This window comes from Furfurilactobacillus curtus (genome assembly GCF_054657915.1).
The window spans coordinates 1-112,875 of sequence record NZ_BAAHXU010000001.1 but is presented as its reverse complement, the minus strand read 5'-3'; the positions used below and the strand labels follow the sequence as shown (position 1 = coordinate 112,875).

Annotated in this window: 124 protein-coding genes, 12 tRNA genes, 3 pseudogenes, 1 riboswitch and 3 other annotated features; of the genes and pseudogenes, 27 read left to right on the top strand and 112 right to left on the bottom strand. The window is 43.8% G+C overall.

Features of this window, described 5'->3' with window-relative positions; genetic code table 11:
• Positions 1-259 precede the first annotated feature (259 nt).
• From pheT to ACYQ0Y_RS00675, 5 genes are all read right to left on the bottom strand, one after another.
• The gene (pheT, locus tag ACYQ0Y_RS00695) at positions 260-2,671 is read right to left on the bottom strand and encodes a phenylalanine--tRNA ligase subunit beta (RefSeq protein ID WP_407882081.1); all 2,412 of its coding nucleotides are present in this window, start codon (positions 2,669-2,671) and stop codon (positions 260-262) included.
• A 9-nt stretch (positions 2,672-2,680) separates the two neighbouring features.
• Positions 2,681-3,727: a phenylalanine--tRNA ligase subunit alpha gene (gene pheS, locus ACYQ0Y_RS00690; RefSeq protein ID WP_407882080.1), complete on the bottom strand. Its 1,047-nt coding sequence runs from the start codon at positions 3,725-3,727 to the stop codon at positions 2,681-2,683.
• Between the two features lie 71 nt (positions 3,728-3,798).
• Positions 3,799-4,025 (bottom strand) — a binding site (T-box leader).
• Positions 4,026-4,080: 55 nt separating this feature from the next.
• On the bottom strand, positions 4,081-4,422 hold the full coding sequence (locus ACYQ0Y_RS00685) for a winged helix-turn-helix transcriptional regulator (protein ID WP_407882078.1): 342 nt from the start codon (positions 4,420-4,422) through the stop codon (positions 4,081-4,083).
• 46 nt (positions 4,423-4,468) lie between these two features.
• Positions 4,469-4,972: an HD domain-containing protein gene (locus tag ACYQ0Y_RS00680; protein WP_407882076.1), complete on the bottom strand. Its 504-nt coding sequence runs from the start codon at positions 4,970-4,972 to the stop codon at positions 4,469-4,471.
• 232 nt (positions 4,973-5,204) lie between these two features.
• Positions 5,205-5,975 (bottom strand): TrmH family RNA methyltransferase, encoded by a 771-nt coding sequence (locus ACYQ0Y_RS00675; protein ID WP_407882074.1) that lies wholly within the window; start codon positions 5,973-5,975, stop codon positions 5,205-5,207.
• Positions 5,976-6,061: 86 nt separating this feature from the next.
• Between ACYQ0Y_RS00675 and ACYQ0Y_RS00670 the strand changes: the two genes are divergently transcribed.
• Both ACYQ0Y_RS00670 and yidC read left to right on the top strand, forming a co-directional pair.
• On the top strand, positions 6,062-6,337 hold the full coding sequence (locus ACYQ0Y_RS00670) for an acylphosphatase (RefSeq protein ID WP_407882072.1): 276 nt from the start codon (positions 6,062-6,064) through the stop codon (positions 6,335-6,337).
• Between the two features lie 81 nt (positions 6,338-6,418).
• A complete protein-coding gene (yidC, locus tag ACYQ0Y_RS00665) occupies positions 6,419-7,357 on the top strand; it encodes a membrane protein insertase YidC (protein WP_407882070.1) in 939 nt (312 codons plus the stop codon).
• An 87-nt stretch (positions 7,358-7,444) separates the two neighbouring features.
• Here yidC and ACYQ0Y_RS00660 read toward each other — a convergent pair whose 3' ends face one another.
• The 17 genes from ACYQ0Y_RS00660 to ACYQ0Y_RS00580 all read right to left on the bottom strand — a co-directional run bounded on the left by ACYQ0Y_RS00660 (position 7,445) and on the right by ACYQ0Y_RS00580 (position 20,195).
• Entirely contained in the window at positions 7,445-9,010 is a 1,566-nt protein-coding gene (locus ACYQ0Y_RS00660) for a HAMP domain-containing sensor histidine kinase (RefSeq protein ID WP_407882069.1), read from the bottom strand.
• A gap of 17 nt (positions 9,011-9,027) precedes the next feature.
• Positions 9,028-9,744 (bottom strand): response regulator transcription factor, encoded by a 717-nt coding sequence (locus ACYQ0Y_RS00655; RefSeq protein ID WP_407882068.1) that lies wholly within the window; start codon positions 9,742-9,744, stop codon positions 9,028-9,030.
• A 123-nt stretch (positions 9,745-9,867) separates the two neighbouring features.
• Positions 9,868-10,734, bottom strand: coding sequence for a hypothetical protein (locus ACYQ0Y_RS00650; RefSeq protein ID WP_407882067.1), 867 nt, complete (start codon positions 10,732-10,734; stop codon positions 9,868-9,870).
• A 238-nt stretch (positions 10,735-10,972) separates the two neighbouring features.
• The gene (gene rpmF, locus ACYQ0Y_RS00645; protein WP_407882066.1) at positions 10,973-11,155 is read right to left on the bottom strand and encodes a 50S ribosomal protein L32; all 183 of its coding nucleotides are present in this window, start codon (positions 11,153-11,155) and stop codon (positions 10,973-10,975) included.
• Positions 11,156-11,222: 67 nt separating this feature from the next.
• Positions 11,223-11,771, bottom strand: a complete 549-nt coding sequence (locus ACYQ0Y_RS00640; protein WP_407882064.1) for a YceD family protein — start codon at positions 11,769-11,771, stop codon at positions 11,223-11,225.
• Positions 11,772-11,893: 122 nt separating this feature from the next.
• The gene (locus ACYQ0Y_RS00635) at positions 11,894-13,051 is read right to left on the bottom strand and encodes a nucleotidyltransferase (protein WP_407882063.1); all 1,158 of its coding nucleotides are present in this window, start codon (positions 13,049-13,051) and stop codon (positions 11,894-11,896) included.
• 12 nt (positions 13,052-13,063) lie between these two features.
• Positions 13,064-13,798 (bottom strand): class I SAM-dependent DNA methyltransferase, encoded by a 735-nt coding sequence (locus tag ACYQ0Y_RS00630; protein ID WP_407882061.1) that lies wholly within the window; start codon positions 13,796-13,798, stop codon positions 13,064-13,066.
• Positions 13,795-14,172, bottom strand: a complete 378-nt coding sequence (rsfS, locus tag ACYQ0Y_RS00625) for a ribosome silencing factor (RefSeq protein WP_407882059.1) — start codon at positions 14,170-14,172, stop codon at positions 13,795-13,797. Before rsfS ends, ACYQ0Y_RS00630 begins: the two co-directional genes overlap by 4 nt.
• A 24-nt stretch (positions 14,173-14,196) precedes the next feature.
• Positions 14,197-14,814: a bis(5'-nucleosyl)-tetraphosphatase (symmetrical) YqeK gene (yqeK, locus tag ACYQ0Y_RS00620; protein ID WP_407882057.1), complete on the bottom strand. Its 618-nt coding sequence runs from the start codon at positions 14,812-14,814 to the stop codon at positions 14,197-14,199.
• A complete protein-coding gene (locus ACYQ0Y_RS00615; protein WP_407882055.1) occupies positions 14,807-15,445 on the bottom strand; it encodes a nicotinate-nucleotide adenylyltransferase in 639 nt (212 codons plus the stop codon). Before ACYQ0Y_RS00615 ends, yqeK begins: the two co-directional genes overlap by 8 nt.
• 37 nt (positions 15,446-15,482) lie before the next feature.
• Positions 15,483-15,797 (bottom strand): YhbY family RNA-binding protein, encoded by a 315-nt coding sequence (locus ACYQ0Y_RS00610; protein WP_407882053.1) that lies wholly within the window; start codon positions 15,795-15,797, stop codon positions 15,483-15,485.
• Positions 15,798-15,817: 20 nt separating this feature from the next.
• Positions 15,818-16,966 (bottom strand): ribosome biogenesis GTPase YqeH, encoded by a 1,149-nt coding sequence (gene yqeH, locus ACYQ0Y_RS00605; protein WP_407882052.1) that lies wholly within the window; start codon positions 16,964-16,966, stop codon positions 15,818-15,820.
• On the bottom strand, positions 16,963-17,490 hold the full coding sequence (locus ACYQ0Y_RS00600; RefSeq protein ID WP_407882050.1) for a YqeG family HAD IIIA-type phosphatase: 528 nt from the start codon (positions 17,488-17,490) through the stop codon (positions 16,963-16,965). Before ACYQ0Y_RS00600 ends, yqeH begins: the two co-directional genes overlap by 4 nt.
• Positions 17,491-17,611: 121 nt before the next feature.
• Complete coding sequence (locus ACYQ0Y_RS00595) at positions 17,612-18,508, bottom strand: RluA family pseudouridine synthase (RefSeq protein ID WP_407882048.1); 897 nt, start codon at positions 18,506-18,508, stop codon at positions 17,612-17,614.
• A 93-nt stretch (positions 18,509-18,601) separates the two neighbouring features.
• Positions 18,602-19,174: a phosphoribosyltransferase gene (locus tag ACYQ0Y_RS00590; RefSeq protein WP_407882046.1), complete on the bottom strand. Its 573-nt coding sequence runs from the start codon at positions 19,172-19,174 to the stop codon at positions 18,602-18,604.
• 235 nt (positions 19,175-19,409) lie between these two features.
• Complete coding sequence (locus ACYQ0Y_RS00585) at positions 19,410-19,604, bottom strand: hypothetical protein (RefSeq protein WP_407882044.1); 195 nt, start codon at positions 19,602-19,604, stop codon at positions 19,410-19,412.
• A gap of 144 nt (positions 19,605-19,748) precedes the next feature.
• Positions 19,749-20,195, bottom strand: coding sequence for an OsmC family protein (locus tag ACYQ0Y_RS00580; RefSeq protein WP_407882043.1), 447 nt, complete (start codon positions 20,193-20,195; stop codon positions 19,749-19,751).
• 313 nt (positions 20,196-20,508) lie between these two features.
• Here ACYQ0Y_RS00580 and ACYQ0Y_RS00575 point away from each other — a divergent pair, with 313 nt between their 5' ends.
• Positions 20,509-21,456 (top strand): glycosyltransferase, encoded by a 948-nt coding sequence (locus ACYQ0Y_RS00575; RefSeq protein WP_407882041.1) that lies wholly within the window; start codon positions 20,509-20,511, stop codon positions 21,454-21,456.
• A gap of 25 nt (positions 21,457-21,481) precedes the next feature.
• A complete protein-coding gene (locus ACYQ0Y_RS00570; RefSeq protein ID WP_407882039.1) occupies positions 21,482-24,073 on the top strand; it encodes a YfhO family protein in 2,592 nt (863 codons plus the stop codon).
• Positions 24,074-24,184: 111 nt separating this feature from the next.
• Here the strand turns inward: ACYQ0Y_RS00570 and ACYQ0Y_RS00565 are convergent, their stop codons facing one another.
• On the bottom strand, positions 24,185-24,406 hold the full coding sequence (locus ACYQ0Y_RS00565; RefSeq protein WP_407882038.1) for a hypothetical protein: 222 nt from the start codon (positions 24,404-24,406) through the stop codon (positions 24,185-24,187).
• Between the two features lie 187 nt (positions 24,407-24,593).
• On the opposite strand from ACYQ0Y_RS00565, the gene ACYQ0Y_RS00560 reads away from it, so the two are divergent.
• Positions 24,594-25,283, top strand: a complete 690-nt coding sequence (locus ACYQ0Y_RS00560; protein WP_407882036.1) for a YoaK family protein — start codon at positions 24,594-24,596, stop codon at positions 25,281-25,283.
• 68 nt (positions 25,284-25,351) lie between these two features.
• On the opposite strand, the gene ACYQ0Y_RS00555 is transcribed toward ACYQ0Y_RS00560, so the two are convergent.
• The 5 genes from ACYQ0Y_RS00555 to ACYQ0Y_RS00535 form a co-directional block, all read right to left on the bottom strand.
• Entirely contained in the window at positions 25,352-25,828 is a 477-nt protein-coding gene (locus tag ACYQ0Y_RS00555; RefSeq protein ID WP_407882035.1) for a nucleoside 2-deoxyribosyltransferase, read from the bottom strand.
• 112 nt (positions 25,829-25,940) lie between these two features.
• On the bottom strand, positions 25,941-26,981 hold the full coding sequence (locus ACYQ0Y_RS00550) for a DUF6287 domain-containing protein (RefSeq protein ID WP_407882033.1): 1,041 nt from the start codon (positions 26,979-26,981) through the stop codon (positions 25,941-25,943).
• A 33-nt stretch (positions 26,982-27,014) separates the two neighbouring features.
• On the bottom strand, positions 27,015-27,551 hold the full coding sequence (locus tag ACYQ0Y_RS00545; RefSeq protein WP_407882032.1) for a hypothetical protein: 537 nt from the start codon (positions 27,549-27,551) through the stop codon (positions 27,015-27,017).
• Positions 27,552-27,669: 118 nt separating this feature from the next.
• A complete protein-coding gene (locus ACYQ0Y_RS00540) occupies positions 27,670-28,227 on the bottom strand; it encodes a hypothetical protein (RefSeq protein ID WP_407882030.1) in 558 nt (185 codons plus the stop codon).
• A gap of 49 nt (positions 28,228-28,276) precedes the next feature.
• The gene (locus tag ACYQ0Y_RS00535) at positions 28,277-30,967 is read right to left on the bottom strand and encodes an SEC10/PgrA surface exclusion domain-containing protein (RefSeq protein ID WP_407882028.1); all 2,691 of its coding nucleotides are present in this window, start codon (positions 30,965-30,967) and stop codon (positions 28,277-28,279) included.
• 223 nt (positions 30,968-31,190) lie between these two features.
• Here ACYQ0Y_RS00535 and ACYQ0Y_RS00530 point away from each other — a divergent pair, with 223 nt between their 5' ends.
• Positions 31,191-31,520, top strand: coding sequence for a helix-turn-helix domain-containing protein (locus ACYQ0Y_RS00530; RefSeq protein ID WP_407882026.1), 330 nt, complete (start codon positions 31,191-31,193; stop codon positions 31,518-31,520).
• A gap of 294 nt (positions 31,521-31,814) precedes the next feature.
• Here the strand turns inward: ACYQ0Y_RS00530 and ACYQ0Y_RS00525 are convergent, their stop codons facing one another.
• The 3 genes from ACYQ0Y_RS00525 to ACYQ0Y_RS00515 form a co-directional block, all read right to left on the bottom strand.
• Complete coding sequence (locus tag ACYQ0Y_RS00525; protein ID WP_407882025.1) at positions 31,815-32,105, bottom strand: hypothetical protein; 291 nt, start codon at positions 32,103-32,105, stop codon at positions 31,815-31,817.
• A 660-nt stretch (positions 32,106-32,765) separates the two neighbouring features.
• Positions 32,766-33,143: an ASCH domain-containing protein gene (locus ACYQ0Y_RS00520; RefSeq protein WP_407882023.1), complete on the bottom strand. Its 378-nt coding sequence runs from the start codon at positions 33,141-33,143 to the stop codon at positions 32,766-32,768.
• Positions 33,121-34,170: a hypothetical protein gene (locus tag ACYQ0Y_RS00515; RefSeq protein WP_407882021.1), complete on the bottom strand. Its 1,050-nt coding sequence runs from the start codon at positions 34,168-34,170 to the stop codon at positions 33,121-33,123. Before ACYQ0Y_RS00515 ends, ACYQ0Y_RS00520 begins: the two co-directional genes overlap by 23 nt.
• Positions 34,171-34,919: 749 nt before the next feature.
• Here ACYQ0Y_RS00515 and ACYQ0Y_RS00510 point away from each other — a divergent pair.
• Entirely contained in the window at positions 34,920-35,201 is a 282-nt protein-coding gene (locus ACYQ0Y_RS00510) for a hypothetical protein (protein WP_407882019.1), read from the top strand.
• Between the two features lie 138 nt (positions 35,202-35,339).
• Here the strand turns inward: ACYQ0Y_RS00510 and guaA are convergent, their stop codons facing one another.
• From guaA to ACYQ0Y_RS00460, 10 genes are all read right to left on the bottom strand, one after another.
• The gene (guaA, locus tag ACYQ0Y_RS00505) at positions 35,340-36,899 is read right to left on the bottom strand and encodes a glutamine-hydrolyzing GMP synthase (RefSeq protein WP_407882018.1); all 1,560 of its coding nucleotides are present in this window, start codon (positions 36,897-36,899) and stop codon (positions 35,340-35,342) included.
• Between the two features lie 30 nt (positions 36,900-36,929).
• Positions 36,930-38,078: an IMP dehydrogenase gene (gene guaB / locus ACYQ0Y_RS00500; RefSeq protein ID WP_407882016.1), complete on the bottom strand. Its 1,149-nt coding sequence runs from the start codon at positions 38,076-38,078 to the stop codon at positions 36,930-36,932.
• 243 nt (positions 38,079-38,321) lie between these two features.
• Positions 38,322-38,678, bottom strand: coding sequence for a 50S ribosomal protein L20 (rplT, locus tag ACYQ0Y_RS00495; RefSeq protein WP_407882566.1), 357 nt, complete (start codon positions 38,676-38,678; stop codon positions 38,322-38,324).
• A gap of 49 nt (positions 38,679-38,727) precedes the next feature.
• A complete protein-coding gene (gene rpmI / locus ACYQ0Y_RS00490; protein WP_407882015.1) occupies positions 38,728-38,925 on the bottom strand; it encodes a 50S ribosomal protein L35 in 198 nt (65 codons plus the stop codon).
• Between the two features lie 75 nt (positions 38,926-39,000).
• Positions 39,001-39,531 (bottom strand): translation initiation factor IF-3, encoded by a 531-nt coding sequence (gene infC, locus ACYQ0Y_RS00485; protein WP_407882013.1) that lies wholly within the window; start codon positions 39,529-39,531, stop codon positions 39,001-39,003.
• Positions 39,532-39,561: 30 nt separating this feature from the next.
• Positions 39,562-39,690 (bottom strand) — a sequence feature (ribosomal protein L20 leader region).
• 66 nt (positions 39,691-39,756) lie between these two features.
• Positions 39,757-41,070 (bottom strand): uracil-xanthine permease family protein, encoded by a 1,314-nt coding sequence (locus ACYQ0Y_RS00480; protein ID WP_407882012.1) that lies wholly within the window; start codon positions 41,068-41,070, stop codon positions 39,757-39,759.
• A gap of 294 nt (positions 41,071-41,364) precedes the next feature.
• On the bottom strand, positions 41,365-43,311 hold the full coding sequence (gene thrS, locus ACYQ0Y_RS00475) for a threonine--tRNA ligase (RefSeq protein ID WP_407882011.1): 1,947 nt from the start codon (positions 43,309-43,311) through the stop codon (positions 41,365-41,367).
• Positions 43,312-44,006: 695 nt separating this feature from the next.
• The gene (locus tag ACYQ0Y_RS00470; protein ID WP_407882010.1) at positions 44,007-44,207 is read right to left on the bottom strand and encodes a cold-shock protein; all 201 of its coding nucleotides are present in this window, start codon (positions 44,205-44,207) and stop codon (positions 44,007-44,009) included.
• A 181-nt stretch (positions 44,208-44,388) separates the two neighbouring features.
• Positions 44,389-44,985, bottom strand: a complete 597-nt coding sequence (locus tag ACYQ0Y_RS00465) for a hypothetical protein (RefSeq protein WP_407882009.1) — start codon at positions 44,983-44,985, stop codon at positions 44,389-44,391.
• A complete protein-coding gene (locus tag ACYQ0Y_RS00460; RefSeq protein ID WP_407882008.1) occupies positions 44,978-45,823 on the bottom strand; it encodes a Cof-type HAD-IIB family hydrolase in 846 nt (281 codons plus the stop codon). The genes ACYQ0Y_RS00465 and ACYQ0Y_RS00460 overlap by 8 nt, the downstream gene beginning before the upstream one ends.
• 154 nt (positions 45,824-45,977) lie before the next feature.
• On the opposite strand from ACYQ0Y_RS00460, the gene ACYQ0Y_RS00455 reads away from it, so the two are divergent.
• The 3 genes from ACYQ0Y_RS00455 (at position 45,978) to ACYQ0Y_RS00445 (ending at position 48,195) form a co-directional block, all read left to right on the top strand.
• Positions 45,978-46,940 (top strand): 2-hydroxyacid dehydrogenase family protein, encoded by a 963-nt coding sequence (locus ACYQ0Y_RS00455; protein ID WP_407882006.1) that lies wholly within the window; start codon positions 45,978-45,980, stop codon positions 46,938-46,940.
• Between the two features lie 102 nt (positions 46,941-47,042).
• Positions 47,043-47,429, top strand: coding sequence for a large-conductance mechanosensitive channel protein MscL (gene mscL / locus ACYQ0Y_RS00450; protein WP_407882004.1), 387 nt, complete (start codon positions 47,043-47,045; stop codon positions 47,427-47,429).
• A gap of 130 nt (positions 47,430-47,559) precedes the next feature.
• On the top strand, positions 47,560-48,195 hold the full coding sequence (locus tag ACYQ0Y_RS00445) for a deoxynucleoside kinase (protein ID WP_407882002.1): 636 nt from the start codon (positions 47,560-47,562) through the stop codon (positions 48,193-48,195).
• Between the two features lie 98 nt (positions 48,196-48,293).
• Here ACYQ0Y_RS00445 and pepV read toward each other — a convergent pair whose 3' ends face one another.
• Positions 48,294-49,712 carry a dipeptidase PepV gene (pepV, locus tag ACYQ0Y_RS00440; RefSeq protein WP_407882000.1) on the bottom strand — a complete coding sequence of 473 codons (1,419 nt, stop codon included), beginning with the start codon at positions 49,710-49,712 and terminating at the stop codon, positions 48,294-48,296.
• 130 nt (positions 49,713-49,842) lie between these two features.
• On the opposite strand from pepV, the gene ACYQ0Y_RS00435 reads away from it, so the two are divergent.
• On the top strand, positions 49,843-50,676 hold the full coding sequence (locus ACYQ0Y_RS00435; RefSeq protein ID WP_407882565.1) for an NAD(P)H-hydrate dehydratase: 834 nt from the start codon (positions 49,843-49,845) through the stop codon (positions 50,674-50,676).
• Between the two features lie 185 nt (positions 50,677-50,861).
• On the opposite strand, the gene ACYQ0Y_RS00430 is transcribed toward ACYQ0Y_RS00435, so the two are convergent.
• The 3 genes from ACYQ0Y_RS00430 to leuS form a co-directional block, all read right to left on the bottom strand.
• On the bottom strand, positions 50,862-51,608 hold the full coding sequence (locus tag ACYQ0Y_RS00430) for a pseudouridine synthase (RefSeq protein WP_407881998.1): 747 nt from the start codon (positions 51,606-51,608) through the stop codon (positions 50,862-50,864).
• A gap of 23 nt (positions 51,609-51,631) precedes the next feature.
• Positions 51,632-53,887: a putative polysaccharide biosynthesis protein gene (locus ACYQ0Y_RS00425; RefSeq protein ID WP_407881996.1), complete on the bottom strand. Its 2,256-nt coding sequence runs from the start codon at positions 53,885-53,887 to the stop codon at positions 51,632-51,634.
• 283 nt (positions 53,888-54,170) lie between these two features.
• Entirely contained in the window at positions 54,171-56,594 is a 2,424-nt protein-coding gene (gene leuS, locus ACYQ0Y_RS00420) for a leucine--tRNA ligase (protein WP_407881995.1), read from the bottom strand.
• A gap of 129 nt (positions 56,595-56,723) precedes the next feature.
• Positions 56,724-56,940, bottom strand: a binding site (T-box leader).
• Between the two features lie 257 nt (positions 56,941-57,197).
• Here leuS and ACYQ0Y_RS00415 point away from each other — a divergent pair.
• Positions 57,198-57,845: a phosphatase PAP2 family protein gene (locus ACYQ0Y_RS00415; RefSeq protein WP_407881993.1), complete on the top strand. Its 648-nt coding sequence runs from the start codon at positions 57,198-57,200 to the stop codon at positions 57,843-57,845.
• Positions 57,846-57,957: 112 nt separating this feature from the next.
• Here ACYQ0Y_RS00415 and ACYQ0Y_RS00410 read toward each other — a convergent pair whose 3' ends face one another.
• The gene (locus ACYQ0Y_RS00410; protein ID WP_407881991.1) at positions 57,958-59,430 is read right to left on the bottom strand and encodes an MDR family MFS transporter; all 1,473 of its coding nucleotides are present in this window, start codon (positions 59,428-59,430) and stop codon (positions 57,958-57,960) included.
• Positions 59,431-59,592: 162 nt separating this feature from the next.
• Complete coding sequence (gene metK / locus ACYQ0Y_RS00405) at positions 59,593-60,792, bottom strand: methionine adenosyltransferase (RefSeq protein ID WP_407881989.1); 1,200 nt, start codon at positions 60,790-60,792, stop codon at positions 59,593-59,595.
• A riboswitch (SMK box riboswitch) is annotated at positions 60,790-60,885 on the bottom strand. (Overlaps the previous gene by 3 nt.)
• A gap of 173 nt (positions 60,886-61,058) precedes the next feature.
• Between metK and ACYQ0Y_RS00400 the strand changes: the two genes are divergently transcribed.
• Positions 61,059-61,808, top strand: a complete 750-nt coding sequence (locus ACYQ0Y_RS00400; RefSeq protein WP_407881987.1) for a hypothetical protein — start codon at positions 61,059-61,061, stop codon at positions 61,806-61,808.
• Between the two features lie 113 nt (positions 61,809-61,921).
• Here ACYQ0Y_RS00400 and ACYQ0Y_RS00395 read toward each other — a convergent pair whose 3' ends face one another.
• From ACYQ0Y_RS00395 to ACYQ0Y_RS00380, 4 genes are all read right to left on the bottom strand, one after another.
• Entirely contained in the window at positions 61,922-64,435 is a 2,514-nt protein-coding gene (locus ACYQ0Y_RS00395) for an excinuclease ABC subunit UvrA (protein ID WP_407881986.1), read from the bottom strand.
• Positions 64,436-64,459: 24 nt separating this feature from the next.
• A complete protein-coding gene (locus ACYQ0Y_RS00390; protein ID WP_407881985.1) occupies positions 64,460-65,017 on the bottom strand; it encodes a DNA-3-methyladenine glycosylase I in 558 nt (185 codons plus the stop codon).
• A 360-nt stretch (positions 65,018-65,377) separates the two neighbouring features.
• Complete coding sequence (locus ACYQ0Y_RS00385) at positions 65,378-66,364, bottom strand: prenyltransferase (protein ID WP_407881983.1); 987 nt, start codon at positions 66,362-66,364, stop codon at positions 65,378-65,380.
• Entirely contained in the window at positions 66,365-67,306 is a 942-nt protein-coding gene (locus ACYQ0Y_RS00380) for a 1,4-dihydroxy-2-naphthoate polyprenyltransferase (protein WP_407881981.1), read from the bottom strand.
• Between the two features lie 390 nt (positions 67,307-67,696).
• On the opposite strand from ACYQ0Y_RS00380, the pseudogene ACYQ0Y_RS00375 reads away from it, so the two are divergent.
• The 7 genes and pseudogenes from ACYQ0Y_RS00375 to ACYQ0Y_RS00345 all read left to right on the top strand — a co-directional run bounded on the left by ACYQ0Y_RS00375 (position 67,697) and on the right by ACYQ0Y_RS00345 (position 73,704).
• Positions 67,697-69,610: pseudogene (locus ACYQ0Y_RS00375) on the top strand (FAD-dependent oxidoreductase).
• 78 nt (positions 69,611-69,688) lie between these two features.
• Positions 69,689-70,150, top strand: coding sequence for a NusG domain II-containing protein (locus ACYQ0Y_RS00370; RefSeq protein ID WP_407881979.1), 462 nt, complete (start codon positions 69,689-69,691; stop codon positions 70,148-70,150).
• A pseudogene (locus tag ACYQ0Y_RS00365) lies at positions 70,147-70,759 on the top strand (Gx transporter family protein). The gene ACYQ0Y_RS00370 and the pseudogene ACYQ0Y_RS00365 overlap by 4 nt, the downstream one beginning before the upstream one ends.
• Complete coding sequence (locus tag ACYQ0Y_RS00360) at positions 70,713-71,690, top strand: polyprenyl synthetase family protein (RefSeq protein ID WP_407881977.1); 978 nt, start codon at positions 70,713-70,715, stop codon at positions 71,688-71,690. The pseudogene ACYQ0Y_RS00365 and the gene ACYQ0Y_RS00360 overlap by 47 nt, the downstream one beginning before the upstream one ends.
• 16 nt (positions 71,691-71,706) lie before the next feature.
• Entirely contained in the window at positions 71,707-72,510 is an 804-nt protein-coding gene (locus ACYQ0Y_RS00355; RefSeq protein ID WP_407881975.1) for an energy-coupling factor transporter transmembrane component T family protein, read from the top strand.
• A gap of 162 nt (positions 72,511-72,672) precedes the next feature.
• Entirely contained in the window at positions 72,673-73,242 is a 570-nt protein-coding gene (locus tag ACYQ0Y_RS00350; RefSeq protein ID WP_407881974.1) for a hypothetical protein, read from the top strand.
• A gap of 117 nt (positions 73,243-73,359) precedes the next feature.
• The gene (locus ACYQ0Y_RS00345) at positions 73,360-73,704 is read left to right on the top strand and encodes a hypothetical protein (RefSeq protein WP_407881972.1); all 345 of its coding nucleotides are present in this window, start codon (positions 73,360-73,362) and stop codon (positions 73,702-73,704) included.
• Between the two features lie 459 nt (positions 73,705-74,163).
• Here the strand turns inward: ACYQ0Y_RS00345 and ACYQ0Y_RS00340 are convergent, their stop codons facing one another.
• The 45 genes and pseudogenes from ACYQ0Y_RS00340 to ACYQ0Y_RS00120 all read right to left on the bottom strand — a co-directional run bounded on the left by ACYQ0Y_RS00340 (position 74,164) and on the right by ACYQ0Y_RS00120 (position 104,754).
• Complete coding sequence (locus ACYQ0Y_RS00340) at positions 74,164-75,018, bottom strand: peptidoglycan amidohydrolase family protein (protein ID WP_407881971.1); 855 nt, start codon at positions 75,016-75,018, stop codon at positions 74,164-74,166.
• Positions 75,018-75,446, bottom strand: coding sequence for a phage holin, LLH family (locus tag ACYQ0Y_RS00335; protein ID WP_407881970.1), 429 nt, complete (start codon positions 75,444-75,446; stop codon positions 75,018-75,020). Before ACYQ0Y_RS00335 ends, ACYQ0Y_RS00340 begins: the two co-directional genes overlap by 1 nt.
• Positions 75,447-75,451: 5 nt before the next feature.
• A complete protein-coding gene (locus tag ACYQ0Y_RS00330) occupies positions 75,452-75,748 on the bottom strand; it encodes a hypothetical protein (protein WP_407881969.1) in 297 nt (98 codons plus the stop codon).
• Positions 75,745-76,131, bottom strand: coding sequence for a hypothetical protein (locus tag ACYQ0Y_RS00325; RefSeq protein ID WP_407881967.1), 387 nt, complete (start codon positions 76,129-76,131; stop codon positions 75,745-75,747). The genes ACYQ0Y_RS00330 and ACYQ0Y_RS00325 overlap by 4 nt, the downstream gene beginning before the upstream one ends.
• 77 nt (positions 76,132-76,208) lie before the next feature.
• A complete protein-coding gene (locus ACYQ0Y_RS00320) occupies positions 76,209-76,364 on the bottom strand; it encodes an XkdX family protein (protein WP_407881966.1) in 156 nt (51 codons plus the stop codon).
• The gene (locus tag ACYQ0Y_RS00315) at positions 76,361-76,666 is read right to left on the bottom strand and encodes a hypothetical protein (RefSeq protein ID WP_407881965.1); all 306 of its coding nucleotides are present in this window, start codon (positions 76,664-76,666) and stop codon (positions 76,361-76,363) included. Before ACYQ0Y_RS00315 ends, ACYQ0Y_RS00320 begins: the two co-directional genes overlap by 4 nt.
• A gap of 15 nt (positions 76,667-76,681) precedes the next feature.
• Entirely contained in the window at positions 76,682-77,740 is a 1,059-nt protein-coding gene (locus ACYQ0Y_RS00310; RefSeq protein ID WP_407881964.1) for a BppU family phage baseplate upper protein, read from the bottom strand.
• A gap of 53 nt (positions 77,741-77,793) precedes the next feature.
• Positions 77,794-78,780: an SGNH/GDSL hydrolase family protein gene (locus ACYQ0Y_RS00305; protein WP_407881963.1), complete on the bottom strand. Its 987-nt coding sequence runs from the start codon at positions 78,778-78,780 to the stop codon at positions 77,794-77,796.
• The gene (locus tag ACYQ0Y_RS00300) at positions 78,773-79,657 is read right to left on the bottom strand and encodes a phage head spike fiber domain-containing protein (protein WP_407881962.1); all 885 of its coding nucleotides are present in this window, start codon (positions 79,655-79,657) and stop codon (positions 78,773-78,775) included. Before ACYQ0Y_RS00300 ends, ACYQ0Y_RS00305 begins: the two co-directional genes overlap by 8 nt.
• The gene (locus ACYQ0Y_RS00295; protein ID WP_407881961.1) at positions 79,658-80,779 is read right to left on the bottom strand and encodes a phage tail protein; all 1,122 of its coding nucleotides are present in this window, start codon (positions 80,777-80,779) and stop codon (positions 79,658-79,660) included.
• 14 nt (positions 80,780-80,793) lie between these two features.
• Positions 80,794-81,621 (bottom strand): phage tail domain-containing protein, encoded by an 828-nt coding sequence (locus tag ACYQ0Y_RS00290; RefSeq protein WP_407881959.1) that lies wholly within the window; start codon positions 81,619-81,621, stop codon positions 80,794-80,796.
• Positions 81,622-81,782: 161 nt separating this feature from the next.
• Positions 81,783-85,898 carry a tape measure protein gene (locus ACYQ0Y_RS00285; RefSeq protein WP_407881957.1) on the bottom strand — a complete coding sequence of 1,372 codons (4,116 nt, stop codon included), beginning with the start codon at positions 85,896-85,898 and terminating at the stop codon, positions 81,783-81,785.
• Entirely contained in the window at positions 85,895-86,050 is a 156-nt protein-coding gene (locus ACYQ0Y_RS00280; RefSeq protein ID WP_407881955.1) for a hypothetical protein, read from the bottom strand. Before ACYQ0Y_RS00280 ends, ACYQ0Y_RS00285 begins: the two co-directional genes overlap by 4 nt.
• A gap of 52 nt (positions 86,051-86,102) precedes the next feature.
• Positions 86,103-86,453, bottom strand: coding sequence for a phage tail tube assembly chaperone (locus tag ACYQ0Y_RS00275; RefSeq protein ID WP_407881953.1), 351 nt, complete (start codon positions 86,451-86,453; stop codon positions 86,103-86,105).
• 144 nt (positions 86,454-86,597) lie between these two features.
• Positions 86,598-87,254 (bottom strand): phage tail protein, encoded by a 657-nt coding sequence (locus tag ACYQ0Y_RS00270; protein ID WP_407881951.1) that lies wholly within the window; start codon positions 87,252-87,254, stop codon positions 86,598-86,600.
• An 11-nt stretch (positions 87,255-87,265) separates the two neighbouring features.
• A complete protein-coding gene (locus ACYQ0Y_RS00265) occupies positions 87,266-87,637 on the bottom strand; it encodes a DUF806 family protein (protein WP_407881949.1) in 372 nt (123 codons plus the stop codon).
• A complete protein-coding gene (locus ACYQ0Y_RS00260; protein ID WP_407881948.1) occupies positions 87,634-88,053 on the bottom strand; it encodes an HK97-gp10 family putative phage morphogenesis protein in 420 nt (139 codons plus the stop codon). The genes ACYQ0Y_RS00265 and ACYQ0Y_RS00260 overlap by 4 nt, the downstream gene beginning before the upstream one ends.
• Positions 88,054-88,055: 2 nt before the next feature.
• On the bottom strand, positions 88,056-88,400 hold the full coding sequence (locus tag ACYQ0Y_RS00255) for a phage head closure protein (protein ID WP_407881947.1): 345 nt from the start codon (positions 88,398-88,400) through the stop codon (positions 88,056-88,058).
• Entirely contained in the window at positions 88,390-88,698 is a 309-nt protein-coding gene (locus ACYQ0Y_RS00250) for a head-tail connector protein (protein ID WP_407881946.1), read from the bottom strand. Before ACYQ0Y_RS00250 ends, ACYQ0Y_RS00255 begins: the two co-directional genes overlap by 11 nt.
• Before the next feature lie 72 nt (positions 88,699-88,770).
• On the bottom strand, positions 88,771-90,012 hold the full coding sequence (locus ACYQ0Y_RS00245; protein ID WP_407881945.1) for a phage major capsid protein: 1,242 nt from the start codon (positions 90,010-90,012) through the stop codon (positions 88,771-88,773).
• Positions 90,012-90,719, bottom strand: a complete 708-nt coding sequence (locus tag ACYQ0Y_RS00240; RefSeq protein ID WP_407881943.1) for a head maturation protease, ClpP-related — start codon at positions 90,717-90,719, stop codon at positions 90,012-90,014. The genes ACYQ0Y_RS00245 and ACYQ0Y_RS00240 overlap by 1 nt, the downstream gene beginning before the upstream one ends.
• Positions 90,697-91,884, bottom strand: a complete 1,188-nt coding sequence (locus tag ACYQ0Y_RS00235; protein ID WP_407881941.1) for a phage portal protein — start codon at positions 91,882-91,884, stop codon at positions 90,697-90,699. The genes ACYQ0Y_RS00240 and ACYQ0Y_RS00235 overlap by 23 nt, the downstream gene beginning before the upstream one ends.
• Positions 91,884-92,096 (bottom strand): hypothetical protein, encoded by a 213-nt coding sequence (locus tag ACYQ0Y_RS00230; protein WP_407882564.1) that lies wholly within the window; start codon positions 92,094-92,096, stop codon positions 91,884-91,886. Before ACYQ0Y_RS00230 ends, ACYQ0Y_RS00235 begins: the two co-directional genes overlap by 1 nt.
• Positions 92,080-93,972 carry a terminase large subunit gene (locus ACYQ0Y_RS00225; protein ID WP_407881940.1) on the bottom strand — a complete coding sequence of 631 codons (1,893 nt, stop codon included), beginning with the start codon at positions 93,970-93,972 and terminating at the stop codon, positions 92,080-92,082. The genes ACYQ0Y_RS00230 and ACYQ0Y_RS00225 overlap by 17 nt, the downstream gene beginning before the upstream one ends.
• Positions 93,969-94,442 carry a phage terminase small subunit P27 family gene (locus tag ACYQ0Y_RS00220; protein WP_407881939.1) on the bottom strand — a complete coding sequence of 158 codons (474 nt, stop codon included), beginning with the start codon at positions 94,440-94,442 and terminating at the stop codon, positions 93,969-93,971. Before ACYQ0Y_RS00220 ends, ACYQ0Y_RS00225 begins: the two co-directional genes overlap by 4 nt.
• Positions 94,443-94,576: 134 nt before the next feature.
• Complete coding sequence (locus ACYQ0Y_RS00215) at positions 94,577-95,152, bottom strand: HNH endonuclease (RefSeq protein ID WP_407881938.1); 576 nt, start codon at positions 95,150-95,152, stop codon at positions 94,577-94,579.
• 574 nt (positions 95,153-95,726) lie between these two features.
• A pseudogene (locus ACYQ0Y_RS00210) lies at positions 95,727-95,903 on the bottom strand (GcrA family cell cycle regulator); the annotation flags it as partial.
• 404 nt (positions 95,904-96,307) lie between these two features.
• Entirely contained in the window at positions 96,308-96,730 is a 423-nt protein-coding gene (locus ACYQ0Y_RS00205) for an ArpU family phage packaging/lysis transcriptional regulator (RefSeq protein ID WP_407881937.1), read from the bottom strand.
• A gap of 167 nt (positions 96,731-96,897) precedes the next feature.
• Positions 96,898-97,191, bottom strand: a complete 294-nt coding sequence (locus ACYQ0Y_RS00200) for a hypothetical protein (RefSeq protein WP_407881936.1) — start codon at positions 97,189-97,191, stop codon at positions 96,898-96,900.
• Positions 97,188-97,451, bottom strand: a complete 264-nt coding sequence (locus tag ACYQ0Y_RS00195; protein WP_407881934.1) for a hypothetical protein — start codon at positions 97,449-97,451, stop codon at positions 97,188-97,190. The genes ACYQ0Y_RS00200 and ACYQ0Y_RS00195 overlap by 4 nt, the downstream gene beginning before the upstream one ends.
• Positions 97,448-97,939 carry a DUF1064 domain-containing protein gene (locus ACYQ0Y_RS00190; protein WP_407881932.1) on the bottom strand — a complete coding sequence of 164 codons (492 nt, stop codon included), beginning with the start codon at positions 97,937-97,939 and terminating at the stop codon, positions 97,448-97,450. The genes ACYQ0Y_RS00195 and ACYQ0Y_RS00190 overlap by 4 nt, the downstream gene beginning before the upstream one ends.
• A gap of 254 nt (positions 97,940-98,193) precedes the next feature.
• On the bottom strand, positions 98,194-98,412 hold the full coding sequence (locus ACYQ0Y_RS00185) for a DUF3310 domain-containing protein (RefSeq protein ID WP_407881931.1): 219 nt from the start codon (positions 98,410-98,412) through the stop codon (positions 98,194-98,196).
• Positions 98,413-98,720: 308 nt separating this feature from the next.
• Positions 98,721-99,020, bottom strand: a complete 300-nt coding sequence (locus ACYQ0Y_RS00180; protein ID WP_407881929.1) for a hypothetical protein — start codon at positions 99,018-99,020, stop codon at positions 98,721-98,723.
• Complete coding sequence (locus tag ACYQ0Y_RS00175) at positions 99,017-99,325, bottom strand: putative HNHc nuclease (RefSeq protein ID WP_407881928.1); 309 nt, start codon at positions 99,323-99,325, stop codon at positions 99,017-99,019. Before ACYQ0Y_RS00175 ends, ACYQ0Y_RS00180 begins: the two co-directional genes overlap by 4 nt.
• Before the next feature lie 15 nt (positions 99,326-99,340).
• Positions 99,341-99,550: a DUF7336 domain-containing protein gene (locus ACYQ0Y_RS00170; RefSeq protein ID WP_407881926.1), complete on the bottom strand. Its 210-nt coding sequence runs from the start codon at positions 99,548-99,550 to the stop codon at positions 99,341-99,343.
• Positions 99,547-99,741: a hypothetical protein gene (locus tag ACYQ0Y_RS00165; RefSeq protein WP_407881924.1), complete on the bottom strand. Its 195-nt coding sequence runs from the start codon at positions 99,739-99,741 to the stop codon at positions 99,547-99,549. Before ACYQ0Y_RS00165 ends, ACYQ0Y_RS00170 begins: the two co-directional genes overlap by 4 nt.
• Positions 99,716-99,916 (bottom strand): hypothetical protein, encoded by a 201-nt coding sequence (locus ACYQ0Y_RS00160; protein ID WP_407881922.1) that lies wholly within the window; start codon positions 99,914-99,916, stop codon positions 99,716-99,718. Before ACYQ0Y_RS00160 ends, ACYQ0Y_RS00165 begins: the two co-directional genes overlap by 26 nt.
• 35 nt (positions 99,917-99,951) lie before the next feature.
• Positions 99,952-100,293, bottom strand: coding sequence for a hypothetical protein (locus tag ACYQ0Y_RS00155; RefSeq protein ID WP_407881921.1), 342 nt, complete (start codon positions 100,291-100,293; stop codon positions 99,952-99,954).
• Positions 100,290-101,540, bottom strand: a complete 1,251-nt coding sequence (locus tag ACYQ0Y_RS00150; protein WP_407881919.1) for a DnaB-like helicase C-terminal domain-containing protein — start codon at positions 101,538-101,540, stop codon at positions 100,290-100,292. The genes ACYQ0Y_RS00155 and ACYQ0Y_RS00150 overlap by 4 nt, the downstream gene beginning before the upstream one ends.
• Positions 101,518-102,366: a conserved phage C-terminal domain-containing protein gene (locus tag ACYQ0Y_RS00145; protein WP_407881917.1), complete on the bottom strand. Its 849-nt coding sequence runs from the start codon at positions 102,364-102,366 to the stop codon at positions 101,518-101,520. The genes ACYQ0Y_RS00150 and ACYQ0Y_RS00145 overlap by 23 nt, the downstream gene beginning before the upstream one ends.
• 10 nt (positions 102,367-102,376) lie before the next feature.
• Positions 102,377-102,955 carry a DUF669 domain-containing protein gene (locus ACYQ0Y_RS00140; protein WP_407881916.1) on the bottom strand — a complete coding sequence of 193 codons (579 nt, stop codon included), beginning with the start codon at positions 102,953-102,955 and terminating at the stop codon, positions 102,377-102,379.
• Positions 102,955-103,704, bottom strand: a complete 750-nt coding sequence (locus ACYQ0Y_RS00135; protein WP_407881914.1) for an AAA family ATPase — start codon at positions 103,702-103,704, stop codon at positions 102,955-102,957. The genes ACYQ0Y_RS00140 and ACYQ0Y_RS00135 overlap by 1 nt, the downstream gene beginning before the upstream one ends.
• 9 nt (positions 103,705-103,713) lie before the next feature.
• A complete protein-coding gene (locus tag ACYQ0Y_RS00130) occupies positions 103,714-104,202 on the bottom strand; it encodes a siphovirus Gp157 family protein (RefSeq protein ID WP_407881913.1) in 489 nt (162 codons plus the stop codon).
• Positions 104,202-104,540, bottom strand: coding sequence for a hypothetical protein (locus ACYQ0Y_RS00125; RefSeq protein WP_407881912.1), 339 nt, complete (start codon positions 104,538-104,540; stop codon positions 104,202-104,204). The genes ACYQ0Y_RS00130 and ACYQ0Y_RS00125 overlap by 1 nt, the downstream gene beginning before the upstream one ends.
• A complete protein-coding gene (locus ACYQ0Y_RS00120) occupies positions 104,533-104,754 on the bottom strand; it encodes a hypothetical protein (RefSeq protein ID WP_407881911.1) in 222 nt (73 codons plus the stop codon). The genes ACYQ0Y_RS00125 and ACYQ0Y_RS00120 overlap by 8 nt, the downstream gene beginning before the upstream one ends.
• A 187-nt stretch (positions 104,755-104,941) precedes the next feature.
• Here ACYQ0Y_RS00120 and ACYQ0Y_RS00115 point away from each other — a divergent pair, with 187 nt between their 5' ends.
• Positions 104,942-105,424 (top strand): hypothetical protein, encoded by a 483-nt coding sequence (locus tag ACYQ0Y_RS00115; protein ID WP_407881909.1) that lies wholly within the window; start codon positions 104,942-104,944, stop codon positions 105,422-105,424.
• Between the two features lie 91 nt (positions 105,425-105,515).
• On the opposite strand, the gene ACYQ0Y_RS00110 is transcribed toward ACYQ0Y_RS00115, so the two are convergent.
• From ACYQ0Y_RS00110 to ACYQ0Y_RS00095, 4 genes are read right to left on the bottom strand one after another with little or no spacing between them, the layout of a single operon-like run.
• Complete coding sequence (locus ACYQ0Y_RS00110) at positions 105,516-105,686, bottom strand: hypothetical protein (RefSeq protein WP_407881908.1); 171 nt, start codon at positions 105,684-105,686, stop codon at positions 105,516-105,518.
• A complete protein-coding gene (locus ACYQ0Y_RS00105) occupies positions 105,683-105,970 on the bottom strand; it encodes a hypothetical protein (protein ID WP_407881907.1) in 288 nt (95 codons plus the stop codon). Before ACYQ0Y_RS00105 ends, ACYQ0Y_RS00110 begins: the two co-directional genes overlap by 4 nt.
• A 9-nt stretch (positions 105,971-105,979) precedes the next feature.
• Positions 105,980-106,747 carry a phage antirepressor gene (locus ACYQ0Y_RS00100; RefSeq protein WP_407881905.1) on the bottom strand — a complete coding sequence of 256 codons (768 nt, stop codon included), beginning with the start codon at positions 106,745-106,747 and terminating at the stop codon, positions 105,980-105,982.
• A gap of 34 nt (positions 106,748-106,781) precedes the next feature.
• Positions 106,782-107,021, bottom strand: coding sequence for a helix-turn-helix transcriptional regulator (locus ACYQ0Y_RS00095; protein WP_407881904.1), 240 nt, complete (start codon positions 107,019-107,021; stop codon positions 106,782-106,784).
• Between the two features lie 146 nt (positions 107,022-107,167).
• Here ACYQ0Y_RS00095 and ACYQ0Y_RS00090 point away from each other — a divergent pair, with 146 nt between their 5' ends.
• The 6 genes from ACYQ0Y_RS00090 to ACYQ0Y_RS00065 all read left to right on the top strand — a co-directional run bounded on the left by ACYQ0Y_RS00090 (position 107,168) and on the right by ACYQ0Y_RS00065 (position 111,643).
• A complete protein-coding gene (locus ACYQ0Y_RS00090; RefSeq protein WP_407881902.1) occupies positions 107,168-107,890 on the top strand; it encodes a helix-turn-helix domain-containing protein in 723 nt (240 codons plus the stop codon).
• Positions 107,891-108,014: 124 nt separating this feature from the next.
• On the top strand, positions 108,015-108,662 hold the full coding sequence (locus ACYQ0Y_RS00085; protein WP_407881900.1) for a hypothetical protein: 648 nt from the start codon (positions 108,015-108,017) through the stop codon (positions 108,660-108,662).
• Positions 108,663-108,780: 118 nt separating this feature from the next.
• Positions 108,781-109,626 carry an SHOCT domain-containing protein gene (locus ACYQ0Y_RS00080; RefSeq protein WP_407881898.1) on the top strand — a complete coding sequence of 282 codons (846 nt, stop codon included), beginning with the start codon at positions 108,781-108,783 and terminating at the stop codon, positions 109,624-109,626.
• Between the two features lie 69 nt (positions 109,627-109,695).
• Positions 109,696-110,076 (top strand): hypothetical protein, encoded by a 381-nt coding sequence (locus ACYQ0Y_RS00075; protein WP_407881896.1) that lies wholly within the window; start codon positions 109,696-109,698, stop codon positions 110,074-110,076.
• Positions 110,069-110,326, top strand: coding sequence for a hypothetical protein (locus tag ACYQ0Y_RS00070; protein WP_407881895.1), 258 nt, complete (start codon positions 110,069-110,071; stop codon positions 110,324-110,326). Before ACYQ0Y_RS00075 ends, ACYQ0Y_RS00070 begins: the two co-directional genes overlap by 8 nt.
• Before the next feature lie 198 nt (positions 110,327-110,524).
• Positions 110,525-111,643 carry a tyrosine-type recombinase/integrase gene (locus ACYQ0Y_RS00065; protein WP_407881893.1) on the top strand — a complete coding sequence of 373 codons (1,119 nt, stop codon included), beginning with the start codon at positions 110,525-110,527 and terminating at the stop codon, positions 111,641-111,643.
• 147 nt (positions 111,644-111,790) lie between these two features.
• Here the strand turns inward: ACYQ0Y_RS00065 and ACYQ0Y_RS00060 are convergent.
• From ACYQ0Y_RS00060 to ACYQ0Y_RS00005, 12 genes are all read right to left on the bottom strand, one after another.
• Positions 111,791-111,876, bottom strand: a tRNA-Leu gene (locus ACYQ0Y_RS00060).
• 36 nt (positions 111,877-111,912) lie between these two features.
• Positions 111,913-111,983 (bottom strand) — tRNA-Cys (locus ACYQ0Y_RS00055).
• A 19-nt stretch (positions 111,984-112,002) separates the two neighbouring features.
• Positions 112,003-112,074 (bottom strand) — tRNA-Gln (locus ACYQ0Y_RS00050).
• A gap of 7 nt (positions 112,075-112,081) precedes the next feature.
• Positions 112,082-112,154 (bottom strand) — tRNA-His (locus ACYQ0Y_RS00045).
• 16 nt (positions 112,155-112,170) lie between these two features.
• A tRNA-Trp gene (locus tag ACYQ0Y_RS00040) sits at positions 112,171-112,241 on the bottom strand.
• 4 nt (positions 112,242-112,245) lie between these two features.
• Positions 112,246-112,326: transfer RNA gene (locus ACYQ0Y_RS00035), tRNA-Tyr, on the bottom strand.
• A gap of 11 nt (positions 112,327-112,337) precedes the next feature.
• Positions 112,338-112,410, bottom strand: a tRNA-Phe gene (locus ACYQ0Y_RS00030).
• Positions 112,411-112,446: 36 nt separating this feature from the next.
• A tRNA-Asp gene (locus ACYQ0Y_RS00025) sits at positions 112,447-112,520 on the bottom strand.
• Positions 112,521-112,529: 9 nt separating this feature from the next.
• Positions 112,530-112,602, bottom strand: a tRNA-Val gene (locus ACYQ0Y_RS00020).
• A gap of 12 nt (positions 112,603-112,614) precedes the next feature.
• Positions 112,615-112,687 (bottom strand) — tRNA-Glu (locus tag ACYQ0Y_RS00015).
• Positions 112,688-112,693: 6 nt separating this feature from the next.
• Positions 112,694-112,785, bottom strand: a tRNA-Ser gene (locus tag ACYQ0Y_RS00010).
• A gap of 15 nt (positions 112,786-112,800) precedes the next feature.
• Positions 112,801-112,873: transfer RNA gene (locus ACYQ0Y_RS00005), tRNA-Asn, on the bottom strand.
• Positions 112,874-112,875: the final 2 nt, after the last annotated feature.

Below are 112,875 nucleotides of genomic sequence, written 5' to 3'. Positions count from 1 at the left end.
GCGAAAAAATAATCGTAACACCATCATTCCCAATGAATGACACGGGATTGAAATAATCAGAACCAAACTAAAGTGTACCTCACTCACATAAATGGCTAGCCGTGTAAGCTCACTAAAAAACACCGATCACCCCCAAAACAGTTCGGGACGTAATCGATGCTTTTCTGATTCACATTACGATGAAGCGGACTCACCTTTTCGTAACTGCCTTCACTTACTTGTCCTAAAACTTTGTCCAGCTACAGGATCCTGATTGCCGTTAACGAATTTCAGCATTAAAACTCGTTTCGAGTTCTTTAACCACCTTGTCAAAAGCCTTCGTCACATCAGCCTCCACTAGGGTCGCCCGCGGATCTTGATAAGTCAACGTGTAAGCTAACGATTTCTTATGCTCAGGTAAATGAACACCTTGGTAAACATCGAATAACGCGACATCGGCTAAGTGGGCACCACCTCGTTGATGAATGGCCGCCACAATGGCTTCATTTGTGACCGTTTCGTCGACCAAGATCGCAATATCACGTGTCACTGTTGGAAATTTAGAAATCGGCGTAAATTGCTGATTGTTGTGAGCAGCGTCCATAATCGCTTCCATATCCAATTCAAATACATACGTAACAGGAATCTTATATTGATCCGCTGTGTCCGGATGAACTTGACCGACAAAGCCAATTAAATTCTCACCTAAGAAGATATCTGCTGTCCGACCAGGATGCATCTCTGGTCGTTGGTCAGTGGCCTGATAACGAATGGTTTCACGTAAGCCTTGATCATGCAAAAACAACTCAACGATCCCTTTTATGGTAAAGAAATCAACCGGTTGGGCCTCTGCGGACCAAGTCTTTGGTGTCAGTGATCCTGTGATCGCCCCGGCGATATGTTCTACCTCTAACGGTCGAATTATATCACCCTCACGATAAAAGACCCGACCTTGCTCGTACAAAGCCACATCAGTTTGTTTACGGGCAATGTTGAAAGCAACATCATCTAACAGGCCACTGATCAAGTTCATTCGCGCGGTCGTGTGATCACTGCTCATTGGAAAATTAAGTTGCGTTGGTAAACTAGTGCGCATCATAAACGACGACGCCTTATCTGCGGTCGTTAATGCATAACTGATCGCTTGATTTAGACCAGCCCCCTCTAGTAAATGGCGGGCGGCGCGTAAAGTCGTTTGTTGCGGTGTCAAGGCACCTGGTGTGGTGACACCAGCTGGCAAAGTCGATGGTAAGTTATCATAGCCATAGAGTCGAGCGACTTCCTCAAACAAATCAGCTTCGATGTGTAAGTCCCAACGACGTGCGGGTACAGAAACCATAAATGTTTCTCCATCATTAGTCGTTGGAAAATTCAAATGGTCAAAAATGGTCTGCACATCTTGAAGGGCCAAATTCGTTCCTAAAACATGATTGATCCTAGTGAGCGTGACTGAAATAGTGATCGGATCAACGGCAGTTTGACTGCCCACCACAGTCCCTGGTGCCACCTGTCCTTGGCCTAATTGCGCCATTAAGGCAGCTGCATGGTCCAACGTCGTTTGATTATCGTCTGGATTCAAACCACGTTCAAATCGCATGGAAGCTTCTGAATGTAGGTTAAAGAAACGAGCGGTTTTCCGAATTCGAATTGGGTCGAAAATAGCACTTTCAATGGCAATGGTTGTGGTGTGTTCATCAATTTCAGTATCCAACCCACCCATCGTACCAGCTAATGCAATCACATGTTTATCGTCGGCAATGACCATGTCATCAGTTCGTAGTTGTCGATCTTCGCCGTCTAATGTAGTCAATTTCTCACCAGCCTGAGCCAAGCGAACGACCAGCTGATGACTAGCTAACTTGTCATAGTCAAATGCATGCAACGGTTGTCCATACATCAACATCAAATAGTTAGTGATGTCAACAATATTATTGATCGGCCGCATGCCAGCTTCCCATAGTCGTCGCTGTAACCACAGTGGACTAGCCGTCACTTTAACATCACTGACAATTCGCATTTTATACGTTGGGGCTAATTTGGCGTCCACTTTCACACTAATTCGTTCAGCAGACGGCAGGGTATTGGCTTCCGTCAATTCAAATCGGGGTAACTTTGGTGTTTGTCCATAGATTGCCCCGATCTCCCAAGCCGTCCCATTCATGGAATTCATGTCGCCACGGTTCGGCGTTAAATCTGTTTCAATAATTGAATCATCCATCCCCAAAATTGGGAACACCGATTCACCATTTATACTATCAGCCGGTAAAATATAAATCCCATCGTCATACGATTGCGGCGCGATCTTGTCATCAAAGCCAATTTCTTGTAGGGCACATAGCATGCCATATGAAATGACACCACGCATTTTCCCCTTTTTAATCTTTTTATGGCCGCCAATCCACGCACCAGGCAAGGCAACGATCACCTTCTGACCGGTGGCCACATTTGGGGCCCCACAGACAATTTGCAATGGCTCAGCTTCGCCTACATCAACCTGACAAATATGCAGATGATCTGAATCTGGATGGGGTTCAACACTCAAGGTCTCGCCAACTACCAACTTGCTCATGCCATCACTCATCTTATAGACGCGGTCAACTTCGACCGCTGTACGTTCAATTTTTTCACCTAGCACCTTGGGGTCCACATCCAGGGTGAGGTAGTCATTTAACCAATCTGTTGAAACTTTCATCGCTGTTGTTTACCCCCGTTGATAAAATTGTGTTAAGAAGCGTGTGTCATTTAGATAGAAGTTCCGAATATCTGTAACACCGTACTTTAGCATTGCAAAACGATCCGGACCTAGGCCAAAGGCAAACCCACCATAAATACTTGGGTCAACACCCGCCATTTGTAAAACATTTGGATGAACCATTCCAGCACCCAATACTTCAATCCAACCCGTGTACTTGCAGACCGCACAACCTTTACCCATGCAATTAAAGCAGGTGATATCGGCCTCGACAGACGGCTCAGTGAATGGAAAATAACTTGGCCGTAGCCGAACGTCAAACTCATCGCCGAATAAATTAGCGGCAACTAATTCAAGGGTTCCTTTTAAATCTCCCATTGTCACATGCTTATCGACAACTAATCCTTCCACTTGATGGAACTGATGACTATGGGTCGCATCATCGGTATCGCGGCGATAAACCCGTCCGGGACTGACCATTTTAAGCGGACCCTTGTTGAAATCATGATTTTCCATGGCGCGGGCTTGATTAGGGCTCGTGTGCGTGCGCATCAACAATTCAGGTGTTAGATAAAAAGTATCCTGCATATCGCGGGCCGGATGGTCTTTTGGTAAATTCATCATTTCAAAATTATGATGATCGTCTTCTACTTCAGGGCCGTCAACTACCTGGTAACCCATGCCAATAAACATATCTTCAAGCTGATCAATGATTCGTTGAATCACATGCGGCTGGCCTTGAGCAACTGGCGTCCCCGGCAACGTCACATCGATTGCTTCAGCATTGAGTTGAGCCGCTCTGGATGCTGCTTCCAGTTCGTTACGGCGCTCCTCAATGGCTGTCGCCAACTCATCGCGAATTTGGTTCGCAAAACTTCCGACTTGAGGACGTTCTTCAGCAGAAAGTTCACGCAAGCCGCGTAACGCCTCAGTTATCGGCCCCTTCTTGCCCAACAGTTGCACTCGAATTTCATTGATTCGGGTTAAATTTTCACTCCGCGAGATATCGGCTAAACCGCGATCGCGCAATTCTTGAAGTCGTTCTTTTAAAGCCATATGCTCCTCCATTTAAACTCAATTTCTACCGCCATTTCAGTGCATAAAAAATCCCTTTCCCAAAAAATCAGGAAAGGGACGAACAGTTCGCGGTACCACCCTTGTTGCAGTCCGACAGTCGAACTACCACTCAAAACCTGTAACGGTGGTCACCGGAGAGTCTTTTGGCATTTTTATTAAAAAATGCCGCCCGATTTCTGCTCGAAAAGTGAATTCACGCAGCTCGCTGGTTGGCTTGCAGTCTAAGACCAACCTCCCTGAAATTCATTGCGCTACTCTTTTTTCTCATTGCATTTACAAAAATTTATTCTAGCTGAGCACTTGAACCTCGTCAACCCACTTCTAATAAGTGATTAACAAACATCCTCGTTCCACTTATCGGACCATGCATGAATCGTATCCATCATCTCACGCATGTCCAAACCTTTCTCAGTCAGCTGATATTCAATCAACGCTGAGTTCTCGTGGGTCGCTCGCGTAATAATTTCAGCTTCTTCTAATTCTTTTAAACGCTCGACTAACATTCGGTCGGAACATTTATCGATGGAATTCGCAATATCCTTAAAACGCAGTGTCCCTTGAGCCAAAAGCGCCTCGATAATTAAACCGTTCCATTTTTTCCCTAAAATCGAAAAAGTTTTTTCAAACTTTGGACAAAGTTTGAATGCAGCTGATTCCACCATGGTTTCTGACATCAGATTTCCCCCTCAAGCTCGTTTTTATAACTAATTCATCGTAAATTCAGATGGTTCTAGATGGATGTAAGCGCTGCATCCATGTATGGGTCTTCACCTTTACATGACCAAAATACTCATGGGAGGCTTCATAGTCATCAACTAATGACACGAGCAAACTTTCCTTGTATTTAGGCAAAGCCATCGTTAAGCCAAACATGTGCTTCAAGATAATGTCTTTTTCCATGTCCGACAACGTCGTGATCTTTTCAGCATTGCGTAACGAAACCCGAGGATGAATAAAAGCATGGGTACCTAAATCAAACTTAGTCGTCCGCCAATCATAATAAAATAGATCGTGCAACAGACCAGCACGCGCAACCGCTTGGTAATTCCAACCGCGCTGTTTAGCAATTTGATAGCTATCAAATGAAACACTCAAGCTGTGATCTAGGCGAGTCGTATGATGATGTTGCTCAAACATGGCTAATCGCTGAACTTCCGGCCGGGCCAGTAAATCCTCGACTAATGCCACATACTCCGCATCTTGTTTCCATTCATTTGGTTTCATCTAATGCTTCCTTTTCAGTCGTTGATTGCTGCTGACGAATTGACTGCTATTGTAGCAGGTTTGCTTACTTTTGAAAAGCAAAAGCTCGCCGAACAAATGACCTTCATTAATCCCCGCCCAATTACAAAGAATCCGGGAATTAGGCCATCAGTCACCAAAAGTGGCAATCGATTCTGTTTAATCAGGACCGCCAGCGAGATCATTTTAAGCGCCCAACTTAATCAAGCAATCCCTACTCTTGTTTAAGTTGAAACATCAAAACTCCGGCTGCCACCGCCACGTTCAATGATTCAGCTTGACCTAAAATCGGAATGTATAAATTGGCTTTAGTTAACGTTCCCAATTGATCGGCCATGCCATTACCTTCGTTCCCCATAATCAGGCCAAAATCAGCGCCCGATTGGACTTCGCGAAAGTTAACCGCAGTAGGATCTAACTTAGTCCCGTACACCGCTAAGCCAGAACGTTTGAAATAACGTAGAGCGGCATAGAGATCTTCAGTAACTAATTGAATATGAAATTGACTTCCTTGCATCGCACGGACCACTTTTGGCGCAAATTGATCCGCAGTTCCACGCCCAAATACCACACCGGCAAAACCAGCCGCATCGGCAGTTCGCACCATTGTCCCGATATTACCAGGGTCCTGAACGGCATCTAAAAATAGCCATGCACCGTGTACAACGTCGGGCAAAGCCGTGGCCGCCTCAGGCACAGCCACTTCGGCAAAAATGCCTTGTGGCGTGACCGTATCACTGATAGTCTTGGCAATTTCAGGACTGATTTCTAATGCATTTAAATCACGTGGCATTAAATCACCATATTCACGCCACGCAGCCGCTGTTCCCATCACTGTTTTGACAGTTGCTTGGGCCGCCATGGCTTCTTTAACCAAATGCCAGCCATCCAATAGATAAGTCCCGGATTGTTCACGGCCTTTTTTAGTCGCCAACTTTTTCCAGTTTTTAACACGTCCATTTTGTAATGATTCAATTTTTTCCATAATAATTCCTCTGGTTGCAAATTATACCATATTGGTCACTTATCCATGGTAGGATAACAATAATGACGGGCAAGGAGGTTTCGATTATGACTGAGCAAGCTGTTTCACTAACCGTTCATGGTCTGGTTCAAGGTGTTGGTTTTCGTTATACGGCGGCCCAACTAGCGCGTCAGCATCACCTCGTTGGGTTTGCAAAAAATAATGCCGATGGCACAGTTAGTCTCGTCGTTCAGGGATCAACCGCAATGGTGGCCAACTTTATTGAAGCCATCAAAGATCCGCCGGCCAGCTGGATTCATGTCACTGGCATCGACCAACAAATAATCGCCTTGCAGCCGTTAGAAAAGTTTGACATTTATTGACTTTCCATTGCTATCGCCAGCATTATTTAGTATCCTAAGCAGGTTATGAATGCTTAGTCGAAAGGATTTACACGAAAGATTATGAAAAAAAATACTCGGGTACTAAGTTTAACCATGCTTGGTACACTCGCCTTGTTTCTAAGTGGTTGTGTTCGTACAAGTCATGGTAAACCAGTTGGTTACATTTGGACTTATCTTGGCGAACCCATGGTCCACTTTATGGAATGGGCGGCAAAATTGCTCGGTGGTAGTTATGGCTGGGCCGTTATTTTATTGACGGTTGTCGTTCGCCTAATCTTATTGCCACTGATGATTCGCCAATCGCGCCAAGCCACGATCCAGCAAGAAAAAATGGCGATGGTTCGTCCACAGATGACCGATATTCAGGCACGGCAAAAGGCCGCTAAAACACCGGACGAACGCAATGCCATTAGCCAAGAAATGATGAAACTTTACAAGGACAATGGCATTTCAATGACCGGGGGCATCGGTTGTCTACCCTTGCTGATCCAATTTCCAATCTTCGCAGCGCTATATGCAGCAATCCGTTACGCGCCAGAATTAGTCAATGCCACTTTCTTTGGGATCCATCTAGGTAAACCTAACCTCATTTTGGCGATTCTGTCCTTTTTAGCCTACTTACTGCAAGGTTATCTTTCCTTGTTAGGCCTACCGGAAGATCAGAAAAAACAGATGCGCTCTATGATGATTATGAGTCCGATCATGATTCTGTTCGTAACATTCTCCACACCAGCCGCATTAGGATTGTACTTCTTTGTCGGCGGCCTCTTCGCCTGCTTACAAACTTTGATTATCGCTTGGTACCGGCCACGAATTCGTCAACAAGTCGCTGAGGAATTGAAGCAAAAGGCTGCATCGGCACCGAAACCAGTTGCAGCAACTGAGACACCGACTTCAACGACCCCAACCCAACCAACATCGACGCCTGCAGCGACACAGCAACAACAGAAGAAGCGCAATGCGGGTAAGCAACATCATCATCACGAAGATCAAAATTAATTACAACAAAGCAAATTTAAAAGGCGTAACCGTTGATATTGACGGTTACGCCTTTTGTGTACTTTCACTAATCAAGTTTGGGTTTGATTAATCAGTTAGATTACTCCCTGCCAGTGGATCGTCCAAAGGTTTTAACGGCGTCTGGTGCTCGTTTAATTCTTCCAAACGATGACGCTGATCATCACTTAAAATTGGTAATGAAACTTGAAAAATCGACCCGTGACCAGGGACTGACTCAACCTCAATTTTTCCGTTGTAACCTTCGATCAATCGCTTAGCGATGGACAAGCCTAAACCATTACCACCTTTTTCGCGGGAACGCGCTTTATCAACCCGATAAAAACGATTGAATACCCGATCAATATTCTCTGGTGCAATGCCTTCGCCAAAATCTTGAACAGATACTTGAGCATCACGGGCATCTTCCGATAATGACACGTGAATTTCCTTACGCGTCTGGGAATATTTCACCGCGTTATCTAATAAGATAATCAACACCTGTTCAAGATGGTCCCGAAACATGGCTACATAAACTGCGTGCCGTAAATCATCGTCCAAGGAAAAGTTAAAGTCTGGATGAATCATCTCAAAGTTACTGAAAACTTGATTGACGACTGCTTGAATATTGGTGACTTGATTTCGAAAATCAATTTCCACCTGCTCAGCTCGCGAGAGTTCCAGCATTTCTTGAACCAAACTTTTCATTCGTTTGGTTTCAGCAAGGGTTGCTTGAATGGATTCGTTTAAAACTTCTGGATCATCTTTACCCCAACGATTAAGCAACTCCATATGCCCTTGAATAATCGCCACTGGTGTTCTCAATTCATGGGAAACATCCCCGACAAATTGCTGCTGTTGATCAATATAGCGTTGCATCTGATCTAGCATTTGATTTAGCAATGATGATAAATCAGCTAATTCATCGTTTCGTCGCGACTCAGGAACTCGACTACTTGATTGTGGATCCTCACTGGCCTTAGCGATCGTTTCACTGATATCAGAAATCGGCCGCAAAAAGTAACTAGCTAACAGATAACCGAAAACAGAAATGGCTAACAAGCCGATCAGCAGTAAAACAATGAGAATTGAGCCGGTACGTCGATAGGTTCGCCAATAGGCATTTAGCTGATTCGTGACCTGTACATAACCAATCAAGCGATGACCAGCCCGCGAAAAAATCGGCGCGCGTCCTACATAAACGACTTGCCCTTCCAAGTGGCTGAGCGTTAATGCTTGTCGTTTAACCGCCTTAAACGGCTCTGGATCGACCCGAGACGCAAAGATTTCTGTTCCGCTGGTATCATAGATACTAACGGCTAAGTTATCGGTGGCCAATGTGCGCACGACATTGTCTTCATATAGGTTGCTCTTACCATCTGGGTGACTCGGATTCTGCGGACGATAAGGATTTTCTCGGGGACGCAAAATTGGTTCCACACTCGTACTGGATAACTCCTGCGATTCATTATCCAGTCGTTGACTAACGACATTGATGGCATCTGTGGTTCGCTGGCGCTCTTGTTTTAATAACACTGCGGTAAAGCTCGAAAATAAGAGGCCTAAAACCACCGTAAAAATGACAAAGACACCCGTCCCAGTCCCGAGTGCCCACTTCCACTTTAACGATAATCGTCGTCGTTTTTTGGTTGTCATTTCAGTTTGTCCAGGATTCATGAGCGCATAACATAGCCCGTTCCACGGACCGTTTGAATATAACTGTCTTCACCTGGGCGATCAATTTTATTACGCAAATATCGAATGTAAACATCCACCACATTAGTCTCAACTTCTGATTCATAGCCCCACACTTTTTGAAGTAAGACATCACGAGCCAAAACCACGTTAATATTCTCCATCAATGTTAGTAATAGTTCATATTCACGTTTGGTCAAGTTAATAATCTCATCACCACGCCGAACGATACGGTTTTCTTTTTCAATCCGCAGATCTTTGTACTCAACAACAGTTTGTTTAAAGCTCTTTTGTTCGCCCTCAATATCAATTCGGCGTAATAAAGCCCGAACACGAGCCAATAATTCTTCAATTGCAAAGGGTTTAACGATGTAATCATCGGCCCCATGATCAAGACCAGAAACCCGATCGATCACGGAATCACGAGCCGTCATCATGACAATTGGTGTGCTTTTGACTTCGCGAACACGCCGGGCAACTTCCAGTCCATTTAATTCTGGTAACATGAGATCCAGCAAGATGACATTAAAGTTAGTGGCTAGTGCAGCCTCCAGACCGGTACGACCGTTATATTCAACCTGGGTTTCATAACCATCATGCTTCAGTTCTAGATCGACAAAACGGGCGAGATTCTTTTCATCTTCAATGATCAAGATTTTGTATTTTTTAGCCCCAGTTTGTTCTGAGTTTTCCATTTGGTCTAACACTCCAAATTATTTTATTATCGTTTTCTGGTTTAACTAACGACCTTTTTTAACAACGCTCTCATCTTATCATTTTACCTAGGTTTTCGCTACCGCCATCCCCAGCTGGATTTGCTAAGGCCGTTTGCGTCTTAAACCAATTAATAAATTAATCGCGGTGTAAAAAAGAACGCCCACCACCAGCCATGAGACGATTGCAACATTAAAATGTGCAAAGGCAATTAATCCAGCTGCAACGCCAATCAAACCAGCTAAACTGGCAACACTAGCAATTTTTCGCTGATAGTCACCATAATAAATAAAGATGCTGCTACCCGCCGCTACTGACAACGCAGAGCCACTCATCATAATCGGGAACGCCACTAACGGATTCAACCCCAAAGCGTAAACCGTCGCGGTGGTCAGCGCATAAGAACCAATTCCGATATTATTTAAAGCGCCATAAACTGCCTGCAGTACACAGCCAATCATGAGGGTCCAACCTGTTAATCCTGTCGCTGTGCCATTACCGGCAATTAAGTGTAACCGACTGGCTAAGATAAAAACGCCGGCCAATAATAAACCGCCCGCAATCCATTGCTTAATCGCCCGTTCTGGCAACTTGACTACTATTCGTGGACTGGCCAAGGCGCCAACTACTTGTGCTCCCACTAAAGCAATTAAAGTGAATGGATCGACGTGAACCACCCCGATGAAACCCACACTCATCATGACAAAGGGGAGTACCCCCTGCACATTTAATGTCCCTGGTAATCGCTTAATCGACACCCACTTAGTCGGGGTGTAAATCGCCGTACTAACCGCAAAATCCGACACACCTAATGTGGACAGAAAGAAAATCAAGATGCCACTTAAAGCCACCGCCAACGTCGATGCAGACGTCGCTAACCACTCTTGGCGATGTCCCCATAAATCCACACACCAATAAACAGCGTAGCTGATTCCTACGACAATCAACACTACCAACAGCCCCACTCGCATCACAAACGCCTCCAACAAATTCCTTTTATCTCGAACGGCCACTAAGTCGAGTCTTATTTCAAGTCAGCTGACCTCACTTGGTCAAAAATAATCATCACCGCCTGTGGTCTTGCGCTCAAGAATGCATCTGATTCTGTTCTGAATTTTAATCATAGGCTTTATATTATACCGAAGAATCTTCAAAATTTGTAGAAAAAAAACACCTGAGAGCCTAGGCCTCTCAGGTGTTTTTGATCAATTAAGCGTTCGCAGTCTTAACAACCTGCTTGCCATCATAGTATCCGCAGTTTGGGCAGACACGATGTGACATCCGTAATTCACCACAATTTGGACATGGAGCCAAATTCGGTGTAGCCAATTTAATGTGGCCACGACGCTTCAACTTCTTTTCTTTAGATGTTTTCCGTGCTGGTACAGCCATGTGAACGAGCACCTCCTTGAAATGATTTTATCCACACATGTGTTTTTAAAATCTGCTAAGTGAATAATTAGTCTTGATCCTGATCAGGGAACAACCCCTTCAGCTTAGCGAGACGTGGATCAGTGGGTTGATTTTCTTCCTGCATGGCATTGAAATCATCTTCAGCAATGACTTCCCAACCGTTACCGGTTGGCATTACTTGACCGTCTTTCTCGTCATCAGTCAGAATTTGCATTGGAATCTGGGCGATGATGTTATCAATAACACCTTCATCCAAGTCGATAGTTTGACCTTCCAGAAGTAAAACTGTTTCGTTTTCTTCATAACGATCAAAATGACTTTCCTCAGTGATGTAAATCTCGTTCATATCAAAATCAAACGGAAAGGTTACAGGCGCTAATGACCGACTTGACGGGACAACCGCTTGACCGGTGACATGCACGTCTAACAATACATCATCACGATCAATTGAGACCATACCAGTTACCTTAACTGGATCAATATCGATTACGCGATCCGAAAACCGCGCCAACGTCTTTACCTTCACATCTAAAGTTTCGTCGATCCGCAGTGGCTCATTGCGATACTTTTCAAGCTCTTTGAGCGACCATTTCATCGATAAACCTCCTAATGCAACGAATTTCATTATACCGGCGCCATAGATCAATGTCAACGCTAAATCATTTTACTCAACGTCAACCTCCAGATAAGCTCACCAGTCTGTTTCTGAATACTACCCTACTTGGTGACCACGCGCAACGGATTATGTCGAAAATCCTGGGCTTGACCAGTCAACATTTCATAAACAGTTCCCGCTCGGTAATCCAGATTCAGCGTCGTTTGTTTAAGCTTTCGATCAAAACGTGTGATCAATGGGAACATAAAGCGTTTTTTTGCTTCATTGAGCCACCGTTGACCAGCTGACGTGAAACCAAGCAAGCGTAGATATTCTGACTGTCCCGGTACCATCTCAGCGGTTGTAGCGTGCATCACTGTGTACAAACAAACTCGCAGTAACCGCGAATACGTGTATCGTTTCGTCTTAATCGCCGTTAGAAAATCCGGCCAAGTGTCATTTTCTTCGGCGGCAGCCTTTAAGCGATATTCCAGTCCTTCTGACATTTGGTAAACATTGGCCAATTCCGTTACTGGGGTGACCACCAATGTATGACGTAGCAAATGCCACAACTGCGGTGTCCACCCGGCGATCGCTGGCTGTTGTGAAAAGCTGGCTAACGTTTGTTTAGGAACGAGATCAGCCAATTGTCTCACCGTTTGATCGGTCGGCGTCAGCATCGCTTTTCGAACCGCCGTAGCGCTAGCAAACTGTTGCTGACTGAGCACTTGCTCATGGTAATCGGCACCTAACCGTTGAATTGGCATTAATACCAGCGGCCGTTTTAATTGTTGATTAGCCATCGCATAACTGAAACTCAAAATATCATTAGGCTGATCCAAACGAAAGCCTGTTTTGGCCTCCAATTGCGCGTTAAACAACGTCGCATACGTTTGATCAAATCTTTTAAAGGCCCGCGTATCATTTACAGATTGTTCAGCCAAGGCGGTAAAGTCAACTTGAGGATGCTCTGCACCAAACACCATCGTTGGTATTTGCAAAGCTGCTAATAAAGTTAAGGCCCCCTGGGCGAAAAGATGGGCTGGTTGCACGGCCCAGTGAAAAGGCAACTCAATGACGACATCAGCACCATGATGCAAAGCCTGATCAGCCCGAGCCCATTTATCAAAAATGGCTGCTTCCCCACGTTGAACAAAATTGCCACTCATGACGGCAATCACCACATCAGCATCAGCAACTTGACGCGCCATCGTCAAGTGATAAGCGTGTCCATTGTGAAATGGATTATATTCGGCAACCACCCCGACTGCTCGCATCATAACTCCTCCAGGCTAATTAACTTCACAAACAAAAAACCACCGTGTCGTTGTCTCATCGATCGGTTGTTGACCAAAGTCAGACGTTACCGTCACTTTCGTAAAACCAGCTGAGTGCAAAAGGTGCTGATAAGTGGCTAGCGAGTAAGTCCGTTCAATATGAAGTTCAGCATGATGGTCATAACCGTTCAAGGCTTCATTCCAGATAAAAAAGTTTAAATCATGTTCAACACTGTGCGGTTGTTCACCTTCATAACTACTCCACATGAAGGCCCGCTCATCATCATGAAAATTGTACATATATCCTGGATAAACTGTATCAGTCTGGTACGGCGTAATCACGTCAAATAAATACCGACCTGAGCTAGTCAAATGTGCCTTAGCTTCGCGAAAGGCATCTAATAACATCGCTTCATCAGGCAGATAACACAATGAATCATCAAAGCATGTGATTAATTCATACTGGCCTAAATCACCAAGCGCCGTAAAATCGCCCTCGATCAACGGTACGTTCACATTAACGCTAGCCGCACGTTCAGCCGCCAAACTAAGCATTTCTGGAGCTAGATCCAAACCTGTCACATCAAAACCGGCCTGTTTTAATTTAATCGCCAATCGACCTGTACCGCAAGCCAAGTCAATCATCTGACGTCGAGAACCGGCCTGTTGACGGACAAAATCCAGCCATGCATCATACATAGCTGGATCGAATAGTTCATCATAAAATTTAGCAAACGAATCGTAAATCACGCCGTTTCACCTAACCAACTCGTCAAATTCACGAGTGGCGCATCCGACCATAACTTTTCAAGATTGTAATATTGTCGTTGTTCTTCTTGGAAGACATGAACAACAATGTCACCAAAGTCTAGGAGTACCCAAGTGCCTTCTGCTTTACCTTCAACACGCCGAACAATGACGCCTGCATCAGCCTCTTCATCTTGCACAGCCTGAACAATCGCTTGAACCTGCCGTTTGGAACCACCATTCATCAAGACAAAGTAGTCGGCCACGAGGCTAACTTGTTCCACGTCCAATGCGACGATATCTTCGGCTCGTTTCGAATCGCCAGCCTTAACAGCAATTTCCAGCATTTCTTTACTTGTCAAAAAAATTTTCCTCATTTCATTATTTAGCTATTGTCGATGTCAGTAATTATACTTCATTTTCTTGCCAGCCACCCAACGGTTATACGTCAGGATCGTACCAGGATAAACTGGCGCCTGCTGCTTAATCAAGTAGGCCAATGTATGCGCAGTTTGATACGCCACCCCAGCCTGCAAATCCTCATTTGTAATGCGCCGCGCTTCTTCAATACCAGGCACTGTCCGACCAGGTTCGATGTAATCAGCCATATAAACCACTTGTTCCAATGGCGACATTGCCACCGCGCCAGTCGTGTGATGGCGGACCGCGTTCAAGATATCTTCATCATTAATGCCAAGTTCATCGCGGACAAATTCAGCGCCCACCACACCATGCCAGATGGCGTTACCCCAATTTAATAAATCAGGGTCTAACTGGTGCTTTTCAATCATGGCCACAAAGTCTTTATCAGAACGCTGTTTCGCATAATCATGAACCAGGCCAGCAATGCTGGCCTTTTCTAAGTCCACGCCATTTTGTTCAGCTAAGACCAACGCTGTCTGTTCCACACGCAGCACATGTTCAAACCGCTTGTCTCTTAACTTAACATGAATTGCGTCAATTAATTGCGCCCTGGTGCCCGCATACAACTGTTGCTGATAAGAAATTGAATCATTCATGATACAACTGATGCTCCTTAATATAAGCTTCCACTGCTTCAGGAACCAAATAGTGGATCGATTGTCCTCGCTTGACCTTATCACGAATCATCGAACTACTGATATCGATGGTCGGGACGTCAACCCAGATCACTGGATACGGCGTGTTTTGCTTAAAGCCACTGCGGTTAATGCCCACAAATGTCACAAGCTTTACCAGTTCATCAATTTTGTGCCAGGTGGGCAAATAAGCCACTTCGTCACCACCAATGATGAAATAGTAGGTCGTCTGTGGGTGCTGCCGCTTTAACGCTACCATTGTATCATAGCTAAAACTTTTGCCTCCGCGTTGAATCTCAGTCATTTCTAAATCAAACAGCGGATTACCAAAAATTGCACGGCGAACCATGCGCGCTCGCAGTAATGGATCGATCGTCAGTTTTTCATCGACATGCGGTGGCTGTGCATTGGGCATAAATAAGACTTTGTTTAGTCCAAGTTGCTTGCCAACCTGATCTGCGATAATGAGATGGCCCAGATGAGGTGGATTAAAAGTCCCCCCTAAAATACCGACACGTTGTTGCGGCATTTGGCTAACCTGTTCCGTCAACACCTCTGCTTGTGTTTGTTTTGACAAAGTTTTGGTAATCATAATTTTCACCCGCCTGATTCAACAAAATTTCCGTAGGTTACGCGAGACCAGTGACTTGCTTACTCAATACTTGATCTTCCGGATCAGTAGCTGGCATAAATAGAACCAACGTATGCCCGATCGTTTGAACAACTGTAATCCGCGGGTTTTGCTCGATAAATGTCTTGGTCTCAGTCACCGAAACATCCGCACTGGATAGTAGGCTAACTTTAATCAGTTCACGCTTTTCTAAAGCACCGACCAGCTGCTCTCGCCATGCGTCAGTTAAACCATTCTTTCCGATTGAAAAAAGTGGTCGCAAAGTGTGCGCTTGTGAACGCAAAAAATGTTTTTGTTTACCTTTTAAATCCATGTACATTTACCTTTCCATATCTAAATCATTGCTCGGCGTAAAAGAACACTTACTCCTGCTGGTGCCCAACCGGCCACCGTAACATTGGCTGGCACCGTGATCCAGCCCAAGCCTTCAATCACTAAATCACTCTTTTCAGTCGGGTGAAATTCATGACGAGTTAATGCCGGTAATTTAGCTAAGTCGGCCCCTGACGGCGGCGCTAATAGTTCACCAGCATGGCGGTCGTAAAAGGAATCCGCGTTAACTAACTTCGTGCGATGAATCATTAAATTATTTTCAAAATAGGCGGTCACCCCAGAAGTCTTAGCCGTCGTCTTCGCTGAAATCAAATCAAACCGTGCCACTGCTCCAAAAAAGAGGGTTTGTTCTGGTTGAAGCTGATAGATCCGCGGTTTGATTTCCTTTTGTGGGGCAACGTACTTCAACGTATCCGCAGTTAGAAAATGGGCCATCTGTTCGGGGTGAATAATCCCCGGTGTGTCTACTAAGACGTGATCTTCACCTAAAGGAATCTCAATTTTATCCAGTGTTGTGCCTGGAAAGCGCGATGTCGTAATGAGATCGGCAACGCCAGTATTCCGCTTTAAAATGCGATTAATCAGGGTTGACTTGCCAACATTAGTCACCCCAACAACATAAACGTCCCGGTTGCCACGATAATGGTCAATCAGTTGTAAAAGATCGTCAACATCATGACCGTTTTTTGCACTCAACAAGGTGGTCGCTACTGGCCGCAAGCCATTTAAATTGGCCTGTTGCCGCAGCCAGTCCGTTAATTTCGGTCGCTTTAGTGAACGCGGCAGGACATCTTCTTTGTTACCAACTAACAGGACTGGGTTCTCACCGACAAACCGGTGCAATCCAGGAATCATGCTACCATTAAAGTCAAAAATATCGACCACATAGACGATTAGAGCATTAGCCTCACGGATCTGGCTCAATAGTCGCCGAAAATCATCGTCAGTCAGCGAAACCGGCATAATTTCATTGTAATGACGTAAACGAAAACAACGCTGGCAATATAATTCACCGTTGGCTAGTCCTTTCTTTAAGGCTGACTGTGGCGTATAGCCAAGGGCGTCCGGGGTTGTGGTCTGGATCTTGGCCCCACAACCAATACAATATAAATCTTCTGTTTCAAGTGCTGCTAGCGCCTGTTCGCTCATCGCAACTCCTCCTGCCAAGTTAAATTAGGATAGATTTTCAGTAACCGCCGCATAACAAACCGTTCAAAGAAACGATTAATTCGCGTATCCCACTTATCGGTTTCAATTAAAGGTTTGACTAAAATACTTCGGACATGGGCATGATTGGCCGCCCAAATATCGGTCATCAGTTGATCACCAATCATGACAACATCATCGTTGGTTAAATGGTAACGTCGCTTGGCCTGTCTGATCCCCCGAGTAAACGGCTTTAACGCCCGAGACACAAACGGTAACCCTAGGGCAGCAACCGCATGTGAGATTCGTTTAGCACTATTATTTGAGACAACCACCACTTGAATACCATGTTGGTTCATTAATGCTAACCATTCCCGCAGCTGCGGCGTGCCATCAGGGTTATTCCATGCAATCAGCGTATTATCAAGGTCGGTTAAAATCGTTTTGATTCCGGCGCGGTTGAGCTGTTCAGGCGTTATGTTATAAATCGCAGAAATCATCCACGTCGGTTTAAACTGCGCGACCATTTATCAGAATCCTCGTTTTTCTCAAAATTAAATACAAAATTATCCAAACAATTATACCAGAAGCCACGCAAAAATGCTGCGATTTAGCTGCTCATCGCGCAGGTAGCCGGTCACCTTTTAGTTATTTTAAAGGACTCAGTCGTTGAATGGCCATCTGCATATCTTCAGGCAGTGGACTCGTTACCGTGTGACGCTGACCATCTAGTGGATCCGTGAACGCTAACTCACTTGCATGCAAGGCCTGGCGCGTAAGCAAATCTAGTGGACCACCATATAACGCGTCGCCCAGTAAAGGATGACCCATACTTGCCATGTGAACGCGAATTTGATGGGTCCGCCCAGTATGCAACCGTAGCTTCACCAATGTCGCATGATCGTATCGGGTCAATACCCAATACTCCGTCTGGGCAGTTTGACCGGCCCCTGGCTGCGCGATTTGACGAGCAACTTGTCCGGCAACTCGCTCAATTGGGGTGGTAATTAAGTCATGTGCGTTCATAACGTGCCCGGCGACTAACGCTACGTAATCTTTACGCAGTTGATGATGGTCGACCTGAGGCGCAATCATGCCTTGAACCACGGCATCGCGGGCCACCAGCATTAAGCCGCTGGTGTCTCGGTCTAGTCGAGTAATTAAATGTGGCTTCAGATTTCGAGATTGTTGGGTGATCAACCAACCTTTAACCCGGTTCACCACCGTATCCGTTTGCCCGCTAGGACCAGGCACAGCGGCAATCCCGGCCGATTTGTTCACAACCAACCAATGATCATCAAACCAGGGAACCTCAATTGGCTGATTACTGATTAGGACCGTCTTATCGGCAGCTTCATCCGGCAACTGTAAGGCCACCACATCACCGTCTGCGACAGTTTGGTCTGGCGTTGCTTGATGCCCGTTTAATAAGAGCCGACCGCCAATTTGTTTTTGCTTAGCCCACAATCGATGACTGATACCATGCAGGAGTAAAAAACGTTTAAGACTCGGTGTTGTACTGTTTGCAGTCCATGAGAATTCCAATTAACTTCCTCTTTAACACCCGTCGATTGTCTTTATTGACAAAGTGACGAATCGTTTTTTTATTAAAATAAAAAAGTAGAAATGAACAGCTTTTTACACGTCCGCCGTTGATACTGACGTAGATGTCTTATATTCAGCAATTACTGGTAAGTTCCGATAAGCACCATCTAAGTCCATGCCGTAACCGACTAGCCACACATCTGGCAAGGTAAAACCAACATAGTCCAGTGCCACGGCACGTTGACGGGCAACCGGCTTATTAACCATAACCGCAGTTTGAATACTGGCAACCTGCTGTTCATGTAGCCAATCAATCAAAAAGGCCAACGTGACACCACTATCAATGATTTCATCCAGCAAAATAACATGCCGATTTGTAACTGAAAGCGTTGGTGCTTGCGTCAATTTAGGTAGAGATTGCTTAGTTCCAGTATAGCTGCTGACAGCAACGAAATCCAAATCTGCCTGAATCGTCAGCTGTTGGCTGACTGCCAGCGTCCATTGCGCGGCACCTTTCATCACGCCGATCAGCAATGGCGGCGTTTGCCAGGTAGCATCGTCAATTTGACGGGCAATCTGACCTGCCGCTGCTTCTATATCTGCCGCTGTGGCGAAAATCTGGCCTAAATGACCATCGAGCATCGTTTTCAGGAATTGTGGTGTCACAAGAACATCCTTTCTGAGTGTCTCACTCGGTTCAACAATTATTTAAGTATCGTTATCGTAACCTGAAAGCACGTCAGGTACAAGCCCACTGCTAATAAAACTCAGGGCGTAACCAGGTGAGTGATTCTGAGCACAGACAAGTCAGCAATAATGACGTTACTTGCCAACAAAAAAATCGCCCTGACTAAACGTCAAGGCGGCAAGAATAAACTAACTTAAATATCGACAACAGTCCTTATGCTGGATATGCTAGCTCGGTGCCTGGCTGATTAACATAGTGGATGCGATAACGGGTCTGCTGGGCTGGGGCAATTTGATCGACGGCCCGTTTAGCAATTTCATAAGTAACGCCACGCATAATGACGACCCAATGATGTTGTTGCCATGTTTCGACGTTCCAATCGCCACGAATAACCTCTTGCTGATTCATGGTTGCCACCTTCTTTCTGAATACTTCGTCAAGCTCGAACCACCAGTCTAGGCTGTTTTGACTAAATGTAAAGTAAAACGCTCATCGTCGTCAGCATTGGGCTGGTGGCAATGAGCGTTTTACTTTTTCAAGATGAAATCGGCACTATTCACCATAATTCGTACTAATATCACCAAACTTGTCGACGATTCTAAAATTAACGTTATCGTTATCTTTCAGCAGTTTTGCTACGGGGCACTGGTTCAATGCATCAGCCAAAATTGACTGCGCATCCACTTCGTTCGCATTTGGAAACATAACTTGAGCAGCCACGATGAATTTGTAGCCTAACGTGTCTTTCAAAATATCGACTTGGGTTAAAACCTCCGTATCTTGAGCCAAGCCACGTTGCTGTTCAACTAATCGCAACGTCGCATTAAAACAAGTACTCAAGGCAAAACCAACAAATTGTTCCGGGTTGGCCCCCGCTGCCTTGATCAATGAGCTACTAACTCCGATCGATAATCCTTCATTCCCCTCCACAAAGCTCTGACCAACTAGTCCATTTTCATTTACGACGCGGGTATGATATAAAGAACCTTCAACTGCCATCTGTCTGACCTCCATTTGTGTGTTCAACATGAAAGAACAACAATCACCTATCCGCTACTGTAAGGGCTTTCATAATTAAACACAACCATTTTTACTCGCAACTTTGGTCAAGCCCTTAAATTTGCTTTTCTAACATTAGTTGGCAATTACATTGGTAATAACAATAAGCCGTTTAATCATTGTTATTTAATTTGCTCGTAATCATTTAACACGATTTAATTGTGGAAAAACGTCCGCTTCAGGGACCAGTTGTTTATAATGATGGTAGATTACATACGCAAAATCACTTTTTTGCTGATAAAGGAGCCCTATCGTGTCAACTCAGATTCTTTCAATTATTGTCCCTTGCTACAACGAAGAAGCTAGTATCCCGCTATTTTATCCAGCGGTCGAAAAGATATTTGCTCAACTTAAGCAGCAACACCCGACATTTCAACCAGAGTACTGGTTTATCAACGATGGCTCGACTGACAAGTCATTACCAGAACTACGCAACTTGCAACAAAACGACCCTCAACACGTCCATTATGTTTCTTTTTCCCGCAACTTTGGTAAAGAGGCTGCCTTATATGCCGGCCTACAACATGCCAGTGGTGATTATGTTGCAGTTATGGATGTCGATTTACAGGATCCACCAGAACTCCTACTGCAAATGGTGGATGGCATTCTCGATGACGGCTATGATATTGTCGGTGCTCGACGCGTGGACCGGCAAGGTGAACCGCCGATACGCTCTTTTTTTAGCAACATGTTTTACCGGCTCATTAATCGCATCTCGCAAACCCATATTGTCAATGGTGCGCGAGATTATCGCTTAATGACGCGACAAGTGGTTAACGCGATCTTATCCATGGCAGAAGTCAATCGTTTCTCCAAGGGAATTTTCAGTTGGGTTGGCTTCAACACCAAGTATTTAGAGTTTGAAAATCAAGATCGCGTCGCCGGTGATACTCACTGGTCGTTCTTTCAGCTATTTAGCTACTCACTTGAAGGAATCGTGGACTTTTCTGAGGCACCATTATCGATTGCCTCTTTTACAGGCATGGTTTCATTTTTACTGGCAATCGTTGCCATTATCTTTATTGTCGTCCGGGCGCTCTTCTTTGGCGGTTCCGTCGCCGGCTGGCCATCGATGGTCAGCATTATGCTACTCATCGGCGGAATTCAACTTTTCTGTTTAGGTATTTTGGGCCGCTATGTCGGGCGACTCTATCTAGAAAGTAAACATCGCCCGATTTACATCGTTAAAGAAGAAAAATAAACGGGCACTAAAGGAAATTTATGCAATGATGAATCGCTACGGACAAAAACGCTTTTACTATGATCTAGGATCGTTCCTGCTACCAATGGTAGTGGTGAGCATTGTTTTTGCTTGCTTAGGAATTGCTCCCTTTGGCTCCCATAATTTACTCATCAGCGATATGGGGACCCAATATGTTGCTTGGTTGACGCAATTTCGACATGTGATCACAACCGGCCAATTTTCTTTCTATTCTTTTAGCCTATCCTTAGGTGATAACGCTTTTCCATTAGTTGCTTATTACATGTTAAGCCCCTTTAACCTGATTCTTTTCTTTTTCCCGGCGAGTCAGGTCCCGCTGGCGGTTACGTATATCATCCTCCTTAAAATCGGCAGTATCGGCTTGAGTACCGCTTATTATCTGCGGCGAGTCTACCACAATACGAATTGGTCAAACTTACTCTTTTCCAGCATATTTGCTTTGAGTGGCTTTGTGGCAACCTATTTTTATGACATCATGTGGCTCGATGCTTTGATTCTACTGCCGTTGGTGACACTAGGCCTACGATCACTTGTGGCTGGTCGCGATTCACGGCTGTACTTTTTTGCGTTATGGGCCACCATTATCACCAACTATTATCTTGGTTATATGACCTGCCTTTTTTCGCTCTGTTTCTTCATCTATTTGCAATTTGATCAGACACCACGTCGTATCACCTGGCGACTTTATTGGCAAACACATCGGCGTTTGATTGGTCACTATCTAACGATCTCTATTTTAAGTGGCCTGAGCTCGCTGGTGGTGCTTTACCCCACGCTATTGGGTATGTTGAGAACGAGCAAACAAAGCCTGTCGGTCAAGGCATTCTTACCGCTCCCTCAGTTTGGCCCCGAAGCACTGGCACAACTTGGCATGAACGCTGCTGACTACCCGGCACGGTTAGAACATGATCCAAGCATCTACTTAGGCAGTTTGGCAATCCTTTTATGTCTCGGCTTTTTTACGGCAAAAAATATTGGTCGGCGACATAAGTGGGCGTTAGGTGGTTTACTTGCAACACTGGCGATTAGTATGTTTATCACTTTGTTCAATACCATCTGGCACATGATGCAACAACCTAATGGATTCCCATTTCGAAATGCGTACTTTTTCAGTTTCATCGTGTTATTGTGTGCTTATGAAAGTTGGCAAGCCCATACATTTACCGATCAGCGCCACTTATTTCGGAATTTAATCATCGGATTAAGTCTACTAGCGATCGGGTACATCACGGCAATCATCGCGCAACCCATCGTGCGACGAAGCGACGCACTCGCTAGTTATTACGTTAGTCCCATCTATTGGCTGATTAGTAGCCTAGGGTTGATTTTCGCCTGGTGGCTTTTAAAACGACAATCTCACGGTAAACGGTGGCTGGTCGTCCTTAGTTTAACGGCACTAACGTTACTTGAATTAGGAGCTAACTTTTATTTTGGCTTAGCCCCTGCCAAGTTGGGTAATCAAGCCCGCTACCAACGTAACTTTGCAATTGAACAGCGCTATTTCAAAAAAATTCAACAGACAAACGCTTTTTACCGGGTGGATAATCAGAACTCATTATTGAACGCTGCTTATGGCGAAGTTTATAACAACTACAATGATCCACTATTGTTTAACAGCTATGGTATTGACCTATACAGTTCCACCCTCAACGAGTCTACACGCCTTACCTTACAACGCTTAGGATTCTATAGTAAAAATGAACGACGGATTAGCTCAGCTGGTAGTACAGAATTAACCAACACCTTATTTGCGGTTCGCTATTTGTTGAGTATGACTCCGCACGACTACGATCTGATTACATTGCCAAACGCTTTACCGTTAGGATTTGCGGCTAACCAGTCTTTATTAAACGTAACTTTGAAGCCACACGAAGCCTTGTCGAATCAAAATCACTTGTGGCAGGGTATCACTGGTCGTAAAACAGACTACTTCCGCTCAGTCGAGGTGCAACAAACCACGGTAAAACAAGCGGTCGATCATTACAATTATACCTTCACGTTGCGGCCCCAAACCAGCGGCCCTATTTATATGTACTTGCCCCATGTTCCCGTCGATAGCGCCAATATTCGCGTCAATCAGACAAAAAAGCAAACCAAGCTAAGTGTTTCCTCTGAAGCGGTATTATCGTTAGGTCGATTCCGCAAGGGACAATCATTTCAATTGAAAGTAAGTTCTAAACACCTAATCAGCCATCCGGAACGTTGGGTGAAGACATTAGATGCTGATAAATTTTCGACTTCTGTTGAACAGCTTCATCGTCATACCCTTCAACTAACGCCGCATTGGCGACCAGATCGATTGCATGGCACAATTGACATGCCGAAAGATAAGCCACTTTTGTTCCTGAGCATTCCGTATGATCCTGGTTGGCAAGTCAGCGTAGATGGTCGGCAACAACCGATTCAACGGGTTGCTCATAATTTAAGCGCGGTGACACTTGCGCCTGGTCATCATAAAATCCGTTTGACCTATGTCACTCCCGGATTCAGAGCGGGTTTAGTGATTAGTTTACTTGCCTTTATCACGTACGCCGGCTTGTTCTGGTGGGATCAGCGTCACCGAAAATATAATGCAAAAACCACTAAACAGCCCTAAGTACTTGCTAGATGTCGCTCAAATAGAACCCGATTAATAAAAATACCGCTCATTCGATTCATTAAGGAATCGAATGAGCGGCCTTTTTATTAGGGACCAGTTAATCATTCATTAACGAGCCGTCAAATAAGTATAAGTGTTGTCTTCGTTTTGTTTAAAGGTGAACTCGTGATCCTGATGATCGTTGGCTCGCCATTTTGACACTTCATAATGCGTCGTATCAGACAATTGCAGGCGATTGACGACAGCTTCAACTAAATATTGGTCATCATCAAAAGAACCACGAAGAATTTTCTTTAAATCGGTTAAGAATGCTGCTGTATTTGTAATCATGTGACCTATGTCCTTTCAATCAATGGCATAAGGATACAGATTGTCTGCTAAGTTGTCCACCAACTGGTATCGGTTTTGTGAAAAATTAATACGCAAATGAATGAGAACAAATCATCGCATTTGAAACGCAATCTGACTAGAATGGTAGCCATGGTGAAACAAATTTCGCGTGAAAGGAAGTCTTGCTATGCAGACGTCTACCCCACCATCCCGGCCCATCTATGAATCACTCATCACTGGGGTGCTACTCGCTGGTGTTGGCGGTTATCTTGACGCTTATACGTATATTTTCCATGGTGAAGTCTTTTCAAGTCTTCAATCTGGGAACGTTATCTTACTAGGGCTTAATCTCGCCGATGGCCATTTAACCAAGGCTTTGGCCTACATTGTGCCAATTTTGTGTTTTGTAATCGGTGCCGGGTTAGCTAATGTCATTGAGCAATTATTTCATCGCCCAGGTGCCATTATCTGGCAAGAGCTCAGCATTATTGCTGAATTAACTGGCGTATTCTTAATCGATCTGTTTTTGCCATTTTTACCCAGTCTTGCCGTCACCAGTGGCTTATCCCTATTTGCAGCCTTCCAGGTTCACACTTTCCGAGTTCTAAACAATCACCCCTACAATACAACGATGACCACAGGGAACTTGCGCACGGTTGGCGCCTCCTTGCTCAACTTACTCATTGGACACGGTGACCGCGCCACTAGCCGTTTGCTATTACGTGATAGCTTTTGGGTGGCCGCCAGCTTTGGAATTGGTGCGTTCATCTCTACAGTCATGACCAGAGCCATCGGCGTACAGTCACTATTAGGAGTTGTGATTATCTTACTAATCGTTCTCGGACTGATGATTTGGGATCAGCATCATGGTCACTAATTTTACCAGTCAAAAATAACGCTACTAACTGATGTCTTGGATGACACGGGCTAGTAACGTTTATTTTTTTAGAATACTTTCATATCACTGTAACGAGTTGGCAAATTATTGAAGTCGTACGTTGCTAAACCATTCGCAATCTTATCACCGGTAAACATCGCGGTTAATGACCGCGCCAGCATCAAATTCAATTCATTTTCAGGATTAAATTGCACCATCACCACCGGAATGTGCCACGCCCAGGCGGCCCCGATTTCAAAAATGGTACCGGCATCTGGTTCTGGATTGCCATCTTCGTGTTTATAATCCAAAATGGCAACCACCACATCGGCCCGTTTAACCTGACGCGTATCACTGGCGAATACCGCATCTTGCCACTTAAAGGAACCAAACGGCAACGATTCTTCTTGATGCTCTTGAGGAATAAAAATATCATCGCCAGCGATCGTTGGATTCTGCCGCAATACCGCCACCACTGTTTCAAGGCGGGCTTTTTGCTCGTCAGAGAAAAATGGACTCGCTAAGTAAACCTTATTTCGATACATCGAGATAACCTCACTTCTTTAGGATAGGTTAAGTATACCGAAAATCAGAGAAGATTTCTGACGGAAAAAGACTGTTAACTTATTTATCTCAGCCCAAGCGCCACTATAAAGTTCACTGATGATAATAAACATCGTCACTTGAAGTAGACTGAATGCCGCCAACAATCAACCGATCTTTAGACGAGTCTGAATGATCACCAGCCGATAGCTGAACACCTTTAGGAACGATGGCTAATGGTTGAAACGGTGACGTTTTGATATTGGGATCAAATGAGCCCATCGAACCATTCATGTAACCATCGCTAACCGATCCGCTAGCAATCACGGTTGGGTAACCATCGTGATCTTGTCCGCTCACGACGGCTCCTTTGTCAAAGGTAGCACTTGATCCAGCTGGTTTAGTCGCTACTTGATCAGTCACGACAATCGTTTGACCAGCAGTGTTTTTCCAAGTACCGACTAGGCTGGCGAAATTATTAGCGCCAATTTGTGATAAATCAATCGCTGATTGTCCCGCTGTCTTGTCAGTCGGTTGCTGACTTGAAGCAGCTTGGCTTGAGCTGTCAGATTGCTTAGTTGTCGGCTTTGTCGAATGCTTTCCGTTGACTGCTTGAGCAAAAACTTGAGTATACGAATTATTACTCGTCCAAACAACAATTAAATTTTTGGTATTTTTACCTTTACTATCGGCTTGATACTGACTCGTTGTGCCAACGGGATAAAAGGTTACCGACCAGTTGATCGGAACATTTTGATCTGCCAATGTCCCAGTAAGTACATTATTGTTAGTTTTAAAAATCACTTGGTGTTGTTCATCTTGATCAAACAGAATATCGCCCTGCAGCAAAGGTTTACCATTGTTTGAAATGACATGGTTAGAAATCGTCAGTGTATCCGTTAATGACTGTTTACCCCCACTGATGCGTTCATTATCCGTTGTCGAAATTTCTGTCCAAGTTCCTTTAAGGCTCTTATAATTGCCTGCCTTGATTTGTGCTAGGTCCATTGTCACTTTAGGCGTTGCAGCCTTCTTCATTGTCTTTTTTGAACTTGTTGGCTGGGACGGATTGCTTGCCTTCTGATGGCCCTGTCCACAGGCTGACAGGGTCAATAAGGTGAGTAGTCCTACCATTCCGATTACTATTTTTTTCATTTTGAAGCTCCTACATTTAGTCAATTAGTCTTGCTACTTGTCAGCTTTTTTGCTATAAACAGTCCCATTTGGAAAATCGATCAAATGATCGCTATTTCCAGTTAAAACAAACGATTTTTTATCTTTCGATAATCGGGCAACCGCAACCTTGCCGGCATTTGATTCGATGGTTAATTTGTCTTTATCAATTTTGTAAGTTCCGGCTATATGGCTGGTTTCCGTACTGGTTTTATGAAGACCCTTTTTACCTGACATGCCATAATTTGGATTAGGGCCTTCATCGACGAATTTCTCACTAAACTTCCCACCCGAGAAAGTCCACGATTCAGTGGTTTTGACATCAAAGATTCCTTTTTCACTATACTCATACGTCCCACTAAGATGCTTCGGTAACGCCAGAACAATCACAAAAATCACCACTACAATGGCGGCAACCACGCCAACCAACCATCGACTCGTGATTTTTCGTCCTGTCTTCTGGCTAACCATGTCGGCTAACTGATCTGCTTGCTGCTTGAAATTGTTCAACGCACCATTACTTTTTGACTTATCGTTTTTTCCTTCTGACATTTGTAAATTGTCTCCTTATTTGTTTTAACCATTGCTTAGCGACAAATAATCGTTTTCGACACAAAACAATCCCATATCAAACTGACTTGTGACATGGGATTGTCCACGCTTATACTACTTATCTTCGCGTATTCATCGCGGTAAATACGTTTGCAATGGCCGACGTTTTTGCCGCACTATTTGTTGATTTAGATACCGCTAAGTTTTCTTGTTGAATCGCCAATTGATCATGTTGAAAATCTTGAGTTTCTGCCACATTAAAAGCTTCTTGTAAAGTAGTCGCTCGATTTTCTTGCACTAAATGAATTAGGCGATCGATTGTCCAATAACTATAAAATTTTTGAGGAAAATCTTGCATGCCTTTTTGATAATCTGGTTGTTGCTCTTCGTTGGCTAAATTTCTCGTAGCCTCACGCAATGTTGTGTTGATTCGTTTGCCATCCCGAAAACGAAAATAACAAACAACGCCAACGAAAATCACCCAAATCAAAAACATCTCACCGCTCGTAAAAGTAACCAATGCAATAAGCAATGAAACAATCAGCATCGTTCTAAATCGTTTCTTAACTCTGTTAAGATCCTTTTGGGCAGACGCTACATCTGCTCGGGCATTCTGAACTGCAGACGTCAAGTTCTTTTTTTGCACCAAAAAGGCGATAATTTCTTCCTTGCTCATCTTATTTATCCCCCGTCTAAATTAGGTTCGAGTTAGTATCACCAACTAACTAATATCGTGCGTGCTTACTCATAGTTGACCGTTTACGGTCAACTATGAGTAAGCCAAACAAGCTCATCATTTCAGCAACAAATACGGCTAAAATGGACTTAGATTCTTTATTCGAAACATTAGTGTGTGGGAGGCCACGTTTAACGTCCGGGTTAAGCAACTGTCGACTATTTAAATTTTCAATTTGTTTCTTAGCAGGAGAAATCATTGAAATCGCTTTACTATAGCCTTTTGAAGGTGTTTCCACCCTTGATAAATCAGTAGTCGACGATGTTTGGCTCAATGAATTCATCGCTAACGTCGTTTGTTTATCAGGCTCAGGCTTATTATCGTGATCATCCGTCGTCATAATATCAAGTTGTTGATTCATCGTCGCCCGTTGCTGTAGCTTTTCTAACTTAGCTTGCGCAGCAGCCAAGACTTGTCGAGCACTTTCTAATTGAATTTGTAATTGTTGCTGTGCAACATCGGTGGTATTAGCAGCCTTTTGGGCTGTCATTAGTGATGCAGTTGCCTGATCATAAGCGACCTGCGCCTTAATTACATCTTTTTTAACATTTGCTAAATTAGTGGAAGCATCGGTTAGCGCCGTCAGCTGTTCCTGATCGTTTCCTAACATCCTCATTGCGTCTTGCAAAGCCTGCTGATCATGATCCAGTTTTGTTTCAGCAGTAGTCAACTTGGATTGCATTTGATCCAATAGTGTTTGCTTAGATGACAAAGCTTTTGCTGCGTTTTGCTGTTCCGATTGAGCCAACGTTAATGCATTTTTAGCCGAAGTTAACACAGCCAACTTATCTGTTACATTGGTACTTAAATCGTTAACAGCATCTTGAGCTGTCTCAACCTCACCGCTAACTTGAGTAACCACTTCATTTGCAGTATTCAAAATAGTGATGGCTTTATTCTGATCTAATTTAGCTTTTTGCAATTGCTGTTGAGCAGAGTTTAAAGCTGCTTCCGCCGCAGAAGCAGCAGTTTTGGCTTCTGCTAACTTTGCAGTTGCACTATCAACTAATGTCTGCTTTTCGTTAACAGTATTTGTTAATGCCGTAAGATCAACTGACGATTCTTTTAATGGCGGAATAGGAATTTGAGTTGTATCAAAGTTTGGATTGTCCAAAGGAATAGACTGATTTGGTAAAATTTCAAAATGCAGGGCCAGATCCGTGAAACTATCACCATCAGAATAATGTCCTATCCATTGACTGAAGGAAGTGCCAAAACTTTGCGAAAAACCCTCCTTCACAGCCAACGATGATTGCCCAATGCCAAGAACTGACAGTGAATGTCCCCAATTAGAAATAGCATCGCTAAATAACATTCCCACGACATTGTTGTAAATCGCAGATTTAAAATCTGCTAATGTTAAATTCCATTTACTACCTACAGTGAATCCTGCGCCCATGTCCTCCCCATAACCATTTATTCCGCTAGCCTGGGCCGTACGAATAAGGGCATCAAAATCATGCCCACTTGTTAACCAATCCCAGTTATCTGCCTCGTAAGCACGAGCAACATCTTGAGCATATTTTACTGAGCCCTGTGACACAACGACCCCAAGAATTCCTGCTTGGCTTCGAATTGAATTAATCAGTGCAGCTGCGTACGTGGAAAGCGTAATGAGAACATCTTTTGTTAGATCAGTCTCATTATCAATGTGAACAGTTTCATCTACAGGAGAAGGAACGAAATTAGAAACAAAAGAGCTTGCCAACTTCTGCGCAGCACTTGACACATTTTTTAATAGTGACTCGTACTCATCATCATCGATAGCGCCTCTATGTAAATTTGCGTTATATAGAGCACTCAAGGCATCTATATAATCACTATTAATCTTGATTGAACCGTCACTCCCATTTTGTCCTTGTGCCGCTGACAGTTGCTCCTGTGCTTCCGACAACGCTTCGTTGGCAGCAGAGGCAACATTATTGGCCTCATCAACAGACTGATTCGTTGACTTGACACTGTTTTCGGCTAAGTTCACATCATCAGTAGCTGCACTGACAGCTCCCGTTGCCTCATCCACAGTGGCCTTTGCGGATGAGGCTGCGGATTGTGCTGAAGTGAGCTTCTGCTGAGCTGCAAGTAAGTTTGTAGCGGCAGAAGTACCATCATCATTTTTCAGAGCTGACTGCGCTTGATCAACATTTGTCTGTGCCTCCGCCACTGATTGCTTAACTTCATTAGAGCGTTCTTGGGCACCAGCTACTTCAGATTGAGCAGTAGCAACATTATTTTTGTAATCACTGACAATGATTTGATCAGTTGAAACTTGACTACTCAATGACTGATTGATTGCAGTTTGACTACTGAGTGCAGCGTTAGCGGAACTGATCGCACTCGGAGTTGCCATATCAGCCATGCTAAGCGCGCTACTCTCAGAAGCTTTAGCCTGGTCTAAGTTATCTTTAGAAACCGCTTGGACTGAAGCTGCCTCAGTCAACGTCGAAGCAGCACTTGCTGCCATCTGACTGGCAATAACAGAATTATTTGTAATGACGTCAACTGCACTTTGGGCCGAAGTAGCGTCTTGTTTTGCAGTTGTTAATGTATCGGTTTGCACAGTATTAGCCGTAACGGAAACAGTAGCAGCGTGAATCGGTGACAAATTAATACTTGTCAAACTGACACCGGCTAGGATTGCTGTGGATAGAAGAAATACGTGCTGACTCGCTCGTTTTATCATTATTATTGCTCCTCGTATGCGTGAGTCTAATAAACCACCCAATTTGATTTTCGACACTTATCTGACTTGATATTCAAAATTCAGTCAAAAACATAAATACCATTTATTCTGGTATTTAATACACCTTATGGTAGTAAAATTAGACAAAAGTGTCAATATTTTATGTATTAAATACAGGATTTTTACGTACATGCTTTTGCTACCCTGTACCGAGGGTGATGCAATGCCAATTGATTATTTTGGTGAAAGAATGAAAGCAGTACGAAAATCAAAACGCTTAACTCAGTTAGATCTTGCAAAACGTCTTAACGTTAGCAAAGGAACAGTCTCTAGTTATGAACAAGGACTGTCTTATCCAACACTGGAGACTTTTGTTAAACTTTGCACGATTCTAGATACATCTTCTGATTACTTATTAGGAATATCTGACAATCTACCATTTAAGATGGGTGGTTTAACTGACGCACAAATGGAGAGTGTCCTACAGTTTATATCGGTTATTGAACAAGCAAACGACATTATTGAAAATCAAAATAGGCAAACTGGCGACTAATTAGTCTAAAACAGTAATCTTGCCTGTCACCATTAACATCTAAACCTCAATTTGCATAACTACATTTTTGGAACCACAAATCATCAAATTTGAATGGCTCTGTACTTTCTGGTGTTGGTAAAAACCAACATCATTTTTTGTTTTCGTCAAGTAGCGTTGATAATAATTTTTAGAAGAGTTTGGAATACTGACGGGCAAACTTACGTTGTTTTTTTTGCTCAGTGTCATTACATATCACCACACCCCTATCATTTGTTGGACAAAAAAAACGCCCAACTCACGAGCGTTAATCATTTAATCTCGAGTTCCTTGCAAAATTGCCATAATACCTGAATCCTTAATATATTCATAATGAACGCACATATCATATAAGTGCTTACCAGTCCGTCTCATCAAGTCAACTTCATAGAATTCTCGGTCGCCAGTTGAAATACCATTGGTTACGTCCGACACATCGACACGGTTTTTACCAAACTCCTTATTGATCTTATTTATCAGTGATTGAAATTTTTCAATGCTTTCTATATCAATACTCTCATGCGGATTTTCTCCACTAGGATATTCAGTTACATCAATTCGATACATATTTATTCACACCCTTTCACGCCCAATTGTACCTTCGGATTTCTTATCCTGCTTGTGCCAAGTTCTAATTTAGGCCTGTTAAGACGTCGCTCATCAGAACTAGGCTGAATCGGTTTTCTTATGCTGTTTGCATAACCGGCCAATGATTTCAGCTTCTCGCCTCGTCATATAGCTGAATCCTATCTTACCCATTGTTCATTTAACACAAATCATCGATGTGCATTCGAATTTGTACATAGAGATCCACTGCTCGAAGCTGTTTACGCATCAAATCACGGTGATTATACTTCACGTTAAGTGCGTGTAACTCCTTAATTAGCTCTTCTTAAATGTTCCTCATAACGATGCCTCAACTTTCGAATTTTTGATATGTAAAAGCCACCGAGTAGTCGTCAGGCTCGGTGGTGGAGGTCGAATATGATTAACTGCACATTGGGCTTCCTAACCCCCTACTGGTTAAGTTTAAAGCGCACTCTATGTGGACAAAATAACTACGTCCCAAGGGACGTAGTTCTGCTAGCCAACCTCGCTTTAATTGCTGTTTCAACCATTTTTCCGAAGATACCATACTCATCCACAAAATTCCGCTGTTGCGGTGTTATATTCTTTTGTTTCAAAGTACCTCATCTACTATCCAATTTTTCTGAGATTAATCGTATTTCAACTACCCAAATAACAGAATGATTGAGGAGCAACCGAAAGAGACTCATCAAAATCGGTCAAGGACATTGGTTTTTTATAAGAGAAAAAATCTCCAATTTCTATGGCAACAGCAACCTTATGGTTTTCATAATACTCATCAAAAAAGGTTTTGCTTACACCTGCTCCATCTTTTGTAGCATCCCATATCATTTCCGGTTTGTCAGCCAAAACATTTTTTACTGTAAACTCCCCAACAACTTTTCCGAGTGGTCTTGTAGCGTATACCACGATCGTTTGAACCGGTTGCTTAAATTGTATTTTACGGAACTCAAATCTCTTTTCTCCATCTTTTATTCGGCTGACAAATTCTGGTTTAATCGATAATAAAGCTTTCATTGAGTCTCCCCTCTCGCAACACATTTGAAAATACGGCATTATCTAACGCCATAAATCCTGGATAACCATTTCGATCTAAACCACAGATTTCAATTAGGTCATGCCTATTTACCCTATGCTTAAGAGCAACATCGTACTGAAATCTAAGAATAATTGGATACCTCCGATTCTGCCAAAAATCACGAAGCTCCGTTTCTGAGAAAATTGACTGCTTAGTAACATACGCTTTAAAAGCTTCAAAAGATGTAAATTCGCTAATATCCCTATTATCGGTGACTGTACATACTGAAGTTGCAACAGAAGTATACTCAGCACTTCCGCCATTTGCGGTTCTATAAATAATCAATTTATCTCCAGAACAAGCATTTCGCACTTCTCTCATGTTAGTCAGGTAGGTTTTTTCGATCGAATTTGTTTCCGATACATCTTCAGTTTTAAAAGCACCTTCATTATTTAGGCGAGATTCTGGAAATAATGCAGTATGAAACTTCGGTAAAATGGAAAGAAGATACTTTGTTCCAAGCAAATTAAAGCGTGGAAAGTTTTTTGATATAGTTTCCATTACAGCTAAGTCCCTAACCAGCACTGTTTCTCCCGTGTCACGTCTAACACCATATTGTCTAAAACCGTAGCGCGTAAATAAGTCTTTTAAATACTCCAAATTATCATACATAGTAACGTAACAAGCATCATAATTCCCTTCAATAAAGCGATGTAAAAGAAATGAAATCAATCTATTTCCAAGAACAGTACCATGAGATTCAACCTTAAAGGTTCCAACCTTCAGCCTCTTTTTATAGGTCGAGATATCTGGATCAATAGTATCGTCATCACCTTCCTCGGTTTTTAAATACAAAAACGCAATAAGCTTGTCCCCATCAAATACAGTGAGAGCTTTCTCATTAGCTTTACTTTTTTTCAGAAACCATTCGTTGAATCCCCTATATCTCACACGCAAATCATCAAAAAATGAATCGTTCACGTTGATTTCTGAAAATTTCTTTTCACCTAGAACATCGTTTGCCATTTCATTATTCCCCGCTTACTTTTATTCATTCACTCTTATTAAACAATAAAATTAACACTGTTACAATAACGTTGCAGCGCTCCCATGAATGAATAGAACTGGCAAAGGGGTGAAATGCTGTGCTGGTTTTCACCTTAACTATGTCACGTTATCACTATACATCGGTTCAAGTCCGTTTTTTGTCCGCTCTTTATCCGCTAAAAGTCCACTTTTTTATAGACGTGAAGGTCATACTCGGAACTATACTTGTCAAACACAGCAGCAAACTTTACTAATGCATTCGTTTTTAGCTTGTTGTAACGAGTGTGTTCAACATTCATCTTAGACTGGACATCAAAGTCTGCCACATCATACAGATAACATGCCATAAGAATTTTTTGCTTGGTCGCTTACAACTGTCAATTGACCATACAACTTCGTCATACACAGCCTGTGCAACTAATTGCCGACTAATGCTTTCTTCTGCGGTATTGCGAAAACTAGGTAATTTAGGCATGTCATCACTTACCGGCGATTTTAGCGCGGTCAAGTCCTCATTTACATACCGCCGAAACCACTAAAAATATTTGCTGAATAATTGACGAACATCAGCAGTGATCTGCTTTCGGTCAATGTCTGGAAGTAGTGTTTCGATATAGATTGCCAAATTATCGCCCTCCAAAATGCTGCTATACTGAGATTGATAAGATTTTAGTGAGCAAGCTGGCCAGCTTGGTAGCAAATTTCTCCTCAAAAAAGGAAAAATTGATATGGCAGATTGGACAACACAATTAGTAGTTGAGAACAAAACTAATCAGGACCTCTTACTAAGCGATCATTACATTTGCCCTAAAAATCGCGTAGATGGTTCCCAGAAATTATTCGAGTTGGTCAAAAGGCCGCCTACAAGGTTATTTCACCAAATGGACGTCATGCACTGGTTAGGCCATAAACATGTTCAGATGACAGAAGAGTACACCCGTGGAACAGAGGCTGGCATGTTGCATGTTATGGACGGAATCAAGCGATACATCTGGGAGAAAATGCTTTAAAATAAATCTCCCAGATTTTCTCCCAAAAATCGGTACTAAAATATACGAAACTATCAAATTTGAGAATAGCTAGACAATCGAAAAACAGCCATTATCTAAGGATAGTTACCCACAGATAATGGCTGTTTATTTTACATTCTATTCGTACTCAATCGTTGCCGGTGGCTTGCCTGTAATATCATACAGGACGCGGTTCACCCCTGGTACTTCATTGACAATGCGAGCTGATACCTTACCAAGCACCGTCCAAGGAACTTCAGCAAATTCGGCGGTCATGCCGTCGACACTGGTGACGGCTCGAATCACGATGGCTTCGTCGTACGTCCGTCCATCGCCCATCACGCCGACACTTTGAATGCCAGGTAAAGCGGTGAAATATTGCCAAACAGTCTCATCCAAGCCAGCAGCGGCAAATTCAGCACGCAAAATCGCATCTGATTCGCGTACCAGTGTCAACTTGGCTGGGGTGACTGCGCCGAGCACCCGAATTGCTAATCCTGGACCTGGGAACGGTTGCCGCCACACGAGTTCATGAGGCATACCGAGCTCTTCGCCAAGCTTACGCACTTCATCTTTAAACAGCTTATTTAACGGTTCAATCAGTTTAAAGTGCAGGTCTTCTGGAAGACCACCGACATTATGATGGGATTTAATCGTCTGCGCGGTATCCGTACCGGATTCAATCACATCCGTGTACAACGTGCCTTGGGCAAGGAAGTCGACCCCATCTAACTTGCGGGCTTCGTCACTGAAGACCTCAATAAATTCCTTACCGATAATCTTTCGTTTGGTTTCAGGATCCGTTACCCCGGCTAGTTTTCCTAAGAAACGATCACTGGCATCAACTGCGACGATATTCACACCAAACTTGCCTTGTAGACTATCGAGCACTTGCTGGGCTTCATCTTTACGTAACAAACCATGATCAACAAACACGGCGGTTAATTGGTCGCCGATTGCTTGGTGCAACAATACAGCGACCACACTGGAATCTACCCCACCAGATAAGCCTAATAAGACCTTCTTATCCCCGACCGTTTGCTTAATCTCGGCCAATTGCATATCGATGAAATCACTCATCGTCCAGTTAGCGGTGGCGCCAGCAATGTCAAAGACAAAGTGGCGTAAAATGTCGTTGCCGTGTTCAGTCAGACGTACCTCCGGATGAAATTGAAGTCCGTAAAAACCCCGCGCGACATTTTGCATCGCTGCCACTGGTGAATTAGCGCTACTGCCAATTTTTTCAAAACCATCGGGCAGTTGTTTAACGTAATCACCATGGCTCATCAACACCTGCTGATCAGCAGCCATCCCCTTGAAAAGTGGCGACTGTTGATCATCGATATGCATGGTGGATTGACCATAGTCCCCGTTATCCTCAGCTGGCACCACTTGGCCACCAGGCAGGTCTTTAGCCATTAACTGCATGCCGTAACAGATCCCTAGAATCGGTAGGCCTAATTCATAGATGGCTGGGTCAACCGTCAACGCGTCTTTTGCATAAACACTGTTGGGACCACCGGAAAAAATAATCGCTTTAACGCCCATCTGTTTAATTTGAGTTGGCGTCATCGTGTGCGGTTTCAATTCAGAATAAACACCAAATTCGCGAATTCGTCGAGTAATCAACTGATTGTACTGACTGCCAAAGTCTAATACAACTACCCGATCAAATTTTGTTTGATCCATTGTTTGCATGGGTTCTCCTCATTAATCGTCAGTTAGTTATTAAGCCCGCTTGTAATTTGGTGCAACTTTCGTGATCTGTACATCGTGAGGATGAGACTCGATCAACCCAGCATTCGTGATTTGTACAAACTGCGCATGATCAATTAAATCATCCACAGTATGCGCACCGGTATAACCCATTCCTGAGCGCAGGCCACCAATCATTTGGAACAAAACATCGGCAACTGGGCCTTTGTAACTCGTCCGGCCTTCAATACCTTCTGGAACCAACTTCTTTTCTTCTTTAACGCCACTTTGGAAGTACCGGTCAGAAGAACCATGTTCCATCGCGGCCAAGGAACCCATACCACGATACGTTTTATACTTTTTGCCGTCATCACCAGTGAAAATTTCACCAGGTGCTTCATCAGTTCCCGCTAGCATACTGCCCAGCATCACAGCGTTTCCTCCAGCCGCTAAAGCTTTAACAATATCACCAGAATACTTAATACCACCATCGGCAATGATTTGTTTGCCATATTCAGCGGCAACTTGCGCGGCATCAAAAATCGCCGTGATTTGCGGTACCCCAACGCCAGCAACCACTCGCGTTGTACAGATTGAACCGGGGCCGATTCCGACTTTGACTACATCCACGCCAGCTTCAAACAATGCCCGGGTCCCATCGGCCGTTGCCACATTCCCCGCAATTAACGTCCGGTCCGGATATTGTTCACGGATCTCAGCAATCTTATCGAGCACGCCTTTAGAATGACCATGCGCGGTATCGATAATAATCGCGTCGGCACCAGCTTGAAACAAACTTTCAGCTCGTTCAAACGTGTCAGCGGTAACTCCGACCGCCGCCGCAACTAATAATTGGCCTTTTTCATCAACGGCCGCATCAGGCGTCGCCGTCAGATCAACCATTGCTGCTTTAACTTGACCAACTTCTTTAGCTTGATCCTCAATACTCATATTTTTATGGATGACCCCCAGGCCACCTTGTTGGGCCATAACTGTTGCCAATCGTGCTTCAGTCACCGTGTCCATACTGGCACTTAAGATGGGAATGTTCAGCTTTAAATTACGTCCCAATTGCGTTTGCAGCTTAACTTGATTAGGTAGCACGTCACTAGCTGCAGGGATCAGCAGCACATCATCAAAAGTTAAACCTTGTTTAGCGAACTTGTTATTCCAGTTGGTCATGGTGATCAGTTCCTCCTATATATAACGTCATGCCAGTCACGTTACAATTGTGGTTACTTAGCAATCAACAACTCAAAATAAATTGTTACTAATTTAGCAGGTTTGCCTAACTGACGTCAATAGCCAGACCCGAACGATAAATTATATTTCACTGTGAATCATTTGCCGGTCAATAAACGCTCGCAAAACAAAAAAAGATCACCACCAAATTCGGTAGTGATCTCTAAATTCATTTAGATGAGGTTACTTCAAAGCCTTGGCAGCTTCTTTAACCAATGAATTGAACGCACGAGTGTCGTTGACTGCCAAGTCAGCTAACATCTTACGGTTCATTTCAATGTTGGCAACTTTCAAACCGTGCATGAACGTGCTGTAGCTCATGTCGTTTTGACGAGCTGCTGCGTTAATCCGAGCAATCCATAACTTACGGAAGTTACGCTTAGTCGCTTTCCGGTCGCGGTAAGCATACTGCCATGACTTCCAAACCTGTTGTTTGGCAACCTTAAATTGAATATGCTTAGGACCACGATAGCCCTTAGCTAATTTGATCATCTTACGGCGACGTTGCCGAGTAACAGTTCCACCTTTAACACGCATAATTGTTTCCTCCAATAATTGACCAAGCCTGGTCAGATTCTAGTGTTGATAATTACTTGGTCAATAACAACTTCTTGTAAGTCTTAACCGTTGTTGCATCCATCATCTTGGTACCACGTAATTGACGACGTTGTTTTTTGGTCTTACCGTGGAAACGGTGACTCGTGTAAGCGTTGCCGCTAATGAAACCGCCCTTTGCGGATTGTTTGAACCGCTTGGCAACGGCACGGTTAGTCTTTTGCTTTGGCATAAGAATGTCCTCCTCTAAACAGGAGTGTTAAGTTCATGAGCAGCTCAACACTCACTTTCCTAAATATAAATTAACTTACTTTTCTGGTTTTGGTGACAGAACCAAGAACATGCTCCGACCATCCATTTTGGCGTGTTGTTGAACATCAGCGATTTCCTTAGTGGCAGCCGCCATTTTATTCAAAACATCACGTCCAATTTCCTTATGCGTAATTGCCCGACCTCGGAACCGAATCGAAACACGAACTTTGTTACCCTTTTGTAGGAACTTTTCCGCATTTTTCAGTTTCGTATTGAAGTCGTTTTCGTCAATCGTTGGACTGAGCCGAATTTCTTTCATTTCGACCGTCTTCTGATTCTTACGAGCTTCACGCTGCTTCTTTTGTTGCTCGAAGCGGTACTTCCCATAATCCATGATTCTGGCAACTGGTGGCTTCGCTTTTGCGGCTACCAGCACCAAATCCAAGTTTGCATCATCGGCAAGCTGTTGGGCCTCGCTGGTTGGCTTAACACCAAGCTGGTCACCGTTAGCGGCAATCAACCGAACCTCGCGGGCACGGATTGCGTTATTTACCAAAGTATCTTGAGCTATGGTATTCACCTCCATAAATTCTTAGCGAATCAACAATGAAGAGATTTAACAGAAAAATGGCGGGTGATTAAAATCACCCGCCGTCCGCACTAGGTCGCCCTAATCCGGTTCAACTCATCTTTAGCCTGGCAACCATGTCACCGAGGCGAGAAGCGGGTGCTTCTGCTTTTCTCAACAGTTAAATATAATACAGGACCATCTATCGGATGTCAAGCACCCCGGTTAAGTGATTGACTTGGGTCACTCCGCTTCCTCATTCGGTTTCAATTCGCCACTCACTTTTTCACTGGCCGCGTCTTGAGGTAACACTAGATTAAGCACAATTCCTAAAATAGTCGCAAAGGCCAAGCCGGTAAATTGAAAATTACCAAGTTGTAGATAGGCATTACCAATACCGATGACCATCACCGATGACGCAATCATTAAATTACGTTTCTTACCCAAATCAATGTGGTTGTTGATCAGCACAGAAATTCCGCTGGTGGCGATTGTCCCAAACAATAAGAAGCTGATTCCACCAATAACTGGTAGTGGCATTGCCATAATAAGAACATTCAGTTTGTTCACAAAGGCAAAGATAATTGCGAAGACAGCTGCGCCCATCAGGACATACACACTGTGCACTTTAGTGATGGCCATAACACCAATATTTTCCCCATAACTGGTAACAGCTGGGCCGCCGACTAACCCGGCGACTACTGATGCTGCACCGTCTCCCGCTAATGTGCGATTTAAACCAGGGTCCTTAAAGAAATTGCGGTGTGTCAAATTGTCTAACACCATAATGTGCCCCATGTGTTCCGTCATCGTCACAAAGGCAATTGGCGCAATTGTCACAATCGCCCCCCATTCTAGATGAAAGTGATAGGTCAACCCCGGCACTTGAAAATCTGGTAATTTAAACCATGGCGCCACGGCAATCGCATGCAAATCAACAATCCCCGCAAAAATACTGATAATGTAACCCGAGACAATCGCTAACAATACGGGGATCAAGCCCCAAAATCCTTTGAATAACATGTTGAAGAAAATGGCCAATAACAGCGTCGCCATAGCAATGCCAAAATACATCAGATTGTAATGTCCATTTTTCATCATCGCATCGGTCGCCGCGCTGCCAGCTAGCGATAAACCGATGACCATCACAATCGGTCCCACCACGATCGGTGGTAACACCCGATCAACCCAGCCAGATCCGATCATGCCAATTAAACCAGCAACAATTAAATACACTAACCCGACTGCAACTACGCCTTGACCAATGCCAGGATAGCCAGTCGTTTTCATCAAAGCTAACATTGGTGTGATAAAAGCGAAGCTAGAACCCATATAGGCTGGAATCTTACGTTGGGTGATCATGATGTGTAAAAGCGTCCCAACCCCTGAGGAAAAGAGCGCAATGCTGGGGCTCAATCCAACCAATAAGGGCACAATTACTGTCGAACCAAACATGGAGAACATGTGCTGAAGTGACAATCCGATCCAGGGCCAAAATTTGGGCCGATCGTGGATATCAAGGACTGCCTCATCATCATGGTACATCTGCTGTTGCATAGGAAACCCCTTTCTAAAAACACAAGGATTGAACCCGCCGTCTGAAAGGTTGCCGGCCAAAAAGAAAACCACTTACCGAGTAGGCAAGTGGTTTCGAGACGTTTACCTATTTATAATAGTTAAACGTTAGCCGATCCCTTACTAGCCTCACAGGACTACGTTAAAGGTTCATATTTGATTGTTAATAGCATAATGAATTGATTAGCTAGCGTCAAGTGTTTTTTCAGAACGTGAGCCGTCGGTGTAGCCCGCCGCCGCGTTTGTTAAAAATTTGATCGCTGGAAAATCAATACGCTACTCGCGAGAGTAACTGGCTAAATCGTCCAAAATCGTGGACAGGAAGTCCTGCCGACTTTGACTAACCGAGTTATCTTGACCATAGCGACGAACAGAGACTGATTCATCAGCTTTTTCCTTCTCGCCTACCACCAACGTGTAAGGAATCTTGTGCGTTTGCGCATCACGAATCTTAAAGTTCATCTTTTCGTTGCGATCGTCGACCGTTGCTCGAATACCTGCTGCTGCAAATTGTTTCCGCAAACTCTGCGCATAATCACCTTGGTGATCATCACTGACAGGAATAATGGAAACTTGGTGCGGTGCTAACCAGGTTGGGAAGGCCCCTTTATAAATTTCCGTCAAGTATGCCGTGAAGCGTTCCATGGTAGAAACTAATCCACGATGGATCATCACTGGGCGATGTTCTTCACCATCGGCGCCAACGTAGTGCAAGTCGAATCGTTCAGGCAACATGAAGTCTAGTTGAATCGTTGATAACGTTTCTTCATTACCGAGGGCGGTCTTCGTTTGTACATCTAATTTTGGCCCATAGAAAGCTGCTTCCCCTTCAGCCTCAACATAGTCTAGTCCGAGGTCATCCATGGCCCCCTTCAACATTGTCTGGGCTTTTTCCCACATTTGATCATCAGCATAGTACTTTTCCGTGTTTTCTGGGTCACGATAGCTTAAACGGAATGAGTAATCCTTAATATCAAAGTCTGCGTAAACTTCAACCATCAAGTTCAGAATTTTCTTAAATTCATCTTGAATTTGATCTGGCGCCACAAACGTGTGTCCATCATTTAACGTCATTTCACGAACCCGTTGTAAACCAGACAAGGCCCCAGATTTTTCGTAACGATGCATCATACCCAATTCTGCAATCCGTAGTGGTAACTCACGGTAAGAACGAATGTGGTGTTTGTACACTTGAATATGACTCGGACAATTCATTGGTCGCAATTCTAACAGTTCACCGTCACCCATATCCATTGGTGGGAACATGTCCTCGCGGTAGTGGTCCCAGTGACCAGATGTCTTATAAGCATCTAAGTTCATCAGAACTGGCGTATAAACGTGCTCGTAGCCGTGTTCCAATTCTTTATCGATGATGTAGCGTTCAATTGTCCGTCGAATCGTGGCACCATTTGGCATCCAGTAAGGTAAACCGGCACCCACCTTAGGATCAACGAAAAACAAGTCCAAATCATTGCCGATAACCCGATGATCACGGTCATGCGCTTCTTGACGACGAACGTCATCAGCGTCTAGTGAAGCTTGGTCAAAGAATGCCGTTCCATAAACTCGTTGTAGCATTGGGTTAGATGATTTGCCCTCCCAATAAGCGCCGGCAACTGATAACAGCTTAAAGATTTTAACGGCACCAGTGGCTGACATCTGGACCCCGTCACTCAAATCAACAAAATCACCTTGGTGGTAAACCACGACTTGGTTCTCATTTTTAGCAGCTGCCGCTTCAACCAGTTGCGTTTGATAAGGATCACCCTCAACCAACGCTAAGGCGTCAGCTTTGCTCAAGACTTCCCGTTTAATGGGTAAGTTGGCCTTCACCAACTCACGCATCTTCGCTTCCACCGTAGCCAAATCATCGGAGCTAACTTGTTGTGCTGGATTATCCGTATCAAAGAAGAAACCATCTTCATTGGCTTCACCGACCCCAAAGTGCATGTCAGGATACAATTGATGCAGCGCGTTAGCTAAAATTTGGGAGGCTGTGTGCCGTAAAACAACCAGCGCCTCAGGTGCATCTTTGGTGACAATTTCTAACTTGCCATCCGTCATCAATGGCGCTTTATAGTCGACCAGTTCACCATTCAGTTTGCCGGCAACAGCTTTTTTCGCCAAACTTACACTGATCGATTTGGCAATCTCTTCGGTCGTAATTCCCGCCTCAAAAGATTTTATTGCGCCATCTGGAAACGTAATCTTAATTTCTGCCATTTCGTGCACTCCCCTTTAGTCGTAAAAATCCAAAAAAAAATCCCTAACCGCAATTGCAGTTAGGGACGTCATTAACGTTGTGCCACCCAAAATTCACAACCCCGATTGTATCAAACAATCACAAAGGCTGCCTCTCATGACCAATAACGCGGTCAATCGGTCCGGCTTTGGGTCACCGGTCGCTTGAGTCAGGAGTAACGAACGAGCCCGATTAGAACTGTTGCAGCAATCAGTTCCTCTCTGCGAATCGGCAACCCATTAATCATATCTGACTGGAATGACATTATGGTAAACCACCGTTGCCAACTCTGTCAATGGCAATTTCAGACTTGGTGATTAGGCTAATGTTACACTACCACGATTGCATCGAAACATTGCTTAAGCACAATCGTTGATAGACTGGGAACGTTTAAAAAAACTGACTGGTGACTCATGCCTTGGCAAATTAGATTTTAAAAGTAAACCTTGGCTTTGCCTTTTGTCTCAATCGCTTGATAACGGATCGACGTAAATTAAAATCAAAAAAACACCCACCAATACAAGAAGTATCAGTAGGTGTACCTATTTGTCTTATCTCGTAAAACGTTAAATAGTGACTCAATGCTGTTCCAAGTCACTGAGAGTGCGATGCTTTATTTCACATCGCTTGACTAAGCATAACACACAAACGTGTTAAAACCTAATCGATTTAAAAATTACGCTTTAACAACGTTAGTAGCTTGTGGGCCACGGTCGCTGTCTTCAACATCAAAGGTAACGTGTTGGCCTTCATCCAACGTCTTGAAGCCGTCGCCTTGGATTGCTGAGAAGTGAACGAACACATCATCGCCACTTTCACGAGTGATGAAGCCAAAACCCTTGTCGCCGTTAAACCATTTAACTGTACCTTGTTCCATAAGAATGAAACCTCCTGCGCATTGCGCATCATTAATTTTGCATTTACAAGTGAGCTAGAAAGTCATCATTCATTCATTTGAAGAACAAGTAATTTATAACCGTACTATCAACACAATAATGTCACTATACAGGACTTCTTGAAGATAAGCAAACATTATCGCTTAAAATCCGTAATCATTGTCATAAATATTGAGCTCGCAAGGCGGCCATGCGCACACAAACCGCTGCCCCAAGACGCAATGAATTAATTTCACTCAGCTGAATCTGTAATTGCCATTTGTCGCTTAAATCCCACGGATCTAAATAATCCAACACGACTGTATCCCCCACAAAGTCACTGATGACCCCAGTAAAATCAGTATCAACTAACTGTTCGTCATCCAATTGCTGAATGGTCCCGATATTAATCACCTGTTGGGTTTGAAGTGCTTGTCGCAAAATTAAGCACAATAGATCTTCAGTCGGCAAAGACAACCCAGATAGCTGATCACCTAAATGCCAGGGATCACCATAGCCACCTGTTTGAGCGGCTTGCTGCCACACCGCCGTGCTCCGTAGATAATCGGAAGTCAATTTGACTTCGCCGATAAAATCCCGATTAATCAACTGAATCCCGTTGATAGAACCATTTGGGTCAATAACCTTTAACAACACATGTGTTGCATCTGTTTCTAGAATAGTTCCAACACTAAAAGCTTCTGGATCGACAAAATTATAAATAGCGACTAGCGACTGCCGTTTTTTGGCAGTGACCAACTGTTCAGCTAAATCAGCCATGGCGATAACCTGGCAAAACATGTTCTTGAATAATTTCGGCCATCGCTGCTTGATCATTGGTCGCCCTGGTTACAAGGTTCGCGGCGGCAGCAACTGCAGGTACGGCATTAGCCACCGCTACACCGACACCAGCCGCTTGAATCATTGATAAATCATTAAAGTTATCCCCTACCGCCATTGTTTCACTTTGGTCAAGTTGCAATAACTCAGCCAATTGCAGTAAAGCACGTCCTTTATTGATCCCCTTACGATTAAATTCGATGTAACGTCCAGAAGAAAAGGTTACATCCACGTCATCCCCATACCGAGCCATCACAAAATCAGCTAATTCGTGCTGGCGAGCCACATCCGGTGTTTCAAAAATCACTTTCATGATTGGCTCACTTGCCAAAAAGTTTAAGTCTGGTTCATTCAATCGCGTAAATGGTACAGACCGTGAAGCCATGTACGCGGCATCGGTGGGCGTTTGATGATAAATGTACAATTGATTCAAAGTGTATGCATGGCAACTCACCTGATCAAATGTTCGCCCCGCGTCAAAAACCCCCTTGGCGATCGCAAAGGGAATGGCGTTTGTCGCCAGCACACGGTCACCTGCATTTTCCAAAATAGCGGCGCCGTTAAACGAAATTTTATACTGACCAGGCTGCTGTGCCAATCCTAGTGCCTGCAAATTATCTTCAAAAGATTCATATCCGCGTCCTGAATTAGGCACGAAGTACACGCCAGCTGCAGTTGCTTCTTTAATTGCTTGAATATTTTTAGCACTCAAAGTGCCATCTGTATCAAGCAACGTCTCATCCAAATCACTTGCAATTAGTTTAATCAAAATTGTCACTCCTATTTAGATCATTGTCGTTATGACATCTTCTCTACTTCCTATCTAGGATACCGAAAAAGCAACAGTGTGACAATGATGGAAACGATTTCGTGGTGTATAGTGGAAGTGAATCAATGTATCACGTTAAAACCAATGAAAGAAGTGAATCCTTATGAGTAAAGTTTTCGTATCTGCACCACTTCCCGACAAGGCAACAGCATTGTTGCATGACGCTGGTTTGACCGTCAAGGCATACGCTGGTGATGGTTTAATTGACCATGATCAGTTAAAAGCAAGCGTTACTGACGCAGATTTTCTCATTACCGCTTTATCAACCCAAGTTGACAACGACATCATTGGGTCCGCACCACATTTGAAATTGATCTCTAATTATGGCGCTGGATTTAACAACATCGATGTTGCTAGTGCTAAGGCACATCACATTCCGGTCACCAACACCCCGGCAGTCTCAACAACTTCAACGGCTGAAGTGACAGTCGGCTTGATTTTGGCACTACTACATCGAATTGCAGAAGGTGACCGACTCATGCGTAACACTGGTTTTGCCGGTTGGGCTCCCTTATTTTTCTTGGGGCACGAGCTTGCTGGTAAGACAGTCGGCATCATTGGCATGGGCAGCATTGGCCAAGCAGTGGCTAAACGTTTACACGCTTTTGATATGCATATTTTGTACAGCCAACGTAAGCCATTACCGAGTGAAACCGAACTTGCTCTGGATGCGACCTATGCAACGGTGCCAGAAATTCTCAGTGCCGCCGACATCGTCACCGTCCATGTACCGTTAACTGATGGGACGCGCCACCTCATTGACACGGATGCCATGGCCCAAATGAAATCTAGTGCCGTGTTAATTAATGCAGCCCGAGGCCCAATTATTGATGAAGCAGCTTTATTAACGGCCCTTCAAAATCATCAACTTGCTGGTGCAGCGCTTGATGTTTATACCGACGAACCTCATGTCGCTGATGGTTTTAAAGCGTTAGATAATGTCGTATTAACTCCCCATATTGGTAATGCAACAGTCGAGGCACGTGATGCAATGGCCGAAATTGTAGCCAATAACGTCATTGCCATTAACGCTGGGCACGATGCCAAATTTATCGTTAACCTGTAAGCAAGCTAGCCCACACTATTTTAATCAGCAGACTGGTCACAACTGCTCGCATTCGCTACAATAAATCTAAACCAAATTGACAAATGGGAGGGTTTATTAAGTATGTGGTCAGAGTTTAAAACATTTATTGCGCGGGGCAACGTGATCGATCTAGCCGTTGGGGTGATCATTGGATCTGCGTTCACCGCGATCGTTAAGTCATTGGTAAGCACCTTAATCAATCCACTCCTCGGTTTATTTACAGGTGGCATTGACTTCTCAAGTTGGGTCGTCAAACTAGGCGGGGCTAGCTTTCGGTTTGGCAGCTTCATCAACGCGGTCATTAATTTTCTGATCATCGCGTTTGTTGTCTTCCTAATGGTGAAGGCGATCAATCGTTTTATGCCAAAAAAAGAAGCAGATCAGGCTGAAGACACAAAAACGGATCAACTATTGATGGAAATTCGTGATGAATTAAAAACGGCTAACGACCACACGCCAAAGGAATAATTTTTTTGAACGTCAGACGCCTTGTCTGGCGCTCTTTTATTCGATGAATTGTCAGCAACACATCCGGTAGTCAATCCCAAAATGTTGTACTATATGTGGTAGTGTTAAAAAACTTGAATGAGGAGATATCATGGTGATAATTACCGCAGGCATGATCGGGGTTGGTAAAACCACTCTGACTGGATTAATCGCAGATCACTTACACACAAAAGCTTTTTTTGAACCGGTTGGTGATAATCCGGTCCTTCCCCTATACTACAAGGATCCAAAGCAATACGGTTTTCTGCTCCAGATTTTCTTTTTAAACAAACGTTTTTCAATGATCAAACAAGCCCTAGCTGACGACAACAACGTCCTCGACCGGTCGATCTATGAAGATGCTTTATTTACAAAAGAAAACAATAAGGAAGGCAACATTTCGGATACTGAACTTGATGTCTATCTGAAATTGCTGGACAATATGATGAATGAACTGCAAGAGTTGCCTAAGAAGGCACCCGACTTAATGGTTTATTCAGAAACTGACTTTGAAACGATCCTCTATCGGATTAAAAAGCGCGGTCGCGATTATGAACAGTTTGATGATGACCCTGGTCTACGCGACTATTATTACAAAATGTGGTCAGCGTACAAGGATTGGTATAGCGAATATGATGCATCGCCAAAAATGAAGGTTGATCTACAAAAATACGATTTAGAGGATCCTAAAAATATCCAAGAAGTCTTAGCTGAAATTGATGACCACCTGGCAGCAATTCGTAAATAAGCTTTTCATTAGTGACACAAATAAATCCCCCGCAACAGCTCGAAAACTGAGTCTGTTGCGGGGGATTTATTTAGGTAACTGGGCACTAAAAGTTCAAACTAATCGGCATCCGTTTGATTACCTAATTCGGCAATGGCCTGCGCGTAAATGGCTGCGGCCCGATATAAATCATCCACCGGAATAAATTCATTGGGTTGATGCATCGTGTCTGGCGTATCTGGGAACATGGCGCCAAATGCGACCCCCCGTTTCATCAACCGACCATATGTGCCACCACCAACAACTTCTTCTTTGGCTGGTAATCCCGTTTGCTCGTGGTAAATGTCTAACAGGGTCTTAACGATCGGATCCTCGGCATCCACATAATGCGGCACCATGGCCCGACCAGCTTTAGCCGTACCATTGTGAGCTTGAGCAGCTTTTATAACAGCATCAGTGAGGGCTTCAGCAGTCGTATTCTTTGGATAGCGGAAGTTCAAGGTCACCTGACCTGCTTGTTCAGCAAAACGTAAGATGCCGATGTTCAATGACAATGCCCCCATGACCTCATCGGTAATAGCAACACCTAGATGTGCACCAACTGTATCATCATGAACATCATCGCGTACAAATGTTAAAAAGTCGATTGCTGCGCCACTAAAGGATTGATCAGCCAGAAAGGCGGCTAAGTAAGTACCAGCATTGATCCCATTTTCCGGCATTGCCCCGTGAGAAGCTTTCCCATCGACATGCAGGTGAATCCCGTCTTCCTCGATGGTCACTTCACCGGTCACGGGCGCCTGATCTAAGAAGGCAGTAAAATCACTGACCAAAGCCTCATTATCGCCACTAGTAATCACCGCATCCGCCTGGGCAGGCACCATATTATCTCGTTCACCAGACACAAATGAAATTAACGTGTTATCAGCCTCAGCATCTTGACCACCTTCAAACGTCGCTTTCACCGTGATGTTTCCCTTTTCACCATTGATAATTGGGAATTCTGCGTCCGGTGAAAAGCCTAAGGTCGGCGCTGGTTCGACTTCAAAATAACGATTCATCCCTGTCCAATCGGATTCTTCATCTGTCCCAACAATAAAACGAATCTTACGCTTAAGGGGCAACCCGAGTTCAGACACGATCTTTAACCCATAATAAGCGGCCATTCCTGGTCCCTTATCGTCAGAAGCACCCCGGGCGTATAAACGCCCATCTTTTAAGGTTGGTGTAAATGGATCTGTATCCCACCCAGTATCAGCTGGCATTTCATCCACATGTGCCAAAACAGCCAATGTTTCTTCGGCATCTGGGTCACCAAGTTCTACATATCCAACCACGTTATCAATGTTTTTGGTCCGAAAGCCATCACGTTTAGCTAAACTTAAAAACGTTTCTAAAGCAGCTTTTGGTCCGGGGCCAAGCGGTGCGTCATCGGTGGCCTTACTGTCATCACGCACACTAGGAATCTCGAGCATTGTTTGTAAGTCGGTCATCAAATCTGTTTTACGTTGTGCTACTTCTGCTTGCCAATCTGTCATTTGCCATACTCCTTTTCTTTTCATCATTATGCCATAGTTTAGCATAAATTAAGTGCCAAACACGGACCTGATGACTGAGAATGCTATACTCAACATAAAGTAGTAATGAAAGAGGTGCTTGATGATGGCAATTCAACCGATTACCGAAGCAATTCTACGCCAAACGATCCGGAAACGACCGGCTGACAGTCACAAGGGAACTTATGGACGTGTCGTGTTAATTGGTGGCAATGCGCGTTATGGTGGCGCAATCATTATGGCCACGACTGCCGCGATTTATGCAGGTGCCGGTTTAACCACCACCCTCACCGATCCGCTGAATATTACTGCGCTACATGCTCGCATGCCAGAGGCAATGGTCGTTGATTTTCACGACCTAAAGTTGCTGCGTGAACTAACCGAGGCTGCTAACAGTATCGTCATTGGCCCGGGATTAGGCACAGATGACGATAGTTTGAGTGTTTTACAAACCGTACTTGCAGGCGTCAGCGTTGACCAATCAGTAACCATTGATGGATCTGCGATTGACCTGATCGCGAGCCACGATCTGTCATTGCCACAAGCAAAATTGATTTTTACCCCTCACGAAATGGAATGGCAGCGCTTATCAGGTCTGTCTATTTCACAACAAACACCAGCCAACAACACTCGCTTAGCTCAACAACTTGGTGGCATAATCGTCTTAAAAAAGCATCACACCCAAGTTTTATTTGAGGAGCAAACGTTTGAAAACCCAGGAGGTACACCGGCGATGGCAACAGGCGGTATGGGGGATACCTTAGCTGGTATGGTGGGTGGCTTCACCGCCCAATTTGCTAATCAATTAAATGCTGTCTTGTCGGCTGTTTTCATCCACAGCCAAATCGCTGACGATTTGGCTCACAATGCCTATGTGGTCTTACCTACACAGATCAGTGAAGAAATTCCTTGGTATATGAAACAATATTCTCTACCACAATCTTAAACCCGGCTAATCTAATTAGTGTACTCCTCAACCTCACTCACAATGTTTTTATAAACCGCGGAACATAAGCCAAATAATCCCACGTAAAAAACGAACTTCAAATGATGATGATCATCATTTGAAGTTCGTTTTTTTAAGGCTCGTCGTCGAGCGACTGATGGGCCCCCTTTTTAAATGAATTTATTTTATCCCAAGCCCGCGGCGCGTTGGGTCGCAGCTAGTTCTATTTCTGTCAACGTCCGATAGTGACCTGGCAATAGACCACCACTCCCAATCGTTAAGGGTCCAAATGCTTCTCGATCTAAGGCAATCACTCGTTGTCCCAAAGACCCCACCATCCGTTTAACTTGGTGATACTTTCCCTCTGCTAAGGTGAGCCGAATAGTAGTCTGATTTAGTACCAAGTCCTGCTCACCAACTGTTAATGTAGCAGGCTTCAACCGCGTCCCATCTTTTAGGGTGATTCCCTCAGCAACCTTTGCGACATCATCGGTCGACAGCGTGCCCGTAATCGTTGCTCGATACTGTTTTAAAACATGGTGCTTAGGGCTAGTCAAACGATGTCCTAACTCTCCATCATTCGTAATTAAGAGCGCCCCCGTCGTATCCTTGTCTAAGCGCCCCACTGGAAATAAATCATCGCGAAAATCAGCCGCATTGATCAAATTCATGACCGTCGTTGTATTAACGTCGGTGGTCGCTGTGACAACCCCAACTGGTTTATTCATCAAGTAATACACGAACGGTTGATAAATGACCCGCTCGCCGCCCACAGTTACGATGTCAACATTTGGATCAACACTTTGACGCGCCTGGGTGACTAATTGCTGGTTAAGCCGTACATGTCCGGCTTTAATCAGCTGGCGCGTTTGCCGACGGGTAGCAACGCGCATTTCGGTTAAATATCGATCAATTCGCATTGATGTGCCCATGAAACCTCCTTCTGATTGATCCGTTACTTAATGTGCAATCGTTGACGTAAATTAGCCGCCCGTTCGCCCAACATCGCATCAGCTAAGTGTGAACGCAGAGCTAAGTAGACGTAAACACCCCCGCCAAGCATCGTCGCCAACAGTACTTCAATAAAGGCCAGAGATTTAAATTGGGTATTTAGCACGTGATCTAGACCCCATACTGTCAACCGCGCCACGATAAAAGTCGCCAGCGCGTAGACAATAATCTGGTTCAAGCGATGCCATAATCCTTCCCAGTCTAAGTTAAAGTGGCGATCTAAATTACGCAAAATCAACCAACAAGACACTCCAAAACCGATTGCGGTGGCCAGCAATGGTCCAAGCGCTTCCGCCAACGCAACTAGTGGGAATTGCAGAAGCATTTTCACAGCTAAGCCGATCACCAAGTACCAAATCACCGCTCGGTTTTGATCAACGCCTTGCATAATGGTGGACAACACCGTAAAGAGCCCAAATAGAATGGACAAATAGGCTGAAAATTCTAGCACAATTGACCCCGGCAATGAATAGCGGTAGAAGAACGTGTATAGTGGCACAGAAATTGCCGCCATTCCCAAAGCAGATGGGATCATGATGAAACTAAACAATTGCAACGTGAAATTAATTTGATTACTGGTACCACTTTGATCTTTTAGCGTGTGAGCTTCCGTCAGTATTGGAATCGCAGTGGCAGCTAACGCTGAAGCTAAGGAGACCGTAATCATAATGATTTTATTGGCGTTGAAGTCAAAGAATGCGTACAACGTGTTTTGCATACTGTAGCTGAGGTTTGAAGTTAAATGCATGATCTTGAAAAAAGTCATCTGGTCAAACAATTGGTAAATTGCGATGGCACTGGGAACGATTGTAAATGGAATGGCCTGCCACACGATTTGTTTCAACAACTGGGGAGTCGAAATAATCAGCCCATCGTGTGAGCTAGCAATTTTGGTTCTAAAATAGCCTCGATAGCGCCACATTTGATACACTAAAACACCGATTCCGCCGATGGCTCCTAGTCCCGCTGCAAACGTGGATTGAACCACAGCACGCGGCCAATTTTGCGCCGGCGCATGCCCCATTTCCATGATTAAATAAGCAGTTAGCAACATATAAATAATTCGAATTAACTGCTCAATAAATTGAGACACTGCACTGGGTGCCATCATGTGGTAGCCCTGAAACATCCCGCGCATCATCGACAAAATTGGAAAGACAAATACAGCTAACGTCAATGATCGCAGCACTGGAATCACATTAGGGTCCCCTGTCGTTAACAAGTTAAGTGGTGCAGCTACCCACAAAATCACAGCGGCAATAATGCCCGTAATCAAGGAAAGCAACATTCCACGTTTGAACAAACGAAAACCAATTCCATATTCGTTGAGTGCATTATAATGAGCAATCAATTTTGAAATAGCCGCTGGGATACCTGCTGTGGAAATCATCAGTACGATCGAGTAAACATTGTAACCCTTAGAAAATAAGGCATTGGCTTGGTTATAAAAGCTGCCAAACCAAATCACCCAAGGGATAATGTATAACGCACCTAAGATCCGCGAAGTGATACTAGCAGCCGTCATCCAGCCCGTGCCACGCAAAATCTGTTCTTGGTCAGAGACCGCGCCAGCTTCAAAGCCTGGCTTTTCAACAATTGCGGCTAGATCTTCCTCAGCTTCTGCAGCATTTTGAACAATCGGTGTCGCTGATAACTGTTCATCAGGTAACGAAGACATCCTCGCCGGTTTAACAGTGGATTCTTCAAATGGCTGGTCAACTGATTTATCGACCACTTGGCGCTTTGGCTCAACTGATTCTGATGCTGATCCAACGTTCCTGGCGTTGCTATTTTTAGCATCATCCAGCCCATTCATTGAAGCACTCACTAATGCTTCAAGTGGAACCGGTCGTTCAGTCTCAGCCATTGACGTTGCCGGTGCGATTGACGCCGATACATCTTCGCTAAGCATTTCGTTGGCCACACTCGCTTGGTCAGCTGACATTGTGTTAGAAGCCATTGGCTTACTAGCAGATTCTGGTGACAGTGAACTTGTAGTGGTCTGTGCTTGGGTCGCACTGGTTTTTTCTTCATTATTGGTGACCGCTGATTGCCTCCCACCCTCATCGGCCGTTGATTGACCAGCCGAAGTCCTTAAATGGAAAAGGCCCATCAAACTATTAAGGGTTCTTCGCCGCCGAAATTGTTTACGCGTTGGCAACGGTTGATCTTCAGTTGGTGTTGGATCTTTCTTTGACATAACAATCTCAATTCTAATTAGAGTCAGGTTCCATTGAAGTTATAGTGTACCGCGACTAAGCCAATGATGACACGAAAAAAATCACCTTTAGTAAAATCACAATTAGTTACACAGCCTATTCATTATACGAAGTTTCATTGACCAATTTCAACGATAATCACATGACAGAATCAGTTAAAATTCACAACAATGCCAGCGCTATTCAATTTCAAAAACGGGCGCGATCACCTGAAAAACCGATGGTCACGCCCGTTCATTAAATTCAATCGTCACTAAAAATTAATTAATTAGCGACCACATTGACAATTTTGCCTGGCACAACAATCGTTTTGCGAACAGTTTTACCAGCCAGTGCCTTCTGCATATGTTCATCGGCTAAAGCCAACTCACTTAATTCTTCGCGACTGATGTCTTTGACCACCGTCACGTGGCTCTTCACTTTACCATTCACTTGAAGCACGATTTCCACCGTTCGTTCCACTAATTTTGCTGGATCATACGTTGGCCACGGCTGATAAGCGATGGTTTCTGATTCATTGAAGTAATGCCACAGCTCTTCAGCAAGGTGCGGTACTAATGGTGCTAACAATTTAATTAAGCCTTCCATGTAAGGTACAGGTAAATCATCCACTTTATGCGCTTCGTTCACAAAGACCATCATTTGTGAGATGGCGGTGTTGAAGTGCATGCGTTCATAATCCTCGGTCACTTTTTTGACCGTTTCATGATAAACCTTATCGAGTTGGCCATCGTTAATTGTCGTGACCCGATCACGCAGATGATTGTTATCATCAATCATCAGTCGCCATACCCGTTGTAACCACTTGTAGGCACCATTGATGCCATCTTCACTCCATGGTTTAGATTCTTCCAACGGCCCCATAAACATTTCATACAGCCGCAACGTATCAGCCCCATATTTGTCTACAATATCATCTGGGTTGATCACATTACCTTTTGATTTAGACATCTTCTCATGGTTATTTCCGAGAATCATCCCTTGATTGACTAACTTCTGGAATGGCTCTTTGGTCGGTACCACGCCCAAATCATATAACACCTTGTGCCAAAAACGTGCATACAGCAAATGTAAAACTGCGTGTTCAGCACCACCAATGTAAAGGTCAACTGGAAGCCAATACTTTAGTTTCTCCGGATCGGCAAGCGCATGTTGATTGTGCGGATCGATATAGCGTAAGAAATACCATGACGAGCCAGCCCATTGTGGCATCGTATTCGTATCCCGTTTACCATGGCGACCATTTTTATCCGTCACATTGACCCAATCTTCAATGTTTGCTAGCGGACTTTCACCAGTCCCCGATGGTTCAAGTTGGTCTGTATCTGGCAACGTTAATGGTAATTCATCTTCCGGCACTAGGGTAGTTTCCCCGTCATCCCAATGAATCACTGGAATCGGTTCGCCCCAGTATCGTTGGCGGCTGAAAATCCAGTCCCGCAAACGGTAATTAATCTTCTTACCGCCTGCCTGATGTTCCGTCAACCAATCAACCGCCGCACCAATGGCAGTTTGTTTATCTAAGCCATCTAAAAAGCCTGAATTTATGTGAATCCCATTGCCAGTGTAAGCTGCCTTCGTCACATCGCCACCTTCGATAACTGGTTTAATTGGCAAGGCAAATTTTTTAGCGAAATCAAAATCACGTGTGTCATGAGCTGGCACGGCCATAATCGCACCAGTCCCGTAAGAAGATAGCACGTAATCAGCAATCCAGATCGGCAATCGTTCGCCATTAATCGGGTTAATGCCATAAGCACCGGTGAAGACGCCCGTTTTATCTTTATTCAAATCCGTCCGTTCCAAATCCGATTTGGAGGCGATCTGTTGGCGATACTCACTGACCGCGGCCTGCTGACCAGCTGTAGTGATTTGGTCAACCAAGTCATGCTCAGGCGCTAAAACAAGATATGACGCACCAAATAGGGTGTCCGGCCGAGTCGTAAAGACTTCGATTTTCGTTGCATCGGTTTGATCAGCGATCTCGAAAAACACACTAGCACCTTCTGAGCGACCAATCCAATGACGTTGTTGTTCTTTGATACTTTCGGGCCAATCCAAATCATCTAAATCGTCTAGCAAACGATCCGCATACGCTGTAATTTTCAAAACCCATTGCCGCATAGGGACCCGATAGACGGGATAACCACCACGCTCCGTTTTACCATCGATGACTTCTTCATTGGCGACGACAGTTCCACCCATAAAATCAGGCGCCCAGTTCACCATAATCTCATCTTCATAAGCTAAGCCGCGTTTGTAAAGCTGCTCAAAAATCCATTGTGTCCAACGATAATACTCCGGATCAGTCGTATTGATCTCGCGATCCCAGTCATACGAAAAACCAAGCGACTTGACCTGCTTGCGAAAAACATCAATATTCTGATCAGTAAAACTTTTCGGATTGTGGCCGGTTTTTAACGCGTATTGCTCAGCTGGTAACCCAAACGCATCCCATCCCATCGGGTGTAACACATTGAAGCCTTGCATCCGCTTAAGTCGGCTCATTGCGTCAGTTGCGGTATACCCTTCTGGATGACCAACGTGTAATCCTTGCCCCGAAGGATAAGGAAACATATCCAATGCATAATATTTAGGCTGATCTACACCATCTTTAGCCTTAAACGTATGGTTTGTTTCCCAATATTTCTGCCACTTTTTTTCAATACTACGATGATCGTATGGCATAGTAGCCTCCTTATACAGTTCGTTAACGTTGCCCAAAAACCGTGAACTGGCAGTGGAATTCGATGTCCGCCGACTAAAGACAAGATTGCTCGACACAAAAAAAAGTCCTATCAACTGCCTTCAAGCAGTTGATAGGACGGAATTTTCCGCGGTACCACCTATCTTTTATCAGGCTTACGCTCCCTGACAACCCTCAAAGTCGATAACGCCGACCTGCGAAAACGCCTATAACCTAGCTTCAGCATTTTTGGCTTTAGCGGTGAGTTCAACATTGGCCCTAAACTGACTTGCACCATCCGTCAGCTCGCTTTATTAAAGCCATCATTTACTAATCCGCACCCGTTAACTGTTTAAAAGAATGGTCTTAGCATAGCAGTTCAAACTAGGAAAAACAAGCGCGTTTTGCTCGAAGTAAGGCGGCGACTTTAGTGAGTTTACCATCTTGTACTAGTGTTAATTTAGCTTTAGATCAAATGGTCACAATGTCGTTCACAGTCAGCCAACCTGAACTTTTCAATCAATCTCAAGGCGTGAACCATGTTATAATGAACAACACTCACTTCAATTAATCGGTGGTGATTCTCTATTAATCAAATAACCTCAGTGCGCTGGCAAAGATTCCGCTGGTTGATCGTTAGTCTCGGTTTGCTACTCTTTTTCATTTTGCTAACCGGAGTTCTGCTACGAGCACCACTGCTACTCACATTCGACCAAACATTGACTCACTTAATTCGCCAACCTGTCACGCCTGAGCGAACCTGGTTTTTCCGTAACATCACTCGGTTAGGTAATGTTAAGTTTACATTGGTGGTGATGATCATCTTCTCACTAGGTCTGTGGTGGCGACAAAAACTGCAAGGGGCCCTCTTCTTCGCAATTAACGTGGGCGTCTTGGCATTAGTGGTGAACACGCTCATCAAACACCTTGTTGCCCGACCACGGCCACTTATTTTGCATTTAGTTGCGGCCGGCGGCTTTAGTTTCCCCAGTGGTCACGCCATGAATGTCACTTTGATGTATGGGTCCCTCATCATCTTATGTAACTTATACGTTGATCGTTTTGCGCTACGGGCCGTCTTTAATGCGTTGTTAACCTTACTGATCATCACGATTTGTTTAAGCCGCGTTTATCTGGGTGTTCATTTTCCAAGTGATGTGGTTGCTGGCGCCAGTCTCGCGCTAGCTGAACTCCTTATCTCTCGCTATCTATTCTTTGGCCCGCGCAGTGTATCGGCGATTCGACTTAACTAAATGAACTGGATAAACTGATAAAGCCTCCCAAATTTGGGAGGCTTTATTTTTAGGCCCAGAATGGCCCAATCTTCAAACAATCACTTAATATCTTAACGTTTAAACGGCCAAATCAGGATTCCACGTGTTGCGGACGATCCAGCAGATTCAAAACCCCAGCTAGGATCACTAATATCAACGCAACGATGAAGACGTGACGCACACCACTACCCATAATTGATCGTAGTGTTGGTAAAATTTTTGCTGGTAATTGCTGAGCCGTTTCCGGATTAATCAGCGCGTTCAATTGACTGAGCTTGACTCCCGGGTGGGTGGCCACGCCGTGAGCCAAGCTGGCATTCATCACAATTCCATAAATAGCGAGCATTACTGTCTGAGACAGACTTCGTGCCAGCGTATTAAACGAGGTCGCCATCCCGATATTAACTGGATCGACTAAATGTTGGCTCGTTACCGTTGTCGTCGTAATACTAATTCCAAAACCAACCCCTAATTCAGCAGAGACCACCAAAAAGACCCAAAAAGCGGTTTGGGAAGGTAAAAGAACCAACGCAATGGCACCGATTAAAACAATGCCAATGCTAATGCCTACAATGCGCTGTGGTGTTAACCTTGTAATGACGCGCCCCGTAATAAAAGATCCCACGATCCACATCACGGAACTAGGTGTCACGGCAAAACCTGCTTCTGCGGCACGTAAACCCAGTAGGCCTTGCGTCCACGTCGGAATATAGACGTTAAAACAAATTAAGAAACCGGAAATCAACGCCGCCACTGCATTTTGAACGACAAAAGTCCGTTCATTAAACAGTTGTAAATCAATAATCGGATCCGCTGCCCGCTGCTCTTGCCAAATAAATAGTCCCAGGGCCACGATCGCCATCATGAAGACACCAACAATTAGCCAAACATTGTCAGTCCCATCACCGCTCATTTGAAAGCCGATCATCAAACCCAACAACGCCACGGATAACCAGAGACTGCCAAGCACATCAAGGGGTGCGTCTGCCGGCTGTTGCTTGGGTTCGTGTAAAAAAATCATGATCATCAAGATGGTGACTAAACCGATGGGAATATTAATGAAGAATACCCAATGCCAGCTTAATTGATCAACGATAAAACCACCAAGTAACGGGGCCACTACCGACGCCACACCCCAAGCCGATCCATTTAGTCCCATCACTTGTGCTCTTTTTTCGAAGGGATAAATATCCGCAATGATGGTAAAGGAGACTGGCATAATCGTGCCTGCTCCAATCCCTTGTACTGCTCGCCAAAGAATTAAGGTGCCCATTGAATTCGACAAGCCGCTCATCATTGAACCAAACACAAATACTACCAAACCAAATAAAAAGACTGGCTTTCGACCAATTCGATCCGAAAGTTTGCCATAAATCGGGGTTGCTAATGAATTGGTTAACAAGTAGATGGAGAAAACCCAATTCATCAAGGTGACGCCGTGCAGATCTCCAACAATCGTCGGCATCGCTGTCGACACAATCGTTCCTTCCACAGCTGACATAAAGGTGGCTACAAACAAGGCTACCGTTACCAACGTGACATTAGTCGTCCGTTTCTTCGACATTCACTTATCCTAACTTTCCTTAAAATCATGATTACAATGTCAAAACATCGCATCAGCAGTTCAAATCATAAATCAGTAAACCACAAATATTATGCCATAAAAAACATCCCCGGCTGCATAACGCTACGGGGATGAAACAATCACTTAAATAAAAACTTTTGTTTATTCAGTTGCGACAGCCACCGCGTCTTTTAATGCGGCTACCTTATCGGTCTTTTCCCAGGGTAAATCCAAATCTGGACGACCAAAGTGCCCGTAAGCTGCTGTTTGCTTGTAAATTGGTCGTTGTAAATCAAGCATTTTGATGATTCCGGCTGGCCGTAAATCAAAGATCTGGCGAATTGCCGTCGTCAAAGCTTCTTCAGAAACTGATCCGGTATCAAACGTATTGACTGAGATTGAGACCGGTTGAGCTACCCCAATCGCATAGGCTAATTGAACCTCAACTTTGTGGGCCAGTCCGGCCGCTACAATATTCTTTGCGATGTATCGAGCTGCATATGAAGCCGAGCGATCAACTTTTGTCGCATCCTTACCAGAAAAGGCACCTCCTCCATGACGAGCAAAACCGCCATAGGTATCGACAATGACCTTACGTCCGGTCAAGCCTGCATCTCCTTGCGGCCCACCAATAACAAAACGACCGGTTGGATTAATTAAATATTTCGTCTGGTCATCTAACAAGTGAGCAGGAATAACGGGGCGAATCACCTGTTCGATCACATCCTGACGAATTTGATCTAATGAAACATCCGGGTCATGCTGAGTAGATAAAACGACGGTGTCAACACGAGTCGGCTGCCCAGCGTCATCGTATTCTACAGTCACTTGGGCCTTGGCGTCAGGACGCAAATAACTGACAGTACCATTTTTACGTAGTTGCGCAATTCTACGCATCAATGCGTGACTCAACGCGATTGGGAGTGGCATTAGTTCAGGTGTCTCGTCAATGGCAAAGCCAAACATCATCCCCTGGTCACCAGCCCCAATTTGATCCAACGGGTCAGCTTGACCATCACGCCGTTCCAAAGCATCGTCAACACCCTGCGCAATATCTGGCGACTGTTCATCAATGGCCACCAAAACTGCGCAGGTATCTCCATCAAACCCCAATCGACCATCGGTATAGCCAATCCCTTTAATCGTGTCGCGAACCGTTCTTTGAATATCGACATAAGCGGTTGTTGAAATTTCACCAAAGACCAACACTAAACCAGTGGTAACAGACGTTTCACACGCAACTCGTGCTTGTGGATCCTGTGCTAAAATAGCGTCCAAAATCGCATCACTAATCTGGTCCGCAATTTTGTCAGGATGCCCCTCCGAAACTGATTCGGATGTAAATAAATGACGTTCTTGCATTAAATTTTCCCCCATCTGATAATTTCCGGTTACAAGGCCTCTAAGTACGTTATTACTGTACTTATCCTATCGGGAACGAAACTCATAACTTTAATATGGTAACACGCACACCGTATTTTACAAAACATTGTGAGTGCCATTTAAACCTTTTGGCCGGTTCATTGCACCTGCGGAGAACATTGAAACATACCGAATCTGCATTGACCATCCCAGCAAAGTTGATTAGCATGAGTTTATACAACTTGCATGGACTGAGAGGAAACCTTATGTCTGAACACACACGCGCTGATCGACACCTTGTGGCTCCATTGACGAAAATTCCATGGGCCCTGGTAGGAATTTTTATGCTGGCACAAAATATAATCTGGTGGAGCTATCCAATCCATTATGGGCGCATAACAGGGGCAACTTTTCAGCTTAATCAACTCCTCTTATTGGCGTTTAGCTTGACCATGAGTTTAACGAGTTTCTTAATGTTTCAAGCTAATTTTCGTTCATTGTGGGCCCACGTCCCCATTTTGATTGGCTTGCTATTAGCTTGGTCAGGAATTATTCGGGGAAACTTCGAAATTCTTATCATGCTGCTGATGTTAGCTGGTTTCTGGTTGGTAGTCGAACAACGTTGGTTGAATCTTCAAAATGTGTGGGGGCTAATTATTTACGGCGTTTTAACCACTTTTCCGCTCAGTGCAGCAATTTTTTTCTTTCAAAATCGGTATCTGTCACCGACTTTTTTACTGAATTTATTGCCGCTGCTGGGGTGTCAATTATTTTTCACGGCGCCAATCTTTGAATCAGCTAGTTCGCGACAGTCGCGAACTGCACTGTTAACCGGTGGTCTTTTAATTTTAATTATCCTTGCCTTGCGCCGCAGTCTTTTAGGTGTTTTAGCAATTGGCATGGTGATTTTGACCTACTTTTTTATGATCAATTTCACTAACTTAAAGTCACAGTATCGAGCGTCTGCCTACTTGTTGTTTGAACTGATCGCTTATTTGTTGCTTGTGTTTGCTTAATAACTATTGCATCGGTGGTTAAAGCTAAAGACCGTTATTAATCCAGGAACCAGAAAATGGAGTATCAGTCAATGTATGTGCTGACTGATACCCCATTTCTGGTTCTTTTTGGCTTAAACTTGCTTATTTAAATGAGTTTTTAAGTATTTTCCTGTAACGCTGGCACCGGTAGCCGCAATTTTTTCAGGCGTCCCGGCAGCCACCACTTGTCCGCCATGATTCCCGCCGGCTGGTCCCATATCGATAACATAGTCTGCATTGGCGATAACGTCCAAATCATGTTCAATCACAATCACGGTCGCGCCGTCAGCAATTAATTGATCGAATACCTCAAGTAACTGGCGGATATCCAAGGGGTGCAGTCCCACAGATGGTTCATCAAATACATATAACGTCCCCGTCTGTCGCTGGCCCATTTTAGCAACTAATTTCAGCCGTTGTGCCTCGCCACCAGACAATGTTGGCGTGCTTTCGCCCAATTGTAGATATCCTAGGCCCATTTCATGCAAAGCATTTAATGTTTTAGCGATATTTGGCTCATCCTTAAAAACTTCACGCGCGTCATCAACGGACAAGGCTAATACCTCAGCCACATTCAAGCCGTGCCATTTAATCGCCAGTGTTTCTGGGTTATAACGTTGCCCGTGACAGATTGGGCAAACCTCTTCGATATCCGGCAAAAATTGCACATCCATGCTAATCGTGCCGGTACCATGACATTGTGGACAAGCACCATCATTTAAATTGTATGAAAAGTGACTAGCCGACCATTCCTGACGTTGAGCTTCTTTGGTATTAGCAAATAAATTACGAACGACATCCAAAATATTTGTGTATGTCGCAACTGTCGAACGAATATTCTTACCAACCGGTACAGAATCAACTTTAATCACGTGTCGTAGCTTGGCTCGATCTAATTTACTGACATATTTGGGCAATGGATCATGCGCGACTTGCGCTTGAATAGCTGGTATTAGGCTATCTAATACTAATGTCGTCTTTCCCGCACCCGACATTCCGGAAACAACGGATAAACGATTTTTAGGGAAATGAGCAACCACATGCTTTAAATTAAACCGCTGCGAAACAGCTACCGTCAAATTGCCTTTCTTAAACAATTGGGCTTCGGGAATCACTTGCCGTTGTCGAATGGGGGTCGTGCCATTCAAAAATGGTGCAATGAGTGAGCTCTCATCGTGTTCAATTTGGGCAACTGTCCCCTGATTGATCACCTGACCACCGGCGCGACCAGCGCCCGGACCAATTTCAAGGACATAGTCGGCTGCACCAATAATTCGCGTGTCATGATCGACGACAACCAGTGAATTTCCTTGCGCAATTAATTGATGAAATACCTCGATCAATCCCGTTACATTAGCTGGATGTAGCCCGACTGATGGTTCATCGAGCACATATAAAACGCCCGTTGTTTCACTACGAAGGGTTCGTCCTAACTGAATTCGTTGTAATTCACCAGTAGATAATGTGTTTCCTGCCCGATCTAAGGTCAAATAGTTAAGACCTAAGTCCTTAAGTGGCGCCAAACTGTTCAAAAATTCTTTGACGAGGTCATGCCCTAGGTGCCGCATGTCTTCTGGCAACCATGTTTCGATCTGATTAGCAAAGTGCGTCAACTGATCCAAATCCATCTGACTCGCTGTCGCAATATTAGTCTCAACCATTAATTGATCTAAAAGCACAGGATTAAAGCGTGTCCCTTGACAGGTTGGACAGGTATCAAACTCGTAGAACCGATTCAACCGTTGAATTGCCCGTTCGTTGTTGGTCGTGGCTAGTGAATCTGCGACGGCATTATACGCGTTCTCGTAGACAGCGTTGTCCATATGGAAAATTTTTCCACTGCGGCTGGGAATATTGATTGCGTATGTGGCCTTTTGCCCATGCAACACCAATTGCTTTTCACGTTCAGTCAAATCCTTGTAGGGAACATCAATTCGAATCCCCACTGCTTCCGCAACAATGGGCATAAAGTTGCGCCCTGGTAAATGCCAAGCGTTAACTGCACCTTGGCGAATCGTTTTTGTTTCATCCCCAATTAATCGATCGACTGCGATTTGCCGAACTTCGCCAAGTCCGCCACACGTTGGACACGCACCTGCCGAATTAAATGCAAAATCTTCCGCACCTCGAGCACGAAAATGAATCCCACATGTGGGACAATCTACCCAACCATCATTTTCCGCGACAGCTAATGTTGGTGACATTCGATGTCCATTGGGACAGACCATCGAACCAAGCCGGGAAAACATCAAACGTAATACGTTAAGGCTTTCACTCATTGTACCAACGGTCGACCGCACACCGGGAACCTGTGGGCGTTGCCGTAATGCTAAAGCTGAGGGCAAATATTGCACGGAATCTACCATAGCTGCACTAACTTGGCTAATCCGCCGCCGGGTATAGGTTGATAATGCATTCAAATATCGTCTGGCGCCTTCTGCGTATAAAACCCCCATTGCTAACGAAGACTTGCCTGAGCCAGAACGGCCGGTAATGGCGACAAAAGCATTGAGTGGAATATCAACACTAACGTTCTTCAAATTATTCACACGGGCACCACGCACTTCAATATTGTCCGGAATCGTGTCTTTATGTTGAACTACCATGACTGCCTCCTGATAAAGCATGCCCTACGCTTTTGTTTTAAACGCACAATTATTTTGATGATCATCAACTAAGCCGCTAGCTTGCATAAACGCATAAACTGCCACTGGCCCCATAAAACTGAACCCGCGACGTTTCAAGTCTTTGGATATTTTCACTGATAACTCCGTTTGCGCCGGTGTCATACTTGCTTCCGGCACATCGTTAATCATTGGTTGTCCATTGACAAAATGCCACCAGTAACGGTCAAAACAACCAAATTCTTGTTGAACTCGTAAAAATGCTTGGGCATTGGTCACGGTTGCGGCTAACTTGGCACGATTGCGAATGATCCGAGCATCGTTTAACAAGGGTTCCCAATCTTGAGCCGTCATCGATGCCACTGTTTTCACGTCATAAGCATTGAAATCTTCATTAAAAGCGGCGCGTTTGTTTAATACGGTTCGCCAAGATAGACCGGCTTGATACATTTCCATACACATCAATTCAAATAGCGCATGGTCATTATGATGTGGGCACCCCCACTCTTTATCATGATAAGCCTGCATTAATGGCGAACTGGTCGCCCACTGACAACGCTGCATAGTTGCCTCCCATGAAATTGTTTAAGCCCATTATACTTGTTTCACTTTGATGAAGGGTAATCCTAAACCTAACCGTTAGTTTGAAAAATGATTAAAGTTAAGATGAGAGCATATTTGTTGCCGTTTTTTTGAGAAGGGTTGATCACGTTATTTCTGTGGGGACTATGCTGGTTGTTTGCTGGATTAACTCTGATCAATGGTGGGCGTATTTACAGAAGTTATGCGATCCTTGACTCATCTTGGGATTGGTGACTGCAGTTGTCCATTAATTACAACCGTGCTGTGTTCAAAATATCGTCAAACAAAAAGGTGATTCTTGCTCAATCGTAGAACAAGGACCACCTTTTATGACTAGATATGTTAACGTCCGTTTCGCCAAATTAAGTAACCGTTGACGATCGCAAGCACGACCACCTGTGCTGTATCGATCGCTAACATGTTTTGAATCGCCGTGTTAAAAGTGGTTCGTTTATCCTGTTTGGCAAGGAAAATCCGCACGTGTTTAATGACCAGTGGAATCAAGCCAAAAATGACGATCATCAGCCACGGTAGCCAACCGATCAAAATACTAATCAAAACACAAGCCAAAGCTGCCCCCGGAACATATGGATAAGCTTTTAAAGCTCGGCGTTTGCCTAGATAGTAAGGTAACGTATATCGCTGGTTGCGTTGGTCCTGCTCCAAATCACAAATGTTATCCGCAAACATAATGCCACTATCTAGTAATAGGAAGGATGCACCAACAACAAATAATTGCAAAATCACGGCCAAATTAAACGAGATCAAGACATCCCATCCGTGAAAAAACATCGCCATCGGCAACTGATCAGTCATGTTGACATAAGCAGCAATAAAAATTGTCCCAAATCCTTCACAGGTACCACTAAGAATCTCGCCTAATGGCATTCTTGATAGCGGAATTGGCCCAGCCGTATACGTAATTGCAACTAAAATTGCTAAGCCACCGATGAATAAAAGAATTAAATTCGTCCGAATAACTAGCAGTAACCCCATAGCACAAGCCAAAACTAAAAAGAACATCATTAACGCCATGATCCGACGCGGATTCAAATGCTCTCGTCCGAGAATGTTATCTCGATCTCGGTAAGCCAAGTCTTTGGCTTTGTAATAATCTTGAACATTGTTAAAGCCGGTCACAAATAAGGCAATACTCATTTGCCCGATAAAATAAATGAGACTATTGAGCCAGTTAAATTCATTGAAAGCATAATAAGCGTATAGTGTGCCGAATAAGAAAGGCAGCAAACTTGCCGCTTTTGCCGGTAAGCGAATCAGTTCTAAAAATAAGGGCCACGTTAATTTTTGATACGTTGTTGTATTTGTCATTTATTTCACCACTAGTCCAAGGATTAAGCCAACTAATAAACTGCTATTCACCCACACCAGATTACTAATTGACGTTTTAAAAGTCTTTGTTTTACTTTGTTCAGTTGCAAAAAGCCGATTGTTATAAATTGCGATCGGCACGGACAAAAAGATCAGGCTTGCCGACCACGGAACTAGTCTTAATGCCATTCCGATAATGATACCAAAATACCCAATAGCAATTAGCCCATGATATAGTCGCAAACTTGTTGGTACTCCCAAATAGCTCGGTAACGTATGCCGCTTATTTTTCGCATCCTCGGCTAAATCAGATAAATTATTCGCTAACATCACATTAGCAATGGTGCCAATAGATGGCAGACATACCAAACCTAACCCCAGCAATTGCCATATATTAACCATTAGCAACGCGCCTGGCCAGTGCAAAGTTAAGCTGATCAGTTGCTGATCAGCCACATTAATGTAAACGGCAATAAATGGAATGAGCAGGCCCATCGTGATCCCAGAAAATATTTCACCCAGTGGCAGTCGTGATAACGGCATTGGTCCCATCGTATAGCTGAGGCCAATGGCAAAGCACAAGGCTCCAATAAGCAATAAGAATAAATCTGTTCGCCATACTAGCCAAATACCTAATCCACTTGCCGCCCCAACCATTAAAATGCTCAACCAACTCACTGTTCTGATCGACAAATGTTCACGGCCAATGACATTAACTTTTTCTCGATAGGCACGGCTGCGCGCCTTTTGATAATCCATCAGATTATTGATGGCAGTGGTCGCCATATCAAACAGGCTCATGGCGACGAAAAAAATTATGGTATTTAACCAACTCAATTGGTGATACTGGACGGTTGCAAAGCTAATTCCTATTAAAAAAGGCAATAGACTCGCGAATTTAGTACGCAGTTCAACCAATTGAGTAAAACCCTTGGGGTTCATCCCCCGCCCCCCTCATTCATAAAACAGCGTGTCATTATTCAAAACATTTCTGTAAATAGCTTAGCGAAAAAAATGACTTTTGCCTAGTTCTGCATCAATAGTATCTGAAATAATTCACAAATCAATTCAGCGTCATTTATACAAAATTGGTTAGTTTTAACTTAATTTCACAAAATCATCATTAGATAAATCAACTTCAATTCATGGTTAATTTTCATAATATCGCTATATCAGTTTAAGAAAACGCTTACACAATATGTTAATTCGATTACAAAACCGTAATTTGGCCAATATTACTCGTGAAGGTATAGACAATTAACGTTTGTAAACGCTATAATTGTCGTATTGTTTATGCACTTATTTACTTATTGTAAGGGGAGTTGTTGATAAATGGCTCAGAAAAATATTGTTGTCATTGGTGCAGGTTATGCCGGCGTCTATGCAACGAAGCACCTAGCCAAGCACTACAAACGTAACAAAGATGTGCAAATCACTTTGATTGATAAGCACTCCTATTTCACCTACATGACCGAGTTGCACGAAATTGCTGCCGATCGTGTCGAACCAACTGCCATTCAACACGACTTACAACGGCTATTCTGTCGGCGTAAGAACGTGAAGATTGTCACTGATACGGTTAAGTCGATTAACCGCACAGACAAAAAAGTGGTCACCGAACACGGCTCTTATGCTTACGATGATGTCATTCTTGGCATTGGTGCTACGTCTAACGACTTTGGCACCCCTGGGGTGGCGGAACATGGCTTCACTTTGAGTTCGTGGGAACAAGCTGTTGCGTTGAAAGAACATATTCAGCGCACTGTCTACGCCGGTTCCATTGAACATGATCCAGAAAAGCGTAAGTCCTTGCTTTCTTTTGTTGTAGTTGGCTCGGGTTTTACTGGAACCGAAACCATTGGTGAATTACAAGACTGGCGTGAGACGTTAGCCGACGAATACAAGCTTGATCCAAATGAGCTTTAATTTACCATGATGGAAATGGCACCAACGATCATGAACATGCTTGATCGTAAAGATGCAGATAAAGCAGAACGCTACTTAGTCAAAAAAGGCGTTAAGATCATGAAGAACACGGGTGTTGTTGGTGTTCATCAAGATCACGTTGATTTAAAGGACGGTTCTACCTTCCCAACCAGTACTTTGATTTGGACGGCAGGAGTTAAAGCGAGCGACGATGCTGGTCTCTTCGGTCTTGAACAAGGTCGTGCAGGTCGGATCAAGGTTAACAAGTACACGCAAACTGAAACAGATCCTCACGTTTACGTTGTTGGTGATGTCTCAATCGTTGATGGCGAAAATGATGGCAAAGGTCAACCACAAATTGTTCAAGCAGCTGAACAAACAGCGGCGGCAGCGGTTGCCAACATCATTAACACAGAAGAAAGCAAGCCATTAGTGCCATTTAAGCCTAACTACTCTGGATTCATGGTGTCTTTGGGTTCAAAGTATGGGGTTGCCAACTTGATGGGTAGTATCCACTTATCCAACTTCTGGGCTATTTTAATGAAGCACTTAGTTAACATGCTGTACTTCATGCAAATTTACTCTGGATATTACTTATTCCAGTACACCATGCACGAATTCTTCCGGACTCGCCATAATCGCAACCTATTCCGTGGTCACATTTCTCGCCAGGGTAACGTATTATGGACAGTGCCAGGCCGTCTTTGGCTCGGTGCTATGTGGCTCGTTGATATTTGGCCAAAGATTCATGGGGACAGTTCTTGGTTCTTACCAAAACTGCGTTTACCATTCGATTGGTTGAAGCCTGTTGCTAAAGCCGCTACCTCTGGCGCAAGTGAAGCAACTAAGGCGGCCGCAACTTCGGCCGCTAGCGGTGCAAAAGAAGCAGCAACTACTACGGCTAATCCAACGATGTTCTCCTTGTCTTATGACTATGGTCACGATCCAAAAATGGTCTTCGAAAAGATGCCTCATTGGTTCTACAACATCACTAAAGCATCAGTTCCTAACCAACAGATGGCTTTCTTCATGCAGAAGTTTATGACGATTGTTGAAATTGGTATTGGGGTTTGTCTGATTCTTGGCCTATTCACCTGGCTGATGTCAGCTGCCTCAGCAGCATTAGTCGTTGTCTTCTGTCTCAGTGGCATGTTCTACTGGGTTAACATGTGGATCTTTATCCTCGCCATTGCATGTATGAATGGTTCAGGTCGCGCCTTCGGGTTAGACAAGTGGGTCATTCCTTACCTGCAACGACTATTTGGCAAGTGGCGTTATGGCACACCGAAGTCCTTATACGGGACTAATGTAGTTAAATAAAACGACAATTGTCAGTGGTAGAGTTCTAGGGTAGACTTACCCCGGGACTCTATTTTCTTAGTTAGTAGGTGGGATAAAATGAAGGCAGCTAATCCATTCAAACGTTATTTCAGCATGATCCGACCGTTTGACGTTATTATCGTCGGCCTGCTCGTTGTGGCTTCATTTATTCCCCTAATGATTTTTACCAATAATCAACGTCAAGCTGCTCAAGCGCGACAGAATACCAAGGCAACTGAAATTTTCACGGCGGTTATCTCTCACGATGGACACGTTGTTAAACGAATTAACCTCACTGACCATCATGGGATAACCCGTTTCCATTACGCGGATCACGGTGATTATAATGACGTCGTCGCAACCGATCATGCCATCAAAATTGTTGACGCCAATTGTCAAGATCAGGTCTGTGTTCATCACAGCGCGATCAATCGCCCCGGTCAAACAATTGTGTGTCTACCACATAAACTTTTGGTTGAAATCAAAAGTTCCAATGGTGCCACTCATAGTAATTCGACTGGAGGTCTGGTAAAGCCATGACACCATCAACTGCCCCATCCAGAACACGACAAATGATTTATATTGCCCTCTTATGTGCGCAAGGTGTAATTATCGGTTTACTGGAGCGAGCCATCCCCTTTCCATTTGCCTTTGCCCCCGGTGCAAAACTAGGTCTAGCAAATATCATCACCCTAGTTTCACTATTTACCATGCCAATTAGTGATAGTTTCTTATTGGTCTGGATGCGCTTGCTCTTAACGACGCTATTGGGTGGCACCTTGTCCACCTTCTTGTATAGTGCCACTGGGTCATTGCTGGCTTGGCTGGGCATGCTCATCATTAAGCAGCTAGGCGAGCGGCGCGTTAGTATGATTGGTATCTCAGCTAGCGGAGGAATTTTGTTCAATGTCGGACAATTAGCGGTCGCTAGTTTAATCGCTCAAAGCTGGACCGTCATGCTTTACCTCCCCATTCTCTCCTTTATCGGGATTCTCGCTGGAATTGCGGTGGGCATCACCGCTAATTTCTTATTCGAGCACGTCGACACTTTGGCGCGACTGCGTTACGATTATCAACAACATCTTGAGAGGAACCAACTTTAATGAAAATCCATCCAATGTGGCACGAATACCCAATCGTGGCGAATGAATTAACGCAGGTACTTAACCTCATCGAAAAAAATATTACCACCGATAATCGACCGGTGGCAGATGCCATTCTCGACCTGATTAATGCAGGCGGAAAATTGTTACGGCCGGCATATTGTTTATTATTCTCTCAATTTCATGAAACGGACCGACATAAAATGGTTGCCTTAGCCGCTGCCATGGAAACGTTGCATACAGCAACCCTGATTCATGACGACATTATTGATGACTCGGATTTGCGTCGCGGCCAAGAATCTTTGCAAGCTCAATTCGGCAAAGATACCGCAGTATATGCTGGCGACTACTTATTTGTTGTCTGCTTTAAACTGTTGGCCAACTACGCGAGTGACTTGCGCAGTGTCCAACAAGATGGACGACACATGGAAGCTATTTTAAACGGCGAATTAGATCAAATGGCTGCTCGTTATAATTTAGACATGACGATTAAGCAGTATATCAAACAAGTCAGTGGTAAGACAGGCCACCTATTCGCCCTAAGTTCACTACTGGGCGCCTACGAGTCTGGCTCATCACGTTTATTTGCCAAAAACGCGGAAACAATTGGGTTAAACGTCGGCATCGCCTTTCAGCTGTTGGACGATATTTTAGATTATTCAACGACGAGTGAACGCTTTGGGAAGCCCGTTCAAAATGATATGCGCGAAGGTGTCTATTCTGCGCCTTTAATCTTGGCTATGCGACAAGATCCAGCTGTCTTCGCACCATATTTAAGTAAAAAAGCCGCTATGACTGATACGGATACCCAAGCTGTCGCTAGTCTAGTTAATGAATACCACGGTGTAGCGCTCGCTCGTGAACTCGCTGAAGGCTATACTGATAAAGCTTTGAAGGCCATCAATAAGTTGCCCAATCTGCCAGCGCAACGAGCCCTAGAAGACTTAACTGCTTCCCTCCTCAATCGCCAGGCTTAACCAACGGAGGGTTGCAATGGGAAATGCATTAATTTTAGGTCGTTATATACCAGGTAATAGCATTCTTCATCGTTTAGATCCACGAAACAAATTGTTAATCGCTTTTTATTTCATCGGCCTTACTTTCTTTGCGAATAACTGGAGCACAAACGGACTCTTATTCATCCTGATCGGTGTTGGTGTTTGGTTGGCCAAATTACCAATTCGCTTTTTTCTCAGTGGTCTGCGTCCCCTACTGTGGCTCATTTTATTTACTGTGCTGATGCAGCTCATTTTTACACGTGGTGGCCATGTTTTTTGGCAATGGGGATGGTTGTCCATCTCTGAGGTAGGACTCGTTAACGGTGCAGTCGTCTTTTGTCGGTTTGTTTTAATCATCTTTATCTCAACCTTGCTCACCTTAACGACGCCACCTTTAGCCCTGGCAGATGGCATTGCTGCCCTGATTAAACCGTTGCGGTGGCTTCACTTTCCAGTCGATGAAGTTGCTTTAATGTTAGGCTTAGCACTACGGTTCGTGCCCACTTTGATGGATGAAACAACCCGAATTATGGACGCTCAGCGCTCGCGAGGCGTTGACTTTGGGGCTGGCAACCTCTTTCAGCAAATGAAAGCTTTAGTGCCTTTACTTATTCCGCAATTTGTCAGCAGTTTCAAACGTGCTGACGAGTTAGGAACGGCCATGGAAGCCCGAGGTTATCAAGGCCCTAGTCAGCGTAGCCATTACCGCATATTACAGTTTCATTGGGCTGACGCTGCCTTGGTTTGTCTAATGCTTGGCTTTACGCTCATCTTTATAGCAGTTCGGCAGTTTAACTAAATAGACGGTTCATTGGCCAACTCATAACTGTAGCTTACACATCACCGCTATAGTTATGAGCTGGCTATTTTTTGACAAATTTGCGGTTTGACGCAATAAATCAACCACTTCAATATTGCTTAAGGTACAATAAGATTAATCATTTCAATGGGAGTCTTCGTTATGAAAAAAATAATCCTATTAGGTACTATTTTAATCGGTTCTGGGTTGTTAACTGCCTGCGGTCAAGATGCGGCCCCTTCTTCAAAACCAACCACTGCAGATACGGCTCGCTCATCGTCTAAAGCGGCGTCAGCTAGACGTAAACAAGCTTCATTGGAGTCTTCTGCAAAAGCTAATTCGCTGTCCTTAGATCGAGAATCGTCGCGATCTAAGGCTAAAAGCGCTGCAAGTCAGTCAATAGCTGATGCAAATGCTGCGGCCCAAGCAAGCGCCGATGCACAAGCACAAGCTGATCAACAGGCACAGGATCAACAAGATACGGCAGACGAACAAGGCAGTACGGCTGCCGGAACCAGTAACGCTTCCAGCTCTGCAGTGAATAGCACTACACCAAGCTACAGTGGCGGCTACTCGGGAACTCGCGCTAGTCAGCGTCCAACTTGGTCCCCTCAACGCCCCACTTATACCCCTTCATCGCCAGTACAACAGCCAACCATCGCAAATGGTAGTGGTGCTGGTACTACCGATAGTGTTTCTGGTGCGCTGGCGCCCGACACTGCCGGCGAATAAAGTTTCGGAAATCAAATTAAAAAACACCCATCCTATTCATGTTAAATTTGATCCGCAAATTTAACATGAATAGCATCAAAACATATCCCGTAAATCAGGATTGGAGCGAAAAAAGAAATGAAAAAAGTTATAAAACGAGGCGTATCAGCGGCGCTTATTCTCGCCCTGCTCTTATTATTAGCCGCCTGTGGAAGTGAGTCTACCAAAGCAGACTACACCACTAAACAGGCTGAAACGGCGCTTCAAAAAGGTAAAGACCTTAAAGACAAAACCATCAGCATTCGTGCCGATAAACTCGTACCGGATAGTGCATTTGGTTATAACATTGAGACTGGTAAACATCTTAACTTTGTTTCCGAAAACAACCCGCACATCAAAAAAGGCCAAAAGGTAATCGTGAAGGTTAAGCGGGTCACAAGTCAACTTGGCTCATTCATTATTACTTACAATAAAATAAGGTAAAACAGGCGAATTTTATTGCATCTTTTTTGAACAGGAATTTGAAGAAGATCGTTTTCAGTCTTCTTCAAATTCCTGTTTCTTTCCCCGTTTACCCCTAAAATAGGCTGACGGGAAACTTTATACGAATATCCATCCAACTTGTACTGACTTATACAAGAAGTTTCAAAACATTTAAAAGCCTATGTACCGGCGATAGCGCCGGTACATAGGCTTTTTTTATAGACAAACAAAAAAGACCCCTTTCAGGGTCTAAGGATGCCGCCGGTGGGGGTCGAACGTTTCTTTGAACCCTTTGATACCAGTAACTTAGAGAAGCTAAAGATTGGGACGCTCACGAGACACTCACGAAATATGATAGGTCGATCATACATAAAAAGCCCTAACCTCCCGTGTAATAGGAAGTTAGGGCATTTTAAGCATCAAGAAGTAATTTTAATCTGTGATCAAATTGTTATTTAATTAAGCTGCTAAAACTGCATCGGCGTTAAACCAGATTAGTCCACCGTTATCTCCTAGATCGATGGCAATGCCATTAGTTGCATCGTCATAATCGGCAATTGGCCAATAGTTCTTGTCAAATCGTGCATGGTTACCAGGTTGCGCGTCATTCTGGTTAGGGTTATCCGTTAGAGAAACAAGCACTAACGGAACACCGTTGACCGTCCAATCCGGGTTATCACCAGACAATTCGCTAGATAGGCCTTGCCACATGCCGTTAACGAATGAGATTTGATCAAGTTTCCACGGATGATTATTGAAATTAATCCACCCGCCTGCTTGCTTAAATTGCGTGATTGCATCGGTATCACGGTACTCAGCTGGCACTGGTTGCGGTCCATTACCTTGAACAGCTGCTGAATCTGTCATGCGATAGACGTAGTAGTAAGGATAGTTGTCTAACGCCACAAAGCTGTTGTAAGGAAGCTCTTGCACCGCTGTGCCAACCTCGCCGCCAGTATAATAACAAGTGCTGATGCAGTTCGTTCCGTCGGTCATGATCATAATATGACCACCAGCACCAGCAGAAGCGCCTAGCTGACCCCAAATGACAATGTCTCCGGCTTGTGCGTCCCATCCGTTCTGATCGTTTTCCACAATCAGCTCAAAACCATTGTTAGTTAAATATGGGTGAATGGTTTCAGTTGAGTATAGATAGGCATAACGACTAGCACCAGAATCATATAGGGCTTGCGTCATCGATCCGGAGCAGTCTGCTGTGCCATCGTCACCGTTTCGCGATCCATACATTGAGTAAGTCAGTTTCCCCTCACGATCGTAGAACCATTGAATGACTTTATTAATGTCTACTGCCATTATTTAATCCCTCCAATCTTATGATTGATAGGGCCACCTGATTGCGCAACAGTTGCGCCGTTAACAACAGCTTGCTTTTTTACGGCAGGCGCGTTGGTCTGTGCGAACGCTTGGTAAGCACGCTCGACTGAGTCACTTACACGATCGGGATCAATACTAATTCCCTTATCTGACAGAGCTTTGTTAACCTTTGCCACAGCCTCCTGTTTTTTAACAGAACCAGTCATGTTATAGCTGGTTGACAGGCCTTGCACGGCTGTATCTGCTAGATTAAGCAATACTTCCTCAACCTGCTTAGCTTTACTAGCTTTCTGCGTCGCAATCCACTGATGTGCAGCAGGTGATAGCACTTTGAAATACAGAGCAAATAAAAAGCCACTGGCTAACAGCCAAGTGACCACATCATTGATATTAAGATGTAAATTCATTCTACCTACTTATCCTCCATCATTTCTTTGACCTCTTTTGTTAATTTACCAATTTGATGAGTCATGTCATCGATCATTCTAGATTGCTCCTCAACTTTCGTCTGAAGCTTTATGACTTGCGCTTTAAGCTCATCACGCTCGCTCGTAATCTTATCCAATCGATCCCACAATTCTCCGGTGTGATCAGCATAGATATCCTCGCGATCCGTCTGATTCTTTTTAATAGTTGATCTGTACGTCAAATACCCTGTGAACGAACTGCCCATGACTACAGACACAATCGTCTCAATGAGATGGTTCATAAACGGTCACCCCACCTCGCCTCGACCAGAATCCGCATCACAACGGCGCCTGCTAAGATTGTGCCAATACCGACTGGACCCGGTGAATTGTAGTCATGCCATAGGAATAAGACAAAGTAGATCGTCCACACTATCTGCATGGCGGTTAACACTAATGCTTTGGCCTTAAACCAATGCACGTCCCATAACCCGACAAACAAGGCTAGCAGCCCGACACAAATCAAAGCAACCGCGACATAAGGATCAGCGAAATGATGAACAAACGGCTCAAATTGGTCTTTGTCAACAAAATAGTTACGTACATAGACAAAATAGAAACCCAAGATAAAGGTTTCTAATCCAGTTTCAACAACGAAATGATTCTTAACAAAGTTGTGCCACAAAATCGCCTCACTTCCTTTCTATACTAATGCCTTAGATTCATGCAGTGCGTCAACATTTAAGACCTTTAGTCGGGTCATTATTCAGTAGTAGTCTGCGCCACATAATCATCACCTGTGATTTCTTTAAATTGATCGGCGGTTATAACTTTATTTGAAACTTGTACCTTTAAATCAGCGGCCGTCATCGTGTGCCACTGTTGATAGAACAATTTAAATAAATCAAAAAACATCATTTATTCCCTCCATTTTGATTTGCTAATTGCGTGGTTAATGTTGTGATAACTGATTGTAATTGATTAATCTGAGTTTCCATATCGGCATTTTGTTTGGTGATTTCAGTAATCGTTTGTTGCTCAGCAGTCGCTGCCGCAATTGGTTCCGTTACCCAATCGTTTTTTTCAAAATCAAAATAAACTTCTGGACTATTGTAATGTGGTGCCAATTTGGTCATCTTTGAAGGGTCAAATTGGTCAGCTGATACGTCCGCAAACCCGGCAAAGTGATGATTATCATCAATTAAATAAACTTCCGCCATTTTAGCTCCTTTCTACTATTTATTAACTAGATATGAAAAGTTGATGTCACATCCGGCATTGGCCGCTTGAGCTTCCCCAGCAGAATGCACAGTAATGCGATCGGCATGATCACCTTGTGGAACGAAAAACATCACGATCGTATCCCCAATGTGCCCCATATCATTAATAAGCAAGTCCCCGGGATGAAAAGGGATGACGCCGGTTGGAACGTTGGCCACTTGATAAACCCCCAATTTTTCAGTTCCATTCGGCCAAATTGCCCAAGCATAAAATGCGACTAAATAGGCCGCGCCTAAATCAACTTGGAAAAACGCCCCAGTTCCGGTAGCACCCCCGGTTAAATCAACATTAAATCTTTCGACTGTACCGATCCCTTTAGATAATGCTGCAATCGCATTAAAACTGCCAGCGCCAGTTGTAAAATCATCAGCGTGTTGTACACCGGTAAAGTTATTCCCACCGTTTAGAAGAGCTACCTTTTTGTTGGCAATATCGTTTAAAACTTCTTGGATGCTGGTTTGGCCGGTGCTGATTGCCTGCTGAAGGGCATCCATCTCTGTTTTTAGCGGTGTGACACCTGCTTGTACTTGAGCAATAATTTCATCAACTGTTTGCAAATAAGTCTGCGATGAAGTTTGCGTTAGTTTTGTGTCGTCCGTATCAACATTAAAAACAATTGGTACCGAACTAATCACAGTCCCATTATCGTCAATTAAATCTAAAAAGGCATTGAGCACTTGGCCTGCCGCTTCATAGACTTGTCCGGGCACGGTAATAGTCACTAACCCCAGTTGATTGCTGACTAGACTGTAGTCATCGCCAAATTGCTTGACAGTCCCTTGTGCATCGAGCACCTTAATCCTCGGTCTTAAACCAGTTAGATTATACGGAATTAGTCCAGTCTGTGATTGTTTAACTAAACGCAACATTGCCGTTCGTCCATTGTCACCTTGACGACCGTTGAATTGCTTAATTGTATAAGCGGTACCGCCATCGCCAAGCGTCATATTGACTGTTTCATACTGTCCCGACCAGACTGTATCCATTAGCGTGCGGCCTTGATTATCAGACATCTTTATCCTTCTTTCTTTGTGCAAACTAAAAGCCGATAACAGTTCGTCATCGGCTACATTTCTATTTGATTAACTTGTAACAGCGCTTGATTCATCACTTTAAAACAATCATTTAATTTATCAATATTTAATACCAACGAATAAGGTATTGGAATCATCAACGTGTTTAACTCGCCGGTTAATGAACCAATCATCCCGACAAGCTCATTAATGATTTGTTGTGCTTGCTTAAACGCGCCAATCATTTGAAGTCTAAATTCTCGATCAAGTAAGTCAGCATCAATTAACTTGATCTGATTAAGTGCCCCATCACCAAGCCCTAAGGAACCATAATTACCCCAGAAACCATTCATCACCCGATTAAAAATGTCAAAATTATCGTTTAAATCATCCTGGATATGATCAAGGTTGGTCATCATTCGCAAAACCAATCGCGGATTTTCAGAGATAAAATCCGCGATACGGTTTCCTAACAGTTCATAGGTGGACTGAGAAGGATGTAAGACACCGTCTGCCAACAATTGTTGATGATTCTCCACCGTAATAATTGGATTTTGGCGCCAATCAAGCGTTGTAATGCCACGACTTTGAAACGTTTGTTTTAGCGCATCAATTAATCCATTTTCGGAATACCCTGCTGCCTTTGGCGTATCAGGATTAGGAACGTCAACAAATGCAGGCAACGGCAGCAGCGCATAAACTTTGATATCAGCATTCTTGGCATAAATAGCATCAAGACAAACGTTCAATTGGTCAGTAATCGTCTTGATCGGCACACTGATGTCGTCTAAGTCATTAATTCCATAGGCTACCGTACATGCATCATATTGAGTCAGATCTGTGGATTGAATATTAGGCAACAGATCATTAGGTCGATCACCAACGATTCGACCTTCATTCTGTCCACGATTGGCTACGTCAATCCCTAGCTTTTTGCCAATCCAATAAGCTAATGGATGAGCAACAAAACCTGATCCATTCCAACCAGCCGTGATCGAGTCACCAAACATCACTAAATTTATAATTCCTACATTAGCCATCTGACACCTTCTTCCACGTCACGTTACCAGCGTTATCAATCGTTGGCGCCCATGTGCTACCATCTGGTGACGTTAGCCGAGGAATATCTGGCTTGTCAGCAATCAGTGACCATTGGTAAGCTGTTGGATCTAAACTATCTGCTTGTGTAAAATCAGTGTAGGTCCCCATGTAGATAGGATGTGCTTCTGCTGGTGCTGGTGACCATGAGGTAGCTACACTACCCTTTTCCAGCTTGATTCCGGCGATTTGTATGGTATTGGTATTTTCATTACTTCGTTCAATTCGAGGACGTAGATAACCGTCGCTAGTAGCAACTATTGTCGCTGACACTCTCTGCCATGAATCTGTTATGGTTACTGTTTTATTGGCTGGATTGGATGAAGCAGTGCTATAACTACCTTCAGGGTTACCGTTGAGTTGCCAATATATAGTACTTGTTCCAGTACCACTTGTATTTTTTGCATACACACTATAAGTTAAAATATCACCTTTTTTAACTTGGATATACTGGCTCAGTCCACTCCAATCTCGTGTTGTCTGCATTACAGCTAATCCATTATAGGTATCCGTAGTTTTTGTCCATGAACTGGATCCCCACCATGATGCTAGGTTGTCAAAATTCTTTGTATCTGTGTACAGATTAGTTCCACCACCAACATAAAACCCATCCTTACCATCAGCACTATTGGCGTATGCAATGTGAGTATAGCTAGTTTTACCATCTGCGCCTTTGATTGTAACCGCAGCTTGGATTGCATCAGCTAAGTCTTTCTGATTAACCAAGTCGGTCGGACGTCCTTCTAGCGTTGTCCAAGATGGCCATTTTTTCAGCATTAAAGTAACCGCATCTTTAAGGCTGGCTGGATCAAGAGCCATTCAATCGCCTCCCATATTTGCTAAATTTTGTAACGATGTCTGGTCGGTTATCATTGGCAATATAACATTTCCCGAATAATCTACCGAGTTTCGGATTCTGTTACTGATATCGTTTAAACGATGAGTGTTGGCTGATTGTATCTCTAGGAAGTTGGCTGTTAAGTTGTTCAATGTGATTGAAGTGGCTTTCTGGCTAAAGGGATACTCTTGTACGGATACTGTCTCAACCATCGTCTGATAATCTGCTGGCAAAACTTGTAACATCCACATTTCGCCAAGTTGTGGTGTATCTTTGTTGTTCATGGTGACGGTAATTGTCGTTGGCGGTTCACTCTGCATCTTACTAAGTGCGTAAGTGCGCATTGCATCAGCGTCAGTAAACCTTTCGTCTGAAATATCGTCTCCATCACGTTGACCCCAACGTTTAACGCTGTCATCGTCTTGAACTATGAATGGTTGAAAGGATGGCGTTGAACCAGAGTCACCATTATCGTTTTGCTTACCTGAAACCATAACTGTGTTGACGATGTTAGAGCTATCAACGGCTAGTGATACTTCACTAGCGTTATGTTGATAACGAATGGCCATCTGTGTATTGCGCTTCCATGAGTTCTCATCGTAAAAGTGGATCGTCCGTTCATCTGGCCAAACAGCATAAACATTATAATCAGTAATCAACGTGCTGATTCCATCAATCACAGAACATTTACCAAAATCAGTCAGCTCTGTGTTGGCAAACGTCCCATGGATTTGAAAGTCGAAGCCAGTGTTCAAGCCGTCTAATAAAAATGACATCGCATCATTCAAGGATAACGTCACTGCACCTGCTTTTTGTTGACGTTGTCGTCTGCCGTTCAATTGGTAGAACACATGAGTAGCTGTAACAGTAACCTCGTGAACTTCACCGTTCCAGTCATCTGTGAGCTGCTTGATGATGAACTCTTGATTGTTCCACCAAACAGAATTCTCAATCTGCAGGAGCTCGAAACCGACGCTATTGTCGTCAAAGGCAACAAAGTCCAACTGATATTGGCTGTTACGTTGACGTGTAACTTGAAAGCTGTCCCAATCGAAGCAGTCCAGAACATCCGTGTGCTGGCGTTGAATGTCCTGAACGACCACTTTGTCTCCAGTTATCATTGTAGATAGATGAATGGAAAGGAAAAAGTTACATCGACATTGTTCAAGCCAGTAATGACAATGTCATTGTTTCCTTTGTTCAGCACAATGTGCCCATAATCGGTCTCTAAACTGTCTAATTGACCGTTGAGAAACGCATGGACACCGTCTAAGACAAACTCATCCGTATTAGTCATCGAATGTGTGCATTTGAACGACGTTCCGTTCGTCTTATTTTCTAATTCAAACTGTCCAGCACCTTTGATCGTGATTTTCAAAGTATGCCGTTGACGGTATGGATCAATGTTAAGGTCAGACGGGTTGAAAATGTTAAATTCATTTTCATTAAAGTGATAGCTAGGCAGTTGTTCTGGTAATTGCAGGCCAATCTGTAAAGCGTCAGGACTATTAGCGATTTCATCACTGTTTACAAGTGAATACCACATGCCAGATACATTGTCGAACTGAATATCAATTGTCGAATCATTGGTATGATTTAATGGTTGAATTTCAAACGGTTCGGCAACAACATAAGCCACTTTTCCCGGCTCAATATCATCACGAATCCGGATTGGTGTGCGTGAACTAATCAGCGAATAAACCCTAGCAGCCGTTAATTTTAAGTCCTGAATATCTATGGCTCGTGCAAACAAATGCACCGTCACGGTTGAGGTGTTGTAAGTAACGTTCTGTAACAGCTGGCCATCACTGCCAGCTGATTCTAGGTAGCTTGGTGTGATTTGTGGAGCAGAATTATCAATTCCAAGCATCTTAACGGATGATAGTACATCATTGATTTCAAATTCTGGTTCGTCTTGTTTCTTAATGTAAAGTTTTCCGTACACTTAATAGTCCTCCTAACTAAGGCTTTGATTGTTGAGAATCTGACCTCGTTGTTGCACGGAGCTTAATAGCGTGTCAAAAGCGTTAGTGCTGCGCGGCTGTTGCTGGTTTTGCTGCTGTTTGTTTTGACGTAAAGCTCACTCAATTTACATCCCCCCTAATGTTAAAACACCTGCATGTCATGCAAACGTTGGTCTTTAGCCATCTTTTTGTACATCGTTGGCATGTCTATGCCGCTATTACGGATGGCTGTGATTTGGTCGGCCGACAAGCCCAAAAGCTGAGCAAACATTGTCAGCAACTGGTCAAACTTTGTGTTCATCTTGGCCAGCACATCTGAATTATCAGTGGTGCCTACCGTAGTCGCACCGCCGTTAATTTGGTTGACAGCCTGTCCCAACAGCTGCCAAGCACGGCTTGTTTTGGTTAATGGCAAGATTGTTTCTGGGCCATCTTCGCCAACAAGCGCATGGATTGGCTGTGTGATCAAACCACCATTGGCGTAACCGTGACCATTACCTAAAAATGAAAGGCTTGAACCATAACGTGCTTTGGCATAGCGCAATCCAGCAAGAATATCATCATAGCCATTGAAAATATCACCATGTCCTGGAAAAGCATTAGCAAGAAACGTACCCCTTTTGGTTTGCATTAACCCCAGTGCTGGGCCACTACCATCACCATCTGGATCTGCACCAGCTTGCCGTGCTTTTTCGTTACCACGTGATTCTGTTTGAATTTGCCGTAACACACGGTTAACCATTGAATCACTAGTACTTAACCCATTAGCTGCCAGTGCTTCTTTAACTTGACCGGCCCAGCGCTCAACACCAGCACCGGACGGAGCACCCTTACCTCCGCCACCATCACCTAGTGTGTCTTGCAACTTTTTCAGTTCTTTTTTAAACCAATCAACAACACTGCCTGTTAATTTGTTAATAACACCACCGGCTAAGTTGCTAAACATTTCAACACCACCGGAAATGCCGCTAATACTTGACTTGATTAAATTGGTTACTTTCCCGACTGGGTTAGCAAGCCAATCACCAACGGCCTCCAACTTGTCCCAAGCACCAGAAAAGAATTTGCCAACACCGCCAATTACACCACCTAAGTCGTAATGTTCAACGCCAGCCATATTCATGATGGCTTTGGTTTCTTTACCATTGAAAACGCGTGTGCCTTCTGGCAGTAATCCTGTGGCATTGCGCTTTTGAGACATGCCGACTTGACCATTAGGCAACTGGTAAAGCTCTTTCCAGTCTTCTCCAGCACCATCGTTGACCATGACCATGTGCATCTTGCGCTCAACTATACCACCTTGTGAGAAATGAACAGGTGACAGTTTGTGTAGAGCATCTTTGCCAGTAAACTTTTGCCAAACCCAGTTGATACCGCTGATAGCGCCATTAATAACGTTGATAACAGCATTCATGCCATCTGCTGCAGCATTTTTAATGCCATCCCATATGTTGTCGAAGAAAGACTTGAGTCCTGACCACATGGAACGCCATCCGGAATCTATTTTGCTGTTGCCGTCATTAATCCAGCCATGGACTGTTGACATTCCACTTTGAGCATTTTTACCAACAGTTCCCCAAAATCCGTTCCAATTTTGCGAGGTGTCTGACCAGAAGTTATCCCAGCCTTTGTGGATCCTGGCATTGGCACTATCAATCCATGATTTTGTATCATTCATACCGTTTTTGGCATTTTTTGAAGTATCTGACCAAAAGTTGTTCCAGCCATTGCTTGCATTGCTCCAAAAACTATCCCAATCTTTCTTTATCTGCTTATTAGCTGCGTCTTGCTGTTTTTGCTGTTGCTGTTGTGCAATAGAATTTTTCTTGTTTACATCATTCCAAAATCCAGTCCAGCCCTTGCCAACATCGTTCCAAAATCCATTCCAGTCTTTTTGCGCCTGCTTATTGGCTGCCTCTTGCTGTTTCTGCTGCTTTTTTTGAGCCGCATCAGTGGACTTGTTAATGCCATCCCACCATTTGACTACATTGTTAGTCATTTGACGAGCATCCCAGCCAAGACCACCTAGCCAACTATTAGCTGGCTTTTTCTTAGCATTCCAGCCATCAGTAAACTTCTTAGCGGCATCGCCGGCCCATTTACCAGCCACTTTGCCAATTGTGGCACCAACCGCTGCGCCTAAAGGGCCACCAAAGAAAGCACCGATGCCACCACCAATCAGTGTCCCGGCAGATTCACCAACAGCAGAAAACTTTTGTCCCACAGTGCCATTCTTACCAAATGCTTTTGTTAAATTCTTTATGTCACTAATCGCGTCATAAGCAATCGCAACGGGGACTGCAATTTTAGCTAGCTTGCTGCCAATGTTCAGTTTACTGAAGTTGGACAGGATTGATTGAGCTAGTTTAGTATCACCCAGCGCTTTCAGACCGCTGTACACATGACCCAATCCTGCTGCAAATTCCAGTGCTTTTTTTGTCATCCACAAACCCGCAATTACTTTGACGGTAGTTTGAATACCAGATTTGTTTTTGACAATATCATCTAACACATCATGGATAGCTTTTAGCGGGTCTTTCATCGTCTTTGCATTGGAACCACCGACATTTAGCCAACCAGCAATGTCTTTGATTGCGGTTTTAAACAAGGACCAGACTTCTTCACCAGCAATTTTGGCAATGTCCCACATATCTCCGGCAATACCAGTAACATCTTTTTTGTGTGCGGAAACATAGTCCAGAACGTTCTTGGCCCAATTAGCAATAGTTGCCAGCCCTTTACCTAGTGTAGTAGCGGCACTTTGAACAACAGATGATGTCAAAATCCCAGCAAGTGATTGCATGCCACTATTCTTAACATCAAGCAATGGTGCTGCCATTTTAGCCTTGATGGATGTCCAACTACCGGACAGCTGCGCAAGGGCACCTTCACTAGTTTTTCCAAATTGGTCAAATGTGTTCTTGCTTGTTGTCCCAACTTTATAAACCAAGTTCATGAAGTCGTCAGACTTGATTTTCCCGTCAGCAACCATTTTGGCAAATGAATCCTGACTGACTCCGGCAGCTTTGGCTAATTGTGCACCTAAGGTAGGAGCCTGCTTTTCAAGTTTGGCAAGGTTAGTTGTTGTTAAATTGCCTGAAGCAACGACACGTGTCATCGCTTTAGACAAGGAATCCATGCCGTCTCCGCCTTTGTGCGAAGCCGTGGCAATGCTGGCAATACCAGCACTAATGACAAGAGTTTTATCTGTGACACCATGCGTCATGGTATCAACGGTGGTTTGCATGTTGTTAATTTCGCCACCGGTTGCACCAGTCTCACTGCGTAAGTACGACATTTGGCCGGAAAGAATCTGGATATCATTGGCTGACTTACCCATGTTCTCCCACGTCATATTTAGCTTTTCTCCGGCCTCGTTAAGTTCTAGCCCAGACTTTACCGTGTCGGTAATGCTTGAACTTAGACGTTGCCAGCCGCTTGTGATGGCGTTGGTGATTAAGCCACCCTCAACAATTTTGTGAAGCAAACCCGGTGTCTTTTCGGCTTGCTTGTTTGTCCCCGATATAGCTTCCTTAACTCTGTTGAAAACAGATGGGTTAGCCTTATCCATTTCAGTTTGCAGGCCAGTCATAGAAGACTTAGCTTTTGCTAAACTGGTAGCTGTTTCATCAACACGCGTCTTCTGTGTTCTCCAAGCATCGGAGTCTTTGCCACTAGCACTGGCAATTTTATCTAGTTCAGCTGACTGTTTAGACAGTTGCTCATTAAGATTGGTAATGGAAGACTTATAGCCATCCATTTTGGCCTTGTTTGCTTCTTGCTGATTGCCTTCAGCCTGTAAGCGTTCAACATAAACCTGATTGGCACGTGCAGCAGCTGTGTATTCTTGTTGTAGGCCAGCCAAACCGGACTTTTGATAGTCCATTGCTTGCTTGGCACGGTCTTGTTGATACTGCATACTGGCCAGCTGCTTAGTGGCACCATCAATTTGTTGCTGATACTTTAAAAACTGTTGAGCAACATCGGCAGTATTGCCCTTCAACTCAGCTTGTTTGGCTTTTAGAGCGTCAATCTTAGCCTGCTGTGAATCAATAGACTTACCCAAGCCGTCATACTTAGCTTGAGCAGCGCCAACTGCATCACCAGCAGATTTCATCTCCGCTTCTTGAGCTTTCCAAGCATTTTGACTCGAACGAACGACCGCTGTTAATGATTTAACGGATTCGCTTGCCGACAATAGATCAAGGGCAATCTTGGTGCTCATTGTTGCATTAATTTGTTGTGCCACTTCAATCACCCTTTCTCTTTGTATTGCTTCCACATGATTGCCGGATCAACTGGCCGATCTTTCTTATCCTTGGCGGACATCATTTCCAGCATTTCAAAATAATCAGCATCATCAAAATCCTGCATTGACCAGTGGAAATACATGACTGCTTGCTTTTTCATCCATCTAAAGTCCTGTAGCTGATTTTCAAGCTCATAAACTTTGACGGCTGGGTTAATCTTTGCTTTTGCTGGCATCCTGCTTCTTGGCAGCTAAGTCAATATCCTCATCACTCATGCCCATCATGCGTTCAAAAGTGTAATTAACTGCCTGAATAGTTTCAGCGAATTCTAAATCCCCAAGTTTTTCAATTTCTTGCTTGTTCAGGTTTAAAACGGTAGTCAAGAAGTCGATTGAGTCATGTAACATATCGCGTTGAACCTTAATAATTTCTACCGGTTCCATATCGGCAATATCATCAGCCTTGGCCATCATTAATTGCAGATCATACATCTTTTCCATGTTGCGATTGCTGGTTTTAACTTCGTGTACACGATTGCTAAGTTGACTAACTTTAATTTTCATTGGTAATACCATCCTTTTTATTTGATAAGGTCGCTGTGGTGAATCGGACACCACCAAGTTCACCAGAAAGCGACTTTTGAGCATAAAAAAATAGCGCACGTTCGTGAGCCATTAATCAGTTGTTACTATGAAATTGTGCCATCATTATGGAGCTGGAGTTTTAGTGGTACCCGCTGGAGTTGTAGTGGTACCAGATCCTGTTGAACTTTCCGGCAATACGTATCCGCCGAACACTTCTTTGTACATGTTGGCTTTATCAAACCCGCTATCAAGATCGCTATAAATCTTGTATGGCTGATTATTAAAGGCCATAGTAGACAGCGCTGTGTAAGTCAAAGTGTCATCTACACGTAGTTCTGCTGCCGCATCAGTCTGAATGTTAGCTGCGGTTTCGGTCATGATGCCATCGCCAAAGCCATAATAGAAAAAGTGTAAACGGTCAATGGTTTGAGTGGTAATAAGTAAGGCCACATGAGCCTTCAAATCCTCATCCGTATAGCCGCCCTTGCTATCACTGACAAAGCCTTTGATTTGCTGCTTGGTTTTGTAATCCAAGTTGTTAATATCCAAAGCTACTGATGGTTCTGAAGTACCAACGGTAACGTCTTGGACGTTGTTGTTGCCATAGATCTTAGTAATGGTGCCTGCTAAGCCTGTAATGTTGGCAGTTTTAGTACCTAAATCTTTGTGATCGACAGTATAGATACCGTCTGTGCCTAATCCTGCCCCAGTACCAGAAATTAACTTTTGTGATTCATCTACCAAAGCTAACTTGATTTGATATAAACCTACTGTTGCCATTTGAATTCCTCCTAAATATTCTTTGTTCTGCTGAAATAAAACGTGTTAAAAAGTTGCTGTGTGTCGGGGTCTAATGTGCGTTGTCTAACCGCGGCTACCTGCCAATGTTGATGAGTAAAAGCCTTCATCATGGCTATCTCAATGGTTTCGGGGTCAGAATCAAGCAGTTGTGAGTACCAAATCTGTACTTCTACTTCCTGATTTAATGCCCAGAAATCGTTGTCGCCATATGCAGTTGGATCATTTGCAGCATCAGTAATCAACACAACAGTTTTTTTAAGGCTGTCGACTAATTCTTGCGGCAGATTGTTGCCTTCAACCGCATCAATACTGGCAATCCCGGCTTGGCTAAGCATTGTTACCGCATCATCTACGGCGCTCATTCATCCCCACCACCATTCGCTTTGGCAATCATTGCCTGATATTTCTCAGCTTCAGCGGCAAATACAGCATCTTTGGCATCGTCACGGGCATTATCAACAAAATGGTCAGCACGAATATACTTGGTTCCATCATTCAAGAAGCCTGCAATGAATGCTTTATTACCAAAGCCAACCGTTGAACTTCCATTATGGTCACCGTCAATATCTCCCGCAGCACTACTGATGTCTTCGCTCAAATGCCCATACTTACCGCCGTCTCCCTTAGTATTTGGGTGTTTTTCTTTGGTGGTCTCTGCTAGTTTCTTAGCGTAAACATCAGCACCAGCCTTGGTAATCTTTTCTTGGTCGCTAATAGACAATTCGGCAGCCTTTGATACTTGCTTAAGCCATTGACCAAGTGCCTCATCCATATCCATGGTTATGCCCCCTTAGTTGTTTTGACCAGGGTTAGATAGTCATAACGAATAGCATCATTACTGTCGTCCGGGCTAATGTCTGAAATGTCATACACGATGCCATCTATTCTTGCCTGCTGTTGGCTTGCGTTACGTATATCGTGCCTGACAATAACTGTGATTGAATTATCCAAACGTGTTCCCACAAGCGTGTACTGCTGTGTGAGTGTTCGTTTCTGCTGTTTGAAGTGCAGGCTATAAGCCAGAACAAAGCTAGTGACATTGATGCCGGCACCAGTCTTGTGCGATTGTGGAGAACCGAAATCAACCTTGCGGCTGAAATCACTCGGTTTGAAATTAGTTGCCATCAGCATCACCACTGTATGAATTTTCCGGCTGATTGGCCTGCAAATGGAGTAACATCATCAGAACTCCTTGTGATAGTCCGTTTTCAAGAGCGCGGTCATAATATTGCTGTGTAACCATTGTCTTAATGGCAAGTTTTGCAATCGGATCGGATTCATCGAGAACTCCTACTGAGCTTGTTACTACACCCGTAGCACCAGCAACCAGATTTGTAATGGTTGTCTTTTCGGCATCATCAAGATTAAGTTCTGCCATTAGGTCAGTAACAATATCAGGTTGAAAGCTGTCATTATCAGCCATTACTTCATCTCCTTAATTGGCCGCCTGCCAGTCGATCAGCAAACTGTTTATTTCATAGGCGACCTTTTAAAATTATTTACCTGCGCTAGCTGCTGGGAAGTTTGCTTGCTGGTCAGCAATTGTGGAGAACGATCCAGCTACAAAGGCATCAGCATCAGTTGCTTTCACATCAAAGCGGTCAATGACACGCAGCTTAGTCTGATCATGCTCAAACGCACCAGCGCCAATGTTGGTGACAACCAAGCTCATCTGTTGACGGTCAAACAGTGTGGCAGCCTGAGAAAGATCGCCATAATACAACGGATAAACTGGTGCAGAAGCGGTGCCTGCACTTGGCAGCCAACGATCAGAGATGACAACCACCTGATGGCCACGAATGCTGTAAGGCATGTCAGGAACAACGTTGGCCTGAATAAGATACTGGCCCATGGCGTCCTTAACCTTTGCCAACTGTGCAAACCCGCTAACATTGGTCATCAAAACCGATGTGGACTGGATAGCCGGGTCAACGGCTGTGTAGATCATATCCAAAATGTCGTCAAACTTAGCAATTGTTGGCTTCTTAGGAGCGTTGTTCATTGCTGAAATGATGACACCGTTGCGCGTCACAACATCCTTACGAGAAACAAATTGTTCAATCCACGCTTGAATATTTTGATTGCTGTCATTAAGCAAAGTGTTCGGCATTGTAGAAATACCAGCATACCGATGAATTGTGTATTTGATTTGTGTCAGCTTGGGATCATCGTTGTCACCAATAAGCGCATCCTCATCATCAAGATTTGCCAGAGGTGTGATTGTTTCAAAAGGCTCATACACGCGTGACCCAGTAGGAGTAGAAACATTCTCAACCTGGACGTATTGTTCGAGTGACGCATATTGACGCTTGAGCTCGTTGATATTGGTCTGAATATCAGGTGGGATCGTCAGCCCTGCATTGGACGTATCACCGTCAGTGTTGCCGGAAGTTACCAAATCCGTAATCCGCTTCTTGCCCGTAGCCAGATCAACAAAATTGTGGACAAAGTCTTGGGCCTTAGTCGTTTTCTTAATGATGTTTACCTTTTTGTCCGTAATGTCAGCTGGCTTTTCTGCCTCCGCTTCAGCTTTAGCGTCATCCAACGATGACTTTGCAAAATCTCGAGCGGTTTTAGCAGCCTTCAAATCATCCATTACTTTATTAACGTCATCTTCCGTATAAGAAGACGGATCAGATGCCAAGGCAACCGCCATCTTTTGCGACTCGTCTTGTAAATCCGTTACCTTTTGTCCCGCTGAAATCCACGCGGTGTTTAAATCGTTTACACTAGCCATTATTTGGCCTCCTTATTTTTAATGCCTAACAACAAAGTCAGCTTAGGATTAATGGTTTTCTTTCCATCATCCTTAGGCTGGCTTTCAGTTGGCTGACTGTTTGCTTTTACCATTAATGATTTAACACGGTGAATCATGTCAGTTGTTAGTGGCAAAACGCTGTTTGTAACTGCTGGTGCTGTATCAAACATGATGTCATCGGCGAACCCTTTCTCAACAGCATCTTTGGCATTGATCCATGTCTCGTTAACCATCATGTTGTACACATCACTTGGACTCATACCGGTTTTTGCTACATAAACATCAACCAATGATTGGTCAATACTGTCTAACGATTGGCCTGCTGAATTTAATGCATCAACATTGCCGTTGGCTGACGTTGACGCCCTGTGAATCATCAGCTGAGCTGTTGGTGCCATCTCGACTCTGTCTCCTGCCAAAGCAACTACCGATGCTGCAGAAGCAGCAATCCCAACGATGTTAGTGACAATGCTGCCGGAATAGTTCTTAATGGCTGTTGCCATCTCGCTACCAGCAAATACATCACCGCCAGTGCTATTAATCTCCAAAACAACGTCCTGTCCGCTTGCCTGCGATAATGCATCAGACAAATCAGACGGGGTAACTGTCTGGTAACCAAACAATTGGTAAACATCAACATCATCTTCGCTTGAAATAGCGCCCTTAATTGGTACCGTTACTGCCATTCGTATCACCTCCTTTAAGGTTAGACTCCGCAGACATATATTTAGGTGCATCTTCTGGCAAGAAACCGACACGGCGAAGCAAAAAGTCGGATTGGTTTCCAGAAAGCGCGCCGTTTTTTACAGCACCCCCAATTGCTGCTAAATAGCTGCTCCGATCCTGATCAATGGCCGGCTGAATATCGATTTCAATAGCAGCCGAGAATTTCTCATTTAACTCACTGGCAATAGCCTGTGCATATCGGCTGAGACTATTCGCATACATGCCCTCAATCATCGATAAGGATGACTGCTGGTCACCTTGACCATTCAAGTAGCTGTCAGGAATGTTGTATACTTTCGCAATCTGCTTGCTTGTCCAATCTGTCGATGAGAGCAGCTTAGAGACATCAGAGTTTAGCTCCAATGGAGCATATGTTGTCAGCTCATCAAGCACGACTGGACCATTATTAGAAGTTGCTTGAGTCATGAATCCAGCCGACAATGCCTGCTTCTCTTTGAGGCTTAGCGCTGACCCATTCTTTGCAGTCAACGTCCCGTTTGAAGTAATAGCCTTTGAGAGCGCCGATATTGTCAACCCATTGGTGCTGTTTTTGATGTTCAGTTCGTTTTGCAGAGCTAACAGTGGCGAGCGGCCAACTTCTCCACCATTCCCAATGCCGAGTAGTCTAAGATGAATCATGTCTGACTGTGGCACATTGTTTATAAGAGAAATACTTGGTTCGTCAAAAGAAACGTTGTAAGTGAGTCCAGTACCATCGCTCAAAATAAATACAGATACCTGAGACGGGCGCAAATATTCAAGACGAACTGGCTGGCCGGTAAGCTGGTTGCGCCAAATATAGGCATAGGCATTCCCATCAAGCAGTAGCTGTGCCGTCATCGACTGCCAAAAGGCTTGCCGATTAGTGGTTGCTGACGGGTGATCAAGAATCGTTTGTGTTCGCGGCTGTCCTGCTTGCATATAACAGGTTGCCAAGTCAGCGGATAATTGATAGATCGTTGCATAAAGGTCTGAGTTAAGTAGAGCTTTCTGTGCGGATACATAAGCGGCTGGATCAACCATTAATCCAGTCATCATGTCGCCATCGGCTGATTCAAGCACGCTCTCATATTGGGGAGCAGCACGATTAGTTGCTTTGTTATTCAGAAATCCAAAAATCACCATCAGTCACCTCCTTTCTTGGCCTTGCTCATCACAATCGCTGTGGCTACCAATAGCATTCCCAAAATCACTTGCCCGACTAATAGGCTGACTGAGAATGCGGCATACACTAGAACACCAAATCCACATAAAAAAAGAACCGTCTCAATATTTGCAAGGAGAAACAGTCCTGCCACTTTCAGAGCTTTACTAAATTGTTCAACCAACGGGATCACCTCCAAACCCAAACTGGCCGTCTTCGATCATTTTTTTGAACTTCTTGGGCGTCATCAGTTCAACTTCTTTGGTGCGGTCATTCGCTATTCCATAATCCTCGAAGTGATACATGCCTTGATAAAGAGCGTCAATTAAGGCATCAACCACATCGATTTTCAACGTTGCTTTGGCCTTATCGACTTGAATCCCGACCTTGTCTTCATAAATTTGGGCATTAAGCAGTGCTTTTTCCATGATTTTGTCGTCCAATCTAGTGATTGATTTCTCAATAAACATCGTTTGCAAAAACTTAGTTGGGTCTTTCAGTTCACCTGTTCGTTGCTTGACCGGCAAAAGGTTCCAGCCAGAATTAAGCTCTAACTGTTTAACCATGCGTGTAGCACCCATTGCATCGTATCCAAAGCACATGACGTTCAACCGGTGCTTCTCAACAAAATCAATCAGCCATGTATACACCTGATCATCATTGATAATCCCTTGCAGATGGCTAGTGATTGTGCAAAAGCCTTCTTTTGCCAACTCTCGGTAGGCAATACCGTCTTGCTTTTCCTTGGCTTCAATTGATCCAGCTTTTTGCCAAGGAATAAACGAATGTTGAGCAATGTACCAGTGTTTTCCATCACTATCTTCATATGGAAAAACAAAAGCAAGCGCAGTGTTATCGCTGAACATCGAATAGTCAAATCCGATATAAACATCACGACCATCAATTTCGAAGCTAGGAATGATTGCGTGTTCAACGTCTGCTAGTTTCAAGTAACTATCTGATGATTCTTGAAGCCACATATTCAGATTCTTGTTCTGAAAATCTCCAATATTGTTTGAGAGCATGTCACTGTCACGTTTGTCCACCAAACCTTGCATTAACACTTCTCTTTGATCAGGAAAATCCAATAGTGGATTACTCTTAACCCAAGTTTCGGGCTTGAACGTCTCATTAAGACTGTCTTGTGCCCAAATAAGTCCTAAGTACGTATCAGCATCTCGTTTGTAATCCTGTTCCATGGCCTGCTGTATCATTTTCTGATCTTCATGAAACGGTACTCCGGGTTTAGGATAAGCTGTTGAAATCTGGATGAACTGGCGATTTTTCACTTTGACTTGTCCAGATATGATTTTTGATATCTTATCGCGGCTTTCGACTTCTCCGATTTCATCAAAAATAGCTGTCGTAAAATGATAGCTATCATATTGGCCCGATTCATGACTTATTGGGCGTAACACGTTATTGTTGTTACGCATAAGGATCTGGTCTGACTGGATACTATGGGTATCCAAGCCAACCTCAGCCGCAAGCGAACTAAAAGGCCCATTAGCAATGATCTTTTTCATCATTCCTTTGATGTACCCATATATTTTCCCGGTTTGCTTGTAATTAATCGATGCTACTAAGAAATCTTGGTTAGACAATCCCAGCGATTCAACTAAATATGAGTAACACGCAATGATTGACATCATGTACGTCTTGCCTTGACCACGTGCAACACTAACAATGGCACGACTAAACCGTTTACCACCATCTTGATTACGCCAGCCGATAAGTTGAGACAATATAAAAGCCTGCCAAGGCATAAGCTTGGTAGGCTCTCCGGTATCGACATCCGGGCAAATAGCAGCGAATTTTAAAATGTTGCTAACCTTGTTTAAGTCATAATTGAACGGGAAACTATGGTCACCTTCTAGCGAACGCTTTAGATCCTGTAGATGCCTGAATGCGGCAAGTTGAATTAGATATCCGGCTTGTTGATCACCACTAAGAACGCTTAATGCATAAGCTGTCCCCGGGTCCCTAAAGGTACTAATAACTTCTTCAAAATTTCCACGCTGATAAGCTCCAAGAACATCATGGGATTGTGTTAAGTCAACTCGGTTCACCTAACATCGCCTCCTAAGAACTTCTTCATCTCGGCGACTGCATCAGGCTTATTGTCAGGCGGCTTAATTGTTGCAAGATCTGCACGGCTCTTAGGTGACAGCCCTAGTTGAATGCCAATCGCAGTCATTTGCTTAGAAGCATCATTATATATGGCTGTGGCGGGATTGCGCTTATATCCCATGAAGTCTTTTCCAACAACGTCTCCCGCACTATTTTGAACGCTCCTGTATATGGCTTGCTGAACACCATCCTTTTTGATCGACTCGTAGGCTTCTCGGTAAATCTCATAGGCACTGCAGTAGTTTTCAACCAAATTAGCATCGATGCGTTCAATCACTGATTGTTGCTCTAAAACAGGTAGAACACGGCGCCACATTGCTTTAGCGATTCGACCTAAATAAGTTGGCGGTGTGGTCGGAAAATTGCCGTTGTGTTGGTCTTTATAAGCTTTTTTGACGATCTCACCCACCTCCTAACTTCGGGCTGACCCCCCCTAGGTAAAATTTTTGAAAATTTGATTTTGCCACAAGACGACAGCTGGTGTGCGCTCCCCGACTAGAGCCAGTAAGGGGGGGCGTCCAAAAAATTTAGCGTTTGTCATTCTCACTGCTGACGGTCAATCAGTTCAACTATCCGTTTTACGTCACGCAAACGTGGCGATCCCTTGAGCGTATTGGATTGACCGGTGCCATAGTACGTTTTCTCCCAAGCTGTCTTGGCTTGGTGGCAGGTCTTGCAGCACGTGACAAGGTTAGACGCATCACTCATGCCGTTAGCATCATCTTCGATTGGCACCACATGATCAACGATGTTCCCTTGTGTCAGTCTTCCACGTGCTTTGCAGTATTGGCATAGATAGTAATCACGATCAAGCACCAGTTGACGAAGGTGCTTCCATTGTTGTGTTTTGTAAAACTTGTACTGTTCACGCTTGCTGACTGAACGATTGCGTGTGATGTGGTTGTACTTCCAATAGTCACGTTTCTTTTCGTCCGCTGTGGTTTCCAATGACTTGTGCTGTGCGCAGTAGCGTGCCGGCCACTCTACAACATTGTGGCAACCAAGTGCACGGCAGCGATGTACTCTTGGCATGTGTTTTTCTTCTCTCAATAGTTTCTCAATGATTCGGTATTCGGCATCGTATAGGTTGCCGTATTCGGTGTTCCATACTCTAGACATCTGGGACACCTAGTATTTCAAAACGATAGCCATGGGCCGTATTTTGGTTTGCGTGATCTAGCTGTGTCCCTCTAACCGTTTGTGTTGCATGAATCTGATCACTATGGAATAGATCTCCCAGTTGCTCAATCACAATCTCGCTGTAGCCGTCCATGATGATCTCTCTAAGTTGACTCACCATATCTTTTAGATCGGCGAATGTTGTCCAGCCAAAATGCAGGTCAGGCAATGGGATGACTAAGTTGCGATCGCCCGATTTCTTCATGCCGTAATTGACCGGAATGATTTTGTCATTGAACGCTTCAGCCATTTCACTTATCGATAAGCCTTGTTTCGGCTTTACGCGAATATGAATGCTGTACTGCGGAACTGTGCCATTTTCGGTACTATGCTGCTCATACACTTTGTAGTCGCCTAACACCATCTCGAACTTATCAGGATCGTATCCACACAACTCCATCAAAGTTCGTGGGTCTTTATTTGGCTCATGCTTGAGTCTCATTAAGGCCGTGACCGTTTGGCTACCATCAGCATTAAGAGCGACTTTTCTGTCAGCGGACGGTGTCTCCCTATTTGTGCCATCTGAATCGTATTCATTAGGCATGGGTGATTGAAACTCAATCCCAAGCCGTCTTGCTTTGCCCTAAAGCGCATCATAGCTAATCCCGAGCTTGTCTGCCGTCTCTCGTCTTGTAAATCCTTCGGAGGCGAGCTTCCTAATGCTACTGATTTGTTCATCTGTCCATTGCATCTGCTCGCCTCCAGAAATTTAATCTTTGACGTATTTTAGCAGTAGTTCGTCAGGTCGCTTACCTTTCGATTGCAAACTAAAAGCGCCATGCTGTTTAGCACGACGCTTGTCTTGTTTGATTTAGAAAAGCGGTCAGCCTCAACCAACCGCTTGCTTATGTAATGCCACAATGAAGTGGCCATTTGAATTAGATTAACTGCGCATTGGGTGTTCCTGCACCCTTACTGGTTAAGTTTATTAAAGCGCACTTAATGCCGTGTGGTGGATTCGAACCACCATTGGATTACAACCAGTCACGGTACCTGTTGCTACATACATTTCGAGGGGGTTTCCATTGGCTACCTACCAATAGAACAATAACAATATAACACTGCAAAACAATCTATGTCTTCGTTCATAAGCCGCTAATACTTCGCTAATAGACCACTATTTTGCAGCTGTTCATAAATCGCGCCTTGTTTGTAACCTTCTGCAAATCTAAGTAGAGCACGATGTTTATAGTGGAAGTATTGGGTTGACTGGTAACCTAGTCTATCCATTGCTTCTAAGTCAGAGTATTCATTTGGATCAACATACAGATCAAACAGAATCTGTTTGCTTTTGTTATCACACAAGCTAATTGCCAATAAGATGTCACGTAGTTCATTCTCTGCGTCAATCTGCTTAACCATTCGGCTTTCTACACTGTTAGCAAAAGATGGTGCTTTCGGCTGTGCATCGAATACTGGCGACTTAAGTTCTGACATACGTTTGCCTGCTTGGCGCATTAATCGGCCACATCGGCTTAGTTCCTTCTTAGCTTCGTTAATCACCGCATCCTCATTCATCTATCCGCCATCCTTTGCTATAATAAGTTGTCGAGTTAAATAGTTTAAGATGGCCATGTCCGTAAGGATGTGGCTTTTTTCATGTGGCTTTATTTTATTTTGTGGGTAAATACCCTAAAGCTTAATTTGCTGTCGAGTAAACAAAGTAATCTCTTTATTTACTCGGCTCAAATGCGACTCTGTGACAAACGTCTACCACGTTCGACTAGTTCCGCACGTTGTTCATCGGTTAGCACCCTTGTTTTATGTTCACGAGGTTTGGTGATGTACCAGCCTTTCTTCAGCTCACCTTCAATGCTCATGATCTGGCCATCGTCATACTTCGTTACGGCTAGGTTATCCAATAATGGACTGTATTTGTTAAAGTCCAACGTTCGGCATGAGTAAATATGCCAGCGTTTAGTTTCACCATCGATAGATAAGATAGTTTCTTGTTCTTCTAGGCTCAAATGCTGTTTCATTGATTCACCTCATCTGCCATCGTTAATTCATGGATCACTTGATTCTTTTCAGCCGTGCTCAATTCGTCAATTGCTGAAACTAGATAATACTGTTCATCGCTTGTGTGGCCTGCACTCATTCTCATGAACTTGTGACTGGCCCATAAAATGGTTCGCCATATATCGTTATCGTGATCCTGTAACCCATCTGCTAAGAAGTTAAAGTAGGCTTTACGACAACGTTCGTGCTCGATTGGTGTTAATACCTTTCTGCTAGTCAATAGTTAGTCGCCTCTTTCCAGTTGTAAAACACATCGTTTCTGACAATTGGCTTTGGTGTCTTAGCCTTGCCAGTTAGATTAAGTTGCTTCGTCACTCCGATACAGGCAGCCTTGAAGTCGTGACGTCTAACTACGACTGCCTCAACTGGCACTCCTGTGTGCATTGCGAATAACCGAAACGTCAGCTTGTTACCGTTATCGATGCCGTATGGACCAAATGAGTTCTTAACGTCGTACACGTGTAGAATGTGCATGAAGTCATCGTAGATAACGAAGTCGGGCGTGTATCGAATGCTGTTGATTGATGCGCCTTGGCTAATCAGCTTCTTCTCAGCAAGTACGAAATGTGGATGCACTGATACGTGATCAGGATTGACTTGCTTAAGAATGAACCGCTCGTAGAAGTCCAGCTCTTTTTGGCTGTCAAACTTCTGTCCCCACTTTTCAATCTTGGTTCCACGCTTGTTCAGCGCTGTTGGCGAGTTCAATGCATTGGCCTCCCTCCGCCGTTGTGAACATCCCAGATGGTCATGATTGCTAGTACGGCAATTACGATGCCCATTGTAATGTAATAGCCTGTTCCCATCAGATAACTCCTAACGCCCACACTAGTAGTGACTTAATATGCTGCCACACTGTAGGCTTTTTCTTGTGTTCTAAATGCGCTGCCCAGCCATTCGTCGGGAATCCATCATGTTTGTGGATGTCGCGATGGCTTAGTGGCGTTGGCAATATAACTTTCTTAGTTTGCATATTGAGCCGCCTCGTAGTCTTCTAGCCGCGTCATGTAAGTCTCGGCTTTGCGTAGATCAACCATGCCGTTCTTTTGGCGATACCTAGTTAGGTACTTGATGATGTTGCCGATCATGAAGCCCCTAAACTCATCAGCACTCATCTGATCAGCGAAAGAGTCGATCAAATCACGACCGTTTTTGTTTTGGTAATAGTCTGGCTTAATCATTCTTAATGTCCTCGAACCTAGCTTTATTTATTAAGTTAGCAAGCACCCATGGGGCGTAAAAATCGTAGCCGTCTTCTGGATCTTCGCTTTCGAAGAACTTAATCATCCAGTCGTAATCTTTCTGTGACACAATTACCGACATTCGTCCTAAAAACAATGTATCCTGCCTGCGCTAGTGCCACCCTGATGCTATCTTGTGTGGCTTTCTCCTTACCTTTAATCGTCATACGGAAGCACGTCCCATAATTTTAGATGCATATCATTCGGTAATTTTTGTTTATTATTCATTGCTACCTGCCTCCGCGATCTCAATCGTCATTTGGATAATTCAAGTCACTGACCTCAACTGGCCTATATGCTTTTTTAAATACATCGTCATTAACAACCTCGTGCGCTCCATTAAGATCTGTCTCAATCCAGTCGCCATAATTGATATTCGCGTAACCACCGTGTACTTTCATCATGTATACGCCACGTGGAACTAAATCATCGTCCATCACTTGCTCAATGGAACTAACTTCTGTTTGAATGCGAATGTGATACTTACGTGCCACTGTCAATGAATCAAATTTCTCCATCTCAACCAGCGTCGTTTTTGCGTACATCATTGTTCATCACCACTTACGTGCCAGTCACCAAGCCGCAGCATTTCTGCTATTGCCTGATCAACTCGCACACCTTTCACTTGATATTTTTTCATGAATGTTTCAATGCCAATCCTGTGTTGCTCCATGTGATGACCACGACACAGTGGCATGACGTACCGACCAATGTGGCTCATTATGCGGCGGTTGTTACCCATCCCCACAGACTGAATATGAGCAATGTCCGCATGCTGCCGACAAATAGCACATTGGCGATATTTTAGCCCGTAGTAACTCAATGCATAATCACCTTGTTGTAAATTTATCATTTCAACATTCCTCCATTAGTCCACCATAAACGCGCTAAGACCGAACATTTCTTTACCTGGACTGTCTAAATTTGTTTCTGTGATGTCATAACAATGATCTTTATCTGCATTAGTAACTTTTCTAATAAAATCAATTGCTTTTTCCTTTGTAGAAAAAATGCCTGCAATTCCATAATCCACCATGTCATATGAACTATCATCATAATCAACAACATATAATTTCATCGTTTATCCTCCAACAGCTTCAATTCGTCTCGCACGATTGAAACGGCTTCTTCGCCTGAGCGTGCCACGCCGTAAATAACATTTTTATCTCGTAAACCGTTCGTCGCTTGTTCATATTGCTTGTGAATGTCGTGATGACTCATTGGCGTTGGCAATATAACTTTATTAGTGCGTCCGCTTCTGTTGTTCATAAGATTTAAGTGTCTCCTGTTCTCTAATCCCTAGCGCTAGCAAATGGCCTAGAGCCACTTCGTAATTGGCGAATTTGTTATCAACCTTGTACTTTACCAGTCGATCAGCTAACCAATCAGAGACTGGATAAGCCCGATTATGGATCTCATGTAGTCCACGCTTTTTGTTATCCATATTGTCATGCTCACACTCCTTTCATCTGCCGATGATCAAATTTCAATCGGACTGATCATTTGCCCGAATTGTGCAAGAACCTTGTTCCACCTTTTAATAATTTGATTCGATGACCTAAGCTCTCCTTGGGTAAAATGATCAGCCAAATCTTCAAATCTTTGACCTGATGGATGCGACTCAAACAGTGCCTGTTCTAACGCAAACTGTTCAAACTCAATTTGTCGTTGTTTGCATTGATCAGCCGCAACTTGATTCTTGCCATCTAACAGTTTTGCTTTCTTGGCATAATCTGCTGCACTATCTAAGTACATTGCAACTGCCAACGTGTAAGTTAGATGTAGTTTGACCATCACGTCGTTAAATTCAGTTAATGTCATGAGTCAAACCTTTCTGTCATCTTCTGAGTGTTCTTAACAAACTTAATCTTGGCTGTTCGCAATTGACCTTCACGATTCTTTTGAACATCGAAGATTAGGTTGTCGACTGCTTGCGGAGTTGCATGCTCGCGATATAGGAATGCTACTGCGTTACTGTCCTGCTCAATTGAGCCTGATTCACGTAGATCCGATAGACGTGGTGTGCCATTATCACGAGATTCAATACCACGGCTTAACTGACTGAGTAAGATAATCGGAATATTTAATTGGTTCGTCATTAACTTCAATTGACGTGTGACACCTTCAACTTGCAGACGGCGCTCTTTCTCATTTGGATTAGTAACTAATTGCAAGTAATCAATGATGGCAAGGTACTTGCCTGTTTGTGCACTCGCCGCTCGCTCTGTGATTTTGCTGGCGATACTCTGGATGTCACTAAACTGGTCGTAAAATACCAAGTCCCACTTATCCACCATCTTGATCCCGGCCTCTAGGTTGAAACGATCGGTTCCTTTGATCATCTGATGTGGATTAGAAAACTTCTGTAAGGGAATCGCTGTCAGATTTGCCATGATTCGGTTATGGTTCTCTTTGTTAGGCATTTCTAACGAGAAGAAATCTATGGTTAAATCTGGATCTTTTCTGAAGGCTTTGATAACGAGGTTGGCACAGAAGGCTGATTTACCAACCGCTGGCCGTGCACCAATCGTCAACAACTCACCACCAACTAACCCACGACCCGTTAGATTATCGATGAAGTTAAACGTGTGAATACCATCGGTCGTTTCCTCATCAAGCCGCTTTTCAAGTTGCTTACCAAGATCCGTCATTGTCTCAACAGGGATTTCGTCTGGCTGGTTCATTTTTTCTAAAAGTTTCTGCATCTCTTTAGTGATTGATGTTCTCGGTGTTTCCGCATATTGCCTAGATAATTCCTGTAATGACCGTTCTAGGTATGCTCGCTTCACAGCTCTTAGATAACCTTTAAATTCAAACTTGAGTTGTTCAGAATTACTGAGTTGTTTCCAAAAATCATCAGGAACTGGATGACCATTTCGCTCGTCAAATTCTCGTCGTAGCTGAATAAATCCTTTAAATTCCCCGTTACGCTCATTGATAAATTTAACGAGTGCTCGCAAATCTGGGTTCGTAAACCACTCAGGCTTAACCACATTCACGCGAATCAATGATGGTTGATCTACTAACGCGTTAACTACGTTAAATTCAATGTCTGTTCCGCTGTACATATTGCTCTATATCCTCTCTAGTGATAGGAACGTCAGGATCAGATTCAAATTGATTGATAACTGACTCAACATCCCAACCACTCATTTCCAATGCTTCTTGAATGGCATCATCTTTAGTTGATTCAACTGTCGATGTACTACTTGGTTTAGCAATTCGTTCATCCGGCTCATTTAAGTAGTTCTCAAAATGCGTTGGTGCAAACAAAGTTGATGGTCTTAGATACTGATTCATCTTTGGATCGTTCTTCCATTGCGCAGCTTTCTTATTAACTACTTTCGCTAAATCAGATTTCGAATAGCCATCGTTCAATCTGGCACAGATCAATTTCCGATTCGTTTCAACGTTTCTAAAATGCTTTCCAGTTTGTCTATTGAAAAATTCCATGAACTTTCCGAAGTCGACAATAGGTTCTTTATATTCTTTAAGTTCTTGTTTATGGGGCGACACCTGGGGCGTTACATGGGGCGACACTTGTTCTTTTTCTGACTTAAAAGCTTGATAATCCGCGTAGTTATTGACTTTAAGCCTTGTCCCATTTTTGACCGAACTTGAACGAGAAATCATATCGTCTTGTTCAAGTAATTCCAGAAATCTTCTAGCAACTTTTCTGTCAACACCCCAGCGTTCTGACAGTTTCACGATTGATGTGACTTTTTCACCAGTGCCAACTTCTACCAAGTGACCTTTTACAAAAGCCTTTTTTGGCTTGTGATTAACCATCAGCAGAATGTCGAGCCACCATTTTAGGTATCGCTCGTTTCCTTCCTCCCATAGCCAATTGGAGCGGATGGAGCGATACACCTTGATCCAACCTTCATCCGCCATTTGCTACCTCCTAGAATGGCAGGCCGTCATCTGAAACATCGATTGAATCAACGCCGTTGCTTGCAAACGGATCAGAAGCACTAGACTTAGTAGATGACTGTCCATCTTCCTTTTTCCACTGATGCTGAACTTGAGGAAACTCAGTTTCTGAAAAGTCCCAAGGTGCAGCACGATTGACGTTAGTCGTGTTCCCTTTATAGGTATTCTCTTCGTTCTTAAGTGATACGCGGACAGGTTTGTGATAAAGAAAGTTGATGAAGTCGTCTGGAAAATCAAAGTCCTTACCATCCGGAAATCCAGCAGCTTTTAGAATGATTGGTAGGTGTTCGGTGTCATATTCATTTGTCTTCTTGCGCTTCCAGTTATCCAAGAAAACGTGTCGGTTGTGATATTGACCGTTTGTTTCAGTTAAATTAGGTGCTTTATCTAAGTCATTACGAACAATCAAATCCAATTGCAGCGATTCAGCGCCACTTTTAGTTGCACGTTCTTCAACTTTGTTAATAACCATCTCGTAGTCGCCAGCTGGTAAGGCATCATAATCCCCACCCTTTGGCAGACTGTCATAATCCATGTGCATTTTTGCCATTATTTAGTTGCTCCTTTTTCAGGTGTTTTTGCTGTAGTTTTAGGTGATTCTTTAGATTCAGATTTTTTGACTGGATCGCTGCCAAATTTGTACAAGTCTTCGATGGCTGTTGCCGTACGACTGTCTAGTCGATTCTTCGCGAAGACAGCATCGCTTCCCTCCAGAATCACACCACGTTCTCCGGTTTTCGGGTTTACAATCATCCGGCCTACTACATCAGCTAGTCCTAAAAGTCCATCACGGACGCTGTCACGAATTTCTGGTGCGTACTGGTTAAACTGCTGACCAGTTTCAGTAGTGATTTCAATCTGTCGTTCCCATGCTGTCGTTACAATATTGATGTTTGGAATCATATAGAGTGTGGTCATAATGCGTGCGAAGTAATTGGTCCACTGGGAGTAGTCTTGGATTTCATTTGAAATACCGTTCTTACTACCTCGCCCTTTTTCAACAAACCAATCCTTTTCAAAACTGGATATATTGTCGATAACTAAGTTGTCATAATCCTTACTAATCTGATTGACCGTCTTCACAAATTCAGTAATATCCTTTTCTGGATTTGATCGATCGAATTGATATATATCTACATCCTGCCCCGCTAAAACACGGTCTGAATTATCCAAACTTAAAACTAGAGTTTTACCTTTTAGATATTTCACCGAGCTAGTCTTACCGATGCCTGGCTTGCCATAGATAATGACCTTCCAATTCTTGTTTCGTTGAATATTCTTGCCATTTACAATTGCCATATCTTTCTCCTAACTGATCCTGATAGATTCACCTTGCTCAAGGTGCGCACCTTTGACGTCTGCACCATTCTTTAAGGCATCTTTTAGCACTGCTCGCTTAAGCTCGTGTACTTCCTTGATTTCGAAATACTTATCTGGTACCTGTGCCTCATCATCGATCTTCAAGCGCACCGGATTCTTCTGGATTCGAACGTTTCCTCGAACACTTTCAATCTTCTTCACGTCAGCGAGGTTCATCGAATTAAGCAAGAACTGCTTCATGTGGTCCTGATTGACCTTGATCTGCTTGCGCTTAGCTTGCAGCCGTTTAATTTCCTTGTCGTACATATTCAGCGAAGCATCAGATTGCTTCAGTACCACAGCGTAATTAGCCGCCTTATCCTCAATTGCACCGCTGATGGAATCTAATGTGTCCTGTATCAATTGAGGGTCATCCGTGCTTTCCAGCAGACTTAACACTTGCTGGTACTGAGTATCTAGCTCATATAACGTTTCCATTAAGCAGCATCCCCTTCGTTGATGATGATTGCGCCTAGATCGTTGAGCATATCGAGTGGTGTCTCATAGCCTGCATCCTGGAATAACATGTCAAGTAACTCACCGGCATATACACCTGTCAGCTGTCCTAACAGTAAGCTGCTGTTGTGCTTCTTAAGTTGAGCGAGTAACTTGCCTGCGTCTTCCGCCTTGAATAGGTATTCCACACCGTTAAGCGTTAGTGAGCGAACCTCATCGCAGGTAAACAGTTCGTTGCCTTGGAAATCTCGATCAAACAGAATACGATCGTCAACTGGATCAGCTACCATGTGATTTTCGAGGTCTCGTGGATTAGTCATTAGCAGCCTCCTTAAGGTCCTTGAGGTAGTTATTGATGTCGTCGTAGATGTTCGTTGCCATAAGCATCTGACCAGCTTTGTGTTCATCTAGGCTTCGTGTTGCGAGTGGCTGCTTACGCAATGGTTCAATTCGATTATCTAGTAGAGTGATAAAATGCTCTGTTGTTTCAATTTGTGCTTGGGTTACGTAGTGGTTCACTTCTTCAAGATCCATTTGCGTTTATCTCCTTTTCTGTATACAATCTGGTTAATTAATATTTTCTTCATCGGTCGATCAGAGCTGCCACTCTGGTTGACCTTTTTTCGTGGCTGCATGGATTGCAGACCTGCTAGTGCTAATCTGTCAGCTAACGTTCAACCACCGCCTTTCATGTGGGATAATGCTTATGAGGTGAATACATATGATTACTATTGTTATTTCGTTAATTGGTCTGGCGATTTCGGCCTTTACAGCCCTATCCCAATATCGAGTTGCTCATCGTTCTTTAACCGCTACTGTTGTTTGGAATTACTATGCTGGAGATATGATTTACATGTCTGTTTTGGTTCAAAATCCTTCGTCTCTGCCTGCGTCCATTACTTCTGTAGCCTTGGATAATCAAAAAGGAAATGGAAAAAGTTACAGTTGGGAGCACCAAGTGCTTGGTCAAGGCAATAAATGGGTGTACTCTACTTCACTCCCAACTAGCGTTTTGCCGTTTCAAGCAACACAAGTGTTTTTAGCAATCAAATTGAATAAGTGGTCGAAGAATATCTATGAGCTTCCAGTCACACTGACAATTGATTCGACGGCACAAGTATTAAAGCAAGAGGTCAACTTAACTGATACAGAGCAATCATCAGACCAGTTAACGAAAATCCTATCGAAACAATTGTCAGAATAAATATTTTCATTTGTTCAGGATTTGCTTTTAACCAATTCCAATACTCTTTCATCTTCATCCCCTAATTCCAGCCAATCGCTTGGCCTTTTCATTATCCGAACACCTTACTTAGTAGCCACATCCCCGCCTGACTTACCTTCTCAACGGCTACGTCAGCGTGATTGCCAATGCCTAGCCAAATTAGTAATGGGATGAGGATAAGCGCCATAAGGATGTCGTAGTTCATCGCTGATGCTTTGATTGCTGTTAATATTTGTGTCACGATTTACGCCTCCAATAAACGTCATGAAGCCACCGTGGAAACTCTGGATTGCGCCAGAAGTAACCTTTGCCGTCTCGCTTAACGAGTCCCAATCGAACCACCTCAGGGTCGTGTGCAAACTTCTTAATGATCGTCTGCCGATCCGTCCAACTGGTCAGCTCCATAACCTGTTCTGTTGTGTACCAAGGTCGCAATAACGGAATACCCTGACTAAGAGCCGCTAATCTCTTCGTCACTTCCGACTGCACCTTGGCTTCAATAAATTCATCTACCGAATTTGCCATGATCTTGTCCTATGCTGTTTGTTCTGATTCAATGAGCGGCAAGATACCTTCGTTCTTCAACGTTTCATAGATGAAAATGCGTCCTGCCTGAGTCCAGTACGTGTTCATGTGCGAGGTGTCCTCGTCATCAACGAACGTCTGGCTTTGTGTATAGCCTTTTGTTGCATACTTCTGATACAGCAGCCACGTCTTACTCTGCTTGTACTGCACACCAAGTCGATGTAGTTCCTTGTTCATCTTGGCGCCACTCCAGCCGTAGTCCTTGGCAACCTTCGTGATGGACAGTAACGACTTATTACGAAGAATCAGATCATAGTAAGTTGCCTTTGGTTGAAGTTCATTGACCTTCTGCTCAGCGATCAAGCGGCCTTCACGTTCAGTCTTAAGTTGTGTTGCCAACTTGATAATGTTGTCAGGATTAGTTAGCAAGTCTTCAATCGTTGCTGGTGTCATATAGGCGCCGTGCTTGCGAATCGTCGGTAAAACCTCACCTGTGACCCAACGTTTAAAAAGCTTAGCCGATTCAAGGTGGCTACCGAAAATTAATGAGTAGACACCTGACTCTGAAATGATTGTCATATTTTGAGTTCCGCCAAGGGGGCCCTGAATTGGGGCGTCCTTTTTATCTTCGTTATCAACGTGGCTACTAATAGCATTTCTCGATTTTGCATACCCCAGAATGTCAGCTACGTCTTTACCGACAAAATATGGTTCATCATCAACTATTACTGTTCTTACTTGATTACCTTGAAAAACAAAATTCTGTAATTCTTCCATTTATCACGCCTCCGTTTAATCTCTTTAAGAGATATTACTCTTCAAAAAAAAGAGTTCCAACTGGAATCTCGAAATATTCAGATAAGATGAGCATTTCATAGTCATTAAATGGATATTTTCCATTTTCTTTGAGCTCATACTGTCTTCTACTTAATCCTATTAGCGCTCCTACAAAAGCAGTTGTTAGTCGTTGTGCGTTCCTAGCACCTCTTAGCTTGTTCTTTGGTAAAAGATATTTTACACGTAGATCTTCTTTTGATACTCCAATAGACATATGTTTCACTTCCTTTCAACATCAATAGTATCTCATTAAGAGATACATAAGTCAACTATTAAATCTCAAAAAGAGATTTTTTTGTTTAAAATTCTATCTCTTCTAGAGATTATGTGATATAATTATCACATAAAGGAGGCGCTATTATGGAAAATATACTTGGACCATCTATTAAAAGAATAAGAAAAGAAAAACACCTTACACAAAAAGATCTAGGAAAGATGACGGGATTTAGTCAAAATACAGTATCGCAACATGAGAGTGGAAGCCGTGTTATTGACGAAAAAGCTATACTAAAATACTCTCAAGCGCTTGGTGTAACTCCACAAGAACTTTTTAACTCATATCTAGTAAAAGAAAGTTTAGAAAAGGATCGTTTTATTAAAGATCCTTCTCAAACAAATATCGATAATACTGTTGATATACTAAAAAAGTTAGAAGAACCTCGTCAGCAAAACGTCTACAACTACGCTGACAATCAGTTGAAAGAACAAAATGGTAAAGTCGTTAACTTGCCACTCGTTGGTAAGTCAGCCGCTAACCCTACTGAATTGACTTATGGCGATGTAGAAATCGAACATGATGACTTCACCGACGTACCGCACGGGGCAGATACAGCCATTCGTATACAAGGCGATTCGATGGAGCCACTTATTCACGATGGTCAAATTATCTTTTACCATCAGCAAGAAGAAGTTGAGAATGGTGAAATTGCTATCGTTGAAATTGATGGAGACGGTGTTACTTGTAAGCAAATTTGCTACGACTACACTTCCGATGAAGTCATCTTACGATCAATTAACAAAAAATACGAACCACGTCGTGTTAAAGATGACCAGGTACGTATTATAGGCAGAGTTATATTATAGGAGCTTATTGCTCCTATACTTATGCGTTAAAAAGAACACACGTTCTACATATTTATCGGTATTATACTTACATAAGACCAGATACGGAAGTCATTAAAAGCTGGATAAACTTTGGAGGCTAATCATGAAAAAATTAGTTAGTTTAGGGATTGTCACTCTAGCCACCCTATCATTGGCAGCGTGCGGAAATAATAATTCAACAAATAAAGATAGTTATTCGTCCAAAGCACGCTCTGAAAGTGTTGCTAAGGCCAAGTGGGAATCAAAAGCTAAAAAAGCATCTTTAGCCAAAGCTAAATCTGAGTCCAAGGCTAAGGCGGCTAGCGAGTCTCAAGCTAAGGCGGCATCCGAAAGTAAAGCAAAAGCAGATAGTGAATCCGCAGCTGCAGCTAGTTCTAGTTCAGCCGCTGCGGCATCCTCAGCGGCTGTTGCATCGTCTCAAGCAACGCAACAATCAGCAGCGGCAAGCTCAAGCGCTGTGGCGGCCAGTGCGACTGTAGCATCATCTCAAGCGGCAGCTGCTAGTCAGGTGCAACAACAAACTACTCAAACTCAAGGTGAAATCAATCGGGAACGTGGCTATGATCCTAACGGCAATCCAGTAATGCCAGGACAAGATCACGCTGCCGGCACTAATCCTGACGGAACTACAGATTCTTGGGTATCGGGTCAAGAACAGTGGGCTAAACAGAACGGCTATGCAAACCAAGACGGGACGCCGACTGCAAAGGGCCAAGCTGCAATTGACGAAACGATGCAAAACGCCTATTGATGAGGTACGTCCAAACACTGATGACATTAAAAGCCGGGAAAAATAAAAAGCCCCAATCCGCTTGAGCGAATCAGAGGCTGCAGCTTAACCAAAATAATTATATTAATGGAGGAAAATCATGAAGAATGTTAAATGTGTACTTTGCGGTAGCAATAAGCTTGGATTTTATCGTTTGCACGTACAAGACGGGGTTATCTGCCACTCATGTTTAAAAGGAACCCCAATCGGCGAATATGGGGCTTCCTTAATTGAACATAAGCGAAGCCTTGCGGCCTTTTGGGGATCTCGCAATACGTCTAAGGATTTTCGAGAACTGACCGATGTTGGAAAACCGGTTGACCTGTCAGCCTATAAGAAAAATGCAAAAAACGAGGATAGAGCTAAATATCAGACCATAAAGCAAGAATTTATTCAGCATGATAGTGCCAAATTTGAAAATGTTTATTTCGATGACAATCTCAAACGGATATTGATTGATACAACGCTTTTCAACAAGAACTATACCGTAAAAGACTACAGCACAATTGTTGGCTATCACCCAACCGAAACGGGACATTCAGATCAAAAAAAGAAGCACGGAATAACGAGGACTCTTGCTGGCGGCGCACTTCTTGGTCCGGTTGGTGCTATCGCTGGCGCAGTGAGCAGCCGAAGCAAGCAATACGATGTGATTGACAGAATATCAGTAACGATAGCATTCAGCGACGGTAGCTCTCACGAAATTAAAATTCTATCCGGGCCAATAAAGCCTGGATTGGCCACTAATATGTCCGAAAAAGAACTAGCCTCACTTACTGCAAAATTAGATGGCATAATGTCAAGTGAACAAGCAACTCACCATTCTCAAGCTATGCAAGTAGCAAGCGGAGCAGACGAAATCATCAAATACAAAAAGCTTTTAGACGAGGGCATTATTAATGAACAAGAATTCGACGCAAAGAAGAAACAACTGTTAGGACTTTAAAATATATAAAACAGCACATCCCCTCCCGCCAGGAAGTAGATGTGCAAACATACATATAAGGAGTCTACTATGGAACCACAAATTAATACCGTGTATATAACCGGAAAAGATGATAAAATTCCAACTCTCGCAATTAGGAAACCTAAAACAGGAGAGTTTACCATTTACGTCCACGTCCAGTATATTTACTTCAACTTGACTCCGTTTGTTGTAAATATCAGTGTAACTGATCAGAATGACAAAATGATTTTGCAACCGTCTGGTAACACATTCGATTTTTCGAATGTTAAAACTGATGGTCATGAAACTGGTATCAGCGAGGTTTCTTTCTATATTGTCATACAAGCAGCGGAGGTTGCTGATTCTAATCGTCTAACGGCTCATGTAAAAATTGGTGATGAAGAATATAATGTATCTGTATTCTTGACCGGAGGTTCTAACAATGGCTAAGATTGCGAAAGCTGAACAAGGTAACGTTGTTTCAGGAGATTTTGGCAACTCAAACGGAGGTGGAACCATGGATAACAGATACGTAACACACGAAGAATTAGATCATGCAATAGACAAAGTGTCAGATAAAATTGATCTATTAAGTGCTCATATTGATACTAAATTTGAGAAGCAAAAGAATTGGTTCTATGGAACTGGTATCAGTATAGTTGTTGCTGTCATCGCCGTGTTAACTTACATTTTGAAATAAAAAAAGAGCACATCCCCTCCCGCCAAGAAGTTGGATGTGCTAAGCAAGCAACGCAATAACTGCGCCCTTTTCATATACAAATATACATGAAAGAAGGTGATACCACAATGCCTCCCCTAGTCCGCTAACTAGGGATAAAAGATTCTACCGAATCTGTGTGATCGACCTATCTACTTACAAACAAGGAGATAATCACACATGGCAAAACCAATTAAACAGCCTAACGGACGATGGCAAATTCGTCCACGTTTCAAGAGCCCAGTAACGGGTGAATGGGAAACTAAGCAACGCACGTTTAAAACAAAAGCAGAAGCGTCAGCATGGGCTAGTCATATCATCGCAGACGCCGACATGGGTATGACCAGTAAGACAGTTTCACTGGCCGATTACTCACAGCACTGGCTCAACCTGTACAAGAAGCCATTCGTAGAAGCATGGACGATTAAGCGAATTCAGGTTGACCTTAACCATGCGATGAAATTCTTCACACCGGAACGCCCTATCGACCAGATCAATAAGGCTAGTTATCAGATGTGGTTAAACACCGAAGCGGAGCACTTATCACATGAGACTGTAAAGACAATGCACACTAGTATGAAGGCTATGATGGAAAGCGCCATTGATGAAGGTATCATTGCACGAAACCCGTGCGTTGGTGCCCGTTTTGCAGGCGTTGCTCCACATGAAAAAACGCCTAAAGCTAAGGCGTTGTCGGTCAAAGCTTACAAACATCTGTTGCACGAGATTGTGCAGTCAGAAGACTGCGTGTCTAAGTACGCTTGCATCTTGCTAGCATTCACAGGAATGCGTGTCGGTGAGCTGCTAGGTCTCCAGTGGTCGAAACTTAGCACAAATGACCACACCATTTTAATCGATGGCCAGTGGGACTATAAGACGGGCCGTGGCCGCATCCACCTAAAGGATCACACAAAGCCCAGGACCATTACTGTGGAACAAACAGTGTTCCAATATCTGGCCGATTACTGGCGATGGCAGCAACATGACAATAACATCTTGCAGATGAACCAATATGTTTTTATTGGATTCGATGGTAAGCCCGTGTCCCCCACTGCGATCAATAAGTTCCTCAAAAACGCCTGCTTACGTGCTAACGTTCCCAGAATCACTACGCACTCATGGCGTCGTACTCAAGCAACGATGATGAAATTAGCTAAGCTAGATGACAAGTTTATTGCTGGATTTCTTGGCCACTCAGTTGAGACCTTGCAGAAATACTATGTAATTGAAACTGATGACCTTAAAGAACAAAATACTGAACTCCGTCAGAACTTTCTAACTAATCAAGGCATCATCTAAACCGGTAAGAGACGCTCACGAAAAGCTCACGAGACACACGAAAAGCTCACGAAATTCGTGAGCTTTAGTCATATGCTGAACAACGTATAAACGCTGTTATATAGCTATTCACCAAGGTTAACCACATATTAACCGAGGTGCAAAAAGTGCCGCCGGTGGGGGTCGAACCCACACTCCCGGTAAAGGGAACTGGATTTTGAGTCCAGCGCGTCTGCCAATTCCGCCACAGCGGCATACTATTAATGGGGCTACACGCCTTTCGACGCGAAAGGTGGTAACCGGATTTGAACCGGTGATGAAGGTTTTGCAGACCTCTGCCTTACCACTTGGCTATACCACCATAATGGAGCAAATCCAAACTGGGATAGCTGGATTCGAACCAGCGCATGACGGAGTCAAAGTCCGTTGCCTTACCACTTGGCTATATCCCAATAAAAGGGCGGTATGTGAGAATCGAACTCACGCGTGCTGGATCCACAAACCAGTGTGTTAACCACTTCACCAATACCGCCATAATATGTAGCAAGCAGGGATAGCAGGAATCGAACCCGCACCGGCGGTTTTGGAGACCGACGTTCTACCGTTAAACTATATCCCTATAATGGCGGAAGTTGGATTCGAACCAACGAACCTTTCGGGGCGGTTTTACAGACCGCTGCGTTTAGCCACTTCGCTATTCCGCCAGACAATAAAATGGCGCGGGACGGAATCGAACCGCCGACACATGGAGCTTCAATCCATTGCTCTACCGACTGAGCTACCGAGCCATACCGTTTTTTTTTCGGTATTTAATTCTTAAATAACGGTCCCAACGAGACTCGAACTCGTGATCTCCTGCGTGACAGGCAGGCGTCCTAACCAACTGGACCATGGGACCATCATTAAATGGAAGATACAGGGCTCGAACCTGTGACCCTCTGCTTGTAAGGCAGACGCTCTCCCAACTGAGCTAATCTTCCAAAATATTAAAGTGACCCCTACGGGATTCGAACCCATGTTACCGCCGTGAAAGGGCGGTGTCTTAAACCACTTGACCAAGGGGTCATAAAACGGAGAGTAAGGGATTCGAACCCTTGAAGCAGGCTGTTACCCGCTTACACCATTTCCAGTGGTGCTCCTTCGGCCAACTCGGACAACTCTCCATTTTTTTAAATTAACTCCGGCAGGCGGGCTCGAACCGTCGACAACCTGATTAACAGTCAGGTGCTCTACCAACTGAGCTATGCCGGAAT

Excerpts from the sequence above, each read along its gene's own strand:
- ACYQ0Y_RS00150 (WP_407881919.1), bottom strand. The coding sequence starts at position 101,540 with ATGTACAGCGGAACAGACATTGAATTTAACGTAGTTAACGCGTTAGTA.
- ACYQ0Y_RS00170 (WP_407881926.1), bottom strand. The coding sequence starts at position 99,550 with ATGAAATTATATGTTGTTGATTATGATGATAGTTCATATGACATGGTG.
- ACYQ0Y_RS00580 (WP_407882043.1), bottom strand. The coding sequence starts at position 20,195 with ATGGCAGTTGAAGGTTCTTTATATCATACCCGCGTCGTAAATGAAAAT.
- leuS (WP_407881995.1), bottom strand. The coding sequence starts at position 56,594 with ATGCCATACGATCATCGTAGTATTGAAAAAAAGTGGCAGAAATATTGG.
- metK (WP_407881989.1), bottom strand. The coding sequence starts at position 60,792 with ATGCAAGAACGTCATTTATTTACATCCGAATCAGTTTCGGAGGGGCAT.
- yidC (WP_407882070.1), top strand. The coding sequence starts at position 6,419 with ATGAAAAAAAATACTCGGGTACTAAGTTTAACCATGCTTGGTACACTC.
- ACYQ0Y_RS00600 (WP_407882050.1), bottom strand. The coding sequence starts at position 17,490 with ATGGTCGCGCAGTTTAAACCGACGTGGATGATTTCTGCGATTTATAAC.
- ACYQ0Y_RS00340 (WP_407881971.1), bottom strand. The coding sequence starts at position 75,018 with ATGGCAGTAGACATTAATAAAGTCATTCAATGGTTCTACGATCGTGAG.
- ACYQ0Y_RS00635 (WP_407882063.1), bottom strand. The coding sequence starts at position 13,051 with ATGATGCGAGCAGTCGGGGTGGTTGCCGAATATAATCCATTTCACAAT.
- ACYQ0Y_RS00465 (WP_407882009.1), bottom strand. The coding sequence starts at position 44,985 with ATGGCTGATTTAGCTGAACAGTTGGTCACTGCCAAAAAACGGCAGTCG.
- ACYQ0Y_RS00360 (WP_407881977.1), top strand. The coding sequence starts at position 70,713 with ATGAAAATCCATCCAATGTGGCACGAATACCCAATCGTGGCGAATGAA.
- pheT (WP_407882081.1), bottom strand. The coding sequence starts at position 2,671 with ATGAAAGTTTCAACAGATTGGTTAAATGACTACCTCACCCTGGATGTG.
- ACYQ0Y_RS00530 (WP_407882026.1), top strand. The coding sequence starts at position 31,191 with ATGCCAATTGATTATTTTGGTGAAAGAATGAAAGCAGTACGAAAATCA.
- ACYQ0Y_RS00200 (WP_407881936.1), bottom strand. The coding sequence starts at position 97,191 with ATGAAACAGCATTTGAGCCTAGAAGAACAAGAAACTATCTTATCTATC.
- ACYQ0Y_RS00185 (WP_407881931.1), bottom strand. The coding sequence starts at position 98,412 with ATGATTAAGCCAGACTATTACCAAAACAAAAACGGTCGTGATTTGATC.
- ACYQ0Y_RS00470 (WP_407882010.1), bottom strand. The coding sequence starts at position 44,207 with ATGGAACAAGGTACAGTTAAATGGTTTAACGGCGACAAGGGTTTTGGC.
- infC (WP_407882013.1), bottom strand. The coding sequence starts at position 39,531 with ATGGAGGTGAATACCATAGCTCAAGATACTTTGGTAAATAACGCAATC.
- ACYQ0Y_RS00260 (WP_407881948.1), bottom strand. The coding sequence starts at position 88,053 with ATGGATATGGATGAGGCACTTGGTCAATGGCTTAAGCAAGTATCAAAG.
- ACYQ0Y_RS00120 (WP_407881911.1), bottom strand. The coding sequence starts at position 104,754 with ATGGATCTTGAAGAAGTGAACCACTACGTAACCCAAGCACAAATTGAA.
- ACYQ0Y_RS00520 (WP_407882023.1), bottom strand. The coding sequence starts at position 33,143 with ATGAAAGCTTTATTATCGATTAAACCAGAATTTGTCAGCCGAATAAAA.
- ACYQ0Y_RS00135 (WP_407881914.1), bottom strand. The coding sequence starts at position 103,704 with ATGGCAATTGTAAATGGCAAGAATATTCAACGAAACAAGAATTGGAAG.
- ACYQ0Y_RS00545 (WP_407882032.1), bottom strand. The coding sequence starts at position 27,551 with ATGTCAGAAGGAAAAAACGATAAGTCAAAAAGTAATGGTGCGTTGAAC.
- ACYQ0Y_RS00355 (WP_407881975.1), top strand. The coding sequence starts at position 71,707 with ATGGGAAATGCATTAATTTTAGGTCGTTATATACCAGGTAATAGCATT.
- ACYQ0Y_RS00345 (WP_407881972.1), top strand. The coding sequence starts at position 73,360 with ATGAAAAAAGTTATAAAACGAGGCGTATCAGCGGCGCTTATTCTCGCC.
- mscL (WP_407882004.1), top strand. The coding sequence starts at position 47,043 with ATGTGGTCAGAGTTTAAAACATTTATTGCGCGGGGCAACGTGATCGAT.
- ACYQ0Y_RS00655 (WP_407882068.1), bottom strand. The coding sequence starts at position 9,744 with ATGGAAAACTCAGAACAAACTGGGGCTAAAAAATACAAAATCTTGATC.
- ACYQ0Y_RS00535 (WP_407882028.1), bottom strand. The coding sequence starts at position 30,967 with ATGATAAAACGAGCGAGTCAGCACGTATTTCTTCTATCCACAGCAATC.
- ACYQ0Y_RS00400 (WP_407881987.1), top strand. The coding sequence starts at position 61,059 with ATGTCTGAACACACACGCGCTGATCGACACCTTGTGGCTCCATTGACG.
- ACYQ0Y_RS00070 (WP_407881895.1), top strand. The coding sequence starts at position 110,069 with ATGGCTAAGATTGCGAAAGCTGAACAAGGTAACGTTGTTTCAGGAGAT.
- ACYQ0Y_RS00140 (WP_407881916.1), bottom strand. The coding sequence starts at position 102,955 with ATGGCAAAAATGCACATGGATTATGACAGTCTGCCAAAGGGTGGGGAT.
- ACYQ0Y_RS00430 (WP_407881998.1), bottom strand. The coding sequence starts at position 51,608 with ATGGGCACATCAATGCGAATTGATCGATATTTAACCGAAATGCGCGTT.
- ACYQ0Y_RS00270 (WP_407881951.1), bottom strand. The coding sequence starts at position 87,254 with ATGGCAACAGTAGGTTTATATCAAATCAAGTTAGCTTTGGTAGATGAA.
- ACYQ0Y_RS00205 (WP_407881937.1), bottom strand. The coding sequence starts at position 96,730 with ATGAATGAGGATGCGGTGATTAACGAAGCTAAGAAGGAACTAAGCCGA.
- ACYQ0Y_RS00180 (WP_407881929.1), bottom strand. The coding sequence starts at position 99,020 with ATGATGTACGCAAAAACGACGCTGGTTGAGATGGAGAAATTTGATTCA.
- ACYQ0Y_RS00680 (WP_407882076.1), bottom strand. The coding sequence starts at position 4,972 with ATGAAACCAAATGAATGGAAACAAGATGCGGAGTATGTGGCATTAGTC.
- ACYQ0Y_RS00570 (WP_407882039.1), top strand. The coding sequence starts at position 21,482 with ATGATGAATCGCTACGGACAAAAACGCTTTTACTATGATCTAGGATCG.
- ACYQ0Y_RS00215 (WP_407881938.1), bottom strand. The coding sequence starts at position 95,152 with ATGTCTAGAGTATGGAACACCGAATACGGCAACCTATACGATGCCGAA.
- ACYQ0Y_RS00445 (WP_407882002.1), top strand. The coding sequence starts at position 47,560 with ATGGTGATAATTACCGCAGGCATGATCGGGGTTGGTAAAACCACTCTG.
- ACYQ0Y_RS00100 (WP_407881905.1), bottom strand. The coding sequence starts at position 106,747 with ATGGAAGAATTACAGAATTTTGTTTTTCAAGGTAATCAAGTAAGAACA.
- yqeH (WP_407882052.1), bottom strand. The coding sequence starts at position 16,966 with ATGAGCGAACAGGCGCTAGCAGCACTTGAAACAGAAGATTTATATTGT.
- ACYQ0Y_RS00280 (WP_407881955.1), bottom strand. The coding sequence starts at position 86,050 with ATGAAAAAGCAAGCAGTCATGTATTTCCACTGGTCAATGCAGGATTTT.
- ACYQ0Y_RS00155 (WP_407881921.1), bottom strand. The coding sequence starts at position 100,293 with ATGACATTAACTGAATTTAACGACGTGATGGTCAAACTACATCTAACT.
- ACYQ0Y_RS00650 (WP_407882067.1), bottom strand. The coding sequence starts at position 10,734 with ATGCGAGTGGGGCTGTTGGTAGTGTTGATTGTCGTAGGAATCAGCTAC.
- ACYQ0Y_RS00510 (WP_407882019.1), top strand. The coding sequence starts at position 34,920 with ATGGCAGATTGGACAACACAATTAGTAGTTGAGAACAAAACTAATCAG.
- ACYQ0Y_RS00395 (WP_407881986.1), bottom strand. The coding sequence starts at position 64,435 with ATGGTAGTTCAACATAAAGACACGATTCCGGACAATATTGAAGTGCGT.
- ACYQ0Y_RS00095 (WP_407881904.1), bottom strand. The coding sequence starts at position 107,021 with ATGTCTATTGGAGTATCAAAAGAAGATCTACGTGTAAAATATCTTTTA.
- ACYQ0Y_RS00610 (WP_407882053.1), bottom strand. The coding sequence starts at position 15,797 with ATGGATTTAAAAGGTAAACAAAAACATTTTTTGCGTTCACAAGCGCAC.
- ACYQ0Y_RS00660 (WP_407882069.1), bottom strand. The coding sequence starts at position 9,010 with ATGACAACCAAAAAACGACGACGATTATCGTTAAAGTGGAAGTGGGCA.
- ACYQ0Y_RS00250 (WP_407881946.1), bottom strand. The coding sequence starts at position 88,698 with ATGGCTGATAATGACAGCTTTCAACCTGATATTGTTACTGACCTAATG.
- guaA (WP_407882018.1), bottom strand. The coding sequence starts at position 36,899 with ATGCAAACAATGGATCAAACAAAATTTGATCGGGTAGTTGTATTAGAC.
- ACYQ0Y_RS00565 (WP_407882038.1), bottom strand. The coding sequence starts at position 24,406 with ATGATTACAAATACAGCAGCATTCTTAACCGATTTAAAGAAAATTCTT.
- ACYQ0Y_RS00330 (WP_407881969.1), bottom strand. The coding sequence starts at position 75,748 with ATGAACCATCTCATTGAGACGATTGTGTCTGTAGTCATGGGCAGTTCG.
- ACYQ0Y_RS00255 (WP_407881947.1), bottom strand. The coding sequence starts at position 88,400 with ATGGCAACTAATTTCAAACCGAGTGATTTCAGCCGCAAGGTTGATTTC.
- ACYQ0Y_RS00410 (WP_407881991.1), bottom strand. The coding sequence starts at position 59,430 with ATGTCGAAGAAACGGACGACTAATGTCACGTTGGTAACGGTAGCCTTG.
- rsfS (WP_407882059.1), bottom strand. The coding sequence starts at position 14,172 with ATGAGGAAAATTTTTTTGACAAGTAAAGAAATGCTGGAAATTGCTGTT.
- ACYQ0Y_RS00245 (WP_407881945.1), bottom strand. The coding sequence starts at position 90,012 with ATGGCTAGTGTAAACGATTTAAACACCGCGTGGATTTCAGCGGGACAA.
- ACYQ0Y_RS00145 (WP_407881917.1), bottom strand. The coding sequence starts at position 102,366 with ATGGCGGATGAAGGTTGGATCAAGGTGTATCGCTCCATCCGCTCCAAT.
- ACYQ0Y_RS00640 (WP_407882064.1), bottom strand. The coding sequence starts at position 11,771 with ATGAAATGGTCGCTCAAAGAGCTTGAAAAGTATCGCAATGAGCCACTG.
- ACYQ0Y_RS00315 (WP_407881965.1), bottom strand. The coding sequence starts at position 76,666 with ATGGCGGAAGTTTATTTAATTGATGATAATCATCACTTTGCCGGGTTT.
- ACYQ0Y_RS00125 (WP_407881912.1), bottom strand. The coding sequence starts at position 104,540 with ATGACTAATCCACGAGACCTCGAAAATCACATGGTAGCTGATCCAGTT.
- ACYQ0Y_RS00175 (WP_407881928.1), bottom strand. The coding sequence starts at position 99,325 with ATGATAAATTTACAACAAGGTGATTATGCATTGAGTTACTACGGGCTA.
- ACYQ0Y_RS00130 (WP_407881913.1), bottom strand. The coding sequence starts at position 104,202 with ATGGAAACGTTATATGAGCTAGATACTCAGTACCAGCAAGTGTTAAGT.
- ACYQ0Y_RS00675 (WP_407882074.1), bottom strand. The coding sequence starts at position 5,975 with ATGGAAAAAATTGAATCATTACAAAATGGACGTGTTAAAAACTGGAAA.
- ACYQ0Y_RS00335 (WP_407881970.1), bottom strand. The coding sequence starts at position 75,446 with ATGAATTTACATCTTAATATCAATGATGTGGTCACTTGGCTGTTAGCC.
- ACYQ0Y_RS00380 (WP_407881981.1), bottom strand. The coding sequence starts at position 67,306 with ATGAACCCCAAGGGTTTTACTCAATTGGTTGAACTGCGTACTAAATTC.
- rpmI (WP_407882015.1), bottom strand. The coding sequence starts at position 38,925 with ATGCCAAAGCAAAAGACTAACCGTGCCGTTGCCAAGCGGTTCAAACAA.
- ACYQ0Y_RS00240 (WP_407881943.1), bottom strand. The coding sequence starts at position 90,719 with ATGGCAGTAACGGTACCAATTAAGGGCGCTATTTCAAGCGAAGATGAT.
- ACYQ0Y_RS00090 (WP_407881902.1), top strand. The coding sequence starts at position 107,168 with ATGGAAAATATACTTGGACCATCTATTAAAAGAATAAGAAAAGAAAAA.
- ACYQ0Y_RS00670 (WP_407882072.1), top strand. The coding sequence starts at position 6,062 with ATGACTGAGCAAGCTGTTTCACTAACCGTTCATGGTCTGGTTCAAGGT.
- ACYQ0Y_RS00085 (WP_407881900.1), top strand. The coding sequence starts at position 108,015 with ATGAAAAAATTAGTTAGTTTAGGGATTGTCACTCTAGCCACCCTATCA.
- guaB (WP_407882016.1), bottom strand. The coding sequence starts at position 38,078 with ATGACCAACTGGAATAACAAGTTCGCTAAACAAGGTTTAACTTTTGAT.
- ACYQ0Y_RS00105 (WP_407881907.1), bottom strand. The coding sequence starts at position 105,970 with ATGGCAAATTCGGTAGATGAATTTATTGAAGCCAAGGTGCAGTCGGAA.
- ACYQ0Y_RS00540 (WP_407882030.1), bottom strand. The coding sequence starts at position 28,227 with ATGAGCAAGGAAGAAATTATCGCCTTTTTGGTGCAAAAAAAGAACTTG.
- thrS (WP_407882011.1), bottom strand. The coding sequence starts at position 43,311 with ATGGCAGAAATTAAGATTACGTTTCCAGATGGCGCAATAAAATCTTTT.
- ACYQ0Y_RS00560 (WP_407882036.1), top strand. The coding sequence starts at position 24,594 with ATGCAGACGTCTACCCCACCATCCCGGCCCATCTATGAATCACTCATC.
- ACYQ0Y_RS00235 (WP_407881941.1), bottom strand. The coding sequence starts at position 91,884 with ATGGTGATTTTTGGATTTCTGAATAACAAAGCAACTAATCGTGCTGCT.
- ACYQ0Y_RS00160 (WP_407881922.1), bottom strand. The coding sequence starts at position 99,916 with ATGGATAACAAAAAGCGTGGACTACATGAGATCCATAATCGGGCTTAT.
- pheS (WP_407882080.1), bottom strand. The coding sequence starts at position 3,727 with ATGGCTTTAAAAGAACGACTTCAAGAATTGCGCGATCGCGGTTTAGCC.
- ACYQ0Y_RS00425 (WP_407881996.1), bottom strand. The coding sequence starts at position 53,887 with ATGTCAAAGAAAGATCCAACACCAACTGAAGATCAACCGTTGCCAACG.
- ACYQ0Y_RS00320 (WP_407881966.1), bottom strand. The coding sequence starts at position 76,364 with ATGATGTTTTTTGATTTATTTAAATTGTTCTATCAACAGTGGCACACG.
- ACYQ0Y_RS00310 (WP_407881964.1), bottom strand. The coding sequence starts at position 77,740 with ATGTCTGATAATCAAGGCCGCACGCTAATGGATACAGTCTGGTCGGGA.
- ACYQ0Y_RS00115 (WP_407881909.1), top strand. The coding sequence starts at position 104,942 with ATGATTACTATTGTTATTTCGTTAATTGGTCTGGCGATTTCGGCCTTT.
- ACYQ0Y_RS00165 (WP_407881924.1), bottom strand. The coding sequence starts at position 99,741 with ATGAACAACAGAAGCGGACGCACTAATAAAGTTATATTGCCAACGCCA.
- ACYQ0Y_RS00275 (WP_407881953.1), bottom strand. The coding sequence starts at position 86,453 with ATGAAAATTAAAGTTAGTCAACTTAGCAATCGTGTACACGAAGTTAAA.
- ACYQ0Y_RS00515 (WP_407882021.1), bottom strand. The coding sequence starts at position 34,170 with ATGGCAAACGATGTTCTAGGTGAAAAGAAATTTTCAGAAATCAACGTG.
- ACYQ0Y_RS00385 (WP_407881983.1), bottom strand. The coding sequence starts at position 66,364 with ATGACAAATACAACAACGTATCAAAAATTAACGTGGCCCTTATTTTTA.
- ACYQ0Y_RS00525 (WP_407882025.1), bottom strand. The coding sequence starts at position 32,105 with ATGTATCGAATTGATGTAACTGAATATCCTAGTGGAGAAAATCCGCAT.
- ACYQ0Y_RS00075 (WP_407881896.1), top strand. The coding sequence starts at position 109,696 with ATGGAACCACAAATTAATACCGTGTATATAACCGGAAAAGATGATAAA.
- ACYQ0Y_RS00370 (WP_407881979.1), top strand. The coding sequence starts at position 69,689 with ATGAAGGCAGCTAATCCATTCAAACGTTATTTCAGCATGATCCGACCG.
- ACYQ0Y_RS00065 (WP_407881893.1), top strand. The coding sequence starts at position 110,525 with ATGGCAAAACCAATTAAACAGCCTAACGGACGATGGCAAATTCGTCCA.
- pepV (WP_407882000.1), bottom strand. The coding sequence starts at position 49,712 with ATGACAGATTGGCAAGCAGAAGTAGCACAACGTAAAACAGATTTGATG.
- ACYQ0Y_RS00080 (WP_407881898.1), top strand. The coding sequence starts at position 108,781 with ATGAAGAATGTTAAATGTGTACTTTGCGGTAGCAATAAGCTTGGATTT.
- ACYQ0Y_RS00480 (WP_407882012.1), bottom strand. The coding sequence starts at position 41,070 with ATGCAACAGCAGATGTACCATGATGATGAGGCAGTCCTTGATATCCAC.
- ACYQ0Y_RS00265 (WP_407881949.1), bottom strand. The coding sequence starts at position 87,637 with ATGAGCGCCGTAGATGATGCGGTAACAATGCTTAGCCAAGCCGGGATT.
- ACYQ0Y_RS00555 (WP_407882035.1), bottom strand. The coding sequence starts at position 25,828 with ATGTATCGAAATAAGGTTTACTTAGCGAGTCCATTTTTCTCTGACGAG.
- ACYQ0Y_RS00350 (WP_407881974.1), top strand. The coding sequence starts at position 72,673 with ATGAAAAAAATAATCCTATTAGGTACTATTTTAATCGGTTCTGGGTTG.
- ACYQ0Y_RS00615 (WP_407882055.1), bottom strand. The coding sequence starts at position 15,445 with ATGATTACCAAAACTTTGTCAAAACAAACACAAGCAGAGGTGTTGACG.
- ACYQ0Y_RS00305 (WP_407881963.1), bottom strand. The coding sequence starts at position 78,780 with ATGGCTAATGTAGGAATTATAAATTTAGTGATGTTTGGTGACTCGATC.
- yqeK (WP_407882057.1), bottom strand. The coding sequence starts at position 14,814 with ATGAATGATTCAATTTCTTATCAGCAACAGTTGTATGCGGGCACCAGG.
- ACYQ0Y_RS00585 (WP_407882044.1), bottom strand. The coding sequence starts at position 19,604 with ATGAATCAGCAAGAGGTTATTCGTGGCGATTGGAACGTCGAAACATGG.
- rpmF (WP_407882066.1), bottom strand. The coding sequence starts at position 11,155 with ATGGCTGTACCAGCACGGAAAACATCTAAAGAAAAGAAGTTGAAGCGT.
- ACYQ0Y_RS00300 (WP_407881962.1), bottom strand. The coding sequence starts at position 79,657 with ATGGCTCTTGATCCAGCCAGCCTTAAAGATGCGGTTACTTTAATGCTG.
- ACYQ0Y_RS00550 (WP_407882033.1), bottom strand. The coding sequence starts at position 26,981 with ATGAAAAAAATAGTAATCGGAATGGTAGGACTACTCACCTTATTGACC.
- ACYQ0Y_RS00455 (WP_407882006.1), top strand. The coding sequence starts at position 45,978 with ATGAGTAAAGTTTTCGTATCTGCACCACTTCCCGACAAGGCAACAGCA.
- ACYQ0Y_RS00390 (WP_407881985.1), bottom strand. The coding sequence starts at position 65,017 with ATGCAGCGTTGTCAGTGGGCGACCAGTTCGCCATTAATGCAGGCTTAT.
- ACYQ0Y_RS00685 (WP_407882078.1), bottom strand. The coding sequence starts at position 4,422 with ATGTCAGAAACCATGGTGGAATCAGCTGCATTCAAACTTTGTCCAAAG.